The sequence below is a fragment of the Sphingomonas silueang genome (genome assembly GCF_040049155.1).
In the GTDB taxonomy this organism is placed as follows: Bacteria; Pseudomonadota; Alphaproteobacteria; order Sphingomonadales; family Sphingomonadaceae; genus Sphingomonas; species Sphingomonas silueang.
Genome location: NZ_JBDZDK010000015.1, coordinates 1 through 93,844 on the forward strand (window position 1 = coordinate 1; position 93,844 = coordinate 93,844).

General features: G+C 69.1%; 91 protein-coding genes. 52 read left to right on the forward strand and 39 right to left on the reverse strand.

Annotation, left to right across the window (positions count from 1 at the left end; all coding sequences use genetic code 11):
• Positions 1 to 363 precede the first annotated feature (363 nt).
• On the forward strand, positions 364 to 1,842 hold the full coding sequence (locus ABLE43_RS14150; RefSeq protein ID WP_348979083.1) for a lipopolysaccharide biosynthesis protein: 1,479 nt from the start codon (positions 364 to 366) through the stop codon (positions 1,840 to 1,842).
• Positions 1,843 to 1,848: 6 nt separating this feature from the next.
• Here the strand turns inward: ABLE43_RS14150 and ABLE43_RS14155 are convergent, their stop codons facing one another.
• Positions 1,849 to 2,766, reverse strand: a complete 918-nt coding sequence (locus tag ABLE43_RS14155; protein WP_348979084.1) for a hypothetical protein — start codon at positions 2,764 to 2,766, stop codon at positions 1,849 to 1,851.
• A 172-nt stretch (positions 2,767 to 2,938) separates the two neighbouring features.
• Between ABLE43_RS14155 and ABLE43_RS14160 the strand changes: the two genes are divergently transcribed.
• Positions 2,939 to 3,253 carry a hypothetical protein gene (locus tag ABLE43_RS14160; protein ID WP_348979085.1) on the forward strand — a complete coding sequence of 105 codons (315 nt, stop codon included), beginning with the start codon at positions 2,939 to 2,941 and terminating at the stop codon, positions 3,251 to 3,253.
• Positions 3,254 to 3,351: 98 nt separating this feature from the next.
• Here ABLE43_RS14160 and rpmG read toward each other — a convergent pair whose 3' ends face one another.
• Positions 3,352 to 3,519 (reverse strand): 50S ribosomal protein L33, encoded by a 168-nt coding sequence (rpmG, locus tag ABLE43_RS14165; protein WP_055761635.1) that lies wholly within the window; start codon positions 3,517 to 3,519, stop codon positions 3,352 to 3,354.
• A 183-nt stretch (positions 3,520 to 3,702) separates the two neighbouring features.
• On the opposite strand from rpmG, the gene ABLE43_RS14170 reads away from it, so the two are divergent.
• From ABLE43_RS14170 to ABLE43_RS14190, 5 genes are all read left to right on the forward strand, one after another.
• A complete protein-coding gene (locus ABLE43_RS14170; RefSeq protein ID WP_348979086.1) occupies positions 3,703 to 3,987 on the forward strand; it encodes a hypothetical protein in 285 nt (94 codons plus the stop codon).
• A gap of 5 nt (positions 3,988 to 3,992) precedes the next feature.
• Complete coding sequence (locus ABLE43_RS14175; RefSeq protein ID WP_348979087.1) at positions 3,993 to 4,556, forward strand: TMEM165/GDT1 family protein; 564 nt, start codon at positions 3,993 to 3,995, stop codon at positions 4,554 to 4,556.
• A 103-nt stretch (positions 4,557 to 4,659) separates the two neighbouring features.
• Positions 4,660 to 5,157 (forward strand): Dps family protein, encoded by a 498-nt coding sequence (locus ABLE43_RS14180; protein ID WP_348979088.1) that lies wholly within the window; start codon positions 4,660 to 4,662, stop codon positions 5,155 to 5,157.
• Positions 5,158 to 5,280: 123 nt separating this feature from the next.
• Entirely contained in the window at positions 5,281 to 5,466 is a 186-nt protein-coding gene (locus tag ABLE43_RS14185) for a DUF1328 family protein (protein ID WP_348979089.1), read from the forward strand.
• Between the two features lie 23 nt (positions 5,467 to 5,489).
• Complete coding sequence (locus tag ABLE43_RS14190; protein ID WP_348979090.1) at positions 5,490 to 7,100, forward strand: cisplatin damage response ATP-dependent DNA ligase; 1,611 nt, start codon at positions 5,490 to 5,492, stop codon at positions 7,098 to 7,100.
• Here ABLE43_RS14190 and ABLE43_RS14195 read toward each other — a convergent pair.
• Genes ABLE43_RS14195 through ABLE43_RS14210 form a run of 4 tightly spaced genes read right to left on the reverse strand, consistent with a single transcriptional unit; the run spans position 7,093 to position 10,174 of the window.
• Positions 7,093 to 7,905, reverse strand: a complete 813-nt coding sequence (locus tag ABLE43_RS14195; protein WP_348979091.1) for a glutaminyl-peptide cyclotransferase — start codon at positions 7,903 to 7,905, stop codon at positions 7,093 to 7,095. The two genes, ABLE43_RS14190 and ABLE43_RS14195, sit on opposite strands and share 8 nt — an antisense overlap.
• Before the next feature lie 40 nt (positions 7,906 to 7,945).
• The gene (locus ABLE43_RS14200; RefSeq protein ID WP_348979092.1) at positions 7,946 to 8,896 is read right to left on the reverse strand and encodes a glutathione S-transferase family protein; all 951 of its coding nucleotides are present in this window, start codon (positions 8,894 to 8,896) and stop codon (positions 7,946 to 7,948) included.
• Positions 8,897 to 8,906: 10 nt separating this feature from the next.
• Complete coding sequence (locus ABLE43_RS14205) at positions 8,907 to 9,227, reverse strand: hypothetical protein (RefSeq protein ID WP_348979093.1); 321 nt, start codon at positions 9,225 to 9,227, stop codon at positions 8,907 to 8,909.
• A 53-nt stretch (positions 9,228 to 9,280) separates the two neighbouring features.
• Positions 9,281 to 10,174, reverse strand: coding sequence for a bestrophin family protein (locus ABLE43_RS14210; RefSeq protein ID WP_348979167.1), 894 nt, complete (start codon positions 10,172 to 10,174; stop codon positions 9,281 to 9,283).
• A 90-nt stretch (positions 10,175 to 10,264) separates the two neighbouring features.
• On the opposite strand from ABLE43_RS14210, the gene ABLE43_RS14215 reads away from it, so the two are divergent.
• Positions 10,265 to 11,833 (forward strand): lysine--tRNA ligase, encoded by a 1,569-nt coding sequence (locus ABLE43_RS14215; RefSeq protein WP_348979094.1) that lies wholly within the window; start codon positions 10,265 to 10,267, stop codon positions 11,831 to 11,833.
• Between the two features lie 109 nt (positions 11,834 to 11,942).
• On the opposite strand, the gene ABLE43_RS14220 is transcribed toward ABLE43_RS14215, so the two are convergent.
• Positions 11,943 to 13,172 carry an N-acetylmuramoyl-L-alanine amidase gene (locus ABLE43_RS14220; protein WP_348979095.1) on the reverse strand — a complete coding sequence of 410 codons (1,230 nt, stop codon included), beginning with the start codon at positions 13,170 to 13,172 and terminating at the stop codon, positions 11,943 to 11,945.
• A 521-nt stretch (positions 13,173 to 13,693) separates the two neighbouring features.
• On the opposite strand from ABLE43_RS14220, the gene ABLE43_RS14225 reads away from it, so the two are divergent.
• Positions 13,694 to 16,435, forward strand: coding sequence for an Rne/Rng family ribonuclease (locus ABLE43_RS14225; RefSeq protein WP_348979096.1), 2,742 nt, complete (start codon positions 13,694 to 13,696; stop codon positions 16,433 to 16,435).
• Positions 16,436 to 16,552: 117 nt separating this feature from the next.
• Here ABLE43_RS14225 and ABLE43_RS14230 read toward each other — a convergent pair whose 3' ends face one another.
• A complete protein-coding gene (locus ABLE43_RS14230) occupies positions 16,553 to 17,938 on the reverse strand; it encodes a sensor histidine kinase (protein ID WP_348979097.1) in 1,386 nt (461 codons plus the stop codon).
• Between the two features lie 249 nt (positions 17,939 to 18,187).
• Between ABLE43_RS14230 and ABLE43_RS14235 the strand changes: the two genes are divergently transcribed.
• Positions 18,188 to 18,697 (forward strand): Ros/MucR family transcriptional regulator, encoded by a 510-nt coding sequence (locus ABLE43_RS14235; RefSeq protein ID WP_348979098.1) that lies wholly within the window; start codon positions 18,188 to 18,190, stop codon positions 18,695 to 18,697.
• 38 nt (positions 18,698 to 18,735) lie between these two features.
• Here ABLE43_RS14235 and ABLE43_RS14240 read toward each other — a convergent pair whose 3' ends face one another.
• The 3 genes from ABLE43_RS14240 to ABLE43_RS14250 all read right to left on the reverse strand — a co-directional run bounded on the left by ABLE43_RS14240 (position 18,736) and on the right by ABLE43_RS14250 (position 22,965).
• Positions 18,736 to 19,839, reverse strand: a complete 1,104-nt coding sequence (locus ABLE43_RS14240; protein WP_348979099.1) for an ATP phosphoribosyltransferase regulatory subunit — start codon at positions 19,837 to 19,839, stop codon at positions 18,736 to 18,738.
• A 291-nt stretch (positions 19,840 to 20,130) separates the two neighbouring features.
• The gene (gene serA, locus ABLE43_RS14245; protein ID WP_348979100.1) at positions 20,131 to 21,708 is read right to left on the reverse strand and encodes a phosphoglycerate dehydrogenase; all 1,578 of its coding nucleotides are present in this window, start codon (positions 21,706 to 21,708) and stop codon (positions 20,131 to 20,133) included.
• 126 nt (positions 21,709 to 21,834) lie between these two features.
• Positions 21,835 to 22,965 (reverse strand): phosphoserine transaminase, encoded by a 1,131-nt coding sequence (locus ABLE43_RS14250; RefSeq protein ID WP_348979101.1) that lies wholly within the window; start codon positions 22,963 to 22,965, stop codon positions 21,835 to 21,837.
• Positions 22,966 to 23,152: 187 nt separating this feature from the next.
• Between ABLE43_RS14250 and ABLE43_RS14255 the strand changes: the two genes are divergently transcribed.
• The 3 genes from ABLE43_RS14255 to ABLE43_RS14265 all read left to right on the forward strand — a co-directional run bounded on the left by ABLE43_RS14255 (position 23,153) and on the right by ABLE43_RS14265 (position 25,753).
• Positions 23,153 to 23,587, forward strand: a complete 435-nt coding sequence (locus ABLE43_RS14255; protein ID WP_348979102.1) for a response regulator — start codon at positions 23,153 to 23,155, stop codon at positions 23,585 to 23,587.
• Between the two features lie 70 nt (positions 23,588 to 23,657).
• Positions 23,658 to 25,019, forward strand: coding sequence for a M48 family metalloprotease (locus tag ABLE43_RS14260; RefSeq protein WP_348979103.1), 1,362 nt, complete (start codon positions 23,658 to 23,660; stop codon positions 25,017 to 25,019).
• A complete protein-coding gene (locus ABLE43_RS14265) occupies positions 25,019 to 25,753 on the forward strand; it encodes a DsbA family protein (RefSeq protein ID WP_348979104.1) in 735 nt (244 codons plus the stop codon). The genes ABLE43_RS14260 and ABLE43_RS14265 overlap by 1 nt, the downstream gene beginning before the upstream one ends.
• 10 nt (positions 25,754 to 25,763) lie before the next feature.
• On the opposite strand, the gene ABLE43_RS14270 is transcribed toward ABLE43_RS14265, so the two are convergent.
• Together ABLE43_RS14270 and katG are read right to left on the reverse strand one after the other, a co-directional pair.
• The gene (locus ABLE43_RS14270; RefSeq protein WP_348979105.1) at positions 25,764 to 26,258 is read right to left on the reverse strand and encodes a DUF427 domain-containing protein; all 495 of its coding nucleotides are present in this window, start codon (positions 26,256 to 26,258) and stop codon (positions 25,764 to 25,766) included.
• A 180-nt stretch (positions 26,259 to 26,438) separates the two neighbouring features.
• Entirely contained in the window at positions 26,439 to 28,700 is a 2,262-nt protein-coding gene (gene katG, locus ABLE43_RS14275) for a catalase/peroxidase HPI (protein ID WP_348979106.1), read from the reverse strand.
• 431 nt (positions 28,701 to 29,131) lie between these two features.
• Here katG and ABLE43_RS14280 point away from each other — a divergent pair, with 431 nt between their 5' ends.
• Positions 29,132 to 30,070, forward strand: coding sequence for an NAD(P)/FAD-dependent oxidoreductase (locus ABLE43_RS14280; protein WP_348979107.1), 939 nt, complete (start codon positions 29,132 to 29,134; stop codon positions 30,068 to 30,070).
• Here ABLE43_RS14280 and ABLE43_RS14285 read toward each other — a convergent pair.
• Positions 30,051 to 30,959: an endo alpha-1,4 polygalactosaminidase gene (locus tag ABLE43_RS14285; RefSeq protein ID WP_348979108.1), complete on the reverse strand. Its 909-nt coding sequence runs from the start codon at positions 30,957 to 30,959 to the stop codon at positions 30,051 to 30,053. The genes ABLE43_RS14280 and ABLE43_RS14285 overlap by 20 nt on opposite strands.
• A 109-nt stretch (positions 30,960 to 31,068) precedes the next feature.
• Between ABLE43_RS14285 and ABLE43_RS14290 the strand changes: the two genes are divergently transcribed.
• Entirely contained in the window at positions 31,069 to 31,245 is a 177-nt protein-coding gene (locus tag ABLE43_RS14290) for a DUF4169 family protein (protein ID WP_348979109.1), read from the forward strand.
• A gap of 9 nt (positions 31,246 to 31,254) precedes the next feature.
• Here the strand turns inward: ABLE43_RS14290 and feoB are convergent, their stop codons facing one another.
• From feoB to ABLE43_RS14310, 4 genes are read right to left on the reverse strand one after another with little or no spacing between them, the layout of a single operon-like run.
• Entirely contained in the window at positions 31,255 to 33,108 is a 1,854-nt protein-coding gene (feoB, locus tag ABLE43_RS14295) for a ferrous iron transporter B (protein WP_348979110.1), read from the reverse strand.
• A 13-nt stretch (positions 33,109 to 33,121) separates the two neighbouring features.
• Positions 33,122 to 33,379 carry a FeoA family protein gene (locus ABLE43_RS14300; protein WP_348979111.1) on the reverse strand — a complete coding sequence of 86 codons (258 nt, stop codon included), beginning with the start codon at positions 33,377 to 33,379 and terminating at the stop codon, positions 33,122 to 33,124.
• Positions 33,380 to 33,418: 39 nt separating this feature from the next.
• Complete coding sequence (locus tag ABLE43_RS14305; protein ID WP_348979112.1) at positions 33,419 to 33,937, reverse strand: YceD family protein; 519 nt, start codon at positions 33,935 to 33,937, stop codon at positions 33,419 to 33,421.
• Positions 33,934 to 34,446: a ubiquinol-cytochrome C chaperone family protein gene (locus ABLE43_RS14310; protein ID WP_348979113.1), complete on the reverse strand. Its 513-nt coding sequence runs from the start codon at positions 34,444 to 34,446 to the stop codon at positions 33,934 to 33,936. Before ABLE43_RS14310 ends, ABLE43_RS14305 begins: the two co-directional genes overlap by 4 nt.
• 129 nt (positions 34,447 to 34,575) lie before the next feature.
• Here ABLE43_RS14310 and ABLE43_RS14315 point away from each other — a divergent pair, with 129 nt between their 5' ends.
• The 6 genes from ABLE43_RS14315 (at position 34,576) to ABLE43_RS14340 (ending at position 40,342) form a co-directional block, all read left to right on the forward strand.
• Positions 34,576 to 35,052, forward strand: a complete 477-nt coding sequence (locus ABLE43_RS14315; RefSeq protein WP_425475276.1) for an outer membrane protein assembly factor BamE — start codon at positions 34,576 to 34,578, stop codon at positions 35,050 to 35,052.
• Positions 35,053 to 35,141: 89 nt separating this feature from the next.
• Positions 35,142 to 35,654 (forward strand): RcnB family protein, encoded by a 513-nt coding sequence (locus ABLE43_RS14320; protein ID WP_348979114.1) that lies wholly within the window; start codon positions 35,142 to 35,144, stop codon positions 35,652 to 35,654.
• A 386-nt stretch (positions 35,655 to 36,040) separates the two neighbouring features.
• Positions 36,041 to 37,420, forward strand: a complete 1,380-nt coding sequence (locus ABLE43_RS14325; RefSeq protein WP_348979115.1) for a glycosyl transferase family protein — start codon at positions 36,041 to 36,043, stop codon at positions 37,418 to 37,420.
• A 2-nt stretch (positions 37,421 to 37,422) separates the two neighbouring features.
• Complete coding sequence (locus ABLE43_RS14330) at positions 37,423 to 38,439, forward strand: hypothetical protein (protein WP_348979116.1); 1,017 nt, start codon at positions 37,423 to 37,425, stop codon at positions 38,437 to 38,439.
• Between the two features lie 224 nt (positions 38,440 to 38,663).
• Entirely contained in the window at positions 38,664 to 39,578 is a 915-nt protein-coding gene (locus ABLE43_RS14335) for a sulfite exporter TauE/SafE family protein (protein ID WP_348979169.1), read from the forward strand.
• Positions 39,539 to 40,342 (forward strand): TIGR02186 family protein, encoded by an 804-nt coding sequence (locus ABLE43_RS14340; protein WP_348979117.1) that lies wholly within the window; start codon positions 39,539 to 39,541, stop codon positions 40,340 to 40,342. Before ABLE43_RS14335 ends, ABLE43_RS14340 begins: the two co-directional genes overlap by 40 nt.
• 77 nt (positions 40,343 to 40,419) lie before the next feature.
• Here ABLE43_RS14340 and ABLE43_RS14345 read toward each other — a convergent pair whose 3' ends face one another.
• The 11 genes from ABLE43_RS14345 to ABLE43_RS14395 form a co-directional block, all read right to left on the reverse strand.
• Positions 40,420 to 40,920 carry an MmcB family DNA repair protein gene (locus ABLE43_RS14345; RefSeq protein ID WP_348979118.1) on the reverse strand — a complete coding sequence of 167 codons (501 nt, stop codon included), beginning with the start codon at positions 40,918 to 40,920 and terminating at the stop codon, positions 40,420 to 40,422.
• A 43-nt stretch (positions 40,921 to 40,963) separates the two neighbouring features.
• Complete coding sequence (locus tag ABLE43_RS14350; RefSeq protein ID WP_348979119.1) at positions 40,964 to 41,638, reverse strand: cell wall hydrolase; 675 nt, start codon at positions 41,636 to 41,638, stop codon at positions 40,964 to 40,966.
• 165 nt (positions 41,639 to 41,803) lie between these two features.
• Positions 41,804 to 42,139: a DUF1491 family protein gene (locus ABLE43_RS14355; protein ID WP_348979120.1), complete on the reverse strand. Its 336-nt coding sequence runs from the start codon at positions 42,137 to 42,139 to the stop codon at positions 41,804 to 41,806.
• Positions 42,136 to 42,600: a PaaI family thioesterase gene (locus ABLE43_RS14360; RefSeq protein WP_348979121.1), complete on the reverse strand. Its 465-nt coding sequence runs from the start codon at positions 42,598 to 42,600 to the stop codon at positions 42,136 to 42,138. The genes ABLE43_RS14355 and ABLE43_RS14360 overlap by 4 nt, the downstream gene beginning before the upstream one ends.
• Entirely contained in the window at positions 42,587 to 43,054 is a 468-nt protein-coding gene (locus ABLE43_RS14365) for a PTS sugar transporter subunit IIA (RefSeq protein ID WP_348979122.1), read from the reverse strand. The genes ABLE43_RS14360 and ABLE43_RS14365 overlap by 14 nt, the downstream gene beginning before the upstream one ends.
• Complete coding sequence (gene hpf, locus ABLE43_RS14370; RefSeq protein WP_348979123.1) at positions 43,054 to 43,662, reverse strand: ribosome hibernation-promoting factor, HPF/YfiA family; 609 nt, start codon at positions 43,660 to 43,662, stop codon at positions 43,054 to 43,056. The genes ABLE43_RS14365 and hpf overlap by 1 nt, the downstream gene beginning before the upstream one ends.
• Positions 43,663 to 43,719: 57 nt before the next feature.
• A complete protein-coding gene (gene dnaQ / locus ABLE43_RS14375) occupies positions 43,720 to 44,409 on the reverse strand; it encodes a DNA polymerase III subunit epsilon (protein ID WP_348979124.1) in 690 nt (229 codons plus the stop codon).
• 7 nt (positions 44,410 to 44,416) lie between these two features.
• Positions 44,417 to 45,028 carry a dephospho-CoA kinase gene (coaE, locus tag ABLE43_RS14380; RefSeq protein WP_348979125.1) on the reverse strand — a complete coding sequence of 204 codons (612 nt, stop codon included), beginning with the start codon at positions 45,026 to 45,028 and terminating at the stop codon, positions 44,417 to 44,419.
• A 76-nt stretch (positions 45,029 to 45,104) separates the two neighbouring features.
• Positions 45,105 to 45,914, reverse strand: coding sequence for a shikimate dehydrogenase family protein (locus tag ABLE43_RS14385; RefSeq protein WP_348979126.1), 810 nt, complete (start codon positions 45,912 to 45,914; stop codon positions 45,105 to 45,107).
• A complete protein-coding gene (locus ABLE43_RS14390) occupies positions 45,911 to 46,507 on the reverse strand; it encodes a Maf family protein (RefSeq protein ID WP_348979127.1) in 597 nt (198 codons plus the stop codon). The genes ABLE43_RS14385 and ABLE43_RS14390 overlap by 4 nt, the downstream gene beginning before the upstream one ends.
• The gene (locus ABLE43_RS14395) at positions 46,504 to 47,322 is read right to left on the reverse strand and encodes a pyruvate, water dikinase regulatory protein (RefSeq protein WP_348979128.1); all 819 of its coding nucleotides are present in this window, start codon (positions 47,320 to 47,322) and stop codon (positions 46,504 to 46,506) included. The genes ABLE43_RS14390 and ABLE43_RS14395 overlap by 4 nt, the downstream gene beginning before the upstream one ends.
• Before the next feature lie 294 nt (positions 47,323 to 47,616).
• Here ABLE43_RS14395 and hemE point away from each other — a divergent pair, with 294 nt between their 5' ends.
• The 11 genes from hemE (at position 47,617) to ABLE43_RS14450 (ending at position 58,382) form a co-directional block, all read left to right on the forward strand.
• Complete coding sequence (gene hemE / locus ABLE43_RS14400) at positions 47,617 to 48,660, forward strand: uroporphyrinogen decarboxylase (protein WP_348979129.1); 1,044 nt, start codon at positions 47,617 to 47,619, stop codon at positions 48,658 to 48,660.
• Positions 48,657 to 49,112 (forward strand): CopD family protein, encoded by a 456-nt coding sequence (locus tag ABLE43_RS14405; protein WP_348979130.1) that lies wholly within the window; start codon positions 48,657 to 48,659, stop codon positions 49,110 to 49,112. Before hemE ends, ABLE43_RS14405 begins: the two co-directional genes overlap by 4 nt.
• 10 nt (positions 49,113 to 49,122) lie before the next feature.
• Entirely contained in the window at positions 49,123 to 49,449 is a 327-nt protein-coding gene (locus ABLE43_RS14410; RefSeq protein ID WP_348979131.1) for a hypothetical protein, read from the forward strand.
• A gap of 141 nt (positions 49,450 to 49,590) precedes the next feature.
• On the forward strand, positions 49,591 to 50,847 hold the full coding sequence (rho, locus tag ABLE43_RS14415; protein WP_348979132.1) for a transcription termination factor Rho: 1,257 nt from the start codon (positions 49,591 to 49,593) through the stop codon (positions 50,845 to 50,847).
• Positions 50,848 to 51,044: 197 nt separating this feature from the next.
• On the forward strand, positions 51,045 to 51,275 hold the full coding sequence (locus ABLE43_RS14420) for a DUF6489 family protein (RefSeq protein ID WP_348979133.1): 231 nt from the start codon (positions 51,045 to 51,047) through the stop codon (positions 51,273 to 51,275).
• 4 nt (positions 51,276 to 51,279) lie between these two features.
• Positions 51,280 to 52,563, forward strand: a complete 1,284-nt coding sequence (gene mnmE / locus ABLE43_RS14425; protein WP_348979134.1) for a tRNA uridine-5-carboxymethylaminomethyl(34) synthesis GTPase MnmE — start codon at positions 51,280 to 51,282, stop codon at positions 52,561 to 52,563.
• A gap of 22 nt (positions 52,564 to 52,585) precedes the next feature.
• Positions 52,586 to 54,415, forward strand: coding sequence for a tRNA uridine-5-carboxymethylaminomethyl(34) synthesis enzyme MnmG (mnmG, locus tag ABLE43_RS14430; RefSeq protein ID WP_348979135.1), 1,830 nt, complete (start codon positions 52,586 to 52,588; stop codon positions 54,413 to 54,415).
• Positions 54,412 to 55,032 (forward strand): 16S rRNA (guanine(527)-N(7))-methyltransferase RsmG, encoded by a 621-nt coding sequence (gene rsmG / locus ABLE43_RS14435; protein ID WP_348979136.1) that lies wholly within the window; start codon positions 54,412 to 54,414, stop codon positions 55,030 to 55,032. The genes mnmG and rsmG overlap by 4 nt, the downstream gene beginning before the upstream one ends.
• Entirely contained in the window at positions 55,029 to 55,808 is a 780-nt protein-coding gene (locus tag ABLE43_RS14440; protein ID WP_348979137.1) for a ParA family protein, read from the forward strand. The genes rsmG and ABLE43_RS14440 overlap by 4 nt, the downstream gene beginning before the upstream one ends.
• Positions 55,805 to 56,731: a ParB/RepB/Spo0J family partition protein gene (locus ABLE43_RS14445; protein WP_348979138.1), complete on the forward strand. Its 927-nt coding sequence runs from the start codon at positions 55,805 to 55,807 to the stop codon at positions 56,729 to 56,731. The genes ABLE43_RS14440 and ABLE43_RS14445 overlap by 4 nt, the downstream gene beginning before the upstream one ends.
• A gap of 37 nt (positions 56,732 to 56,768) precedes the next feature.
• A complete protein-coding gene (locus ABLE43_RS14450) occupies positions 56,769 to 58,382 on the forward strand; it encodes an ATP-binding protein (RefSeq protein ID WP_348979139.1) in 1,614 nt (537 codons plus the stop codon).
• A 31-nt stretch (positions 58,383 to 58,413) separates the two neighbouring features.
• Here the strand turns inward: ABLE43_RS14450 and ABLE43_RS14455 are convergent, their stop codons facing one another.
• The gene (locus ABLE43_RS14455; RefSeq protein ID WP_348979140.1) at positions 58,414 to 59,889 is read right to left on the reverse strand and encodes a M23 family metallopeptidase; all 1,476 of its coding nucleotides are present in this window, start codon (positions 59,887 to 59,889) and stop codon (positions 58,414 to 58,416) included.
• Between the two features lie 162 nt (positions 59,890 to 60,051).
• On the opposite strand from ABLE43_RS14455, the gene ABLE43_RS14460 reads away from it, so the two are divergent.
• The 6 genes from ABLE43_RS14460 to ABLE43_RS14485 all read left to right on the forward strand — a co-directional run bounded on the left by ABLE43_RS14460 (position 60,052) and on the right by ABLE43_RS14485 (position 65,564).
• Positions 60,052 to 62,562, forward strand: coding sequence for a helicase-related protein (locus ABLE43_RS14460; protein ID WP_348979170.1), 2,511 nt, complete (start codon positions 60,052 to 60,054; stop codon positions 62,560 to 62,562).
• Positions 62,559 to 62,870 carry an RNA-binding S4 domain-containing protein gene (locus ABLE43_RS14465; RefSeq protein ID WP_348979141.1) on the forward strand — a complete coding sequence of 104 codons (312 nt, stop codon included), beginning with the start codon at positions 62,559 to 62,561 and terminating at the stop codon, positions 62,868 to 62,870. Before ABLE43_RS14460 ends, ABLE43_RS14465 begins: the two co-directional genes overlap by 4 nt.
• Positions 62,871 to 62,906: 36 nt before the next feature.
• A complete protein-coding gene (gene fdxA / locus ABLE43_RS14470; protein ID WP_348979142.1) occupies positions 62,907 to 63,248 on the forward strand; it encodes a ferredoxin FdxA in 342 nt (113 codons plus the stop codon).
• A gap of 242 nt (positions 63,249 to 63,490) precedes the next feature.
• Entirely contained in the window at positions 63,491 to 64,024 is a 534-nt protein-coding gene (locus ABLE43_RS14475) for a CarD family transcriptional regulator (RefSeq protein WP_348979143.1), read from the forward strand.
• Between the two features lie 102 nt (positions 64,025 to 64,126).
• Entirely contained in the window at positions 64,127 to 64,828 is a 702-nt protein-coding gene (locus ABLE43_RS14480; RefSeq protein WP_348979144.1) for a head GIN domain-containing protein, read from the forward strand.
• Between the two features lie 40 nt (positions 64,829 to 64,868).
• Positions 64,869 to 65,564 carry a head GIN domain-containing protein gene (locus ABLE43_RS14485; protein WP_348979145.1) on the forward strand — a complete coding sequence of 232 codons (696 nt, stop codon included), beginning with the start codon at positions 64,869 to 64,871 and terminating at the stop codon, positions 65,562 to 65,564.
• On the opposite strand, the gene ABLE43_RS14490 is transcribed toward ABLE43_RS14485, so the two are convergent.
• Positions 65,534 to 66,622 (reverse strand): alkene reductase, encoded by a 1,089-nt coding sequence (locus ABLE43_RS14490; RefSeq protein ID WP_348979146.1) that lies wholly within the window; start codon positions 66,620 to 66,622, stop codon positions 65,534 to 65,536. The genes ABLE43_RS14485 and ABLE43_RS14490 overlap by 31 nt on opposite strands.
• Before the next feature lie 64 nt (positions 66,623 to 66,686).
• Here ABLE43_RS14490 and ABLE43_RS14495 point away from each other — a divergent pair, with 64 nt between their 5' ends.
• Positions 66,687 to 67,589 carry a DMT family transporter gene (locus ABLE43_RS14495; protein WP_348979147.1) on the forward strand — a complete coding sequence of 301 codons (903 nt, stop codon included), beginning with the start codon at positions 66,687 to 66,689 and terminating at the stop codon, positions 67,587 to 67,589.
• A 3-nt stretch (positions 67,590 to 67,592) separates the two neighbouring features.
• On the opposite strand, the gene ABLE43_RS14500 is transcribed toward ABLE43_RS14495, so the two are convergent.
• Positions 67,593 to 68,783: an aromatic amino acid transaminase gene (locus ABLE43_RS14500; protein ID WP_348979148.1), complete on the reverse strand. Its 1,191-nt coding sequence runs from the start codon at positions 68,781 to 68,783 to the stop codon at positions 67,593 to 67,595.
• A 357-nt stretch (positions 68,784 to 69,140) separates the two neighbouring features.
• The gene (locus tag ABLE43_RS14505; RefSeq protein WP_348979149.1) at positions 69,141 to 69,392 is read right to left on the reverse strand and encodes a glutaredoxin domain-containing protein; all 252 of its coding nucleotides are present in this window, start codon (positions 69,390 to 69,392) and stop codon (positions 69,141 to 69,143) included.
• A 114-nt stretch (positions 69,393 to 69,506) separates the two neighbouring features.
• On the opposite strand from ABLE43_RS14505, the gene ABLE43_RS14510 reads away from it, so the two are divergent.
• The 4 genes from ABLE43_RS14510 to ABLE43_RS14525 are packed head-to-tail and all read left to right on the forward strand — an operon-like array spanning position 69,507 to position 72,697.
• The gene (locus ABLE43_RS14510) at positions 69,507 to 70,169 is read left to right on the forward strand and encodes a COQ9 family protein (protein ID WP_348979150.1); all 663 of its coding nucleotides are present in this window, start codon (positions 69,507 to 69,509) and stop codon (positions 70,167 to 70,169) included.
• Positions 70,170 to 70,205: 36 nt separating this feature from the next.
• A complete protein-coding gene (locus ABLE43_RS14515; RefSeq protein WP_348979151.1) occupies positions 70,206 to 71,141 on the forward strand; it encodes an ABC transporter ATP-binding protein in 936 nt (311 codons plus the stop codon).
• Positions 71,138 to 71,905 carry an ABC transporter permease gene (locus ABLE43_RS14520; protein WP_348979152.1) on the forward strand — a complete coding sequence of 256 codons (768 nt, stop codon included), beginning with the start codon at positions 71,138 to 71,140 and terminating at the stop codon, positions 71,903 to 71,905. Before ABLE43_RS14515 ends, ABLE43_RS14520 begins: the two co-directional genes overlap by 4 nt.
• 12 nt (positions 71,906 to 71,917) lie before the next feature.
• Positions 71,918 to 72,697, forward strand: coding sequence for an SDR family oxidoreductase (locus ABLE43_RS14525; RefSeq protein WP_348979153.1), 780 nt, complete (start codon positions 71,918 to 71,920; stop codon positions 72,695 to 72,697).
• Between the two features lie 313 nt (positions 72,698 to 73,010).
• On the opposite strand, the gene ABLE43_RS14530 is transcribed toward ABLE43_RS14525, so the two are convergent.
• Positions 73,011 to 75,131, reverse strand: a complete 2,121-nt coding sequence (locus ABLE43_RS14530) for an AsmA family protein (RefSeq protein WP_348979154.1) — start codon at positions 75,129 to 75,131, stop codon at positions 73,011 to 73,013.
• A gap of 157 nt (positions 75,132 to 75,288) precedes the next feature.
• On the opposite strand from ABLE43_RS14530, the gene rpmI reads away from it, so the two are divergent.
• The 7 genes from rpmI (at position 75,289) to ABLE43_RS14565 (ending at position 82,691) form a co-directional block, all read left to right on the forward strand.
• A complete protein-coding gene (rpmI, locus tag ABLE43_RS14535) occupies positions 75,289 to 75,492 on the forward strand; it encodes a 50S ribosomal protein L35 (RefSeq protein ID WP_055757212.1) in 204 nt (67 codons plus the stop codon).
• A 13-nt stretch (positions 75,493 to 75,505) separates the two neighbouring features.
• Positions 75,506 to 75,877, forward strand: coding sequence for a 50S ribosomal protein L20 (rplT, locus tag ABLE43_RS14540; RefSeq protein ID WP_055757215.1), 372 nt, complete (start codon positions 75,506 to 75,508; stop codon positions 75,875 to 75,877).
• Positions 75,878 to 76,063: 186 nt separating this feature from the next.
• Positions 76,064 to 76,378, forward strand: coding sequence for a GIY-YIG nuclease family protein (locus tag ABLE43_RS14545; RefSeq protein WP_348979155.1), 315 nt, complete (start codon positions 76,064 to 76,066; stop codon positions 76,376 to 76,378).
• A 36-nt stretch (positions 76,379 to 76,414) separates the two neighbouring features.
• Positions 76,415 to 77,584: a phenylalanine--tRNA ligase subunit alpha gene (gene pheS, locus ABLE43_RS14550; protein WP_348979156.1), complete on the forward strand. Its 1,170-nt coding sequence runs from the start codon at positions 76,415 to 76,417 to the stop codon at positions 77,582 to 77,584.
• Complete coding sequence (gene pheT / locus ABLE43_RS14555) at positions 77,581 to 79,944, forward strand: phenylalanine--tRNA ligase subunit beta (RefSeq protein ID WP_348979157.1); 2,364 nt, start codon at positions 77,581 to 77,583, stop codon at positions 79,942 to 79,944. The genes pheS and pheT overlap by 4 nt, the downstream gene beginning before the upstream one ends.
• Complete coding sequence (locus tag ABLE43_RS14560; protein ID WP_348979158.1) at positions 79,941 to 80,819, forward strand: aldose 1-epimerase family protein; 879 nt, start codon at positions 79,941 to 79,943, stop codon at positions 80,817 to 80,819. The genes pheT and ABLE43_RS14560 overlap by 4 nt, the downstream gene beginning before the upstream one ends.
• 285 nt (positions 80,820 to 81,104) lie before the next feature.
• Positions 81,105 to 82,691 carry a peptide chain release factor 3 gene (locus ABLE43_RS14565; RefSeq protein ID WP_348979159.1) on the forward strand — a complete coding sequence of 529 codons (1,587 nt, stop codon included), beginning with the start codon at positions 81,105 to 81,107 and terminating at the stop codon, positions 82,689 to 82,691.
• A 247-nt stretch (positions 82,692 to 82,938) separates the two neighbouring features.
• Here the strand turns inward: ABLE43_RS14565 and ABLE43_RS14570 are convergent, their stop codons facing one another.
• On the reverse strand, positions 82,939 to 84,165 hold the full coding sequence (locus ABLE43_RS14570; RefSeq protein WP_348979160.1) for a spinster family MFS transporter: 1,227 nt from the start codon (positions 84,163 to 84,165) through the stop codon (positions 82,939 to 82,941).
• 37 nt (positions 84,166 to 84,202) lie between these two features.
• Positions 84,203 to 86,434: a TonB-dependent receptor gene (locus ABLE43_RS14575; RefSeq protein WP_348979161.1), complete on the reverse strand. Its 2,232-nt coding sequence runs from the start codon at positions 86,432 to 86,434 to the stop codon at positions 84,203 to 84,205.
• 114 nt (positions 86,435 to 86,548) lie between these two features.
• Between ABLE43_RS14575 and ABLE43_RS14580 the strand changes: the two genes are divergently transcribed.
• On the forward strand, positions 86,549 to 87,154 hold the full coding sequence (locus tag ABLE43_RS14580) for a TetR/AcrR family transcriptional regulator (protein ID WP_348979162.1): 606 nt from the start codon (positions 86,549 to 86,551) through the stop codon (positions 87,152 to 87,154).
• Positions 87,155 to 87,275: 121 nt separating this feature from the next.
• Here the strand turns inward: ABLE43_RS14580 and ABLE43_RS14585 are convergent, their stop codons facing one another.
• From ABLE43_RS14585 to ABLE43_RS14595, 3 genes are all read right to left on the reverse strand, one after another.
• Entirely contained in the window at positions 87,276 to 88,403 is a 1,128-nt protein-coding gene (locus ABLE43_RS14585) for a pyridoxal phosphate-dependent aminotransferase (RefSeq protein WP_348979163.1), read from the reverse strand.
• Positions 88,404 to 89,011: 608 nt separating this feature from the next.
• Complete coding sequence (locus tag ABLE43_RS14590) at positions 89,012 to 92,263, reverse strand: TonB-dependent receptor domain-containing protein (RefSeq protein ID WP_348979164.1); 3,252 nt, start codon at positions 92,261 to 92,263, stop codon at positions 89,012 to 89,014.
• Positions 92,264 to 92,806: 543 nt separating this feature from the next.
• Positions 92,807 to 93,667, reverse strand: a complete 861-nt coding sequence (locus ABLE43_RS14595; RefSeq protein ID WP_348979165.1) for a nucleotidyl transferase AbiEii/AbiGii toxin family protein — start codon at positions 93,665 to 93,667, stop codon at positions 92,807 to 92,809.
• Here ABLE43_RS14595 and ABLE43_RS14600 point away from each other — a divergent pair.
• On the forward strand, positions 93,599 to 93,844 hold a 246-nt coding region (locus ABLE43_RS14600), incomplete at its 3' end, for a transposase (RefSeq protein ID WP_348979166.1). The two genes, ABLE43_RS14595 and ABLE43_RS14600, sit on opposite strands and share 69 nt — an antisense overlap.

Genomic DNA, 93,844 nt, shown 5'->3' on the forward strand with positions numbered 1-93,844 from the left:
TATGGTGGTTGTAACGAGACATATGAGCCAGCTTAAACTTTAAACGATCCAAAACCACCTTGAATGGCCCAGACCGCAAGCCGCCGCCCACATGTCCCTTCATCTAAACTACAATGTCAAAGAGCGAGACGAAAATACCGGCGTCGCATCCTGACCCCTTTTTGAGGAGGGGCGGTGCGTCGCCTGCTTTTCGCTGCTCCGGTGAAGCGTTCCTGGTGGCTCGCCCCGTCCGGTGAACAGCCCTCTACGGGCGGTGACGCAGACCGTCAACGACTTTTTGCATTTTTATGTCGGGAAGGTTTCAGATCGGCGGATTTCCGCCGGTTTACGCGGATGCAACGGCATCTGGTACAGGCGGTCCCGATGACTTCTTCCCCCGAATCAGCGGCGGTTGCGCCCGAATCACGCGAATCGCTGGGCCGGCAGGTCCGATCGGCGGTGCTATGGCGGTCGGGAAGCCAGATCGCGGGGCAGCTGATCGCGTGGGGATCGACCTTCCTCGTCATCCGCATGCTGACGCCGGCCGATTACGGACTCGTCGCGATGACGGGTGTGGTGTTGATGCTGCTCAACATGCTGAACGGGCACGGCCTCGCCAATGCGCTGATCCAGCACGGCGAGGTCAATCGGCGACAGCAGCGCCAGGTGCTTGGCATGCTCCTGCTGCTGAACGGGGCGCTGGCGCTGGTCCAGTTCCTCGTCGCGCCACTGGTAGCGCGCTTCTATGCCGCCCCGATGGTCGCCGAGCTGCTGCGGGTGCAGACGCTGCTCTATCTGACGACGCCGTTCCTCTCCTTCGCCTATGCGCTGCTGGCGCGCGAGATGGCGTTCCGCTGGCAGGCGCAGGTCAATCTGCTGTCGTCGGTCGCGGGGGCGCTGGCGTCCGTCGCCGGCGCCTATGGCGGGCTGGGCGTGTGGACGCTGGTGCTGGCGCCGATCGTGCTGTTCGCCACCCGCGCGGTCGGGTTGATGATCGCCGCCCGCGCATGGATGTGGCCGAGCTTCGATTTCCGCGGTGCGGGCCATCTCGCGCGCTATGGCGGGATCGTCGCGGGGGCGAGCCTGCTCGGCTTCGCGCAGAGCCAGGCCGACATCATCGTCGCCGGGCGATCGTTCGATTCGCACGCGGTCGGCATCTATACCACCGCGCTGTTCCTGACCCAGATCTTCACCAACAAGGTCGTGCCGCCGCTGAACGAGGTCGCCTTTTCCGCCTATGCCCGGATGCAGCATGACGCGGCGGCGGTGGCGGAAGGCTTCGCGCGGTCGGTCCGGCTCATCATGCTGGTGGCGATCCCCTTCTTCCTCGGGCTTGCGGTGACGGCGGAGCCGGTGGTCGCGCTGGCGCTGGGCGACCAGTGGCGGGAGGCGGCGCCGCTGGTGACGCTGCTCGGCATCGCCATGCCGTTCTGGACGCTGCAGGCGCTGTTCCCGTCTGCGGTGGACGCGATGGGGCGTCCGGGAACCACGGCGGGCACGACCGCGGTGGGGGCGATATTGCTCCCCCTCGCCTTTCTGGTCGGGGGACGGTTCGGCATCCACGGCATCGCCGCGGCATGGATCGTGGCGCATCCGATCCTGCTGGCGATCGTCGCGATGCGGGCGCTGCCGATCATCGGCCTGCCGCCGCGCCGGTTCGTTCGCGCGCTGCTGCCCGCCTTCGCTGCCGGGGTGGCGATGGTGGCGGCGGTTCTGGGCGTGCAGGCGCTGGCGATGCCGCAGACCCATGTCGCCCGGCTGGCGCTGGCGGTCGGGGTCGGCGGCGCGGCCTATGGGCTGTTCCTGCTGGCCTTCGCCCGGCAGGCGGTCGTGCAGGCGATCGCGCTCGTTCGCGGGCGTTAGCAGGCGTTAGCGCAGCCGCCGGATCGCGGCGCGGGTCGCGTTCAGATAGTTGCAGCCCCGGAAACGATGCGTCCCGATGAAATGGACGAACGCCGGATCGGGCGGCAGCGGCATGTTCCAATGGTTGAGATAGCGGTCGTAGGGCAGCAACAGCGGATCGTGCCCGTTGGCGATCATGAAATTCGACGTCACCTGCTCGCTGCCCCAGCGTGCCCAGCCCGCCGCGCCGATCGCATCGGCCATCGCCGCGGAGAAGCCGCAGGCCAGTTCGCGCCCCGGCCCGCCGGGCGCGAAACCGGCGAACCCCGAACAGCCGCGCACATAGCGCAGCCGCCCGCCGTCCCGCACCCGGCCCAGCGCCGCTTCCGCCGCATCCTGCACATGCAGCCCCGGCGCGCGCGGATCGATGCCGGCATGATCGGCCGCCACGGCATGGACATCGCGCAACACCGCGCTCGCCTCCCCGCGCAGGGTGAAGTCGCGGCCCGCATCGATCGCCGCGCGCACCTCGGGCATGTCGCCCAGCGACACCGTGTCCGAATCGACCTGGATGACATAGGCGTCGGCGCGCAGGTCGAGGATGGCGAGCAACCGCTCCCACGTGCCCCCGCGCGGACAGTCGCCGGTATCCACCGCCGCGATCGACAGGATGCGCGGATCGCCGAGCTGCGCCGCGAGCAGCGCATGATCGGCCGCGGTCAGCGTGCCGTCGTCGAGGATCACCACCCGCCCACGCCCGAGGTTGCGATGGAGCGACTTCACCGCGACCAGATAGGGCAGCAGCACCGCCCGCCCGATCATCGAGAACAGGATGACCCCGTCGTCGCGCGGCACCAACGGCACCGTAGCGAGGATGCCCTTCGCCAGCCGGCGGTGCCAGCGCCGCTTGAGGTGCCAGTTCAGGTGCGCGGCGAGGGAGGCCATCGCCGTCCACTATCGCCGGGCGGTTAAGCGCACGTCAATGCCGCGCATCGCTGCCGGACGTTGACCGGTGATCGCAGTCGATCCGGGCATTCCCTGCGCTTCCGCGCCGATCCGCCGCAGGCGGGTGCCCCGCGCCCTTGAGACTTTGCCGGTTCGCGCGCATGGATCGGCCATGGGACAGGATCTGGACGACCCGGCCTATGCCGCCTTCGCCTGGCGGCGCTTCCGCCGGATGCTGGCATGGATGGCGCTGGTATCGCTCGGTGCGGCGCTGGTGGCGCTGGCCGGGCTGTGGTGGTGGCTGGGGACGATGAACTGGGTGATCGCCGCCGCGACCATCGCCGGGGTCGGGCTGTCGGTATTGCTCGGCACCGCGTTGATGGGGCTGGTGTTCCTGAGCAACGGCTCGGGACATGACGCCGCGGTCGATGCCTTCAACGCATCGCGCGATCCGGGGCGCGATCCGGGGCGGGAGGGCGAGCGCTGACGCCCGGAACACGCCCATGCGAAAACCCGCCGGTCACGCATGGGCGACCGACGGGCGAAGCGTTTCGGCAGTCCCGGCCGATGCCGGGGTGCGCGGCCTTACTTGATCTTCGCTTCCTTGAAGTCGACATGCTTGCGCACGACCGGGTCATACTTGCGGAAGGTCAGCTTCTCGGTCTGGTTGCGCGGGTTCTTCTTGGTGACGTAGAAGAAGCCGGTGTCGGCCGAGCTGACGAGCTTGATCTTGACGGTGGTCGGCTTTGCCATGACCCAAAAACCCCTTGGGCCTGACGCCCGTGAAATGACAACGAAAAGCGGCCCGCCGATGCGCGGACCGCTGCATGACCGGTGCCCTTGGGCCAGCGTCGCGCGAAAGTCAAGGCGGCGTGCCTTCACGCCCTCGTAACGAACTGGAGATAGCTTCCAAAACAGCGTGTTGGAGGAGGATTTATGCGGATCGAGTCGGCCCATATCGATGCGGAACATGCCCTGCGGTGCCACCCGGCGAGCAGCCGTGCCGCCGAGATCGATGCGATTCGCGCGATCGCGACCGCGCAGGACAGCCTGCCCGCGCTGTCGGTGCTGGCGGCGGTCGATGCCGCCCTTGCGCGCGGCGAGCGGCGCTCGATCGCCGAACTGACCGCGCTCGCCCGCGAAGCCGTGCGCTGCGGCAGGCGCGACGCCGCGACCGCGCAGAGCTTCGCCGCCGCCTGCGCCGTGCGCCTCGCCGACTGACACGCTTGGACCCGCTCGTCCCTGCATTCGTCGCGGTGCTGCTGGCCGGATGTACCGACCGGCCCGCGCTGCTGGCGGCGGTGCTGGCCGACCGGCACGGCGCGCAGGCGGTGTGGCCGGGCGCGGTGCTGGCGCTGGCGGCGGGATTCGCGCTGTCGGCGGTCGGGGGCGTGGTGATCGCGCCGCACCTGACCCCGAACGCGCGCGGGCTGTTGCTGGCACTGGGGTTGCTGTCCGCCGGGGGCGCGGCATTGTGGCCCCCGCGCGGGTTCGACCGGCTGGAGGGGTGGCGGCTGCCCGGCGCGCTCAAGGCGCTGTTCGGTACGCTGATCCTGATGCTGGGCGACCGCAGCCAGTTCCTCGTCTTCGCACTGGTCGCCCGCAATCCCGAACCTTGGCTCGGCGCGATCGGTGGCACGCTGGCGGGCGCGGTGCCCGTCGTCGCGGCGACGCTGCTGGGCGAGCGCAGCTGGACCCGGCTGCCGCGCAGGGCGATCGGCATCGTTGCGGGCAGCCTGCTGCTGGTCGTGGGCGCGGTCACGGGATTGGGCGCGCTGCGGCTGCTGTGATCCAGCCGTTCGATCAGCCTCCACGGTTTTTCGCATTGGCCGCCATGGGAAAGATTCGCCACGGCGATCGTTGCCCCCGCGAACCGAATATGGAGCAACCGCCATGGCCCAGATCAATCCCGCGCTCGACACGCCGACCGACCTGCCCAACAACAAGACCGTGACCGTCGCCGACGGGCTGAACGCCGCGCTGGCGGACTGTTTCACGCTCTACCTCAAGACCAAGAACTTCCACTGGCACGTCTCCGGCCCGCATTTCCGCGACTATCACCTGATGCTCGACGATCAGGCGTCGCAGATTCTCGCCGTGACCGACGTGATCGCCGAGCGGGTGCGCAAGACCGGCAACACCACGCTGCGCTCGATCGGCGACGTCGCCCGGCGCACCGCGATCAAGGACAATGACAAGGATTTCGTGAAGCCCGACGACATGCTCGCCGAACTGCGCGACGACAATCTCAAGCTGGTCGAGCGGCTGCGCGAGGCGCGCGAGGCGGCGGAGGACGCGGGCGATACCGCGACCAGCAGCCTTGCCGACGACTGGATCGACCAGGCCGAGGAACGCGCCTGGTTCCTGTTCGAAGCCGCCCGCAAGGGGTGATGCCGATGCGTCCCCTGCCGATGCCGATCGCGTCGGCGGGGGGAACCATGCCGTCCGCCCTGCGCTGTGCCGATTGCAAGCTGTCCGTATGGATTGTGGACCGGATCGGTGAGGGAACAGACGATGTTGAAATGGGCGGTGGTATTTCTGGTGGCCGGGCTGGTGCTCGGCGCGCTCGGCTTCGGCGGGATCGGCGGGGCGTTCGTCGGGATCGCCAAGATCCTGTTCTTCGTCGCGATCGCGGTGTTCGTGGTGCTGCTGATCCTCGGCCTGCTGGCGGGCAAGGGCGTCAAGAAGGCGCTCGACTGACGACGGACGGGGGGCGCGGCTGAATGCGCGCCTTCGCCGATTTGCTCGACCGGCTGATCTATACCCGGTCGCGCAACGCCAAGCTGGCGCTGATCGGCGACTATCTGCGCGCCACCCCCGATCCCGATCGCGGCTGGGCGATCGCCGCGCTGACCGGCGACCTCGACCTGCCCGCGGTCAAGCCCGCCGTCATCCGCGCGCTGATCGCCGAACGGACCGATCCGGTGCTGTTCGCGCTCAGCCGCGATTTCGTGGGCGACACCGCCGAGACGGTGGCGCTGCTATGGCCCGATCCGCCGGGCGGCCCGGCCGATGCGCCGCCGCTGACGCTCGACCACGTCGTCACCACCCTCGCCACCCTGTCGCGCGCGCAGGCGCCGGCGGCGCTGGCGGCGATGCTCGACCGGCTCGAATCGGACGAACGCTATGCCCTGCTGAAGCTGGCGACCGGGGGCCTGCGCGTCGGTATCTCGGCGCGGCTGGCCAAGACCGCACTGGCGCAGGCGTTCGGCCTCGACGTCGATGCGGTGGAGGAGGTGTGGCACGGCCTCGCCCCGCCCTATGCCGCGCTGTTCGCCTGGGCCGACGGCCGCGGGGAACAGCCGCATGCCGCCGACCTGCCGGTGTTCCGCCCGTTCATGCTCGCGCATCCGCTCGACGATCTGGTCGTCGACCTGAACGACTATGCCGCCGAGTGGAAATGGGACGGCATCCGGGTGCAGCTGGTCCGCGCCGGGGGCCAGACCCGGCTCTACAGCCGCGGCGGCGACGACGTGACCGCCGCCTTTCCCGAAGTGGCCGCCGCCTTCGGGATCGACGGCGTGCTCGACGGCGAACTGCTGGTGCGCGGCGATGAACAGGGCGCGGCGCTGCATGCCGAGGATGCCGGAGCGGCCAGCTTCAACGCGCTGCAACAGCGGCTGGGGCGCAAGACGGTGTCGAAGGCGATGCTGGCCGACTATCCCGCCTTCGTCCGACTCTACGATATCCTGTTCGACGGCGCGCAGGATCTGCGCGACCTGCCGTGGACGGCGCGGCGGGCGCGGCTGGAGGCGTTCGTGCCCCGGCTCGATCCGGCGACGTTCGATCTGTCGCGCCTGATCGACGCCACCGATTTCGCCGCGCTCACCGCCTTGCGCGCGGGCGCACGCGATTCGGCGATCGAGGGCGTCATGCTGAAGCGCCGCACATCCCCCTATGTCGGCGGGCGGCGCGTCGGGCTGTGGTACAAGTGGAAGCGCGATCCGCTCGTCGCCGATTGCGTGCTGATGTACGCCCAGCGCGGCAGCGGCAAGCGGTCGTCCTTCTACAGCGACTATACCTTCGGCTGCTGGACCGCCGATCCGGCCGCGGGCGGCGAGCTGCTGCCGGTGGGCAAGGCCTATTCGGGGTTCACCGATGCCGAGCTGAAGGACCTCGACCGCTTCGTGCGCCAGCACACCACGGCGCGCTTCGGCCCGGTGCGCGAGGTCGAGAAGTCGCTGGTGTTCGAGGTCGCGTTCGATTCGATCCATGCGTCGAAACGGCACAAGTCGGGCGTCGCGATGCGCTTTCCCCGCATCAGCCGCATCCGCCGCGACAAGCCCGCCGTGGAGGCGGATCACATTGCGACGCTGCTGAAGCTGGTCAGTTGACCGGCGCGGCGGGTTCCAGCGCGATCTCGAACAGCGTCGGCCACCATTTGCCGGTCACGAACAGCCGCTTGCCCGCCGCGTCCCATGCGATGCCGTTCAGCACCGCTTCGGGATCGAGCGCCCCCAGTTCGGCCCGCAACGGCGACAGGTCGACCAGTGCGTCGACCGCGCCGGTCGCGGGATCGATCCGCACGATATAGTCGCGGTGCCAGATATTGCCCCACAGCTTGCCGTCGATCATCTCCAGCTCGTTGAGGTTGTGGACCGGGCGGCCGTTCGCCGTCACCGTCAAGCGGCGGCGCTCCCTGAACGTCTTCGGATCGACGAAGCGCAGCTCGGGCGTGCCGTCCGACAGGATCAGCGAGTTGCCGTCGCTGGCCAGCCCCCAGCCCTCGCCCGGATAGCGTGCCTGGCCGATGGATTTCAGCGTCGAACGGTCCCAGCGATGGGCGATCCCGTCGGTCCAGGTCAGGCTGACCAGCGCCTTGCCGTCCAGTGCCAGCCCCTCGCCGAACTGCCTGCCGGGCAGTTTCGTGCGGGCCAGCACCTTGCCGTCCGACAGGCGCACCCGGCGCACGTCGCTCACCCCCGGCTGGCCGGTGCTTTCGTAGAGGTCGCCGTCGGCCCACACCAGTCCCTGGGTAAAGGCGGTGCGGTCGTGCGGATAGCGCGCGACGATCCGCGCGGCGATCCCTTCGACCGGCACCGGCGCGGTTGCGGCCGCCGGGGCGGGCGGCGAGGTCTGCGCGCCGACGGCAGGCGCGAGTAGCAGCGCGGGCAGCATCCAGGCGAACTTGGTCATCATCGCGCTATCGTCCTTCCTCGCTTGCCGCCGGCTGAACCGGTCAGAACGGCACTGCCGGACCCGCCGGCACGATGCCGGTCGGATTGATCTGGCGATGGCTGCGATAATAATGCGCCTTGATCTGGTCGAGGTCGATGGTGTCGGCAACGCCGGGCAGCGCCGCGATCCGCTCGGCCAGACCGCGCAAGCGGGGATAGTCGAGCAACCGGCGGACGTTGCACTTGAAATGCCCGTGATAGACGGGATCGAACCGCACCAGCGTGGTGAACAGCCGGATGTCCGCCTCGGTCAGCCGTTCGCCGACCAGCCAGTCGCCGGTCAGTCGTTGCTCCAGCCAGTCGAGCGTGGCGAACAATTCGCCGACCGCTTCGTCATAGGCCGCCTGCGTCGTCGCGAAGCCTGCGCGGTACACCCCGTTGTTGACCGCGCCATAGACGCGATCGTTGACCGCATCGATCTCGCCGCGCAGCTCGGCGGGGTAGAAATCGCCCGGCTTCGCGCCCAGCGCGTCGAACGCAGTGTTCAGCATGCGGATGATCTCGGACGATTCGTTGTTGACGATCCGCCCCTCGCGCTTGTCCCACAGCACCGGTACCGTGACCTTGCCGGTCATGCCGGGCTTCGCCTTCGCATAGAGTTGATGGAGATGATCCGCGCCGTTCACCGGATCGCCGCTGCCGCCGAACGCCTGCGCGAAGCTCCAGCCCTGCTCGCCCATCAGCGGCCCGACGACCGTCACCGGCAACAGCGCCTCCAGTCCCTTGAGCGCGCGCACCACCAGCGTGCGATGCGCCCAGGGACAGGCGAGGCTGACATAGAGGTGATAGCGATCCGCTTCGGCGCGGTATCCCGCCTGCCCGTCCGGCCCCGCCGATCCGTCGGAGGTCAGCCAGTCGCGAAAGCCGCTGTCGGCCCGCTGGAAATTGCCCCTGGCGTCGGTCGGTGCGACCGGCGTGTCGCTGGTCCACGCCCCGTCCTGCAACATGCCCATAGGTGCCCTCTCAGTCCGCCAGCTTCGCGTGTTGCCGCTCGGCCCAGTCGCGGCCCTCGTCACCGCCCCATAGCAGCCATGCGATATAGCCCGCCGACGGATCGTCGTCGTTGCCCCATTCGTGCGCCTTGGTATCCTTGTCGACCTTGTGCCGCGCGAAATAGCTGTGCATCGACTTCACATCGGCATCGGACAGCGGCTTGCCGTCGGCCAGTTGCTTCGCCCGCTTCACGCCGACCTCGGTGCCGCCGCGGTCGAACCGCTCGCGCAGCTTCAGTCCCTTTTCGGCGTTCGCCGCCATCTTCTTCGTCGGCTTATGCTCGTCGGCCATCGTCGCTCTCCTGATCGCTTGGGCCCAAGCGATCGGCGCGCGCCAGCGTTCCGTTACCAGAGCACGCCCTTCTCCGGCTGCAACGGCTTGGGCGCCGGATCGCCGATCGCCTGCAGCAGGTCGATCTCGATCGTGCGGCACATGGCGTTGAGCGGCAGGTCATGCACGGTATTGGCGAAGGGATCGACCAGATCCTCGCCGATCTGGAGCGTCGCGAGGAACATCAGCCCCGCGATACCCGACCCGAGCGGCGTGGCGATGCCCAGCGTCTCGACCAGCCCGATCGGCAGCAGCACGCAGAACAGCCGGGTGAACAGCGACGGGAAGAAGCGGTACTGGTTGGGCAGCGGGGTGTTCTTGATCCGCTCCATCCCCCCTTGCGCATTGGCGATATCGATCAGCACGCTTTCGAGGCTGGTCTGCTGGATGCTGTCGATCCAGCCGCGCCGCCGGCTTTCGGCGATGCGCGCGCCGGTACCGTCGAGCAGGCCGTTGGCCGGATTGGTCCGGCCCAGCGGATCGCCCGCCTCGTCGCGCGACAGGAAGCGGTGGACCTCGTCCTTCGGATCCTGCCGCCGCAGCTGGCAGCGCAGCGCATGGACATAGGCGATGTGGCGCAGCACGATCGACCGCTTCAGGTCGCGCTTCTCGCCGCTGTCCTCCGGCCCGATGAACGAGATGGCGCCACGCGCGAGATTGCGCGAGGCATTGATCATCAGTCCCCACAGCCCGCGCGCTTCCCACCAGCGGGCATAGGCCGAATTCACCCGGAAGCCGAGGAACAGCGCCAGCGCCGAACCGAACAGCGTCAGCGGCAGGCTGGGCGCGCGGAACGGCAGTACGAAATAGATGATCGTGACGATCACGTCCCACACGAACAGCGCGAGCGCCGGTTTCCAGACCTCGGCGACGATGCGGGTATAGCGGGGGGTAGCGGTGACGATCATGCCCCCGGTTACGCGCAACCCCATCCATGGTTGCGTTGCAAAATATTGCGAAATGTAGAAATCGCGCGCGCAAACGCCTATCACGCGGCGATGACGAACGACCTGATCCGCAATGCAGCATTGGTTTCAAAGGCTTGGCCCTATGAAGAGGCGCGCAAGCTGCTGAAGCGCTATCCGGACGGAAAGCCGGGCGGCGCGGCGATCCTGTTCGAGACGGGCTATGGCCCCTCGGGCCTGCCGCACATCGGGACGTTCAACGAAGTGCTGCGCACGACGATGGTGCGGCGCGCGTTCATGGAGCTGTCGGACCAGCCGACCCGGTTGATCGCCTTTTCCGACGATATGGACGGCTTGCGCAAGGTGCCGGACAATGTGCCGAACGGCGACATGCTGCGCGCGCATCTGGGCAAGCCGCTGAGCGAAATTCCCGATCCGTTCGGTACGCATGCCAGCTTCGCGGCGCACAACAACGCGCGGCTGCGCAGCTTCCTCGACCAGTACGGATTCGACTACGAGTTCGCCTCCTCGACCGACTATTATCGCGGCGGCAAGTTCGACGACGCGCTGAAGGGCGTGCTGCGCCACATCCAGGCGATCCTCGACATCATGCTGCCGACGCTTGGGGCGGAGCGCCGCGCGACCTATTCGCCGGTGCTGCCGATCAGTCCGAAGTCGGGCGTGGTGCTGCAGGTGCCGGTCGAGGTGCTCGATGCCGACACCGGCATGGTCGCGTTCGTCGACGAGGGCGAGCGGATCGAACAGTCGATCCTGTCGGGCGGCGCCAAGCTGCAATGGAAGGTCGACTGGGCGATGCGCTGGGTGGCGCTGGGCGTCGATTACGAGATGGCGGGCAAGGACCTGATCGATTCGGTCACGCAATCCTCGAAGATCGCGCGGGTGCTGGGCGCGCGCCCGCCCGAGGGCTTCAACTACGAGATGTTCCTCGACGAGCACGGCCAGAAGATCAGCAAGTCCAAGGGCAACGGCCTCAGCCTCGAACAATGGCTGACCTATGGCCCGCCCGAGAGCGTCGCCTTCTACGCCTATCGCGAGCCGAAGAAGGCCAAGCAGCTGCACCTCGGCGTCATTCCGCGTGCGATCGACGAATATTGGCAGTTCCGCGCCAATTACGCCGCGCAGCCGGTCGAACAGCGGCTCGGCAATCCGGTGCATCACATCCATGGCGGCGAACCGCCCGCCGATACGCTGCCGGTGACGTTCGGGCTGCTGCTGAACCTCGTCGGCGTGATGGGTGACGCGACCAAGCCGCAGGTGTGGGGCTATCTCGCCAACTATGTCGAGGATGCCTCGCCCGAACGCTACCCCGCGCTCGACGCGCTGATCGACCATGCGCTCGCCTATGTTCGCGACGTGGCCGAGCCGCCGGTGCGCCGCGCACCTACCGGGGTGGAGCGCGCCGCGCTCGAACGGCTCGATGCCGAATTGGCGGCGATGCCCGCCGATGCGAGCGCGGAGGATATCCAGAACGTCGTGTACGAAATCGGCAAGACCGCCGGGTTCGACAGCTTACGCGACTGGTTCAAGGCCTGTTACGAAACGCTGCTCGGCACGCCGCAGGGGCCGCGCATGGGCAGCTTCATCGCGCTGTACGGCATCGACAATTCGCGCCGCCTGATCGCGGAGGCGCTGGCGCGGTAGCCATCGAACCGTTCGTGTCGAGCGAAGTCGAGACACCGCGCGGGGCATTCGTGCCCCGTCCCTCGACGATGCTCGGGACGAACGGTGTTCCGGCGGGGCCGACGTGGCCCTATCGCGCCGCCATCCGCCGGGCGAAATACACCTCCACCGCGCGGCGGACGCTCTGGGCGATGGCGCGGCGGCCCTCAACCGAATCGAGCCGCTCGGCATCCGCCTCGTTCGAGATATAGCCCGTCTCGAACAGGATCGAGGGCAGGTCGGGGGCCTTGAGCACCATCAGCGACGCCATGCGGTGGTAATTGGGCTTGAGCGGCACCTTGCCGCTCGCCTCGCGCCCCAGCAGCCGGGCGAAACCGGCGGAGGCATTCATCGTCTCGCGCTGGGTCAGGTCGATCAGGATCGAGGAGATGTCGGCGCTCTGCTTGCCGAGATCGATCCCGGCGAGGATATCCGCCTTGTTCTCCCGCGCGGCGAGGCGTGCCGCCTCGCGGTCCGACGCCACTTCGGACAGGGTATAGATGCTCGCCCCGGTCGCATTGGGATTGTCGGCACTGTCGCAGTGGACCGAGATGAACAGGCTGGCCCCCAGCCGCCGCGCGATGGCATAGCGTTCCTGGAGGACGAGGAACTCGTCGCGATCGCGGGTCAGCGCCACCCGCACCCGCCCGCCGTCGAGCAGTGCGTCGCGGATCGCCCGCGCCGCCTTCAGCGTCAAATCCTTTTCGCGCAAGCCGCTGTGCGGCGAGATCGCGCCGGGATCATGCCCGCCGTGCCCGGCATCGATCACCACCAGCGGCCGATCGCTGTCGCCCTGCACCCGGGGCAGCGCCAGCGTGCGGCGCCCCGGCGGCACGCGGACCGATGCCGCCGCGCGACGATCGACCACCACCGCCGCTGCCGACGACACCGGTACGCTCGCCGCCGCGACCAGCCCAGTCGAGAATTGCATCCGCGCATCGCGGGTGGCGCGCACGAAGCGCTCGCTGCCGACCCGTCGCATCGTAAGGGTGAGCTTGCGCCCCGAATCGGAGAAGCGCCCGGCGGTGACCAGCGCCGGTTCGGCCAGGTCGAACACGATCCGCGTCCCCTCGCTCCCGCGCGCGCCCAGCCGGACGTTGGCGACCGGGCCGCCCGCCTGCCGCCGCCCGCCGGGCACCGCGCCGTCGACGTCGAGCGCGATCCGGTCCGGCCCGGTCAGCGCGAAGCTCGCCGCCGCCGCGACGCTCTCGTCGAAGCGCACGACGATGCGGTCGTCGGACACCCGCACCTCCTCGACCGCGCGCGCCGCCGCGGGCGCGCCGCCGAACCAGATCGAAAGCATGGCGAGCATCCATCCCATGCCCTCCCCATGCCGTGGGTTCACGAACCCGGTCCAGTTCAAAACCATCGCGTCGGCACCTGTCCCACCTGTTGGTGATGCCGTGATGCGCCCATGGCCATCAACCCCGCGTGAACCAGCACGCTGAATCGCGCATTAACCTTTTGTTCGCATTTGCTACGCTAGCGCAACGATCCCCCCGGTCGCTGTTGCCGCTGTTGCCGTGTCGCGGGGGCGGTGCTACGCACTGATCCATGTCGGTCCGGCGCACAGCCGCTCGGGACCCGGCACATCCCCCCGCAGCGACCCCGCAGCGGGGCTAGTTCAGGTTGACGCTCGCATGTGGCAAGTTCCGTCCCGCCCCGCCCGCGCCGCTTTCGCGGCCGGCGTTCGGGCGACGGCTGTCCACCCGGAGGTTTCCGGGCTTGCCGCTCGAGCAGACGCATATCCCAGCAATCGCGCGCAGGCACGGGGCATGATCCCCGCCGCGCGCCATGGCGCGCCGACGCTCCGTTCGATCGTGCGCGCCCGGAGAGACTATCATGACCACGCGGATGCTGATCGACGCACGCCACCGGGAGGAGACCCGGGTCGCCGTCGTCAAGGGTAACCGGATCGAGGAATTCGATTTCGAATCGGCCGAGCGCAAGCAGCTCAAGGGCAATATCTATCTCGCCAAGGTGACGCGGGTCGAACCGTCGTTGCAGGCGGCGTTCGTCGATTACGGCGGCAATCGCCACGGCTTCCTCGCCTTCAGCGAAATCCATCCCGACTATTACCAGATCCCGAAGGAAGACCGCGACGCGCTGCTGGCCGAAGAGGCCGCACATGCCGCCGAGGAAGCCGCGCTGCGGGCGGGCGACCATGACGACGACATGGATTACGACGATCACGACCATGACGACGACCATGAAGGCGGCGTCGAGGTCGTCGAACGCGACGAGGACGAGGACGATCACGAAGCCGACGAGGAAGGCGAAACCCCCGCGCCGCGCGCCCGCAAGAACGGCGGCGACGATGCCGCGGTCGAGGCGCTGCGCCAGCGCCGCCTGAACCTGCGCCGTCGCTACAAGATCCAGGACGTGATCCGCCGGCGGCAGGTGCTGCTGGTGCAGGTCGTCAAGGAAGAGCGCGGCAACAAGGGCGCGGCGCTCACCACCTATCTGAGCCTTGCCGGTCGCTATTGCGTGCTGATGCCCAACACCGCGCACGGCGGCGGCATCTCGCGCAAGATCAGCTCGGCCGCCGACCGCAAGCGGTTGAAGTCGATCATGGCCGAACTGACGCTCCCGGCGTCGATGGGCTGCATCGTGCGCACCGCCGGGCTCCAGCGCAGCCGCCAGGAGATCAAGCGCGACTTCGACTATCTCGCCCGCCTGTGGGACGGCATCCGCGAACAGACGCTGACCTCGTCGGCACCCGCGCTGGTCTATGGCGACAGCGACCTCATCAAGCGCGCGATCCGCGACATCTACAACAAGGACATCGACGAGGTGATCGTCGAGGGCCCGGACGGCTTCCGCCATGCCAAGGATTACATGCGGCTGCTGATGCCCGCGCATGCCCGCCGGGTGAAGCAGTACGCCGACGCCGTGCCGCTGTTCCAGCGCGCACATGTCGAGGATCAGCTGGCCGCGATGTACAATCCGGTCGTGCAGCTCAAGTCGGGCGGCTATCTGGTCATCAACCCGACCGAGGCATTGGTGTCGATCGACATCAACTCGGGGAGGTCGACCCGCGAGCATAATATCGAGCAGACCGCCACCGCGACCAACCTCGAAGCGGCGCAGGAAATCGCGCGCCAGCTGCGGCTGCGCGACATGGCGGGCCTCGTCGTGATCGACTTCATCGACATGGATCACGGGTCCAACGTCCGCAAGGTCGAGAAGGCGATGAAGGAGGCGCTGAAGAACGATCGCGCCCGCATCCAGGTCGGCCGCATCTCCGCCTTCGGGCTGATGGAGATGAGCCGCCAGCGGCTGCGCACCGGCGTGCTCGAGGCATCGACCCGCCAGTGCCCGCATTGCGAGGGCACGGGTCTCGTCCGCACCGCCTCGTCGGCGGGCCTGTCCGCCCTCCGGCTGATCGAGGACGAGGCGGCGCGCGGACGCGGTTCGCTGATCGTGCTGCGCGCGAGCCAGGAAGCGGCGTTCTACGTCCTGAACAAGAAGCGCGCCGACATCGCCGAGGTCGAGGACCGCTATGGCGTGACCGTCGAGATCGTGCCCGACGCCGAGATCGAGGGCGCGCGCATGGCCGTCGAGGCGTCGGGCCCGCCGCCCGCGCATCCGCCGAAGATCGAGCCGCTGGTCGTCGTCGAGGACGAGGACGACGCCTATGACGAGATCGAGGAAGAGGATGACGTCGAGGTCGAGGAATCGGCCGTCGAGGAAGCGCCGCGCGCCCGCCAGGACGATGAGGGCGAGGGCCGCGGCAAGCGTCGCCGCCGCCGCCGCGGTCGTCGCGGTCGCAACCGCGAGGAAGGCGATACCGAGGAAAGCGCCGACGAGGGCGAAGGCGATGCCGACGCTGCCGAGGAAGAGGACGCCGAGGACGACGCCGCCGACGAGACGGTCGACGGCGAAGCGCCGGTTGCCGCCGAGGCGCACGACGACGGTGCCCGGCGCGACGGGCGCAAGCGCCGCCGCCGGGGCCGTCGCGGCGGTCGTCGCGGCGACGCTGCGTTCGATGCCGCCGATGGTGCGGTCGCGATCGGCGATCTTCCGGTCGAGGACGTCGAGCCGGTCGCCGAAGCCGTCGAGCCGGTCGCCGGGGAAGCCCCCGTCGCCGCGCCCGAGCCCGAGGTCGCGCCCGAACCGGCCCCCAAGCGCACCCGCCGCCGCCCGAGCGCGCGCGCCAAGGTCGCGCCCGCCGGTGACGCCGAAGCTGCCGCACCGGTCGAGCCGGTGACGATCGAGGCGGGGGATGCCGCGCCGGTCGTGACCCCGTCCGAACCGCCGGTCGCCGCCGCGCCGGTCGCCGAGGCAGCGCCCAAGCCCAAGCGCACCCGCCGCAAGAAGGCGGAACCCGCCGCCGAAGCGACCCCGGCACCGGTCGAGCCGGAGCCGGAGGCCGAAGCGGCCCCCGCACCCAAGCCCAAGCGTACCCGCCGCAAGAAGGTGGAAGCCGAAGCCGATCCCGCCCCGGTCGAAACCCCGGTCGCGGAAGCGGCACCCGCCGAACCGGTCGCTGCCGACCCGGTGGAAGCGGAGCCCGAAACCGAAACCGCCGGCGAGGACTCCCCGACCCCGCGTCGCGGCTGGTGGCAGCGCACCTTCGGCTGATCCCGCCGAAGCGGAGAGAACGAAAGGGCGGCACTTGCGGGTGCCGCCCTTTTTTGATCGGCGGATCAGATCGACGAACGTATCGACGCCATCACGACCGGCAGGCCACGAAGCGCGCTACCGCCGGACCAGCGCGTCTGCCCCGATGGTGATCCGCACCGCCAGCCCCTCCGGCTGCCAGTCGCGGACGATCGTGCCGCCCAGCTGCTGCTCGATGCTGAGCGCGGCCAGCTTGGTGCCGAAGCCGCTCGTATCGGGCGCCCCGTCGACCACCGGGCCGCCGCGTTCGCACCAGTCGAGGATCAGCAGGTCGCCCCGCCGGGTGCTGCCGAGCGTCACATGCCCCTGCGGACATGACAGCGCGCCGTATTTGGCAGCGTTGGTCGCCAGTTCGTGGAACACCAGCGCGATCGGCGTCGCGCCGCGATCGTCGATCGGCACGTCGTCGCCGGTGATGCTCCATTGGCTTGCGTCATAGGGTTGGAGCAGTTCGGCGAGGATATGGTGCAGCGTCGCGGCATCGCCGACCGTCGGGCGCGAACGCTCGCTGTGCGGCCGGGCAAGGTCGTGCGCCGCGCCCAGCGCCGCGATCCGTCCGGCCAGCCGGTCGGCAAAGGGCCGCGCCGCCGGGTCCTGCCGCGCGGACATGCGCAGCAGGCCGGTGATGACCGCGAAGATGTTCTTGATGCGATGGCTCAGCTCGCGGCTGAGGATCTCGTTCTGCTCGGCGGCGCGCTTGGCCGAATCGATGTCGGTGCAGGTCCCGATCCAGCGCACGATCGCATCGTCGGCCCCGCGCACCGGCAGCGCCCGCCCCAATACCCAGCGATAGACGCCGCTGTGATGGCGCAGGCGATATTCGATCTCGTAATCCTCGCCCGTGGTCAGGCTGTGCCGCCAGCGCGTCCACGCCCGATCCTGATCGTCGGGATGGAACATGCCGTTCCACCCCTCGCCGTCGGTCGAACCGTCGGGCATGCCGGTGAAGCGGTACCATTGCGCGTTGTAATAATCGTGATGGCCGTCGGGCCGCGTCGCCCACACCATCTGCGGCATGGCGTTGGTCAGCGTGTCGAGTTCGGCGCGGGTCGCCGCCCGGTCGCTCTCGGCGCGCAGTTCGGCCTCGTCGTCGGCGATGACCCCGACCCACCGGGTCGCGGTGCCCGAGGCGGACAGGATCGGACGCAGCGTCACCGTCCTGCGGTGCGGCCCGCGCGGCGTCGCGAAGGATACCGGCGCGGCGAATGCCTGTCCCTCGACGGCGCACGCCTGCCATGCCGCGCGAACCGCATCGATTTCGTCCGGCTGAAGCAGGTCGGTCCAGTAATCGGCAACCGTCCCGGCAGCGATCTCGTCGCGCCAGCGCCGGTTGCCCCACAGCATCCGCCCGTTCCCGTCGCCGATCCATGCCGCGACCGGCAACTGTTCCACGATATCGTGCCAGATCGGCGCTCCCGGTTCGATCGACGTCACTGGCGGCGCGGCCTGTGATCGTTCGGTCACCGCCGCCTCGGCCAGTATCGGTCGAAACCCTGCCGCGTTCGGGACCGGTCGGTTATCATGGGATAATCGCATCCCGAAATACTCGCATGACCGTTAACCTTGTCAACGTCGGCGAATATTCTATCGTCCGAAGGGACCAGCGACGAACTAATGGCTCGATCGGCGACGCTATTGTCGAACCATCCGGAATGGACCCATTGACGGGAACCATTATGCGTCGCATGCGCATCGTCATCGAAGGAGAATATCATGGCAGACGACGGTTCCGAACTGAATGCGATCGAGCTTGCGGCCGAACTGACGATTGCGTGGCTGAACAACGGCAATAATCGCGTCGCGGCGGAGGATGTTCCGGCGTTCCTTCAGACGATGCACGCGACGGTGCTCGGCCTCGCGTCCGGCGCTCCGGAGCAGGAAGAGGCCCAGCCGCAGCAGGACCATGTGCCCGCCGTATCGGTGCGCAAGTCGCTGGCGTCGAAGGACCACATCCTGTCGATGATCGACGGCAAGCCGTACAAGACGCTGCGCCGCCACCTCGCGGGTCATGGCCTGACCCCCGAAACCTATCGCGAGCGCTACGGCCTGCGTCCCGACTATCCGATGGTCGCCGAAACCTATTCGCAGAGCCGCCGCGACATGGCGAAGCGGATCGGCCTCGGCCGCAAGGCACGCACCACCGACGATGCCGCGCCCGCGGACGCCGAGACGGGCGAAGCGCCGCGCCGTCGCGGTCGCAAGCCCAAGGCCGCTGCCGAGTAAATGGTCCGGGGGGCGGCGCGCCCGCTCCCCCAACCCGATCAGCCAAGCGACCGGACCATGTCGCCCTGCCAGACATGGGTGCACAACTGCGCCTCGGGCGTGTCGGCGGGGTTGAGCGCGGCCACCGTCACCCAGCCCTGCCCGCGCAGCCGCGCCGCGACCGCCGGATCGGTGCCATGGGGCACGAACAGCCGCCGCCGCTCCTGCCGCCCGAGCCCCGCATCGAGCAGCGCATCGGCATAGAGCGAGAAGCCGACCGCCGATTCCTCGACGCCGTCGGCATGGCACACCGCATAGCTGCCGCCGCGCCCGACCTCGCCCAGCACCCCGCGCGCGAACAGCGAGAAGCCGAGCCATGTCTGATACTCGAACCCGTGCCGCTCGGTCGGGTCGAGCGTGACCGCGATATCGTCGCCCAGCGTCGCGACGATCGCCTCGATCGCATCGAGCCGGTCGGCGAAGCGCGCCGCACCGTCGGCGGTGCGCAGCCGGGCGAGGGCAGGCGCGAACGGCCCCGCCGCCTCGACCAGCGGCAGATAGGCGGGATCGATCGCCGCGACCCGCCCGGCGTCCTTGGCATCCAGCGCGGCGATCAACGCGGCGCGGTGGACCGGGGAGAGATCGCCCGCCAGCGTCGCGACCAGATCGGGCAGGGTGAAGTCGATCGACAGGCCGGTGACGCCCGCCGCGCGCAGCGCCTCGACCGCGACGGTGACGATCTCGATCGCGGCGCCCACGCTGTCCAGCCCGATCAGCTCCGCGCCGATCTGCCGCAGCGCGCGCCTGGGGCTGAGTTCGCTCGCGCGCAGCTTCAGCACCGGCCCGGCGTAGGACAGCCGCACCGGGCGCGGGTGGTGCCCCATGCGGGTGGCGGCGATGCGCGCGACCTGCGCGGTCAGGTCGGGCCGGATGGCGAGCGTGCGCTGGCTGACCGGATCGACGAAGCGCACCGCATCGGTGACGCGCGTGCCCTTCAGCCGCCCGGCCAGCCCCGCCTCGAACTCGGCGAGCGGCGGATCGACCTGCTCATAGCCATAGCCGTGCGCCACGCCGAGCACCGCATGCTCGAACCGGCGCAGGGCGTCGGCGGCGGGGGGCAGGCGATCGTGAAACCCTTCGGGCAGGAGGCCGGTATCGTGCATGGCACTTCCCCTAGCGGCTGCGGATGCAGCGGGAAAGCAGGCGTTGCGCGCGCGATCGGAAGGCAGGCTATCGCATCGATGGTGCGCGACTGGCCCGGTATCGAAACCTCTCCGTGCCTCCACGCCTCCGCGTGAATCAAATTCGGGTTCACGCGGAGGCGCGAAGACGCGGAGGTTCGCTCCCGGTCGGCGTCGCGACGATGTCGACCGTCATACGGCGCGCAGGTCTCCCGAACGAAAACGGGCTGCCGGGTCGCCCCGACAGCCCGCCCCTCGCCGATCGGACAGCGATCAGAAGGTCAGCGGCATCACCGTCTTGACGCCCGGCAGCGCGCGCACCTTGGCCACCAGCTCGGGGCTGACCGCTTCGTCGACCGACAGCAGCACGATCGCCTCGCCGCCCGCCTCGCGACGGCCGAGGTGGAAGGTGCCGATGTTGACGCCTGCCTCGCCCAGCGCGGTGCCGATGCGGCCGATGAAGCCCGGTGCGTCCTCGTTGACGACATAGAGCATGTGCCCCGCCAGATCGGCCTCGACCTTGATGCCGAACAGCTCGACGAGGCGCGGCTGGGCGTTGCCGAACAACGTGCCCGCAACCGAGCGCTCGCCCGCCTCGGTCTTGAGGCTGACGCGCACCAGCGTGTGGTAATCGCCCTCGCGGTCGTTGCGCACCTCGCGCACCTCGATGCCGCGTTCCTTGGCGAGGAAGGGCGCGTTGACCATGTTCACCGTGTCCGACTGCACCCGCAGGAAGCCCGCGAGCACCGCGCCGACGACCGGCTTCTGGTTCAGCTCGGCCGCCGCACCCTCGCTGTGGACCGAGACGCGCGCGATCACGCCGGTGGTCAGCTGCCCGACGAGGCTGCCGAGCTTCTCCGCCAGCGCCATGTACGGCTTGAGCCGCGGCGCTTCCTCCGCCGACAGCGAGGGCATGTTGAGCGCGTTGGTGACGCCGCCCGACACCAGATAGTCGGCCATCTGCTCGGCGACCTGGATCGCGACATTGACCTGCGCCTCGCTGGTCGATGCGCCCAGATGCGGGGTCGAGATGAAGTTGGGCGTGCCGAACAGCGGCGAATCCTTGGCCGGTTCGGTCTGGAACACGTCGAGCGCCGCGCCGCCGACCTGACCCGAATCGAGCGCCGCCTTCAGCGCCGCCTCGTCGATCAGCCCGCCGCGCGCGCAGTTGATGATGCGCACGCCCTTCTTGGTCCTGGCGATATTCTCCGCCGACAGGATGTTGCGCGTCTGGTCGGTCAGCGGCGTGTGCAGCGTGATGAAGTCGGCACGCGCCAGCAGCTGGTCCAGCTCGACCTTCTCGACGCCGATCTCCAGCGCGCGTTCCGGCGACAGGAACGGATCGAAGGCGATAACCTTCATCTTCAGCCCCTGCGCGCGGTCGGCGACGATCGAACCGATATTGCCCGCGCCGATCAGCCCCAGCGTCTTGGCGGTCAGCTCGACCCCCATGAAGCGGTTCTTCTCCCACTTGCCCGCCTGGGTCGAGGCATCGGCCTCGGGCAGCTGGCGGGCGAGCGCGAACATCAGCGCGATGGCGTGTTCGGCGGTGGTGATCGAATTGCCGAACGGGGTGTTCATCACCACCACGCCCGCCGCCGACGCCGCCGGGATATCGACGTTGTCGACGCCGATCCCGGCGCGGCCGACGACCTTCAGGTTGGTCGCGGCGGACAGGATGTCCTTGGTGACCCTGGTCGAGCTGCGGATGGCGAGGCCGTCATATTCGCCGATGATCGCCTTGAGCTCCTCGGGCGTCTTGCCGGTGATCTCGTCCACCTCGACCCCGCGTTCGCGGAAGATCTGGGCGGCTTTCGGGTCCATCTTGTCGGAAATCAGTACCTTGGGCATGTCAAATTCCTTCTCCCTCTCCCCTTCGGGGGAGAGGGCCGGGGAGAGGGGGAATCGGGGAGCGGGTGGAGGGGGCGTCTGCATGCCCCTCTCCCAACCCTCTCCCCTGAAGGAGAGGGCTATTCGTCAGCCGGCCTTCGCCGTCGCATAGGCCCAGTCGAGCCATGGCCCGAGCGCCTCGATATCGGCGGTGTCGACCGTCGCGCCGCACCAGATGCGCAGACCCGCCGGAGCGTCGCGATAGCCCGCCACGTCGTACGCGGCACCTTCGGCCTCGAGCAGCGCCGCCATCTTCTTGATGAGCGCCTCGTCCGCGCCCGCGACGGTCAGGCAGACGCTGGTCTTCGAGCGCGTTGCCGGATCGGCGGCGAGATGGCCGAGCCAGTCGCGCTCGGCCACGATCCTGTCGAGCGCCGCGGCGTTGGCGTCGCTGCGCGCGATGAGGCCGTCGGCCCCGAGCGACCTGGCCCATTCGAGGCTGAGGATCGCATCCTCGACCGCCAGCATCGACGGCGTGTTGATCGTCTCGCCCTTGAAGATGCCCTCGGTCAGCTTGCCCTTGGAGACGAGGCGGAAGACCTTGGGCAGCGGCCATGCCGGGGTGTAGCTCTCCAGCCGCTCGACCGCGCGGGGGCCGAGGATCAGCACCCCGTGCGCGCCCTCGCCGCCCAGCACCTTCTGCCACGAGAAGGTCGCGACGTCGATCTTGGTCCAGTCGATGTCATAGGCGAACACGCCCGAAGTGGCGTCGGCGAACGACAGCCCTTCGCGGTCCGCCGGGATGAAATCGGCATCGGGCACGCGCACGCCGCTGGTCGTGCCGTTCCAGGTGAAGAGCACGTCGTTGGTCCAGTCGATCGCCGACAGGTCGGGCAGCTGGCCATAGTCGGCGCGCATCACCGTCGGATCGATCTTCAGCTGCTTGACCGCATCGGTCACCCAGCCCTCGCCGAAGCTCTCCCACGCCAGCGCGGTGACGGGCCGTGCGCCGAGCATCGTCCACATCGCCATTTCATACGCGCCGGTGTCGGAGCCGGGGACGATGCCGATGCGGTGGGTGTCGGGGAGCTTGAGCAGCTCGCGCATCAGGTCGATGCAATATTGCAGCCGCTGCTTGCCGATCTTCGAGCGGTGCGACCGCCCGAGGCTCACCGGGTTCAGCCTGTCGGCGGACCAGACCGGCGGCTTGGCGCACGGACCGGACGAGAAATAGGGGCGAGCGGGAGTCGTGGCCGGTTTCGGCGGAAGCTCAGTCATGTCAGTCTCTCCTCACAGAGAGCACGCGCTGCGTTGGGACAGCGTGGCCCGCCGCGGCCCCTAGCGATGTCGCATCCGGGGCACAAGCAGCGATTTTCAGGCACGTTCGCGCAAGATCATTACTTCCGTAACGGAACATGGCCTGCGGAACGGCGTTGCGGATATACTGGATCAACAGGAAATCCGCATGTCGATGCCTACCGTTCTGATCGTCGAAGACGAAATGCTGGTCGCGACCGATCTGGAAGCGTCGCTGGAGGAACTGGGCTATCGTCCGGTCGGCATCGCCGCCGACATGGTCAAGGCGATGCAGCTGGCCGAGAAGCGTCCGGACGTGGCGCTGGTCGACTGCAACCTGCGCGACGGGCTTACCGGGCCGCAGATCGGGCGCGCGCTCGGCTGCATGTACGGCACGACCGTCGTGTTCCTGACCGCCAATCCCAATCTGCTCGAGCAGGGCGTCGAGGGGACGCTCGGAGTCGTGTCCAAGCCGTGCGGCTATGATTCGGTCGGCAGCATCGTCGATTTCGCAGTGCGCGCGCGCAGCGGCGATCGCACTGCGCCGCCGATGGGCATGAAACTGTTCGACGGGATGGACGGGGCGCGCCCGATCCACGCCTGACGCTCGGTTCGGCGCGGATGGTCCAAGCCGCGCGTTGACCGGCCCCCGCGCCCTGGCCGATAAGGACGGTATGAAGCGCCTGCTCGGCGGCGGCATCGCCGCCCTCCTCCTGTTCGCCCAGCCCGCCGTCGCGCAATCGATGCTGCGCGATGCCGAGACGGAAGCGCTGCTGAACGACATGGCACGCCCGATCGCGGTGTCGGCGGGGCTCGACCCGCGCAACTTCAGCGTCGTGCTGTTGCAGGACAAGTCGATCAACGCCTTCGTCGCGGGCGGGCAGACGGTCTATATCCATTCGGGCCTGATCGACGCCGCCGACGACGCGAACGAGGTGCAGGGCGTCATCGCGCACGAGATCGGCCATATCGTCGGCGGGCATGTGCCGCTGGCCGGGCGCGGCATGGCCCCGGCGACCGGCATCACCGTGCTCAGCCTGCTGCTCGGCGTCGCGGCGATGGCGGCGGGCGCGGGCGAGGCGGGAGCGGGCATCCTGGCGGCCGGGCAGCAGGCGGCGATGGGCAGCTATCTGTCGTTCAGCCGGACGCAGGAAACCTCCGCCGACGCGGCGGGCGCGCGCTTCCTGCGCGGGGCGGATGTGTCGGGACAGGGGATGCTGGACTTCTTCAAGAAGCTCCAGAACCTCGAATATCGCCTCGCCATCCCGCAGGACAACAGCTACCAGCGCACCCACCCCTTGAGCGGCGAGCGCATCGCCAACCTGACCGCCGACGTACAGGCGAGCCCGGCGTTCAAACGCGCCACCGACCCCGCGCTCGAACTGCGCTTCAAGCGGGTGCAGGCCAAGCTGCGCGGCTATGTCAGCGATCCCCGGGACACGCTGCGCCGCTATCCCGACAGCGACCAGAGCGTGATGGCGCATTACGCCCGCGCCTATGCCTATCACAAGTCGGGCTATCCCGAGCAGGCGGCGGCGGAGACGCTGGCGCTGGTCAAGGCGGCACCCGACGATCCCTATTTCCTCGAGCTGGAGGGGCAGATCCTGCTCGAATCGGGCAAGCCGAAGGAGGCGCTGGCCGCGCTGCGCGAGGCGACCGAGCGGACGCGATCGTCGCCGCTGATCGCCGCCACCTTCGGCCATGCCCTCATCGCCGCCGAGGATCCGGCGCTGCTGCCCGAGGCGGAGCGGGTGCTCAAACAGGCGATCGCGCGCGACGGGCAGAACCCGTTCGCCTGGTACCAGCTGTCGATCCTGTACGAACGGCGCGGCGATCCGGCGCGGGTCGCGCTGGCGATGGCGGAATATGCGTCGCTGTCGGGCGACACCGGCATGGCGCTGGCCAGTGCGCGGCGGGCGATGGCGCTGCTGCCGCAAGGGTCGAGCGACTGGATCAGGGCACAGGACATACAGATGACGTCGCAGACCGCCGCCGAGGAAGAACGCCGCAACCGTCGCCGTCAGGTGGCGAACTGATGCGCGGCCTGATCGGACAGGGGCTGACGATCCTCGTGGCGGCGCTGGCCGGGGCGGGCGGCGGCGCACTGGCGGCGCGGCACGCAGGGAGCGGGGACGGGACGGCAGCGACCGAACTGGTCGTGCGCGACTATATCCTCGCCAATCCCGAGATATTGCCCGAAGCGATGCAGCGGTTGCAGGCGAAACAGGCGGGCAAGGCCGTCGCCGCCAATCGCGCGGCGATCGTCGAGCCCTTTCCCGGTGCCGTCGCGGGCAATCCCGACGGCGATGTCAGCGTCGTCGCCTATCTCGACTATGCCTGCGGCTTCTGCCGTGCCAGCCTGCCCGCGATTTCGGGGCTGATCGCCAGCGATCCGGGGGTGCGCATCGTCTATCGCGAGCTGCCGATCCTGTCGCCCGACAGCCGCAGCGCGGCGCAGATGGCGCTGGCGGCGGCGTTGCAGGGCAAGTTCAAGCCGTTCCACGACGCGCTCTATGCCGCAGGCCGGGTCGACGCCGCAGCGATCGCGCGCGCCGCGCAGGCCGCAGGACTGAGCGCGGAGGCGACGCGCGTCGCACAGGGGCCGCGGGTCGCCGCCGAGATCGAGCGCAATCTCCGGACCGCATCGGCGCTGGGCTTTACCGGCACGCCGTCATGGGTGGTCGGCGACCAGGTGCTGGGCGGCGCGCAGACGCTTGCGGGCTTGCAGGCGGCGGTGGCGGCAGCGCGCAAGGCGAAACCCGCCGCCTGAGGCGCGCCTGCTACCAGCCCATCGTGCCCGGCCCGCCCTTATACGGTCCGGCAAGGTCGGGGGTGATCCAGCCGCCGTAGAAGCCGCCCGGTTGCGGCACCACGGCCACGCCGTCGACCGTGCAACGATCGAACGGCGCGGCATAGAAGGCGACATGATCGCGCAGCAATGCGAAAGCGGGCGCGGGATCGGCATAGCTCCACCCCACCGCCGCCAGCCGCACGTCGCCCACCACCACATCCCAGTAGCGCGCCTGCCCCTTCCATTCGCACAGCGAACGCCCGGCGGCGGGGCGCAGCAGGTCCGTCGCGATATCCGCCGGGGGAATGTAATAGCTCGGCGGATGGCTGGTTTCGAGCGTGCGGACGGCGCGGCGGGTGTCGGCGATCACCCGGCCCGCATGGACGATGCGGATATGGCGCGCGGTCGGCTCGGCGATCGCCGGGCGCGGATAGTCCCACACGCTTTCCTGCCCCGGACCGGGCGGATCGCGCCGCGGCCTCATCGCAGCCACCGCAGGCCACGCAGGAAGCGCCGACAGGAGGCCTCCGGCCCGCTCACGGGTGCGTCAGTCGATAGAACAGCGCCAGTGCCAGCAGCGCCAGCAACAGCGCGATGCCGAGATAGGTCAACAGCATCCTGGCGGGACGGGGGATCGACATCCGATTACACTCCTGCGGCCGGATCAGAACAGGTCCGCGGTCATCAGCTTGTTCCACGCCGCGATGAAATCCCCGACGAAGCGCTGCTGCCCGTCGGCGGCGGCATAGACCTCCGCCACCGCGCGCAGCTGGTTGTTCGCGCCGAAGATCAGGTCGTTGCGGGTGGCGGTATGGCGCTGCTCGCCGGTCACGCGGTCGTTCAGCGTGAAGCGCCGGCCCGCCGCGTCCGCCTTTTGCCAGACATGGTCCATGCTGGTGACGGTGACGAAGAAGTCGTTGGTCAGCACGCCCACCCGGTCGGTGAACACGCCGTCCGCGCTCCCGTCCCAATTGGCGCCGAGCACGCGCAGCCCGCCGGTCAGCACCGCCCATTCGGGTGCGCTGAGGCGCAGCAGCGCCGCCTTGTCGAGGAACAGCTGCTCGGGGGCGATCCGGCCCCCGGTGATCTCGGCGAAGCGATCGTCGACATAGTTGCGGAAGCCGTCGACCACCGGCTTCAACCACTCGAAGCTGTCGGCATCGGTCAGCGCATCGGTGGTGTCGCGCCGCCCGGCGACGAACGGCACCGGTTGGGCATGGCCCGCCGCCGCCGCCGCATCCTCGACCGCGACGCAGCCGCCCAGCACGATCAGGTCGGCGAGCGAGACGCGCTTGCCCGCCCCGGCCTGCGCATCGAAGCGCTCCTTGATGTCCTTGAGCGCCGCGACGACCGGCACGGTGCGGCGGTTGACCGCCCAGTCCTTTTGCGGGGCCAGCGCGAGGCGCGCGCCATTGGCCCCGCCGCGCTTGTCGCTGTCGCGATAGGGGATCGCCGCCGACAGCGCGGTGAAGGCGAGGTCGGACACCGACAGTCCTGCCGCCCGGATCATGTCCTTGAGCGCGGCGATATCATTGTCGTCGATCAGGTCGTGATCGCGCGCCGGGATCGGATCCTGCCACAGCAGGTCGGGGGCGATCGTCACCTCCGGCCCGACATAGCGCTCGCGCGGGCCCATGTCGCGGTGGGTCAGCTTGTACCACGCCTTCGAGAACTGTTCGGTGAAATAATCGAAGTCGTTCAGGAAGCGCTGGCAGATCGCGCGGTACACCGGATCGACCTTCAGCGCGATGTCGGTGGTCATCATCATCAGCGGATGATCGCGGCCCGGCACATGCGCGTCGGGCGTGCGCGGCGCGTCCCTGTCCACCGGGGTCCATTGCAGCGATCCCGCCGGGCTGCGCGTCTGTTCCCATTCATGGGCGAAGAGATTGTGCAGATAGTCGTTGTCCCAACGGGTCGGGTGCTGGGTCCAGCTGCCCTCGATCCCGTTGGTCATGGTGAATTCGGCATTGCCGCTGCCTTCCGGATTGTGCCAGCCGAGGCCCATCGCCTCGATCGGGGCCATTTCGGGCGGGGCGCCGATGCGGTTGGGCTGCACCATGCCGTGGCTCTTGCCGAAGGCGTGACCACCGGCGATCAGCGCCACCGTCTCCTCGTCGTTCATCGCCATGCGGGTGAAGGTGGTGCGGATGTCGCGCGCCGACGCTTCCGGGTCGCCGTTGCCATACGGCCCCTCCGGATTGACGTAGATCAGCGCCTGGTTCGATGCCGCCAGCGGCTGTTCGAGATCATAGTCGGCATCGCCGTTCTGCCCGCGCCAGCGCTTGTCGCGCATCGTCATCGAATCGAACGATTCGATATGGTCGGGATTCCATAGCTCCGGGCCCCAATAGGTCGCGTCGTCGGCGATCCACGCATCCTCGCGCCCGCCGCCATAGCCGTGCGTCGGCAGCCCCATGATCTCCAGTGCGCAATTGCCGGTCAGCACGATCAGATCGGCCCATGACAGCGACGCGCCATATTTCTGCTTGATCGGCCACAACAGGCGGCGCGACTTGTCGATATTGCCGTTGTCCCACCAGCTTTCGATCGGGGCGAAGCGCTGCATCGCCTCCCCCGCACCGCCGCGCCCGTCGGCGATGCGATAGCTGCCCGCCGAGTGCCACGCCATGCGGATCATCTGCGGCCCGTAATTGCCGTAATCCGACGGCCACCACGCGACCGAGGTGGTCAGGAACGCCTTGATCTCCGCCTTCAGCGCGGCAAGGTCGATCCGGGCGAAGGCGGCGCGATAGTCGAAATCGTCGCCCAGCGGATTGGCGGTGGCGGCGTTGCGCGCCAGCAGTTCGACGCGCAGCCGGTCGGGATACCAGTCGGCCAGCACCGGGGGCGTACCCGCCGTGCCGCCGATCCGGTCCCCGCCGAACGGACATTTGCCTGCGAGTGCCGTCTTGTAATCCTGCATGGTCCGAGCCTCATGTCCTGAACGGGGTTGGAAAGGGACGACCGGCTCCGGACGTGCCGAAGGGCGGGCCTGTATCGATGGGGAACGGTGGTCGGGATCGGCGATATTCCAATGAACGCGGCCACCGGGCGGAAGCATGACAATACTCCACCGGGACGGTGGAATAGTTCGCGGCAGACAACGCGGTTCGTCGCCCCTCGATCCTCCATATTCGGGATGTTTCCGCGGGAAGACGGCGGCCGTGGCCGGACAATGCTTGCCCGACAGGGACCGGTATCGCCCGGATCGGCCGATGGGATCGGCTCAACTATCTGGTATTACTGGAAACATCTAAAACCACGTCGCAAGGTCGATCCGATCTTCGGTACATCGGGTACGAAACGGTGTCTGCTGCGTTGCACCGGTGACACGAACGATCAGGACGGAAACGGTTGACCGACAGCATCGCCATCATCGGAGCGGGCATGGCCGGACTCGCCTGCGCCACCGCGCTCGTCGCCGGGGGGCGGCGGGTCACACTGTTCGACAAGGGCCGCCGCCCGAGCGGAAGGATGGCGGCGCGCACCGTCGATGCGGACGGCACCGCCTTCGCGTTCGATTACGGCGCGCAGTACATGACCGCGCGCGACCCGGCGTTCGTCGCCATGCTGGAGGCATGGGCCGCGGCGGGGCTGGCCGCGCGCTGGCCTGCGGCGGGCGCCGACGCCTGGGTCGGCACGCCGCAGATGGATGCGCCGCTGGCGGCGATGGCGGCCTCGCTCGACGTGCGCTGGTCGACCCATGTCACCGCGATCGCACGGCAGGCGGACGGTTGGACGCTGACTCACGGCGACGCCGCGACCGGGCCTTTCGCCACGCTGGTGGTGGCGATCCCCGCCGAACAGGTCGCGCCGCTGCTGGACGGAGTCGATCCGGCGCTGGCGGCGCTCGCCCGTGCGACGCCCTCCGCGCCCTGCTGGTCGGTGATGCTGGGGTTCGACCGCGCCCTGCCCGCACCGGACCGGCTGACGGGCGACGCGATCCTCGACAGCGGCTTCCGCAATTCGGCCAAGCCCGGCCGCACCGGCGGGGAGAGCTGGACGTTGCATGCCGCCGCCGACTGGTCGGCCTCGCATATCGAGGCGGCGCGCGACACGGTGATCGCCGCGCTGCGCGACGCACTCGCCGCACGGGTGGGCGAGCTGCCCGATCCGGTCCATGCCGCCGCGCACCGCTGGCGCTATGCCCGTTCGGGTGCGGCGGGGGTCGGCTGCTATCGCAACCATGCTGCCGCCCTGCTGGCATGCGGCGACTGGCTGCTCGCCCCCCGGGTCGAGAGCGCATGGGTTTCCGGCCGCGCGGCGGCGCGCGCTATTCTGGATCGCAGCTGAACCGTACGCTGTTGTCGAGCGCCTCGGCCAGCACCAGCGTGTGCAGCCCGGCGGCGCGCGACGCGGCGCACAGCCTGTCGCGCGCGCCGCCCGCGTTGGTGCGATAGGCCGCCTTGTATTCGGCGACGAACACCGGCTTGCCTGCCGCGACGAACGGCGCGAGCAGGCCGCATTCATCATATTCGTGGCACTGTTCGTTGACCGCGAAGTCGAACGCGCCGACCAGCGCCGCGACCTGATCGAGATCGTTCTTCAACCCGACGCCCAGCCCGCGCGCATGCGCGGCGTCGGCGAGGAAGCGGTTATAGTCGAGCTGCTGCTGCGCGGTGATCCCCAGCCCGTTCCTGTTGGCATAGCCATCGACATTGTCCGGCTCCACCGCATCGCACCCCTTAGTCCGCGCCAGATCGAGCCGCAGCCCCATCACCCGCCGGACATTGGCGGACGCGACCGAAAGCCAGCGCTCGCCGGGCCAGCCGTCGAGCGTCGCGCCGCGATCGGCGGCCACGAACTCCTTGTCGTCGGGGCGCCAGTCCTCCGACGATCCGGCGGAGAAGTAGCAGATCACCCGGCGTCCGGCGGCATGCAGCGCGGCGATGGTGGCGACCGGCGTGTCGAACAGGTCGATGTCATAGGCGTTGACGGCATAGCGGGTGTCGACCGTCCCGCTCAGCTGCCATTGCCACGTCGTGGCGGCAGGCGCCCGCCACCAGCCGCCGCCGCTCGGGAGCGGGGTGGTCGTCGCGCTCGGGCCGGGGGTCGGTGTCGGGGTGGCCGTAGCGGCGGGCGTCGGCGTGATGCCGACCGTCCCGCCCGCATCGTCGCTTCCGCCGCCGCCGCATGCCGCCAGCAACAGCGCGATGCCTGACAGCCCTCTTCCGTATCGCATGTCCGCTCCCCTCGTCGCCGCGCGCTACTGCCGGGGCGGGCGGGCGGCAATCGGTCCGTTCGGATGGAGGTGCTGGCCTTTCGTCCCGTTCCGGCGCAGGATCGCGGCCATGGGTGACGTCATCAACCTCAACCGCGCCCGCAAGGCCCGCGCCCGGACGCAGGCAGGCGCGCAGGCCGACGCCAATCGCGCGAAGTTCGGTCGGACGAAAACGGAGAAGCACGCCGAAGCACAGGCCAAGGCCCGCGCCGCCGCGCTGCTCGACGGGGCGAAGCGCGAGGAATAGGCGTCCGGCCTATCCCAGCCCGAACGCCACCGCCGTCCAGTAGGTCGCGCCTGCCGCCAGATAGGCGAGGGCAAAGAGGTAGACGATCATCACGACCGGCCATTTCCAGCCGTTGGTCTCCCGCCGCGCCACCGCGATGGTCGACAGGCATTGCGGCGCGAACACGAACCACGCGAGAAAGGCGAGCGCGGTGGCGAGGCTCCAGCGTCCGGCCAGCCGCCCGCCCAGTTCCTGCGCGCCTTGTTCCTCGTCCGCCGCGTCGATGGCATAGACGGTCTGGAGCGCCGACACCGCCACCTCGCGCGCGGCCATCGCCGGGATCACCGCCAGCGACATCTCGTGGTTGAAGCCGATCGGCTTCAGCACGACTTCCAGCCCGGAGGCGATGCGCCCGGCGATCGAATATTCCGACTGCTTCACCCCGGCAGGTGCCACCGGATAGGAGGTGAGCAGCCACAGCGCGACCGTCACCTGCAGGATGATCGTGCCCGCCCGGCGCAGGAACACATAGGCGCGCTGCCACAGCCCGATCGCGACGTCGCGGATCGAGGGCAGCTGATAGCGCGGCATCTCCATCAGGAAGCCGCCCCCTGCCCCCCTGGTCGCGGTGCGCCGCAGGACGAAGGCGGCGACGACCGCGCCGAGGATGCCGGTCAGGTACAGCACCAGCAGCACCAGCCCCTGCAACCCGACGCCGGGCAGCACCTGCCGCGCGGGGATGAACGCGCCGATGATGACGGCATAGACCGGCAGCCGCGCCGAACAGGTCATCAGCGGTGCGATCAGGATGGTGGTCAGCCGCTCCTTGGGATCGTCGATCGAGCGGGTCGCCATGATGCCGGGGATCGCACAGGCGAAGGACGACAGCAGCGGGATGAACGCGCGGCCCGACAGCCCGACGCCGCTCATCAGCCGGTCCATCAGGAATGCGGCGCGCACCATGTACCCCGATGCCTCGAGCAGCAGGATGAACAGGAACAGGATCAGGATCTGCGGCAGGAACACCACCACCGATCCGACGCCGTTGATGACCCCCTGCACCAGCAGGTCGCGCAGGAACCCGGCCGGTAGCGCGGCGGTGGCGCTGTCGGCCAGCCAGCCCTGCGCCCCCTCGATCCAGCCGATCGGTGCCTCGGACCAGCTGAACACCGCCTGGAACATCACGAACAGGATGGCGAGCAGCAGCAGCGGTCCTGCGACCGGGTGCAGCGCCACGCGGTCGACGCCATGGGTGAAGGCGCGCATCCGCGGCTGTTCGACCACCGCCGCCCGCGCGATCCGCCGCGCCTCGCGCTGGAAATGGCGGATGTCGGCCTCGACCCGCTCGATCGGTGCCTTGGGCGCGGTGGTGCCCAGCACGTCGCCCAGCGCCGCGCGCAGGTCATCGAGGCCGCGCTTGCGCACCGCGACGGTGGCCACCACCGGCACGCCCAGTTCGGCGGACAGCTTGGGCAAGTCGATCGTCAGCCCGTCGCGCGTCGCCATGTCGATCATGTTGAGCGCCAGCACCATCGGCCGCCCGAGCGACTTCAACTGGAGGACGAAGCGCAGGTGATTGTCGAGGTTGGTCGCGTCCGCCACCACGATCATCGCGTCGGGCACCCGCTCGCCGCTCTGGCGGCCCAGCACCACGTCGCGCGTCACCGCCTCGTCGGGGCTGCTGGGGTCGAGGCTGTAGGTACCGGGCAGGTCGACCAGCTCGACCGGGCGACCGTCGTTCAGCGCAAGCCGACCCGAATGGCGCTCCACGGTCACGCCGGGATAGTTGCCGACCTTCTGCCGCGCGCCGGTCAGCGCGTTGAACAGCGCGGTTTTGCCGGCATTGGGATTGCCGACGAGCGCGACCAGAGGTGCGGCGTTCACGTGGGCGGTGCCGTCAACCGCCCGGCGGGGCCACGCGGATCGCCCCGGCGACATGCGCGCGCAGCGCCACCGTCATCCGTCCGATCCGGCAGGCGAGCGGCCCGCCGCGCAGCATCGCGCGGTGGAGCAGTTCGACATCGACGCCCTCGTCCAGCCCGAATTCGCGCAGGCGGCGCGCCTCGCCGGGCGACAGCCGGTCCCAATCGACCGAGGCGACCGTCGCCTGTGCGGCGCGGGGCAGTTGGGCGAGGCAGATACCGGGGGAAAGCATTGCGACTGATTATCAATAAGCGAGCCGCAAGGGAAGCGCTTATTTCCCGAGCAGGTCCTTCAGCCCGCCGAGTGCGGTGGCGGGGGTGACATCCTCTTCCCGCACCACCCCGGCGGCACGCAGCGCTTCCTCGGCGGCGGGGCTGCGGGGATAGGGGTCGAGCGCCAGTGCCAGCGTCTCCGCCGCCGCCTCGCCAAGGTCGATCGCGCTCCCGGCGTAGAACATCGTATCCATCGCCGAGTCGTCGAGGTCCTCGACATCGCTCTCGATGCTGCCTTCGGGCAGGAAGCGCAGGGTGAAGGATTCGTCGACCGATTCGGGCACCGGCTCGCCGCTGGCGACGCACGCCTGCGCGACCTCGGCAGTCAGCCGACCCGTCGCGACGATCCCGGCGGCATCGCGGTGCAGCACATAGTCGGCGGCGAGCGAGTCGAGCGCCAGCAGCCCGAACCGGCCCATCAACCGGCGACGCTCGTCGGGTTCGGCCTCGATATGGCGGGTGATGTTGCCCTCCCCGATCTGGTCGATGCGCAGCGGGCGATGGAATTCGGGGGTCATTGCGGCAGGTCTCCGGCAAGCAGGCGGTCGAGCGGCACGGGGGCGAGCGCGGCGTGGAACGCGCGCAGGCGTGTCGCGACATGGGCGAGCGGCGCCGCGCCGGGATCGGTCCCGCGATACAGGTTGCGCACCAGCGCCGCCTCCAGCCCGCCCTCGGCAAGGCCGTCGCGATACGCCCCGATCCGTCCGCCGAGCATCGCCATCATCCGCCCGATATGCTTGCCGACCACCATGTCGCCGAAACCGATCTGGCGCAGCTGCCCGTCCATGTCGTCGACGAAACATTCCGCGAGGCTGGCGGCGGAGACCGCTGCCGCCGGTTCCGATTCGAGGCGGAGCATCACCATCGACAGGACCGCGGCGATCATGTCGAACCGCCCGTCGATGGTGTCGGGGACCGCCCCCTCCACATACCAGTGCGGCGCGCGGCCCCGCGCCACGACCGCGGCATAGAGCGCTGCCGCCTCGCGCGGGGGCGGTTCGCGGCGGAACAGGCGGTCGAGGATCATGGCACTCCGGCGGTGAGGGTAAGCGAAGGGCGCGCTTGTCGTGCGCGCGGGACCGGCATATTGAACGCACGGCGGCGCGATGCAACAATTCGGCGCGGCCCGGTTGCGCGTTCGCTGGACGGAGAAGTTATGGTTCGGTTCCCCACCCGTGGCGCAGCGGCGCTGATGATCGCCTGCGTCGCGGTGGCGCTGCCCGGTTGCACGCGCCTGCGCAGCCATCAGGGCTATGTCATCGATCCCGATCTGGTGAACGCGGTGCAGCCCGGCGTCGATACCCGCCAGTCGGTGCTCCAGACGCTGGGCACGCCGACCTTCACCGGCCAGTTCGGCGACCGCGAATGGTTCTACCTGTCGCGCGACAGCCGCAACCTGGCGTTCAACCGCCCGCGCGCGGTGGACCAGACGACGCTGAAGATCAGCTTCGACCAGCGCGGCAACGTCACCGCGATCGACCGTACCGGCGTGGATCAGGTCGTCGGCATCAGCCCGTCGGACAAGAAGACGCCGACGCTGGGCCGCGAATCGAACTTCTTCAGCGACCTGTTCGGCAACATCGGCACGGTCGGCGCGCCGGGTACCGGCGGCCCCGGCCCCAACCAGCGGTAAAGCTGTCGCTTTCCTGACCGGCGCATTCGCGGATCGTTCAGGGCGAATCGGGCATTTCGGTCGGCATCATGCACGACAGGAGTGTTCCCATGCGCAAGATCATCCTCGCCGCCCTCGCCGCGACGGTAGCGATCCCGAGCGTCACCGCCGCCCCGGCGATGGCGCAGTCCCGCCACGAACTGCGCCGCGACCGGCAGGACGTTCGGGAAGAACGCCGCGAATATCGCCAGGCGCTCCGCCATGGCAGTCCCCGCCAGATCCGCGAGGAGCGCCGCGAACTGGACCGCGCGCGCCGCGAATATCGCGACACCCGGCGCGACCGGGCGTGGGGCCGGGGCGACTGGCGCGGCTATCGCAACAGCCACCGCGCCCTTTATGCCCGCGGCAACTGGAACGCGCCGTTCCGCTACCAGAGCTTCCGTCCGGGCGTGGCGATCGGTCGCCCCTATTACGCGCAGCGCTACTGGATCGCCGATCCGGGCCGCTATCGCCTGCCCCCGGTGCGCGGCTACCAGCGCTGGGTGCGCCACTATAACGACGTGGTGCTGGTCGATTATCGCCGCGGGCGGGTGATCGACGTGATCCGCGGCTTTTACTGGTAGGAGTCTGTCCGGAAACGCGCGAAGGCGCGCGTTTCCAAGCAGCACCAGCCCACTCCCCCGCCCGGCCACCCACGCCAGTATCCTGATGGGTGGCCGGGCGGGGGAGTGGGCCGGTGCCGCAAAACGTGCCGTCGGCACGTTTCCGAACACGGCCCAAGACGGTTCGGCCGCGCCGCCGATACGCGCGGCGCGGCCGGTGCGTCATCCGCACCAGTCCCGAAAGGGGATTGAGGACCGTTTCGGCTAACGCCGACTGCGCGCTGCGGTTCAACGGCGGCGCGATATAATTTTCGCAAGCGTCCGATGCGTGCCGTCGCGCACCTGCTTGCCCCCTGCCCGACCGGCGGATTACATCCGTTCCGGGGCGATATGGGGGCAAGGCGGCGATGGCATGGATCGATGCGATCCTGCGCGAGACGATGCTGTTCGCCGCGATCGGTTTCCTGATCGGCGGGCTGGACGACCTCGCGGTCGATTTCACCTATCTTCTGCGCAGCCTGCGCCGTCGGTGGCGCGGGGCGCGGTCGCCGCTGCTCGACGCCTTCCCGGTCGCGGGCTGTACCGGGCGCATCGCCGTGCTGGTGCCCGCATGGGACGAATCGGCGGTGATCGGCGCGATGCTGCGCGCCACGCTCGCCCGGTTCGACCATCCCGACTGGCGGCTGTACGTCGGCGTCTATCCCAACGATCGCGCGACGATCGACGCGGTCGCCGCCGCGGCGACCGGCGAGCCGCGCCTGCGCATCGTCGTCAACCCGCGTGCCGGACCCACCACCAAGGCCGATTGCCTCAACGCGCTGTGGCAGGCGGTCGCAGCCGATGGCCGGCGGGAAGGTCGCGCCTTTACCGCCGTGGTGCTGCATGACGCGGAGGACGTGGTGCATCCGGGCGAGCTGCGGGTGTACGACCATCTGCTGCGCGATGCCGATACGGTGCAGCTGCCGGTGCTGCCGCTCGTCGATCCGGGATCGCGCTGGGTGTCGGGCCATTATCTCGACGAGTTCGCCGAGGCGCATGGTCGCCAGCTGCCGGTGCGCGGCGCGCTGGGGGCCGGACTGCCGCTGGCCGGAGTCGGCTGCGCGATCACGAGCGCGATGCTCGCCCGGATCGCGGCGGCGCGCGGCGGATTGCCGTTCGACGAGGCGAGCCTGACCGAGGATTACGAACTGGGGCTGACCGTGCGCGCGCTCGGCGGTCGCGGCGTGTTCGCCCGCGTGCTGGAACATCCCGGCGGGCCGCCGGTAGCGGTGCGCGCCTATTTCCCCGCGACCCTCGCCACCGCCGTGCGGCAGAAGGCGCGCTGGATGACCGGTATCGCACTGGCCGGATGGGATCGCACCGGCTGGCAGCGCGGCGGGAACCTGCGCGAACACTGGATGCGGATGCGCGACCGGCGCGCGATCCTGGCGATCCCCGTGCTGGCGGTCGCCTATCTGGCGTTGCTCGCATGGGGGCTGGCGCTGGTCGGACACGCCGTCACCGGGAGCGAACCGCCGCTGCCGCACGCGGCGATGCAGGCGCTGCTCGGCGTCAACCTGCTGCTGCTCGGCTGGCGGATCGTCGTCCGCTTCGCGATGGTCCGGCGCAGCTATGGCCGCGGCGAGGCATGGCGGTCGATCCCGCGGCTGTTCGTCGCCAATCTCGTTGCGCTGCTCGCCGCGCGGCGGGCGATCGGTCGCTATGTCGCATCGCTGCGGCACGGGCGGCTGGCGTGGGACAAGACCGCGCATCACTTTCCCGACATGGCGGAACTCCCCCAGGCGTGAGCGTGCACGGCCCAACTGGACGCGGGCGGCCGCTGCGCTTTCTGGGGCTGGTCGCCGGGGGCTGGATCACGCTGCGGATCGTGCTGCTGTGGCCGGAGGGGGCGACCCTGCCGCAGGCGATCCGCGCTGCGGTGCCCGTCGCGGGGGCGATGCGGCACCCGATCGCCGCGCTGCCGCCGCGGATCGAACGGCGCTCGCCGATCCCGCTCGCCGCAGCGAGGCGACCGGCCCCACACGGCATGGTCGTGCCGTTCGGCTATCCCGAGCTGCCCGGACTCGCCCGCCCCGAACGGAGCGAGGCGCGCATCGAGCTGGCGCTGCTCGCGCTGGCGACGTTCGGGGCGACGACGGTGATCGAGCCCGCGTCCCCCCCGGTTGGCGTACTGCTGCCGCCCGACCGGCCGCATCCGACCTTCAGCCTGTGGGCGATGGCACGCGGCGGCGACGCGACCGGCGGGCCGGTGCAGCTGGGCGGCGGGCAGGCGGGGGTGCGGATGCGGATGCCGGTCGTGCCCGACGGCCGCTTCGCGCTGGCCGGACGGCTGGCGACGCCCCTCGCCGGGCCGGGACACGAGGCGGCGCTGGGCGTCGAGTGGCGCCCCGCCGCGCCGGTCGCGCTGGTCGTCGAACGGCGCGTCGCGCTCGATCGCAGCGCCAGCGGCGTCGGGCTGGGTGCGATCGCGGGCATCGACCGGCCGGACCTGCCCGGCGGGTTCGCTCTCGAAGCCTATGGACAGGCGGGTGCGGTCGCGCGGACGGGCATCGAACCCTATGCCGACGGCGCGGTGCGCGCGCTGCACCCCGTCGCACAGGTCGGGCGGGCCGAACTGCGCCTCGGCATCGGCGGCTGGGGCGCAGCGCAGCGTGAGGGGCAGCGGATCGACATCGGCCCGTCGGCGGTACTGGCGCTACCGGTCGGGCGGGTGCCGGTCCGCCTCTCGCTCGACTGGCGACAGCGTATCGGCGGCAATGCCGCGCCCGGCTCCGGCCCGGCGCTGACGCTGGGCAGCGACTTTTAGGGTCCGATCCAGCAAAGGCGGATCAGCGCGGTACCGGCCCGCTCCCCCACGGGTTCCAGCAAAACAGTACTTTGCTGGGCTACCCGCACCCGGCCACCCATCAGGATACTGGCGTGGGTGGCCGGGTGGGGAGCGGGCCGGTACCGCTTCGACGTACGTGGAGCAGACTTTAACGCCCGCGCCCGCTGGCCGCGCGGCGGGGAAGCGGCTAACCCATGTTCGCCATGGATCTCTACCTCCCCATCGCCAATCTGTCGGTCAATGCGCTGGTGATCGTGCTGCTGGGCGGCGGCGTCGGGTTCCTGTCGGGCATGTTCGGGGTGGGCGGCGGGTTCCTGACCACGCCGCTGCTGATCTTCTACGGCATCCCGCCGACCGTCGCCGCCGCCTCCGCCGCCAGCCAGGTGACGGGGGCCAGCGTGTCGGGGGTGTTCGCGCATCTGCGACGTGGCGGGGTCGACTTCCGCATGGGCGGGGTACTGGTGGCGGGCGGCGTGCTGGGATCGGTCGCGGGCGCGTTCGTCTTTCGCCTGCTGCAATCGAGCGGGCAGATCGATACCGTCATCGCCATCCTCTATGTCGTGATGCTGGGGTCGATCGGCGGGCTGATGCTGAAGGAAGCAATCGGCGCGGTGCGGGTGCTGCGCGGCGCGATCCCGCCCCGGCCTGCGCGGCGGCGGCATCATCCGCTGGTCGCGGCGCTCCCCTTGCGCTGGCGCTTCTATGCCTCGGGGCTGTATATCTCGCCGCTCGCGCCGCTGCTGCTGGGGTTCGCGACGGGCATGCTGACGGTGCTGCTGGGGGTGGGCGGCGGATTCATCCTCGTGCCCGCGATGCTCTATCTGCTCGGCATGGGAACGCGGGTGGTGGTCGGCACCTCGCTGTTCCAGATCCTGTTCGTGACCGCCGCCGCCACGATGGTCCATGCGCTGACGACCAAGGCGGTCGATATCGTGCTGGCGGTGCTGCTGCTCGTCGGATCGGTGACGGGCGCGCAGATCGGTGCGCGGTTCGCGCAAAAGGCCAAGCCGGAGTATCTCCGCCTCGCGCTCGCGATCATCGTGCTGGCGGTGGCGTTCCGCATGGCGCTGGGGCTCGGATGGCGGCCCGACGACATCTATACGGTGCAGCCCGCGTGAGGCGGCGCATCGCCGCCCTGGCGCTCGCATCGCCGCTGTTGCTGGGGGCGACGGGCGCGCCGGTGCTGGTGCCCGACGTGTCGAGCCGCGACGTGCGCATCGCGTATAGTTTCACGGGCGCCGACCTGCTGCTGTTCGGCGCGATCCTCTATCCCGGCGGGCGGGTGCCGCAGGGGGACCGTCCCGCCGAGATCGTGGTGGTGGTGAAGGGCCCGCCCGAATCGATCGTGGTGCGCGAGAAGGAGAAGGTGGCGGGCATCTGGGTCAATGCCGACCGGATCAGCTACCGCTCGGCCCCGTCCTTCTATGCCATCGCCTCCTCGCGCCCGATCGGGCGGATCGTCGATGAACGCACCCGCGCGATCTACGAACTGGGGCTGGACAGCCTGCAACTCTCGCCCACTGCGGGCACGTCGGCGGCAGACCAGGCGCGCTTCGCCGCCGGGTTCGTCGACCTGCGCCGCCGTGCCGGGCTGTACCGCGAACTGCCGAACGCGGTCGAGATCACCGACGACGTGCTGTACCGCGCGGCGATCGCAATCCCGGCGCGGGTGCCGGTCGGCACCTTCACCGCCGAGACCTTCCTGATCCGTGACGGTCGCGTGCTGGCGGCGGCGGTGCGCGAGATCGACATCCGCAAATCGGGGTTCGAGCGCTTCGTCGCCACCGCCGCCGAGCGGGCATCGGTGCTCTACGGGCTGGTCGCGGTGCTGCTGTCGGTCGGCTTCGGCTGGGCGGCGGGGACGCTGTGGCGGCGGTTCTGAGGCGGATCCGGGGCAGGAACGCGACGGCCGTGGCACGTCCCTCGACGTCGCTCGGGACGAACGGATAGGTCGCTTCGTTACCAGCCCTGGATCGCGTCCGGGTCGATCGTGCCGATCAGCCGCCGCGCCGCGCGTCTGGCGAAGGCAAGGGTACAACGCTTGCGGACGTGCGCGGGCAGGGGGGTCGTCGCCGCCTCGCGCAGGATCGTCGCGTCGTAGCGGTCGGCGACGATGATCCCGGTCCGCTCGGGCAGGAACGCCTCGCCGTTCAAGGGGCCGGCATCGAACCCGGCAGGCACCGCCCAGAAATAGCGGTCGCAGTGGCCGAGATAGTCGGTCCACTTGCCGTCGCCGAGCAGGTCGGCGCGCGACACCTTGATCTCGACGATCACGATCTGCCCCCGCGCATCGATCGCCATCAGATCGGCGCGCCGCCCGCCGTCGAGCGGCACCTCGGCCATCGCGGTCAGGTCATGCGCGAGCAGCATCCGCGTGACGCCGCGCGCGACTTCGGCGGCGATCAGCGGATGGGTATCGGGCGCGGGGACGAAATCGCGAGGGGCGGCAAGACTCACCATCGCCGCATCATAGGAACATCATGCGAACATGGGAAGGGCCGGTTCAGCGATAGAAGACGTGATTCCCGACCGAGGCGACCCGTGCCTTGCCCCAGTTCGGGCTGAGGTGCCGGGCGTGGAAATAGAGCGCGTCCTTGGCCGGGCTCTCCCACAGATCCTTGGTGGCGACGCGGGCGACGGCGACGGCGGTCTTCCATGCGCGGCGGCTGGTGTCGATCTCGGGCAGCTTGCCGCCCTTCACGAACGAGAACTGCCCCGGCTGCTTGACGACCGAGCAGACCGACTTGGGGAAACGGCCCGAGGTGGTGCGGTTGAGGATGACGTCGGCGACGGCGAGCTGACCCGAGAGCGGTTCGCCCTTCGATTCGTAATAGACGCTGACGGCGAGGCAGTTGAGCTCTTCGTCGTCGATCGCGGCGCTCTGTGCGGCAACCGCGGCATCGAGCGAGGAGAAATCGGTGTCCGTGTCGGCGACGCTCGCATCCGCGGTGGCGTCGTCGGTGGCGACGGCCGGCTTTGCGGAGAGGTCCTGCACGACTTCGGCAGGGGGGGCGAACTGCACCGGGGCGTTCGCGGGAACCGTCGGGGTGGTCCGAAGGTTGGTAACCCTGGTCGGCGATGCGGTTTCTTCCGCGATCACCGGCGAGGCGAGGCCGGCAGCGAGTCCGGCAAGAAAGGTCACGGCGGCGATCGTCGCCGTGGGGAAGCGCAGCTTCATCTGTCGTCAATATTATGCGGTTGGTGCGCGACCGACGTGCCCTTCGCGAACGAAGGCCCGGCGACCGGACTTGCCCCCCGACTGCGTAACCGATCGGTATCGCACCCCGACCGGCACAACGCGTGTGCCTGATGCACGCCGCTTAGGTTTCGTTACGGTCCTGTGTCAATCAGCCCACAGGGTTTCAGCGGCCAACCGTTCGCCGCCTGCGACGATCGCCTCGACCACCCACAGGTCCGGGTCGTTGCGGCGTCGTTCCTGCCAGTAGCGGGTAAGCTCGCCTTCGCTCGCCAGATCGGGTTTGCGCCGGACGATCCTGGCCCGCCCGTCGAGATCGCGTTCGCGCTCGAACAGGGCGGCTGCGCCCGTGCGATCGATCGTCAGCAGCAGGACGATTCCGGACTCGGCGTCGCCGCGCGCCAGCACCATCGCCTGCCCGCCCGCCGCCTCCACCGCGCGCACGAAACCCCCGACCAGTAGTGCCGTGGGCAGGCCGCTCACGGGGTACGATAGCCCGGCAGGGTGGCGAGCGGGATGCGGCTTTTCATGAAGGTGCCGGTACCGCGCGCCGCCTCCTCGCCCTCGGCATCGATCAGGTGCGCGTCGGCGATGAACACCCGCCGCCGCCCGCTGACCCAGCGCCCCTCCGCCACCACCGGCCCCGGCCCGAGCGGGCGGGTGAGCAGCAGGTTGAACGCGGTGGTCAGCAGGAAGCGATCGGTGACGAGCGTGTTGGCGGCATAGAAGGCGGCATCGTCGAGCATCTTGAAATAGGCGGTGCCGTGCGCCGCGCCCGCCGCATGGAAGTGGCGCGGATCGATCGTGAAATGGATGCGCGCATGGCCCGCCCCCACGATCTCCAGCCGCGAATCGAACAGCCGGTTGACCGGGGCCGCGGCGTAGAGCGCCTCCAGTGCCCGGAAATGCGCCGCCTCGCCCGCGGGCGGCTCAGGCGGCGTCACGTGCCTCTACGCCTGACAGCAGCGCGTAGAGCGCGTCGGCGGACCCCGCCCCGCGCAGCTTCGCGCGGAACGCTGCATCGCGCAGGGCCCGCGACACCCGCGCCAGCGCCTTCAGATGATCGCTGCCCGCATTGGGCGGCGAGAACAGCGCGAACACCAGATCGACCGGCAGATCGTCGACCGCCGCGAAATCGAGCGGGCGGGCGAGGCGCAGGAACACCCCGCCGACCTGCCCCAGCGATGCGATCCGCGCATGGGGAATGGCGATGCCGCCGCCGAACGCGGTCGATCCCAGCCGTTCGCGTTCCGCGAGCAACTCGGCCACCGCGCGCGGATCCGTGTCGAACACCGCCCCCGCCACGGTGCCGAGCTGCGCGAACAATGCCTTGCGGGTGCCGACGGACACGTCCGCCAGCACCGACTTCGGCGATACCAGGTCGTGGAAATCGTACACTATGACGCTTGTGCCGCACGGTTGGGTTCGACCCAGCCGATCGTGCCGTCGTGGCGGCGATAGACCATGTTGAACGCGCCGGTGCCGCTGTTCAGGAACAGCAGCGCGTTGGTGTTGCGCAGGTCGAGCATCATCACCGCGTCGGACACGCTGGCATCGGGCACGTCGACCCGCGTCTCGGCGATGATGAGCGGGGCGTCGGCCACCTCCTCGTCATGATCGTCGTTGCCGCCGAACACGGTATAGCCCGCATTGTCGAAGCCGTTGTCGTATCCGCCCGCCTCGGTCATCGCCACGACCTGTGCCGCGTTGCGGTCCTTCAGGCGGCGGGTGTAGCGGCGCAGCTGCTTCTCGATCTTGTCCGCCGCACCGACGAACGCGCCCTGCGCATCCTGGCCGGTGTTATGCCCCTTGAGGACGAGGCCCTGGGTCACATGGCACACGATGTCGCAGACGAAGCCGTTGTCGTGCGGCCCCTTGCCGAACGTCGCGGTCGCAGAGATCGCGCGCTGGAAATATTTGTCGGCGATGCCCTGGAGCCGGTCCTGGACCATCACCTTCAGCGCGTCGCCAGTGTCGACCTGGTGCCCCGAAACCCGGATGTCCATGTAATCCTCCGTCATTGTGGTACTCGAAAACCGCTGAAAGCGGGGGGCGTCAACGCCTCAGGGCGCCGACTGTGCCCATAACGGTTCCTTCAGCGTGGCGATGAAGGCGGCATGCGCGGCCAGTTCGGCCTCGCTGGCATGGAAGGTGCGCGGCGGGCGGGGCTGCGGGGCGGCGACCGTCTCCACCCGTTCGACGACGACGGGGGCAGGCGCGGCGTCCAGCCCGAAGCCGATCTGCCGCCCGCCCATCAGCTCGACATAGACCTGCGACAGCAGCTGCGCGTCGAGCAGCGCGCCGTGCAGCACGCGGCGGCTGCGGTCGATCCCGAAGCGGCTGCACAGCGCGTCGAGCGTGTGCTTGGCGCCGGGATGGCGGCTGCGCGCGATCGCCAGCGTATCGACCATCCGCGACATCGCGATCGGCGCATATCCCGCCTGTTGCAGCTCGCCGTTGAGGAAGCCGAAATCGAAATTCGCATTGTGCGCGACGAGCGGCGCATCGCCGAGGAACGCCAGCAGCTCGTCGATCGCGGTCGGGAAGGCGGGCTTGTCGGCGAGGAAGGCGTCGGACAGGCCGTGCACCGCCTGCGCCTCCGCCGGCATCGAGCGGCCGGGGTTGAAATAGCGGTGGAAGGTCGCGCCCGTCTCCACCCGGTTGACCAGCTCGACGCAGCCGATCTCGACCAGCCGGTCGCCTTCGGAGAATTTGAACCCGGTGGTCTCGGTGTCGAACACGATCTCGCGCATCGCTACCTTATCCGCCTTCCCCCGCGCCCATGCAAGCGACCAGCGCCGCGACCCGTGCCCGCGTCGCGGCGGGCGTCGTGCCGGTATCGATCACATGGGTGGCGCGGGCACGCTTCTCGACATCGGGCAGCTGGCTGGCGAGGATGGCGGCGAAGGCGGTTTCGGTCATGCCGGGGCGGGCGAGGACGCGGACGCGCTGGACCGCTGCCGGGGCGGAGACGACCGCCACGGCATCGCAGTAGCGCTCGCCGCCGGTTTCGTAGAGCAAGGGCACGTCGAGCACGACCAGCGGTGCGGCGGCATGGAGCCGAAGGAAGCGTTCCCGTTCGGCGGCGACCGCGGGATGGACGATCGCTTCGAGTCGGCGGCGCGCGGCGGCATCGCCGAAGATCGCGGCGCGCAGGGCGGGGCGATCGACTCCGGCAGCGGAGGTCGTGCCGGGAAACGCCGCCTCGATCGCGGGCAGCAACGCGCCGCCCGGCCCCTGCAGCGCGTGGACCGCGGCATCGGCGTCGAACACCGGCACGCCGAGGTCACGGAACATCGCGGCGACGGTCGACTTGCCCATGCCGATCGATCCGGTGAGGCCGAGGACGAACGGGCGCGCCGCCTGCGTCACCGGGCGCGGGTCCGGCGGTCAAAATGTACAAACTTTACACTCGTGCCACGGGTTTCGGCAGGGCGGGACGGGCGCATCACCCCAGCAGCAACGCGCGCAGTTCGTCGTCGCGGTCGCGCGGCGGGGCGACGCCGAAGAAGAGCTCGAACGCCAGCGCCGCCTGTCCGACCAGCATCTCCAGCCCGTCGACCGTATCGAGGGCGCGGCCATGCGCCTGGGCCAGCAGGCCGGTCTCGATCGGGGCGTACACCGCATCGTACACCACCGCATCATCGGGCAGCGGCGAGAGGTCGACGGTCAGCGGCGGCTGACCGGTCATGCCCAGCGTGCTGGCGTTGACCAGCAGCTTTACCGGCGGCAGCGGCGCGGTGAGCGGCAGCGCGTCGCCCTTCAGGCCGAACTGCGCGAGCAGCCCCGCCGCCTTCAGCACGTTGCGGTTGAGCACCGTGACCCGCCCGACCCCCAGCCGCGACAGCGCGAACAGGATCGCGCGCGCCGCCCCCCCGGCACCGATGACCGCCACCGGCTTGCCCGTCAGGTCGAGTCCCGCGATCGGGGCATGGAAGCCCGCCGCGTCGGTGTTGGTCCCGATCCAGTCGCCGTCCTCGCCCCGGAACACCGTATTGATCGCGCCGATCGAGCCGCGCACGTCGCCCGGATCGGCGACATGGTCGAGCACGGCCAGCTTGTGCGGCGCGGTGACGTTGCATCCGCGCCAGGCCGGATCGACGCGCCGCGCCGCGAAATAATCGGCAAGCCCCTCCGGCGTGACGTGCGCCCTGCGATACTCGGCATCGATCCCGAGCTGGCGGAGCCAGAAGCCGTGGATCAGCGGCGACTTGGACTGGGCGATCGGATCGCCGATCACCTCGGCATAGGGCGTCATTGCGGCAATAGTCCCCGGTGGCGCAGATAGCGTTGCAGTTCGAGCAGCGGCAGGCCGAGGATCGTCCAGGGATCGCCGTCGATCCGGTCGAACAGCTGCACCCCCGGCCCCTCGATGCGGAAGCAGCCGACACAGCCCGCGACGGCGGGCCATTCGGCGTCGAGATAGGATTCGATGAAGCCGTCGGACATCGGCCGGACGGTCAGCTTCGCATGGCCGACGTGCCGCCAGACCGGACGCCCGCCCTCGACGATCACCGCCGCGCTGAACAGGTCGTGCCGCCCCCCGGCCAGGCTACGCAGGTGGCGCGCGGCGTCGGCACGGTCGACCGGCTTGTCGAGCACCGTCCCGTCGGTCAGCGCCACCACCGAATCCGCGCCCAGCACCAGGGTGCCCGGCACCCGCGTCGCGGCGCGCATCGCCTTCATTTCGGCAAGGGCGTCCGCCAGGTCGCGGGGCTTGAGCGCCTCGGCCGCCAGCGCCGCCTTGGCCGCATCCTCGTCCAGCCCGCTCGGGATCGCGTCGTGCGCGATGCCCGCCGCATCCAGCATCGCCCGCCGGGCGGCGCTCATCGAGGCGAGGACGAAACTCATGCGCGCGGCTCCAGTCGGCGTTCGTTGCACAAGGTGATGATCGCCGCCGCCGTCTCCTCGATCGAGCGGCGGGTCACGTCGATCACCGGCCAGCCGTTATCCGCGAACATCCGCCGCGCATAGGACAGTTCGCGCACCACCGCATCCTGTTCGACATAATCGGTGTCGGGCATCTGGTTGAGCGACAGCAGCCGGTTGCGCCGGATCGCGATCAGCCGGTCGGCGCTGGTCGTCAGCCCCACGACCAGCGGGTTCTTCAGCGTGAAGAGGATCGGCGGCGGCGGGCTTTCGACCACGATCGGGATGTTCGCGGCCTTGTAGCCGCGATTGGCGAGATAGATCGACGTCGGCGTCTTGGACGAGCGCGACACGCCCGCCAGCACGATATCGGCCTCCTCCCAATCCTCCGAGGCGATGCCGTCGTCATGGGCGATGGTCCACTGGATCGCCTCCACCCGCGCGAAATAGGCGGCGTCGAGGCTGTGCTGCCGCCCCGGCCGGGCCTTGGCCTCCTGTCCCAGCAGGTTGGAGAGCGCGTTGCTGACCGCGTCCATCGGCGCGACCGCGGGCAGGCCCAATGCCGCGCAGCGCGCCTCCAGCATCCGCCGGATCGCCGGATTGACCAGCGTATAGAGCACGAGGCCGGGATTGACCGCGATCTCCGACAGGATCCGCTCGAGATGCGTCTCGGAGCGGACCATCGGCCAGAAATGGCGCATGGTATCCACATCGTCGAACTGCGCCAGCGCCGCCTTGGCGATGTTCTCCAGCGTCTCGCCGGTGGAATCGGACAGGAGATGGAGGTGAAGGCGCATCGCCGATTCCCGCTGTGGACAAGCCTGTGGATAACTCGCGGAGAACCGCTAGCGTAAGCCGGACCCCCTGCAAAGCTGTGGATAAGTCGGAAGTTATCCACAGGGGATTCACACGCCCCGCACAGGGGCCGATTTTATCCACAGGCTGTGGATAACGTGGATAAGCCTGCGGGAATCGCGGGACTCCCGCGGAGTCCGGATGAGTCAATCTGTTGGCAATCCGGGCAATCCCCCATAAGCCCCGTTGTCCACCGCCCAACCACTTCCCCAACCTTTCTTGAATCCTCTTATGGTGTGGAGGCTCGCCTGACCGTTCCGACCGAACCGAAACCGCTGCTCGCGACGCTGCGTGGACATCGCCAGCCGCGCCCGCCGCTCTGGCTGATGCGTCAGGCCGGGCGGTACCTGCCCGAATATCGCGCGCTCCGGGCGGAGAAGGGCGGATTCCTCGCGCTGGTGCATGACAGTGCCGCCGCCGCCGAAGTGACTGTGCAGCCGCTGCGCCGCTTCGGGTTCGACGGGGCGATCCTGTTCAGCGACATCCTCGTCATCCCGCACGCACTCGGGCAGGACCTGTGGTTCGAGGCGGGGGAGGGGCCGCGCCTCGCCCCGCCGCTGGTCGACGGGGCATGGGCGGCGCTGACCGCCGCGCCCGAACGGCTCGACCCGGTGTACGAGACGGTGCGGCAGGTGGCGGCGATGCTGCCCCCGGGTGTGACCTTCCTCGGCTTCGCCGGATCGCCGTGGACCGTCGCCACCTATATGGTCGCGGGGCAGGGATCGAAGGAGCAGGCGGCGGCACGGCGGCTGGCGCATGCCGATCCGGCGGCGTTCGGATCGCTGATCGAGGCGATCGAGGAGGCGACCTTCACCTATCTGCTCGGCCAGATCGATGCCGGGGTCGAGGCGGTGCAGCTGTTCGACAGCTGGGCAGGGAGCCTGTCGCCGCAGCAGTTCGAGGCATGGGTGATCGCGCCGACCGCGCGGCTGGTCGCGCGGTTGCACGAGGCGCGGCCGGGCGTACCGGTGATCGGCTTCCCCAAGGGCGCGGGCGGCAAGCTCGCGGCCTATGCGCGCGAGACGGGCGCGGATGCGATCGGGCTGGACGAGACGGTCGATCCGGCGTGGGCGAACGCAGTGCTTCCGCAAGGGCTTCCGGTGCAGGGCAATCTCGATCCGCTGCTGCTGATCGCGGGCGGTGCGGCGCTCGATGCGGGGGTCGACCGGGTGCTGGCGGCCTTTCCGACAAGGCCGCATGTCTTCAACCTCGGCCATGGTATCCAGCAGGACACGCCGATCGCGCATGTCGAGCGGCTGGTGGCGAGGGTGCGCGGATGAGCGGGTTTCTGGGCGGCGCGTATCTCTGGGTGAAGGCGGCGCATATCGTCTTCGTCATCTTCTGGATGGCGGGGCTGTTCATGTTGCCGCGCTATCTGGTGCATCATCAGGAGGGTCTGGACGATCCGGCCGAACCGGCGCGCTGGGTGCGGCGCGAGGCGCTGCTCAGGCGGATGATCCTGACCCCGGCGATGATCGCGGTGTGGGTGCTGGGGCTGACGCTGGCGGCCAATGTCGGGCTGTTCGAGGGCGGCGCGGGGCTGGGGTGGCTGCACGCCAAGCTGTTGGTGGTGGTGGTGCTGACCGGCTATCACGGCTGGGCGGTCGGCTATGCAAGGAAGCTGGCGGCGGGGCGGCCGACGCTGACCCCGAAGCAGTTGCGGCTGGCGAACGAGCTGCCCGCGCTGGCGGCGATCGCGGCGGTGGTGCTGGCGGTGGTCAAGCCGTTCTGAGGGGGATGCGATGCTGGCATGGTTGATCGCGATGCAGGGGGTACCCGCAACCGATGTCGCCGACGACATACGCTGTGCGGCGGTGGTCGCCACGCGGCTGGAGCAGGTGCGCCCGGCCGAACGGCAGCCGCTGCTGGTCGCCCTGGCGTATTTCATCGGACGGATCGGCGTGGCTGCACCTGCGATCGATATCCCGATCGAGGTCGAGCGGGTGCGGCGCCTGCCCGATACGGTGACCGCCGCGACCAGCGCGCAATATGCCGCACGGATGCGCACCGTCGCCGAGACGTTCGTCATGTTCGACCGTGCCGCCAGGGGTGCTGCCTCGTCCAACTAGCACCGGCGTGTCGGCTTGACTTGATCGGGGACAGGACCTAGGTCCGGCGGCAGTGGTGCCCGGTCCTCGGTGCGCCCGTCCCAGCCGCTTGCGTCCGCCTGAGTGCCGACCCTGCCTCCCCATCGCTGTCCCGGACCCCCCATGCACCTCAAAGACCTAAAGAAGCACGCTCCCGCCGAACTCGTCTCCATGGCCGAGGAACTGGGGGTCGAAGGCGCGTCGACCATGCGCAAGCAGGACCTGATGTTCGCCATCCTCAAGGCGCGCGCCGAGAACGGCGAGCAGATCATGGGGGTCGGCACGATCGAGGTGCTGCAGGACGGCTTCGGCTTCCTGCGCAGCCCGGAAGCGAACTATCTCGCGGGGCCGGACGACATCTATGTCTCGCCCAACCAGGTGCGCAAGCATGGGCTTCGCACCGGCGACACCGTCGAGGGCGAGGTGCGCGCGCCCAAGGACGGCGAGCGCTATTTCGCGCTGACCCGGCTCGTCTCGGTCAATTTCGACGATCCCGATGCGGTGCGCCACCGGGTCAATTTCGACAACCTCACCCCGCTCTATCCCGAGCAGAAGCTGACGCTCGACCAGCTCGACCCGACGATCAAGGACAAGTCGGCGCGGGTGATCGACATTGTCAGCCCCCAGGGCAAGGGCCAGCGGTCGCTGATCGTCGCCCCGCCGCGCGTCGGCAAGACGGTGCTGCTCCAGAATATCGCCAAGGCGATCACCGACAACCATCCCGAAGTGTTCCTGATCGTCCTGCTGATCGACGAGCGCCCGGAGGAAGTCACCGACATGCAGCGCAGCGTGAAGGGCGAGGTGATCTCCTCGACCTTCGACGAACCGGCGCAGCGCCATGTGCAGGTCGCCGAAATGGTGATCGAAAAGGCCAAGCGCCTCGTCGAGCACAAGAAGGACGTGGTGATCCTGCTCGATTCGATCACGCGGCTGGGCCGGGCGTACAACACGGTCGTGCCGTCGTCGGGCAAGGTGCTGACCGGCGGTGTCGATGCGAACGCATTGCAGCGGCCCAAGCGCTTCTTCGGCGCGGCGCGCAACATCGAGGAGGGCGGGTCGCTGTCGATCATCGCCACCGCGCTGATCGATACCGGCAGCCGCATGGACGAGGTGATCTTCGAGGAGTTCAAGGGCACCGGCAACTCGGAAATCGTGCTCGACCGCAAGGTGGCGGACAAGCGCATCTTCCCGGCGCTGGACGTCGGCAAGTCGGGTACGCGCAAGGAAGAGCTGCTGGTCGACAAGACCAAGCTGTCCAAGATGTGGGTGCTGCGCCGCATCCTGATGCAGATGGGCACCGTCGACGCGATGGAGTTCCTGCTCGACAAGATGAAGAATTCCAAGACCAACGAGGACTTCTTCGACAGCATGAATCAGTGATCGAATGCGGCAGGCGGCGTGCCGCCGCCTGACTCGCATCGATCCGGCCGGCGGGCTGGAACGCCCGACCGACGACATGGGCTTCGCCCATGTCCGCCCGGAGCGCCCGCGCTTCCTTTGCCGGAAGCGCGGGCGTTCTCGCATTCCGAACCATTCGACCCTATGCATGGGGCATAACACCGAACCCGGGGGAGCCCATGAAGATCAACGTCACCGTCGACTGCACCCCCGAAGAGGCGCGCCGCGCGATGGGCCTGCCCGATTTCACCCCGGTGCACGACCGCTATGTCCAGATGCTGACCGACACGATGGAGAAGGGGGCCAGCCCCGAGCTGCTCGACCAGATGATGAAGAGCTGGGCGCCGATGGGCGAGGCGGGCATGACCTTCTGGCGCAAGATGTTCGAGAGTGCCACGCGCGGCGGCTGAGCCGATGGCGAGCACGATCTTTGCCGTGTCGAGCGGTCGCCCGCCCGCCGCCATCGCGGTGGTGCGGGTGTCGGGCGCGGGCGCGCGCGCGGCGGTGACCGCGCTGGCGGGCACCTTGCCGCCGCCGCGCGCGGCAAGGTTGCGAAGGTTGCGCAGAACGGGCGACGGCGCGCTGCTCGACCGGGCGGTGGTGCTGGTGTTCGACGCCCCGAACACCGCGACCGGCGAGGATCTGGTCGAACTGCACCTGCACGGCGGGCGGGCGGTGGTCGCGGCGGTCGAGGCCGAGCTGGCGGCCATCCCCGGCCTGCGCCCCGCCGAGCCGGGCGAGTTCACCCGGCGGGCACTGGCGCATGGCCGGATCGACTTGACCGAGGCGGAAGGGCTGGCCGACCTGTTGTCGGCGGAGACGGAAGCGCAGCGACGCCTCGCGATCGATACCAGCGGCGGACGATTGCGGCGACAGGTCGCACGCTGGTCCGCCGATGCGACGATGCTGGCGGCGCAGGTCGAGGCGATCCTCGACCATGGCGACGAGGACGACGTCGATGCGGGCGATGCGGTGCTCGACGGCATTCGGGTACAGGCGGTGGCGCTGGCGGGCGCCATCGATGCCGTACTCGCCGCGCCGCCGGTCGAGCGGTTGCGCGACGGCATCCGCGTGGTGCTGGCCGGGCCGCCCAATGCGGGCAAGTCGACGCTGCTCAACGCGCTGGTCGGGCGCGATGCGGCGATCGTATCGCCGGTGGCGGGGACGACCCGCGACGTGATCGAGACGCCGGTGGTGCGCGAAGGGGTCGCGTGGCTGTTCCTCGATACCGCGGGGCTACGCGATGCGACCGACGATGCGATCGAGGCGATCGGCATCGATCGGGCAGGGGCGGCGATGGCGGGGGCGGACATCGTGCTGTGGCTGGGCGACGATGCGCCGCCGCCGGGCGCGCTGGCGCTGTGGCCGCGCGCCGACCTGCCCGGTCGCGTCGCACCGCCGGAGCGGATCGGCGTGTCGGCGGAGACGGGCGCGGGGATGGAGGCGCTGTGGCAGGCGCTGGCCGATCGGGCGAAGGCGTTGTTGCCCAGGGTCGACGAACTGGCGCTCAACCGTCGTCAGGCCGACCATGCCCGGACTGCCGCCGCCGCATTGCACCGCGCGGCGGCGCAGCATGATCCGCTGTTGCTCGCCGAAGAATTGCGATATGTTCTTAACGGCTTTGCGGCATTGACCGGGCAGCACGCCACCGAAGCGATGCTCGACGGGCTGTTCGGGCACTTCTGTATCGGGAAATGATGTTCCACGTGGAACGATGGAAATGATGACGTTCGATGTAGTGATCGTCGGTGGCGGCCATGCCGGTACCGAAGCCGCCCATGCGGCGGCGCGGCGTGGGGCGCGGACTGCGCTGATCGACTTCGATCCGGCGCGGATCGGAGCGATGTCGTGCAACCCGGCGATCGGGGGGCTCGGCAAGGGCCATATCGTCCGCGAGATCGACGCGCTGGGCGGGGTGATGGCGCGTGCGGCGGATGGCGCGGCGATCCATCACCGCATGCTGAACCGCAGCAAGGGATCGGCGGTGCAGGGGCCGCGGGTGCAGGCCGACCGGGTGCGCTATGCCGCGGCGGTCAAGGCGCTGCTGGCGCATCCGAACCTGACCGTCATCGGCTGCGACAGCGTGGCGCTGACCGTGGCAGGCGATCGGGTGACGGGCGTCGAACTGGCCGATGGTATGCTGATCGGCGCCGGCGCGGTGGTGCTGGCGACCGGCACGTTCCTCGGCGGCACGATGTTCAGGGGGGACGAGCGGTCGGTCGGCGGGCGGATCGGGGAGCGGGCGGCGACGCGATTGGGACAGCAGTTGCGCGACTTGTCGCTGCCGATCGCGCGGCTCAAGACCGGCACGCCGCCGCGGCTCGACGGGCGGACGATCGACTGGGCGGCGCTGCCCGAGCAGCCGTCGGACCGCGAGGTGTGGACCATGTCGCCGCTGAGCGATCCGGCGCAGCGACTGCCGCAACTCGCCTGCGCCATCGCCCGGACCACGGCGGCGACGCACGATATCATCCGCGCCGGGCTGGACCGGTCGCCATTGTTCTCGGGATCGATCGCGGGGCGGGGGCCGCGCTATTGCCCGTCGATCGAGGACAAGGTGCATCGCTTCGGCGACCGCGACGGGCATCAGATCTTCCTCGAACCCGAGGGACTCGACACGCATCTGGTCTATCCCAACGGCGTCTCGACCTCGCTGCCGACCGATGTGCAGCTGGCGATGCTGCGCAGCGTCGCCGGGCTGGAACGGGTGGTGATCGAGACGCCGGGCTATGCGGTCGAATATGACTATATCGATCCGCGCGCGCTGGATGCGACGCTGGGGTTGCGCGCGCTGACCGGGCTGTATTTCGCCGGGCAGATCAACGGCACGACCGGCTATGAGGAAGCGGGCGGGCAGGGGCTGGTGGCGGGTGCCAATGCCACCGCCCATGCGCTGGGGCTCGCGCCGCTGATCCTCGATCGCGCGTCGAGCTATATCGGGGTGATGATCGACGATCTGGTGTTGCAGGGCGTGTCCGAGCCCTACCGGATGATGACCGCGCGCGCGGAATATCGGCTGCGGCTGCGCTCCGACAACGCGACTACGCGGCTGGGCGGCATTGCGGAAGACGCGGGGCTGTTGTCGCCCGAACGGATGGCGTTCAACCGGGCGCGGGCCGGGCGGCGCGATGCGCTGGCGGCGGAACTGGCGGTGCGGCATCCGGCAGGCGCGTTGCAGTCGCGCGGCGCCCCGGTCGGCGGGACCGATACCCGCAGCGGCATGGAATGGCTGCTGGTGCACGGCGTCACCCCGGCGCATCTGGGCGTGAGCGCGGACGACGATATCCTGACCGAGCTGGTCGAGGATGCGCGCTATGCCCCCTATCTCGAACGGCAGGCGGCGGAACTGGCGGCGGCGCGCGACGATCATGTCGTGCTGCCCACCGACTTCCCGTTCGCACGGGTGCCGGGGCTCTCGAACGAGATGATCGAGCGCCTCACCGCCGCCCAGCCCGAGACGCTGGCGGCGGCAGGCCGGGTGCAGGGGGTGACGCCCGCCGCGCTGGTCACGATCCTGCTGCATCATCGCGGCGGGCGGCTGGCGGCATGAGCGAGGCGGACGCGCAGGGCTGGATCGCGCAGCGGTTCGATGCGGCGAAGGTCGATCGGCTGGCGGCCTTTGCCGACCGGATCGTGGCGGAGACGGCGCACCAGAATCTGATCGCGGCATCGACGGTGCCGCATATCTGGGAGCGCCACATCCTCGATTCGGCGCAACTGGTGCCGCTGGCCGATGCGGCGGGGCCCGGCGACTGGATCGATATCGGATCGGGCGCGGGCTTTCCGGGCATCGTCGCCGCGATCCTGACCGGGCGGCGCACGGTGCTGGTCGAACCGCGGGCACGGCGGGCGCAGTTGCTGGAGGCGATCGCCGCCGATCTCGGCCTCGGCAACGTCGTGGTGCATCAGGCGAAGATCGAGCGCCTCCCCGCTGACCACCCGGCGGCGATCATCAGCGCGCGGGCGGTGGCGAGGCTCGACGCATTATTCGCAATCGGCCTTGGGCATGCGAACCGCGATACGCTATGGCTGTTGCCCAAGGGGCGCAGCGCGGCCGACGAACTGGCCGAAGCGCGCCGTGTCTGGCGCGGAACGTTTCACGTGGAACACAGCATCACCGATCCGGCATCGGCCATCGTGATCGCTACGGGAGTGCACAAGCCATGATCTGTATCGCGATCGCGAACCAGAAGGGGGGCGTCGGCAAGACGACGACCGCGATCAATGTCGGCACCGCACTGGCGGCGACTGGCCTCGAAGTGCTGATCCTCGACCTCGATCCGCAGGGCAATGCCTCGACCGGGCTGGGGATCGGGCGGAACGACCGGCAGTTCTCGACCTACGACCTGCTGGTCGGCGACATGATGCTGACCGAGGCGGTGATCCCGACCAAGGTGCCGCGGCTGTCGATCGTGCCCGCCACGGTCGACCTGTCGGGCGCGGAGATCGAGCTGATCGAGTTCGAGGCGCGCACCCATCGCCTCGACCGGGTGGTCGAGGCCAGCGGCGGCAAATGGGACGTGATCCTCGTCGATTGTCCGCCGTCGCTGGGGCTGCTGACGGTCAATGCGATGGTGGCGAGCCATGCGCTGCTGGTGCCGCTGCAATGCGAGTTCTTCGCGCTGGAGGGGCTGAGCCAGCTGCTCAGCACCGTCGAGCGGATTCGCGGGCGGTTCAATCCGGGGCTGTCGATCCTCGGCGTGGTGCTGACGATGTACGACCGGCGCAACCGGCTGACCGATCAGGTGAGCGACGATGTGCGCGCGGTGCTGGGCAAGGTGGTGTTCGACACGGTGATCCCGCGCAACGTGCGCCTGTCCGAAGCGCCGAGCCACGGCATGCCCGCGCTGATCTACGATTATCGCTGCGCCGGGTCGGAGGCCTATATCGCGCTGGCCCGCGAGGTCATCGCGCGGCTGCCCAAGCTGGCGGAAGCGGCATGAGCGAGGCGCAGACGCCGCGTCGCGCACCGCGTGCCGGATTGGGCCGGGGGCTGAGCGCGCTGTTCGGCGATGTCGAGGGCGAGGGGCAGCCCGCGCGCGGTTCCACCACGCCGTCGGTCGGCGTGCGGCAGTTGCCGATCACCGCGCTGACGCCGATGGCGGGGCAGCCGCGCCGCTTCTTCGACGATGCGGCGCTGGACGAGCTGGCGGAATCGATCGCCGCGCGCGGGATCATCCAGCCGATCGTGGTGCGCCCGCACGGCAAGGGCTATGAGATCGTCGCGGGCGAGCGGCGCTGGCGCGCGGCGCAGCGGGCACGGCTGCACGAGGTGCCGGTCGTCGTGCGCGACCTGACCGATGCCGAGACGATGGAAATCGCGCTGGTCGAGAATATCCAGCGCCGCGACCTGACCGCGATCGAGGAGGCGGAGGGCTATCGCCGCCTGATCGACGAGTTCGGCCATACCCAGGAAGCACTGGCGCACCTGGTGGCCAAGTCGCGCAGCCATGTCGCGAACCTGCTGCGGCTGCTCGACCTGCCGCGCGCCATCCAGGAGATGGTCGGCGACCAGCGCATCTCGATGGGCCATGCCCGCGCGCTCATCAATGTGCCGGAGGCGGAGGCGATCGCCCAGCGGATCGTCGCCAAGGGGCTGTCGGTGCGCGAGGTCGAGAAGCTGGCGCGCGGCGCGAAGGGCGAGGCGAAGCCGCGCGAGCGTGCCGTGGGGCAGCGCGATCCGCTGGCGGGCGACGACGGCACCAGCGATGCCGACCTGCGCGCGCTGGAGCGGCAGCTGGGCGACGTGCTGGGGCTGAAGGTCAGCATCGTGCATGGCGAACAGGGCGGGGCGATCACCATCGGCTATTCGACGCTCGGCCAGCTCGATCTGGTGTGCCAGCGGTTGAGCGGCGACATGATCTGATACCCGGCCTTAACCCTGTCGTGCGCAGGGTATGGCCATGGTTTCGCTTGCTCCTGCCGTCCCGCCGCCGGTGATCGGGACGGTCCTTGCCATATCCGGCCCTGCCAGCCGGTTGCTGCTCGACCTCGGGCAGATTCATGCGCTGGCCGATCTGCCCGATGCCGTCACCGCCGCCGGGGGACAGATCGGATCGCAGGTGCGGATGCGCGTCGGCAGCCGCTGGGTCGTCGCCAGCATCCGCGCGATGCGGCTGGCCGATACGGGCGAGCAGGTGATCGCCGAGGTCGATTTCCTGGGGGAGGGCGAGGCGATCGGCGACAGCATCGATCGCTTCCGGCGCGGCGTGACGCGCTATCCGCTGCCGGGTACCGCGGTGCAGGCGGTGACGACCGACGATCTGCGGCGGGTCTATGCCGCCGACGATCGCGCGCGGATCGAGATCGGCCATGTCCATCCGACCCGCGACGTGCGCGCCGCGTTGCAGGTCGATGCGCTGCTCGGCAAGCATTTCGCGCTGCTGGGATCGACCGGGACCGGCAAGTCGACCTCGGCGGCGCTGATCCTGCATCGCATCTGCGAACAGCATCCGCAGGCGCATATCGTGATGGTCGATCCGCACGGCGAATATGCCGCCGCGTTCGGCGACACGGCAATGCGGTTCGACGCGGGCAACCTGCAACTGCCATACTGGCTGCTCGACCTGCGCGAGCATTGCGAACTGCTGCTGACCAGCAGCGGGGCGGAGCGGCAGGTGGATGCCGACATCCTCGGCCGCTGCCTGCTGGCGGCACGCGCGAAGCACCGGCTGGCGCAGGAGGTCGGGCGGCTGACGGTGGATTCGCCGATCCCCTATCTGCTGACCGACCTGCTCCAGATCCTGCAACAGGACATGGGGCGGATGAACCGGGCGGGCGACACCGCGCCCTATCTGCGCATCCGCGGGCGGATCGACGAGGTGCGTGCCGATCCGCGCTATGGCTTCATGTTCTCCGGGCTGCTGGTCGCCGATACGATGGCGGCGCTATTGAAGCGGGTGTTCCGCCTGCCCGCCGAGGGGCGGCCGGTGTCGATCGTCGATGTGTCGGGCATGCCGTCCGAAGTGACCGGGGTGGTCGTGTCGGTGCTGGCGCGGCTGGTGTTCGACTATGCGCTGTGGTCGCGCGACGAACCGCGCCGCCCGATCCTGCTGGTATGCGAGGAGGCGCATCGCTACGTCCCCAACGAACGGCATGCCGATGGATCGCCGGTCGCGCAGATCCTGAGCCGCATCGCCAAGGAAGGGCGCAAGTACGGCGTCGCGCTGGGTCTCATCACCCAGCGACCTTCCGACCTTGCGGAAGGGGTGTTGTCGCAGTGCGGCACGATCCTGACGATGCGGCTCAACAACGAACGCGACCAGGCGTTCGTGCGGGCGGCGATGCCGGAAGGCGCGCGCGGCTTCCTCGATGCGATCCCGGCGCTGCGCAACCGCGAATGCATCGTGGTGGGGGAGGGGGTGGCGACGCCGATCCGGGTGTTGTTCGACGACCTCGAACCGGAGCGTTGCCCGGCGTCGACCGATCCGTCCTTCTCGACGCTGTGGCGCCAGACGGGGGAGGAGGATGCGATCGTCGCGCGGACCATCCGGCGGTGGCGGGCGCAGGGGCGGTAGGGCGCTGGCCACGTTCCACGTGGAACAGCGCTCAGCGCGTGCCGACCGCCATTAGTCCGGCGAGCGTCCGCCGGAAGCGCGCCAGTTCCTCGCCCTGCAACCGCTCGACAGTAGCGAACGACACGCGGCGCGGATCGATCGGCTGGCCGTGCTGCCACAGTTCGTAATGCAGGTGCGGCCCGGTCGACAGCCCGGTCGAACCGACATAGCCGATCACCTGCCCCTGCGCGACGCGCATGCCGGGGCGCACGACGATGCGGCTCATATGGCCATAGCCGGTGGCGAGCCCGCCGCCGTGGAGCAGCTTGACGAAATTGCCATAGCCGCCGTGGCGCCCGGCGATCGCTACCGTGCCGTCGGTCGTCGCGCGGATCGGCGAACCATAGGCGGCGGCGAAGTCCATGCCCTTGTGCAGTCGCCGGAAGCCCAGCACCGGATGCATTCGCCAGCCGAAGTTGGACGAGATGCGCGCCGCGACCGGCCATGTCATCCGCCCCTTGCGCTCGCCCACCCCGGCGGGGTCGAGCCATTCGGTGCGCGCGCCGTCCTGCCAGCGGACCAGCCGCACCGCGCGCCGCCCCTCCAGCCCGGCGTAGAGCAGCTGCCCGAGCTGGACTTCGCCCGTCGCGGCGCGGGCCTGCTCGACGATCAGGTCGAAGCGGTCGTCCTGCCCCAGCTGGCCCATCGGCACGAGGCCGGACACCGCCTTGATATAGCTCTCCACCGCCCTGGCGGGCGCACCGGCGGCGCGGGCGGCGCGATACAGGCTGGTGCCGACGCGACCGCGCAGCCGCAACGGGGTGTGGTCGATCGCGATCGGGCGGGCATCGAGCCGCAATTCGCCGCCTTCGCGCACCACGTCGAGCGCGAGGTCGAAGCGCGCGCGAAAGGCAAGGCGTTCGAGCGGGCGCGGCTGCTGCAGGCTGTCGCGCCGCCCCAGCGTAATGTCGAGCCGGGTGCCGGGCGACAGTTCGGCGGGATCGATGCGTCCGGCGACGAGGGATGCGACCCGTTGCGCCTCGCCCCGGCCTACGCCCGAGCGTTCGAGCGTGGCGGCAAGCCCGGTGCCGAGCGTCGCGGTCGCCTCGAGGATCGGGCGTTCGGGGGTGTCGGCGAGTTGGACGACGCGCTTCGTCGGCGCGACGCGACTGCCGCTTACGGCACCCAGCGCACTTGCACCGAAGGCGAGGCTGCGGGTGTCGGCCTGTGCCGCATCGTCGAAGGCGGCGGGAACGGCAGCGAGGATCGGACGGCCGATCGACGGGGCGAGCAGCCACGCCGCGCCGCACAGCGCGGTGCAGGTGGCGAGGCCACGCCACCAGTCGCGCGATCCGATGTCGGCGCCGAGGTCCACCGTCCAGTCGCGTTCGGCGATGGCGGCGATGCGCGGCGCGGCGGCGGCGATCGGCGCGCGCCCGAAGCGCAGCGCGCTGGTGCCCCCGGCCCATTCCAGTCCTTCGTCGGTGCGCAGGAACACGCTGGCTTCGATCCCCGTCAGCGGCCGCATCCCCCGGCCCGGTCGTTTCCCTGTGCACCCAAGGATTTAAAGTCAAATGAACCGGGGGCGCGGGGCGGTTGCGCCGCGACCGGGCGTGGCGGGGGAACGCCGGGACGATCGCGCGCACGAAAGCCGTTGCGCATGGGGCCGACAGACCCGATGTTGAGCGCGATGAGCCAGTTCGCGCGTAGCCCGGTCACGGCAGTGCTGGGACCGACCAATACCGGCAAGACGTACCTCGCGATCGAGCGGATGTGCGGTCATGCATCGGGAATGATCGGCTTTCCGCTGCGCCTGCTGGCGCGCGAGAATTACGACCGGGTGGTCGCGATGAAGGGCGTCGAGAATGTCGCGCTCGTCACCGGCGAGGAGCGGATCGTGCCGCCCAGGGCGCGCTGGTTCCTGTGCACCGCCGAATCGATGCCGCTGGAGCGCGAGACGGCGTTCGTCGCGCTGGATGAGGCGCAGCTGGGCGCGGACCCGGAACGCGGCCATGTGTTCACCGACCGGCTGCTGCGCGCGCGGGGGCGCGAGGAGACGATGATCCTCGGCTCCGATGCGCTGAAGCCGATGGTCCGCGCACTGGTGAAGGATGCGGAGATCATCACCCGCCCGCGCTTCTCGACGTTGAGCTATGCGGGCGCGCGCAAGCTGTCGCGGCTGCCCCGGCGTTCGGCGATCGTCGCCTTTTCGGCGGAGGAGGTCTATGCCGTCGCCGAGGCGATCCGGCGGATGCGCGGCGGGGCGGCGGTGGTGATGGGGGCGCTCAGCCCGCGCACCCGCAATGCGCAGGTGCAGATGTTCCAGTCGGGCGAGGTCGATTATCTGATCGCGACCGATGCGATCGGCATGGGGCTGAACCTCGACGTCGCGCATGTCGCCTTCGCTTCGCTGCGCAAGTTCGACGGGCGGCGGCAGCGGCGCCTCACCGTCGCCGAGATGGCGCAGATCGCCGGGCGCGCCGGGCGGCATCACAAGGACGGGACGTTCGGCGCGCTGGTCGAGGAGGGGCCGAACGCCTTCACCCCCGAGGAGGTGCTGGCGATCGAGGGGCATCATGTCCCGCCGCTCGAACGGCTGTACTGGCGGCGGGGCGAGCCGGACTTCGCCAGCATCGATGCGCTGATCGCCTCGCTGGAGGAACGCCCGGAGCATCCGGTGCTGACCGCCGCGCCGGAGGCGATCGACCTGATCGTGCTGAAACGGCTGGCCGAAGAGGATTGGGTGCGGGCGCGGACGCGGTCGCCGATGATGGTGCGGCGGCTGTGGTCGGCGTGCGGGCTGCCCGATTTCCGCAAGCTGGGGCCGGACCCGCACAGCCGCTTCGTCGGACGCATCTTCGGGCATCTGAGCGAGGGGGCGGGGCATATCCCGCACCAGTGGTTCGCCGACGAGCTGCAACGGCTTGACCAGATGACCGGCGATGTCGAGACGATCGCGGGCCGGATCGCGGCGGCCCGGAGCTGGGCCTATATCGCGCACCGCGCCGACTGGCTGCTCGATCCCGAACATTGGGCGGCGCGTACCCGTGCGATCGAGGAGAAGCTGTCCGATGCGCTGCACGATCGGTTGCGCCAGCGCTTCGTCGATCAACGGACCACCGTGCTGCTCCGGCGGATCGGGGCGGGGGCGGCGGACCTGCCGGTCGATGTCGCCGGGGACGGCGCGGTCAGCGTGGACGGCCATGCGATCGGGCAGCTGACCGGATTCCGCTTCGAGGTGTCGCCCGAGACCAGGGTGGCCGACAAAAGGCTGTTGATCGCCGCTGCCGAAAAGGGGCTGGCGAAGGAACTCGCCAGGCGCGGGGCCGAACTGGTCGTCGCCGCCGATGGCGAACTGGCATTGGCGGCGGAGCCCGGCGGGGTGCCGGTCGTCACGTGGAACGGACTGGCCGTCGCGACGCTGGCGGCGGGAACGACGCTCGATCGTCCGGCGGTGACGCTCGATCGCGCGCTGAACGTGCTCGACCGCGCGGTGCAGGGGCAGGTGCGCGAACGGATCGCCGCATGGGTGCAGGCCGGGATCGCGCGGCAGGTGCCGACGCTGGCCGCGCTCGCCGCCCTGTCGCGCGATCCGGCGGCGAGCGGTGCGCTCAGGGCCGCCGCCGCCGCACTGGCCGAGGTCGGGGGGATCGCGCCGCGCGACGGGTTCGACGCGATGCTCCATCCGCTGGAGCAGGATGACCGGCGGCGGTTGCGCAAGGCGGGGATCACGCTCGGCACGCTCGACCTGTTCGACGCGCGGCTGTTCCGGCCGCAGGCGGCACGGTGGCGCGCGGCGCTGTTGGCGGCGCGCGACGGGCAGCCGGTCGAACCGCTCGCGCCGGTCGGGGCGACGGTGCTGGCGGGGGGACAGGGGGCGTGGGGCTATCGCCGCTTCGGGGCGCAGGCGGTGCGGGTGGACCTGATCGAACGCATCGCGCGACAGGTGCATGACGCGCGCCGGGGGTTCGCGCCGTTCGCGCCCAATCTGGCGCTGGCCACCTCGATCGGATTGAAGCCGGAGACGATCGCGCGGCTGATGGCGGCATTGGGCTTCCGCCCCGCCGCGCCGGTCGATGCGGTGCCGCAGTGGCGCTGGCGGGGTACGCGGCGGCCGACCCCGGCGACGCCGCAGCCGCAGCGGGTGGCGCGTCCGGGCAATGCGTTCGGTGCGCTCGCCGATCTGGCGTTCGATCGATGAGGGCGGCGGGCGACACGCTGCGGATCGACCTGTTCCTGTGGTATGCCCGCTTCGCCAAATCGCGCAGTACGGCGCAGGCGATCGCCGCCACCGGCATGCTGCGGATCGATGGCCGCCGGATCGAGCGCGCGCATTGCCCGGTGCGCGTCGGCAACATCGTCGCCTTTCCGCTGCACGGGCAGGTGCGCATCCTGCGGGTCGAGGCGTTGCCGGTGCGGCGTGGCCCGCCCGCCGAAGCGCAGGCGCTGTACACGCTGCTGGAACCGGGGCGGTCCAGCCCCGTTGACGAGTCGGATTCAGCGGCATAACGCGGGTCCAGGATTTTCCCGGAGCCTGTTCGACCCATGACCTATGTCGTCACCGACGCCTGCATCCGCTGCAAATACATGGACTGCGTGGAAGTGTGTCCGGTCGACTGCTTCTATGAGGGCGAGAACATGCTCGTCATCAACCCCAGCGAGTGCATCGACTGCGGCGTGTGCGAGCCGGAATGCCCCGCCGAGGCGATCCTGCCCGATACCGAATCCGGGCTGGAGCAATGGCTGGAGCTGAACGCGACCTTCTCCGCGCAATGGCCCAACGTCACGCGCAACGCGAACCAGACGCCGCCCGACGCCGATCAGTGGAAGGGCGTCGAGAACAAGTATGAGGAACATTTCTCGGCAGAGCCCGGCGCGGGCGACTGACCCGGCTGCCATGCCGCTGTTCCACGTGGAACAGCGGTGCCGACCGGTTCGGCTTTGCCACTGGTAATTTTCTTGCGGTAATGCTATAGGCATGACCGACGGCGGCGACATGTCCCTGCGCCCCGCCCGGAGAGCCACCTCTAGCAACGTCCCGTCGTCTGCCCTTTGCCTGTCCGCCCGATCGCAGTTCGGGCCGGTCCGAGGCGATGGCGGCGCTGGCGACGACCACGGAAAGGTTACCAATGGCTGCCAAGGCATTGTCCTTCGATGTCGGCGATTATGTCGTGTACCCCAAGCACGGTGTCGGCCGTGTGATCGAACTCCAGCGTAGCGAAATCGCTGGCATGCAACTCGAACTCTATGTCCTGCGCTTCGAGAAGGAGCGGATGACGCTCCGCGTGCCGACCAACAAGGCCGAGAGCGTCGGCATGCGCAAGCTGTCGTCGGACAAGACGATGCGCGAGGCGATGGAGACGCTGAAGGGCAAGCCCAAGGTCAAGCGCACCATGTGGTCGCGCCGCGCGCAGGAATATGAGGCGAAGATCAATTCGGGCGACCTGGTGTCGATCGCCGAAGTGGTCCGCGACCTGTTCCGTGCCGACGACCAGCCCGAGCAGAGCTATTCCGAGCGCCAGATCTTCGAGGCGGCGGCCAGCCGCCTCGCGCGCGAACTGGCGGCGATGGAGCAGGTGGACGAGCCGAAGGCGCTCGACCGGATCATCGAGATCCTGCGGGAAGCCGCCGCCATCTACAACAAGGAAAAGACCGCCGCCTGAGCCGCACCACGGCACGGACGACGGACGGGGGCGATCGGCAACGGTCGCCCCTTTTCTTGGGCGTTGCCGTGGTGTATTGTATCACCAACACAGGAGGATGCGATGCGGATCATGGGTGTGGCGGCGCTGCTGATGCTGGCGGGGTGCAACGGCGGGGCGGGGGCGGCGCCCGCGCCGGTCGAGCGCAACCTTGCGCTCGGCGATTTCACCGCGGTCGAACTGACCGGGCCGGACCGGGTCGACGTCCGCCGCGGGACCGAGTTCGCGGTGCGGATGAGCGGCGACCCCAAGGCGCTCGAGAAGCTGGAGATCCGGCGCGACGGCGATACGCTGCGCATCGGGCGCAAGCCCAACGCCGGCGGCTGGCAGTGGCATAAGGACGGCGGCGTGACCGTGTTCGTGACCATGCCCGATATCCGCCGGGCGACGCTGAAGGGATCGGGGGACCTCGCCATCGATCTGGCCGACGATCTGGCGGCCACGCTGGCGGGATCGGGCGACCTGACGGTCGGCCGGTTGCGCGGGCGCAGCGCCAGCCTGTCGCTCAGCGGATCGGGCACGATCGCGGCGGCGGGGAAGGTCGACCGGCTGGCGCTGTCGGTCAGCGGATCGGGCGATATCGATGCGGCCCAGGTGAAGGCCGCCGAGGCGCAGGTCGGCATCACCGGATCGGGCGACGTCACCGCCGACGTGACCGGGCCGGCGAGCGTCGCGCTGGGCGGATCGGGATCGGTGACGCTGGGCAAGGGCGCGCGCTGCGCGGTCAGCAGGACCGGATCGGGCGAGGCACGCTGCGGCGGCTGACGCGCTTGCGTGGGGGCGGTGGATCGGCGACCCTGGCGGGATGATCGCGCTTGCCCTCGCCCTGCTGGTCCAGCCCGTTGCCGAACGTCAACTGATGCTGACCGGGTTCGATCGGGTGCGGGTGGACGGGCCGTTCACGGTGACGATCGCCACCGGCGGCAGCGCAGGCGCGCGGGTCACGGGCGCCCCGGCGGCGCTGGAGATGGTGACGCTGCGGGTGGAAGGCGGGGTGCTGGTCATCGCCCCGGCGCGCGACGATCGCGGGCGTCCAAGGGGCGGGCCTGCGCCGGTCGTTACGGTCCACGCCGGGCGCGTCGCGGGTCTCGCGATCCGGGGCGGTGGCACGGTGCGGATCGACCGGATGGTCGCGCCGCGGGTCGACCTGTCGCTGACCGGCGACGGGGCGGTGGAGGTGGGCGCGATCGATGCCGGGCAACTCGACCTGCGGCTGATCGGCGCGGGCAGCGCGACGCTGGCCGGGCGGGCGGGACAGGCACGGGTGCTGGTCAACGGCGCGGCCGGCGTGGCGGCGGACGGATTGCGGCTGGACGAACTGGTCGCGCAGAGCAGCGGTACGGGTCAGGCGCGCTACCGGGTGCGCTATGCTGCCGATATCAGCGCGTCGGGATCGGGCAGCGTGACGGTGGCGGGCGGCGCGCGCTGTCGCACGCGCGGCACCGCCACCATCCGCTGCGCGAGCGAGCCTCAGGCCGGTTCGCGCGCCATTACCGGATAGTCGGTATAGCCCTCGGCCCCGCGGGAATACCACGTCGCCATATCGTCGCGGTTGAGCTCGGCCCCGGCCTTCAGCCGCGCGGGCAGGTCCGGATTGGCGAGGAACGGGCGACCGAAGGCGATGGCATCGGCGACGCCCGAATCGAGTTCGGCCTGCGCGCTGTCGCCGCGATAGTCCTGGTTGAGCACGAGCGGCCCCGTGAACACCTTGCGGATCGCGGGCGAGACGCGCGGCTGGGTGGTGCTGCCGAAGGTGCCGTCCGGCCCCACCTCGCGCAGTTCGAGGAAGGCGATGCCCTTGTCGGCCATGAGCTGCGCGGCGGGCACGAAGACGCCGGCCGGATCGCTGTCGATCACGCCCTGCGTCTCGCCATTGGGGGAGAAGCGCACCGCCGTGCGGCCCGCGCCGACCTCGGCGATCAGCCGGTCGACCACTTCGCCGAGCAGGCGGATGCGGTTCTCCGGGCTGCCGCCATAGTCGTCGTCGCGGTGGTTCGCGCCGTCGCGCAGGAATTGATCGATCAGATAGCCGTTGGCAGCGTGGAGCTGCACCCCGTCGAACCCGGCGGCCTGCGCATTGCGCGCGGCGCGGCTGTAGTCGTCGAGCACGCGGGCGATATCGTCCTTCGTCGCAGCGCGTGCCGCGCCATAGGGTTGCTTGCCGTCATAGGTATGCGCCTGTCCCGGTGCGGTCGTGGCCGACGCCGACAGCGGCGCGGCGCCGCCGAGGAAATCGGGATGGACGACGCGGCCCATGTGCCACAGCTGGGTCACGATCCGCCCGCCCGCGGCATGGACCGCATCGGTAATCGGCTTCCACGCTTCCACCTGTTCGTCGTTCCAGATGCCCGGCGCATAGGGCCAGCCGAGCCCCTCGCGGCTGATGCCGGTGCCCTCCGAGATCAGCAGCCCGGCGGACGCGCGCTGCGCATAATATTCGGCCATGATCGGCTGCGGCACATGCGCCCGGCTGGAGCGGCCACGGGTGAGCGGGGCCATCAGGATGCGGTTGGGGGCTTGGATATCGCCAAGGGCGATGGGGTCGAACAGGCTCGGCATGAAAACTCCGTGAAAGCCGGAAGATGGGGGCAGACGGCACAGAGATAGGGGGGTAGGGGGCGCCATGCAGCCGGTAACACCTGAAACAAAAGCTACGCTCCCGCAAAGCACGCCCACGCGCGCGGTCGCGGCGCTGATCGTCGCCAATGTCGCGCTGGCGTTCGGGCCGTGGTTCGTGCGGCTGGCCGATACCGGGCCGGTCGCCGCCGCCTTCTGGCGGGTGGCGCTGGCGCTGCCGCTGCTGCTGGGGGTGGTCGCATGGCGCGACGGCCGGGCGATCCCGCGCGCCGTACGGCTGTGGCCGTGGCTGCTGGCCGCCGGGCTGGCGTTCGCCGTCGATCTGGGGAGCTGGCATATCGGCATCCACCGCACCACGCTCGCCAATGCCACGCTGTTCGGCAATTGCGCGGTGCTGATCTTCCCCGTCTATGGCTTCGTCGCGATGCGCCGCTGGCCGACGGGGATGCAGGCGCTGGGGCTGGCGCTGGCGGCGGTCGGCGGGGTGCTGCTGATCGGGCGATCGGCGGAACTGTCGGCCCGGCATCTGGCGGGCGACCTGTTCTGCCTGCTCGCGGGCGTGCTCTATGCGGTCTATTTCATCCTGATGACGCGGGTGCGGCGTGAGGTCGCGCCGTTGCCGGCGCTGGCGCTGTCCAGCGTCGCCGGGGTGCTGCCGCTGCTGGGCATCGCGCTGGCACTGGGCGAGCGGGTGTGGCCGGGCAGCTGGACGCCGCTGATCGCGCTCGCGCTGGTCAGCCAGATCGCGGGGCAGGGGCTGATGATCTATGCGCTCGGCCATCTGACCCCGCTGGTCGTCGGCCTCGCGCTGTTGCTGCAACCGATGGTGGCGGCGACGATCGGCTGGCTGGCCTATGGCGAGCGGCTGACCTTCACCGATGCGGTCGGCGCGGTGCTGGTCGCCGCCGCGCTGGCGATCGTGGGGATGCAGCGCGGCGGGAAGGGATAGCGATCAGTTCACCCCGGCGCGGCCCAGGTCGACCAGCGCCGCGCCGAAGCGGGCGATGTCGCCGGGTGCGAAGCCCGCGATGTTGATCCGGCCCGATCCGGCCATGTAGATGGCATGGGTCGCGCGCAGCCATTCGATCTGGGTCGGGTTGAGCGGCAGCGTGGCGAACATGCCCTTGCCGCCCGCCAGCGTGGCGAGATCGACCGGACCCGCGACGCCGATCGCCGCCAGTTCGCTGCGCAGCCGTTGCAGCCGCGCGCGCAACCCGTCGAGTTCGGCGCGCCAGTCGGCGGCAAGGGCGTTGTCCTCCAGCACGATCCGCACCGCCGCCGCGCCGTGATCGGGCGGCATCGACCAGTTGGCGCGGGCGAGCGCCAGCAGGTTCGATCGGACGACCTCGACCGACTCCGCATCGGGCGCGGTGGCCCACAGCGCGCCGGTGCGTTCGCGGTACAGCCCGAAATTCTTGTCGCACGAATAGGCGACGATCCCGAACGGCACCGCCGACAGCACCGCGCGGGTGCCCATGGCGTCGGCCTCCATGCCGTCGCCCAGCCCCTGATAGGCGAGGTCGACGAACGGCACGAGGCGGCTGTCGGCGACGGCGGCGGCGATCGCCTGCCATTCGGCCGCATCGGGATCGATGCCGGTGGGGTTGTGGCAGCAGCCGTGGAGCAGGATCGCGTCGCCTGCCTCCGCCTGACCGATCGCCGCGCGGATCGCGCCGAGGTCGAGCCGCTGGCCGATCATGTCGAACGCGGCATGGGGCACGACGGTCAGGCCCGCCGCGGCGAACACCGGGGCGTGGTTGGCCCAGCTCGGCTGGCCGACGAGGATGCGGCGCACCCCCGCCTTCGCCAGCAGCTCCGCGCCGAGACGCAGCGCGCCGGTGCCGCCCGGCGTCTGGAGCCCGCAGCGGCGGTCGGCGGCCACGCTGTCGCCGAACACCAGCGGTTCGAGCAGCGCGGTGAAGCCCTTGTCGCCCTCCGGCCCCAGATAGGCCTTGCTGTCCTGCGTCGCGATCAGCCGCATCTCGGCCTGTTTCACCGCGTTCATCACCGGCGTGTGCCCGGCATCGTCGCGGAACACGCCGACGCCAAGGTCGATCCTGTGCGCGCGCGGGTCGGCGCGGAACGCCCCGATCAGGCGGAGCAACGAGTCGGCAGGCTGCGCGACGAGCGAACGGAACGGCATGGAAACCCTCAAGTCAGCGATGAAACGCGGCCGCTATAGCGCGGGGAATGCGGCAGGGGTTCGGCAAAATGCCGCGGGTCGATCGATGGGACGATAGTGGGCCAAGGATTCGGTTTCACGCGAAGGCGCGGAGGCACGAAGAAGTAGGAAGAAGGGGTTCGCGCAGAGGCGCGGAGGCGCAGAGAGGGTGTGTGCGCGGCCCCCTCAGCCTGTCCGGCGCAGCCTTGCTTCATTTTGATGCCGCAACAGGAAAGGCTGCTGGGGCGGCGGGGGATTGCCGCAAGCGCATCTTCTCCGCGCCCCTGCGTCTCTGCGCGAGAATCTGCCTTCTCTTCGCGCCTTCGCGTGAAACCAATTCTACCCTTCCGCCCCCACCAGCCGCGCCACCGCGTCGCTGCCGCCGATACGCTCGCCGTCGATGAATACCTGCGGCGTGGTGTCGACGCCGTGTTCGGCCTTGAACGCATCCACTTCCTCGCGCGAGCGCAGGATGCGGTCGTCCACCACGTAACCGGCATGTTGCAGCAACTGCTTGGCGCGCACCCCGAACGGGCAGGTGTGATCGGGCAGGACCATGCGGTACAGGATCGCTTCGGGCTGGTCGGACATCATGCTACTCCTCTGGCACAGGCAGCGCATCGGCGCGGCGATCGTTCCACCGCGGGGCTGGCAAGCGGCGGTGCGAAGCCCTAGCTAGGGGCGCAACCGAGGATGGAGAATGCGATGGCTCCGGCCGATCTGACGCTCGACGAACTGCGCGCGGCGCTCGCCCCGCTGGTCGCGGCCAATGCCGCGTTCGACGGCTGGTCGGACAGGGCGGTGATCGCCGCCGCCGAACAGTTCGGGGCCGACCCCGATGTGGCGCGGCTCGCGTTCAAGGGCGGGGCGGTCGAGATGATCGACGCCTGGTTCGCCGAGGTCGATACGCGGATGATCGCCGCCGTCCCCGCCGACCGACTGGCCGCGATGAAGATCCGCCAGCGCATCACCGCGCTGGTCGAGGCACGGCTCGACGCCGTGTCGGGCGACCGCGAGGCGCTGCGCCGGGCGCTGACCATCCTCGCCATGCCGCAGAACGTCGCGCGTGCCGCCAAGCTCGCGTGGCGGACGGTCGACCTGATCTGGCGGCTCGCGGGCGATACCGCGACCGACTACAATCATTATACCAAGCGGGCGATGCTGGTCGCGGTCTATGGCACGACCGTCACCGTGTTCCTCGACGACGAGAGCGGCGGCCATGTCGACACCCGCGCCTTCCTAGCGCGCAGGATCGACGGGATCATGGCGTTCGAGCGGCTGAAGCACCAGTTCCTGTCGTCGCGCGATCCCGAACGGCGGCTCAGCCTGTCGCGCTTCGTCGGACGGCTGCGCTACCCGGCGGTCTGAAACCCCAACCCTCTCAGTACAGGACCGGCGTGGCCCATGGACACGATCCTTTCGATCCGCGGGGTCGCCAAGACCTACAAGTCGGGCACCGTCGCGCTCTCGCCGACCGACCTCGACATCGCCAGGGGCGAGATCTTCGCGCTGCTGGGGCCGAATGGTGCTGGCAAGACGACGCTCATCAGCATCATCTGCGGCATCGTGACCGCGAGCGCGGGGACGATCACCGCCGCCGGATATGACACGGTGCGCGATTATCGCGAGACGCGCACCCGCATCGGCCTGGTGCCGCAGGAACTGCTGACCGATGCGTTCGAGACGGTGATGGCCACCGTCACCTTCTCGCGCAGGCTGTTCGGGCGGCACGGCGATCCGGCCTTCATCGAGAAGCTGCTGCGCGACCTGTCGCTGTGGGACAAGCGCGATGCGAAGATGACCGAATTGTCGGGCGGCATGAAGCGGCGGGTGATGATCGCCAAGGCGCTCTCCCACGAACCCGACATCCTGTTCCTCGACGAACCGACCGCGGGCGTCGACGTCGAACTGCGCCGCGACATGTGGCGGCTGGTCCACGAACTGCGGACGAAGGGCGTCACCATCATCCTGACCACCCATTATATCGAGGAGGCCGAGGAGATGGCCGACCGGGTCGGGGTGATCGCCAGGGGCAGGCTGATCCTGGTCGAGGAGAAGCAGGCGCTGATGCGCAAGCTCGGCAAGAAGACGCTGACCCTGACCCTGACCGATCCGATCGACCGGGTGCCGGACGCGCTGGCGCACTGGCCGCTGACGCTGGCCGACGACGGGCATGCGCTGACCTTCGCCTTCGATGCCAATGCCGAGGACAATGGCGTGCGCGCGCTGCTGCGCGAGGCGGACGCGGCGGGGCTGGCGTGGAAGGACATCGCGACGAAACAGTCGAGCCTCGAGGACATCTTCGTCGGGCTGGTGCACGAGCAGGAGGGGCGGGCATGACGTTCAACTGGCACGGCGTGCTCGCCATCTATCGCTTCGAGCTCGCGCGGTTCGGGCGGACGCTGTGGACCTCGCTCGCGACGCCGGTCATCACCACCTCGCTCTATTTCATCGTGTTCGGCACCGCGATCGGCAGCCGGATGAACGAGGTGTCGGGCGTGCCCTATGGCGCGTTCATCGTGCCGGGGCTGATGATGCTGACGATGCTGACCGAGAGCATCTTCAACGCCAGTTTCGGCATCTTCATGCCCAAATGGTCGGGGACGATCTACGAACTGCTCTCCGCCCCCGTCTCCACGGTCGAGACACTGGTCGGCTATGTCGGCGCAGCGGCGACCAAGTCGGTGACGGTGGCGCTGGTGATCTTCGCCACCGCGCATCTGTTCGTCGACGTGCAGGTGGCGCATCCGCTGTGGGCGCTGGGCTATCTGCTGCTGGTGGCGATCACCTTCTGCCTGTTCGGCTTCATCCTCGGGCTGTGGGCCAGGGGGTTCGAGCAGTTGCAGGTCATCCCGCTGCTGGTCGTGACGCCGCTGACCTTCCTCGGCGGGGCATTCTATTCGATCGACATGCTGCCGGGCATCTGGCGCACGCTCAGCCTGTTCAACCCGATCGTCTATCTCATCAGCGGGTTCCGCTGGACGTTCTTCGGGGTGGGCGACGTGTCCGTAGCGGCGAGCCTGGGCGCGACCTTCGGCTTCCTGCTGCTCTGCGTGAGCGTGATCGCGGTCATCTTCCGCACCGGCTGGCGGCTGAAGAAATAACGGAGGACGACGATGGACCTGGGCATTGCCGGACGGCGCGCGATCGTGTGCGCATCGAGCGCGGGGCTGGGCCGGGCGTGCGCGCTCGAACTGGCGCGGGCGGGGGTCGCGGTCACGATCAACGGGCGCGATGCGGACAAGCTGGCGGCGACGGCAGCGGCGATCCGTGCGGAAACCGGGGTCGAGGTGATCGAGGTCGTCGCCGATCTTTCGACCGAGGCGGGGCGCGCCGCGCTGCTGGCAGCGTGTCCCGAGCCGGACATCCTCGTCAACAACAACGGCGGGCCGCCGGTCAAACCCTATACCGAGCTGGAGGCCGAGGGCATCCGCGCGGGTCTTGAGGCGAATTTCGTGACGCCCGCGCTGCTGTTGCAGGCGGTGCTGCCGGGGATGGTCGAACGCGGCTTCGGGCGGGTGGTCAACATCACCTCCGGCTCGGTCAAGATGCCGCTGTCGGGGCTGGACCTGTCGAGCGGGGCGCGGGCCGGGCTGACCGGGTTCGTCGCGGGGATCGCGCGTCAGGTCGCGGGGGCGAACGTCACGATCAACGGGCTGCTGCCCGGATCGTTCGACACCGCGCGCATCGCGTCGATGAGCGAGGCCGCGGCGGCGAAGAACGGCACGACCCCCGCCGAGGAAAAGGCGAAGCGGGCGGAATCGATCCCGGCGAAGCGGATCGGCGATCCGGCGGAGTTCGGCGCGGCGTGCGCATTCCTGTGCTCGGACCGGGCAGGGTTCATTACCGGCCAGAGCTTGCTCATCGATGGCGGGGCGTTTCCGGGGATCCTGTGAGGACGCCCCTGCCGGAAGAAGGAAGGTCGGGTTCACGCGAAGGCGCGGAGAAGCAGTAGAAGAGAGTTTTCGCGCAGAGGCGCGGAGGCGCAGAGAGGTTGCGTGCGAGACGGCGGTTGCCGATGCGGCGAAGCCTTTCGCGTGCAGTGGCCGGGGAGGGAGAGCCGCTGTCGCGGCAGGCGCATCCTCTCCGCGCCTCTGCGCCTCTGCGCGAAAATCTTCCTTTCTGATCGCGTCAGGCTGAAGGGCGTGCTGGCAGTCACCGCGAGCCCTTCGTGTCTCCGCGCCTTCGCGTGAATCCGATCTCCCTCGATCAGAAGATGCCGAGGAATTTCTTGCGCTGTTCCTTGCGCTCGCCCCGGTTGGAGCGGCCGTTTTCCGCCTTGGCGGTGGTGCCCCGGCCCACATCGTCGCGCGCCTCGCCGTCCTTGGTCCGCTGCGCCCGCGCGGTGGCGCCCGCCAGCACGGGTCCGCAGGCCGCGCCCTTGGCATCGCCCGGATCGACGAACGCCAGCACGCCCGCCAGCGGCGAGGCGACCACCGCCAGCCCCAGCCCCGCCCCGGCGCGCCCCAACAGTTCGGGGCTGACGACCGAATAGCGGGGCGCCGCGAAATAGCCGCCGATCCCCACCGGCGACTGGCCGGAGAACAGCGAGAAGCGCTTGGAATCGGCGCGGAAGGCCAGATCGATCGTCTCGTTGCGGAAGCTGAAGCCGCCGCGCCCGATCATCACGTTCTTCTGCGTATCGATCAGGATCGGGTCCGCCGCCGCCACCCCGCCGCGCACGGTGAAGCCGATCAGCCCGCAGTTGATCCGCACCGGCTCCTTCAGCCGCCCCTCGAACATCTTCTGGGCAAAGGTGCCGAGGTCGAGTTCGGACAGCTGCACGTTGCGGGTCCAGAAACTGCCCGCGGGCAGGATCACCGCGATCCGCCCATCGGATGCCGCCAGCGAATCATGCACCGTATCGCCGGTGCCGGTCAGCTTCACCCGCGCCTTGACCGTGCCGGTGGTGCCCGCTTCCTCGACGCCCCAGCCCGCGAGCAGCCGTCCCATCGGCGTCGGCGACAGGCGGATGTCGTAATCGGTGACGGCGGGGCGGCGGCGCGCGTCGATCACGATGTCGGAGGCGACATTGCCTCGCGCCATCGCGAAGGTCAGTGGCGACAGTTTCAGCAGCCGGTCGTCGAGGTCGAGCGTCAGGTCGGCGTCGGAGATCGGCAGGCTGCGGGCGCGCAATGTGCCTACCTTGTAGCGCACCTTCGCATCGAAGTTCCTGAGCGCCTCCACGTTCAGCCGCGCGTCGGGGAGCAGGCGCGGCGCGCCGCCTTCGCGGGTGATGACGCCCGCCGCGCCCTGCGCCTCGACCCGTTCGAGGTCATAGCCGACGAAGGCCGAGACATCGACGATGTCGAGCGTCTTCGTGGTCAGATCGGCGGTCAGCAGGATGCGCGGTTCGCGCTGGGTGACGGTGAGACTCCCCGCCAGATCGCTGCCGCCGAACATGCCGCGAAGCCGGGTGAATTTCCAGTCCGGCCCGTCCTTGGTCATCCGCCCGGTCAGGCGATAGGTGCGGGTGTCGGGCGTGACGATGCCGAGCACCGCGAACACGTCCGCCAGATTGCGCCCGCGCAGGCGCACCGCAAGGTCCGATCCGTCGAGCTGGGTCGGTCCCGGCAGCGTGCCCGCGAGGATCGCGACCGAGCGGGCGACCTCGATCCGCGCGATCAGCCGGTTCTGGTCGCCCTTGATCGTGGCGTTGGGCGACTGCAACTGCCCGGTCAGGCGGAACGGGCGTCCGCGCACCGTGCCGCGTCCGGTCGCGCGGATCGCCCGATCGAATCGGGTATCGCTGGTCGTGACGGTATCGAGGTCGAACGTCCCGTCGAGCAGGAACTGCGGGTCGCGGTAGCGGATGCGGGTGTCGCGGAACGTGCCCGCGCGCACGACCGGCAGCTCCAGCTTCTCGCCCCTCGCGTCCGGATCGCCGAAGGTCCAGGTGTTGCGCCGTCGTGCCGCATCCCAGTGGAGGTCGGCCCGCGCACCGTCGAGTTCCAGCCAGTTCACCCGCCGCCGCCCGAACAGGAAGGTCAGCGTCGCGGTCGAGCTGTCGAGCCGTTTCGCCTCGAACGTGTTGCCGCCGCCCGCCCATGCCGGGTTGGCGACGCTCAGCCCTTCGGCAAGGAATTTCAGGTCGATGGGGTTGAAGTAGAACTGGAAATCGCCCGCCACGCGCACCGTCCGCCCGCTCTGCGCCGTGGCGATGCGCTCGAAACTGCTCTTGAGAAACCGGCCCTTGGTGATGAACAGTACCAGCCAGCACAGGAACAGCGCCGCGAGGATGCCGAGCACCACGCGCAGCGCGATCCGGCGCCAGTCGCGGCGCGGGCGGGGCGTGTCGGCAGCGCCGATCGATTCGGGAACCTCGGCCATCGCGCCTCAACCGTTCGGCTGCGTAACGAGTTCCGCCGGTTGCGTTTTGCCGGAAACGCGGTTAGGAGCGCGCTCTTTCCACGACCCCGAAGGGATTCGCCCGGCCATCTGGGGCTGCCGCGGCAATCCGCACGTCGTGTCATCTGAGGAGACCAAAATGCCCAAGCTCAAGACCAAGAGCGGCGTGAAGAAGCGCTTCAAGCTCACTGCCACCGGCAAGATCAAGCACGGTGTCGCCGGCAAGCGCCACCGCCTGATCTCGCACAACGCGAAGTACATCCGCCAGAACCGCGGGACTTCGGTCCTGGCCGACGCCGACACCGCGCGTGTCAAGGCGTGGGCGCCCTACGGCCTTCGTTAAGGAGTACTGAGCAATGGCACGCATCAAGCGCGGCACGACCACCAAGGCGAAGCACAAGCGCATTCTGGATCAGGCGAAGGGCTATTACGGCCGTCGCAAGAACACGATCCGCATCGCCCGCCAGGCCGTCGAAAAGGCCGGCCAGTACGCCTATCGCGACCGCAAGGTGAAGAAGCGCACCTTCCGCGGCCTGTGGATCCAGCGCATCAACGCCGGTGTCCGGGCGGAAGGCATCACCTATTCGCAGTTCATGCACGGCTGCAAGCTGGCCGGGATCGAACTCGACCGGAAGGTGCTGGCCGACATCGCGATGCACGAGGAAGCCGCCTTCAAGGCGATCGTCGCGCAGGCGAAGGCCGCCCTGCCGGAACAGGCCGCGGCGTAACGCGCCAGCGGTTCCGGTTCGGGACACGAGGAACGCCGGTGGGGGAACCCGCCGGCGTTTTTTGTTGTCCGTAAGAATCGTCATTCCGGCGAAGGCGGGAATCCATAGACGCTACCGTCGCGGCACTACTATCAACGTCAGCGTGTATGGGTTCCCGCCTTCGCGGGAACGACGGGGGGGGCTGGCGTGCCGCGCATCATCGAACCTTGCGTCTATATCATGGCGAGTGGTCGTAACGGGACGATCTACACCGGCGTCACCAGCAACCTTATGCAGCGCATCCACCAGCACCGGACGTGCACCTTCAAAGGCTTTTCCGCCGAACACCGTTGCACCCGTCTCGTCTGGTTCGAGCGCCACGACACGATGGAAACTGCGATCCAGCAGGAGAAGCGGATCAAGAAGTGGAACCGCGACTGGAAGCAGAATCTGGTGGAGCACGCCAACCCCCACTGGTCCGACCTCGCCACGGGGCTAGGCTTCCCCGAAATCCCGCAATAAAGCGGACCGGATATCTGCGTTACCACCGGAGCGACCGTGACCCCCGATCTCGACCAACTGCGCGCCGACCTGCTCGCCGCGATCGATGCCTCGTCGGGGCTGGATGCGCTCGATGCGGTGCGCGTCCATGCGCTGGGCAAGCAGGGGGCGGTGACCGGGCTGCTCAAGACGCTGGGCGGCCTGTCGCCCGACGAGCGGCAGACGGTGGCGCCACGCATCCATGCCCTGCGCGAGGCGGTGAGCGACGCGATCGCCGCGCGCAAGGCCGATCTGGAGGCGCGGGCGCTGGCCGCGAAGCTGGCGTCGGAGCGGGTCGACCTGACGCTGCCGGTCGATGCGCCCGCGCCCGGCGCGGTGCATCCCGTGTCACAGGTGATGGACGAGCTGGCGGAAATCTTCGCCGACCTGGGCTTCGCGGTGGCGACGGGCCCGGAGATCGAGGACGACTGGCATAATTTCACCGCGCTCAACATTCCGGAGACGCATCCCGCACGGGCGATGCACGATACGTTCTACGCGCAGCGCCGAAGCCCGCAGGGCGAGCCCGGCGCAAGCGCGGCCGGCGGCGCGCAGGCGCCGTCCGACGACGGTGGCTCCGCCACCGGCGCGCCCGAACGCTACGTCCTGCGCACCCATACGTCGCCGGTGCAGATCCGCACGATGATGACCCAATCCCCCCCGATCCGCATCATCGCGCCGGGCCGGGTCTATCGCAGCGACTCCGATGCGACCCACACCCCGATGTTCCACCAGATCGAGGGGCTGGTGATCGATCGCGGCATCCATATGGGGCATCTCAAATGGACGCTGGAGACGTTCCTCAAGGCCTATTTCGAGCGCGACGACATCGTGCTGCGGTTGCGGCCCAGCTATTTCCCGTTCACCGAACCGTCGGCGGAGGTCGATGTCGGCTACCGCCTAGAGAAGGGCCGCCGCGTCGTCGGTGGCGATCCGGCGAAGGGCAACGGCGGCTGGATGGAGGTGCTGGGCAGCGGCATGGTCCACCCGAAGGTGATCGCCGCGTGCGGGCTGGACCCGGACGAGTGGCAGGGCTTCGCCTTCGGCACCGGCGTCGACCGGCTCGCCATGCTGAAATACGGCATGGACGATCTCCGCCCGTTCTTCGACGGCGATCTGCGCTGGCTGAAGCATTATGGATTCAACAGCCTCGACGTGCCCACGCTGTCGGGGGGAGTAGGCGCATGAAGTTCACCCTTTCGTGGCTGTACGAGCATCTCGACACCGATGCCGGGGTCGAGCGAATCGTCGACGGCCTCACCCGCATCGGCCTCGAGGTCGAGGGCGTCGAGAATCCGGCGGCGAAGCTGGACGGGTTCCGCATCGCCCGCGTGCTGACCGCCGAGCGCCATCCGCAGGCGGACAAGTTGCAGGTGCTGTCGGTCGATGCGGGCGACGGGCCGCTCCAGGTGGTGTGCGGCGCACCCAATGCGCGCGCGGGGCTGGTCGGGGTGTTCGGCATGCCCGGCGCGGCGGTGCCCGCCAACGGCATGGTGCTGAAGGTCGCCGCCATCCGCGGGGTCGAATCGAACGGCATGATGTGCTCGACCCGCGAGCTGGAACTGGGCGAGGATCACGACGGCATCATCGAACTGGCCGAGGACGCGCCGGTGGGGCAGGCGTTCGCGCCCTATGCCGGGCTCGACGATCCGGTCATCGACGTCAGCATCACGCCGAACCGGCAGGACTGCATGGGCGTGCGCGGCATCGCGCGCGATCTGGCGGCGGCGGGCTATGGCAGCCTGAAGCCGTTGATCGTGCCACAGGTGGCGGGCGAGGGGGCCGGTCCCGACGTGTCGATCGCGGACCCGGACGGCTGCCCGGCCTTCTACGCGCAGGCGGTGCGCGGCCTCACCAACGGCGAGTCGCCCGAGTGGATGCGCCGCCGCCTGACCGCGATCGGGCAGAAGCCGATCTCGACGCTGGTCGACATCACCAATTACGTGATGTTCGATCTCGGGCGGCCGCTGCACGTCTATGACATGGCCAAGCTCGACGGCGGGCTGGTCGCACGGCGGGCCGCTGCGGGCGAGAGCGTGGTGGCGCTCAACGGGCGCAGCTACACCATGGCCGGGACCGAGACGGTCATCGCCGATGCCAGCGCGGTGCACGACATCGGCGGGATCATGGGCGGCGAGCATTCGGGCGTGTCGGATGCGACCACCGACGTGCTGATCGAATGCGCGTACTTCACCCCCGAGGCGATCGCCCGCACCGGGCAGCGGCTGGCGCTGACCAGCGATGCGCGCACCCGGTTCGAGCGCGGGGTCGATCCGGCGTTTCTGGACGAGGGGCTGGCGATCGCCGCCGCCTATGTCCTCGAGCTGTGCGGCGGGCAGGCCAGCGGCGTGACGCGCGCGGGCGAGCCGCCGCTGGCCGGGCGGACCATCACCCATGATCCGGCGCGGGTGGCGGCGCTGGGCGGGCTGGACGTGGCCCCGGGGCGGCAGCGCGAAATCCTCGAACGGCTGGGCTTCACTGTCGGCGACGACTGGCGCGTGACCGTGCCGTCGTGGCGGCGCGACGTCGACGGCGTGGCCGATCTGGTCGAGGAAGTGATCCGGATCGAGGGGCTGGACAAGGTACCCTCGACCCCGCTGGCGCGCCCGGCGGGTGTCGCTACGCCGACCGCTACCCCCGAGCAGAAGCTGGAGCGGCGGATGCGTCGCGCCGCCGCCGCGCGTGGCCTTGCCGAGGCGATCACGTGGAGCTTCATCGCCGACGACGAAGCCGCCCCGTTCGGCGGCGGCGCGTGGGAGGTGATGAACCCGATCGCCAGCGACATGCGCGTGATGCGCCCGTCGCTGCTGCCCGGCCTGCTCAGCGCGGCCGCGCGCAACCTGAAGCGGGGCAGCGCCAGCGTGCGCCTGTTCGAGATCGGGCGGCGCTATCTGGCGGACGGCGAGCGCGCGACGCTGGGCATCGTGCTGGCGGGGGATCGCGCCCCACGCGGCTGGCGCGGCGGCAAGGCGCAGGGGTTCGATGCGTTCGACGCCAAGGGCGAGCTGCTCGCGCTGCTGGAGACGGCAGGTGCGCCGGTCGGCAATCTCCAGGTGATGGGCGATGCGGGCGACGTGTTCCATCCGGGGCAGTCGGCGACGCTGCGGCTGGGGCCGAAGACGGTGCTGGCGAGCTTCGGCGTGCTGCATCCGCTGACCGCCAGGGCGTTCGACCTGCCGCAGGGCACGGTCGCGGGCGAACTGTATCTCGATGCGCTGCCGGCGAAGCGGGGCAGCGGGTTCATGCGGCCCGCCTATGCGCCGCCCGCGTTGCAGGCGGTGACGCGCGACTTCGCGTTCCTCGTCGCGGACGGCGTGACCGGCGACCAGCTGGTGCGCGCGGTGCGGGGCGCGGACAAGGCGGCGATCGTCGATGCGCGGCTGTTCGACGTGTTCGCAGGGGCAGGCGTCGAGCCCGGCCACAGGAGCCTTGCGATCGAGGTGACGTTGCAGCCGGGGGCTAAGAGCTTCACCGATGCCGAGCTGAAGGCGGTGTCCGACAAGGTCGTCGCGGCGGCGGGCAAGATCGGCGCGAGTCTGCGCGCATGAGCGTCACCCTGACCAACGGCGTGCTGACCGCCACCATCGCCGAGCTGGGCGCGGAGCTGCTGTCGCTGAAGGATGCGAACGGGCGCGAGCTGATGACCGATGCCGATCCGGCGTACTGGACCGGCCATGCGCCGATCCTGTTCCCGATCGTCGGGCGGTTGCACGACGACCGGTATCGGGTGGATGGGCAGACGTACCAGCTGCCGCAGCATGGTTTTGCCCGGCGGCGGAAGTTTGCGATCGTGGCGCAGGATGCGGTGTCGGTGCGGTTTGAACTTACCGCCGATGCCGAGACGCAGGCGGCCTATCCGTTCGACTTCGTGCTTCACGTGGAACATCGGCTGGACGGCGCGACGCTGGAAATCGCGGTGTCGGTGACGAATCCGGGCGATCGCGACCTGCCCGCCAGCATCGGTTTCCACCCGGCATTCGCATGGCCGCTGCCCTATGGCGGGGCGAAGACGGACCACAGGATGCTGTTTTCCGACGCCGAAGTCGGCACCATCGCGGCGATCGCGGCCAACGGCACCATCGCGGCGGCACGGGTGCCCGATCCGATCGAGGACAAGGTGCTGCACCTGCGCGACGATCTGTTCGCGAAGGATGCGCTGGTGTTCGATCCGGTGCGGAGCCATTCGGTGCGCTATGGCGTGGAGGGGTTGCCGGGCCTGCGGGTCGATTTTCCGGGGATGCCGAAGCTCGGCATCTGGACCAAGCCGGGGGCGCATTTCGTGTGCATCGAACCGTGGGACGGGATCGCCGATCCGGAAGGGTTCGACGGCGACATCTTCGACAAGCCGGGCATCCGGCGGGTGGCGCCGGGCGCAACGCACCGGGTGGCGATGGCGGTGACGCTGGAGGGTTTGGAACGGTAGATTGGTTCACGCGGAGGCGCGTAGGAAATAGAAGAAGGTAGATTTTCGCACAGAGGCGCAGAGAGCGCGGAGAGTTGGTGTTCGAGGCAGCGGCCGCGTATCCGGCGAAGCCTCTGTTCCCGTGGCGGGGATGATCGAGAGCCGCTGTTGCGGCGAATCCTGCCTCTCTGCGCCTCTGCGTCTCTGCGCGAAAATCTACCTTCTTCTTGGCGTCTCCGCGCCTTCGCGTGAAACCGAATCGTCCCACCCGTTGCGGTCCACCGGCCGGAGCCCTAGAGCGCGGCCATGACTCATTTTGCCGATCGCCGCACCTTCGCGATCATTTCCCATCCCGACGCGGGCAAGACCACCCTGACCGAAAAGCTGCTGCTGTTCGGCGGCGCGATCCATCTGGCGGGCGAGGTGAAGGCGCGCGGCGCCGCCCGGCGCGCCCGGTCGGACTGGATGAAGATCGAGCAGCAGCGCGGCATCTCGGTCACGTCGTCGGTCATGACGTTCGAGCGCGCCTTTGAAGGATTGGGGAGCCTCACCTTCAACCTGCTCGACACGCCGGGGCACGAGGATTTCAGCGAGGACACGTATCGCACGCTGACCGCCGTCGATTCGGCGGTGATGGTGATCGACGCCGCCAAGGGCATCGAGCCGCAGACGCGCAAGCTGTTCGAGGTGTGCCGGTTGCGCAACGTGCCGATCATCACCTTCGTCAACAAGGTCGACCGCGAGGGCCGCGACCCCTTCGCGCTGCTCGACGAGGTGGCGGAGATGCTGCAACTCGACGTATGCCCGATGACATGGCCCGCGGGCATGGGCGGGCAGTTCGAGGGAATCTACGACCTCGTCGACAACCGGCTGTTGCAGCCCGAGGCGGGAACCAAGGACTTTCAGGGCAGGGTGGAGCAGTTCACCGGCCTCGACGATCCGCGGATCGACAGCGTGCTGTCGGGCGAGGGCGCGGAGCGGCTGCGCGAGGAGGCCGAGCTGGCGATGGGCGGCTATGCCGCGTTCGACGGCGAGGCGTATCGCGCGGGCGACCTGACCCCGGTGTATTTCGGGTCGGCGCTGAAGGAGTTCGGCGTCGATTCGCTGATCGACGCGATCGCGCGCCACGCACCCCCGCCGCGCCCGCAGCCCGCCGAGCCCGCACCGGTGCCGCCGGGCGACAGCCAGGTCACGGGATTCGTGTTCAAGGTGCAGGCGAACATGGACCCCAACCACCGCGACCGCATCGCCTTCATGCGGCTGTGTTCGGGGACGTTCCGGCGCGGCATGAAGCTGACCCCGACCGGCCATGGCAAGCCGATCGCGATCCATTCGCCGATCCTGTTCTTCGCGCGCGAACGCGAACTGGCCGATGAGGCGTTTCCGGGCGACATCATCGGCATCCCCAACCACGGCACGCTCAGGGTGGGCGATACGCTGTCGGAGCGGGCGGACGTGCGCTTCACCGGGTTGCCCAATTTCGCGCCCGAAATCCTCCGGCGCGTGGCGCTGAAGGACCCCACCAAGACCAAGCAGTTGCGCAAGGCGCTGGACGATATGGCCGAGGAGGGGGTGACACAGGTCTTCTATCCCGACATCGGGTCGAACTGGATCATCGGCGTGGTCGGGCAGTTGCAGCTAGAGGTGCTGCTCTCGCGGCTGGACGCGGAATACAAGGTCGCGGCGGGGCTGGAGATGGCCCCGTTCGAGACCGCGCGCTGGGTGTCGGCAAGCGATCCGGCGGATTTGAAGGCGTTCATGGACCTGCACCGATCGGCGATGGCGAAGGACCGCGACGGGAACCCGGTGTTCCTGGCGAAGAGTGCTTGGGAGGTCGGCTATATCGCGGATCGGTATAGCAAGGTGAAGTTCGCGGCGACGCGGGAGCGATAGAAGGGGTTTTCACGCGAAGGCGCGACGACGCGAAGGAAGTTTTAAAGAAGGTATTTTCGCGCAGAGGCGCAGAGGCGCGGAGAGGGTGTGGTTGCCGCGACAGCGGCTCTCCATCGCAGGCAGCAGCGGGGGAGGGGCTCCGCCGGATCGGCAACAGCCGTCCCATTCGCAATCTCTCTGCGCCCTCTGCGCCTCTGCGCGAAAACACCTTCTTCTTCGCGGCACCGCGCCTTCGCGTGAACCCATATCAAGCCACCCAGTCGCGCCCCAGCCGCCGGCTGGCCAGCGCCATCAGCGCGCCCGCGACCAGATACAGGCACAGCGCCGCCGCGATCGCATAGCGCAGCGATTCGCTGCCGTACGTCGGGGCAAGGCCCTTCGACAGTTCGCCGACGACCCAGCTGCCGAGGCCGAGGCCGATCAGATTGTTGATGAGCAGGAAGCACGCCGATGCGGTCGCGCGCATGTGCGCGGGGACGAGGTGCTGCACCGCGGTCAGCACCGGCCCCAGCCAGACATAGACCAGCGCCTGGGGAATGAGGAACAGCGCGAACGCCGCCGCCCAGCCGCCCGACAGCACGCCCGCGATGAACAGCGGCGTGCCGAGCACATAGCACAGCGACGGCAGCAGCGCGTACCAGCGCTTGTCCGCCGCCCCCAGCCGGTCGCCGAGCGATCCGCCGAGCAATATGCCCGCCACCCCGCCGGTCAGCAGCAGCGCGCCGAAGAACTGCCCCGTCTGGATCAGGTTCAGCCCGAAGCTGCGCATCATCAGGCTCGGCAGCCAGAACGCCACGCCATAGCCGCACATCGATCCCGCCGCCGCGCCGAACGCCAGCAGCCAGAAGCTGGGCTTGGCGGCGAGGATGCCGAACACGCGGCCCACCGGCATGCGATCGGCAGCGGCGGCGGGGCGGGGCGGGTCCTTCACCAGCAGCCGGAAGAAGGGCGCGATCACCAGCCCGGCGAGGCCGACCGTGTAGAAGGCGGTGCGCCACTCCACCGCCTGCGCGATGTAGCCGCCCAGCAGCACGCCGCCCGCAGCACCCAGCGGAATGCCGAGCGAATAGATGCTGAGCGCGCGTGCGCGGCGTTCGGGCGGGAAGGTGTCGGCGATCAGGGCGTAGGAGGGGGCGACGCCGCCTGCCTCGCCCACGCCGACGCCCAGGCGATACAGGAACATATGGGTGAAGTTCTGCGCGGTGCCGCACAATGCGGTGAACGCGCTCCAGACGCCCAGGCTGATGGTGATGACCCAGCTGCGGCTGGTGCGATCGGCGACGAGGGCGAGGGGGATCGCCAGCGTCGAATAGAGCGCGGCGAAGGCGAGGCCGCCGAGCATCCCCATCTGCGGATCGTCCAGCCCCAGGTCGCGCTGCACCGGCTGGGCGAGGATCGACAATATCTGCCTGTCGAGGAAGTTGAAGCTGTAGACCAGCAGCAGCATGGCGAGGGTGAGACGGGGGTTTTTCATGTTTGCCCTTCAGTTCCTCCCCGTGCCGGGGAGGATTTTAGAACCGCACCTCGAACGTCGCGGTGGCGGTGCGCGGCGGGCCGTAATAGCCGATGATCGAATTGCCGAAGAGCGCGCCGGGGAAGTTGTAGCCGCCGACCCGATAGCGCTGGTCGGTCAGGTTGCGCAGCGCCATGCCGAGCCGATAGCGCCCATCGCCCGAAATCCAGTTGGCCGAGGCGTTGACCAGCGCATAGCCGTCCTGATCGAGCGCGGGGGTCGGGATCTCGAACAGCGTATAGTCGCTGCGCAGCGTCACTTCCGGCGTCACCGACAGCGTGCCGCCCGCGAAATCGGTCGAGGCGGTGACGGAGGCGGCGGCGGTGAATTCGGGCGTGTTCTGGAACACGCGCTGGTTCGCCACGTCGACGGGCGTGGTGCCGCCATTGATGAAGGTCAGGAACTCCTTGTAGTCGGCATTGGTATAGCCGAACGACACCTGCCCCGAGAAATTGCGCGACGGCACGAACCGCCCCTCGATCTCCAGCCCGTAGATGTCGGCCTTGCCCGCATTGTCGACGAAGCTGGCGATGCCGCCCGCGACATTGGGTACCTGGATCGTCACCTGCTGGTCGGTGTAGCGCGAATAATAGCCCGCGAGGTTCAGGAACAGCGTGCGGTTCAGGAACGCGCCCTTCATGCCGACTTCATAGCTGCTGATCTTTTCGGGATCATAGCCGTTGACGGTCGTCGGCGTGAAGATCGCGTCGCCGCGCATGTCGAACCCGCCCGACTTGAACCCCTTGCCCCATGACGCATAGAGGTTGAGATCGGTGCGCGGCTCGTAGCTGATCGAGACGCGCGGCGTGACCTGATCGAAGCTGCGGTCGTTGGTATAGTCGGTCCGGATGAGCCCCGGCACCGCGGCGGCATTGCCGAAGCGGGGCGAGCGGATGCCGGTATAGTTGCGGCGGAACACCGTGCCGGTCTTGTCGTCCCTGGTATAGCGCAGGCCCGCCGACACCTTGAACCGATCGGTCAGGCTGTAGCTGAGATCGCCGAATGCGGCATAGCTCTTCGTCTTGACCTCGCCCGCGGTCAGCGTGGTGGTGTTGAGGCCGCCCAGCACCGTGTCGAACGCGCCCGATGCTTCGGCGTTCAGGTAGAACAGCCCGAACACGCCCTGCACCCGTTCGCCCTGCAGCAGCAGTTGCAGCTCCTGCGTGAACTGCCAGTCGTCATATTCGGCGGGCACGTCGAGCGTGGGCAGCGCGGTGTTGTCGAAATCGATGACGGTGTTGGTCGCGCCTTCGCGGTACGCGCTGATCGACTTGAAGGTCAGCAGGTTCGACAGCTCGAACTCGCCGGTCAGCGACAGCCCCTGCGCCACCACCCGGTTGCGGTCGCCGATCCCGGCGCGGGTGTCATAGACGCTGGGGGTGGGGAAATAGCGCGGGTCGTTGCCGTTGGGCAGCAGGCGGGTGCCATGGCGCGGGTTCGACTTGTCGAGCGTGCGGTCGCCTGCGAGGCGCACGAAGATGCCGTCGGTCGGCGTCCATTCCGCCGAGACGCGCGCGGCGAGCACGTCCTTGTCATACTGGTCGGCCCCGGTCGTCAGGTTGGTGCCGTAGCCGTCGCGCTTGTAGCGGGCGATCGCGCCGCCGATGGCAAGGCTGTCGCCCAGCGGCACGGTGACCTGCCCCACCAGATCGAACTGGTTGTACGAGCCGTAGGACACGCGGCCCTGGCCCGCGAAGTCGTCGCCCAGCCGCTTGGTGACATACTTGATCGCGCCGCCGATGGTGTTGCGGCCATAGAGCGTGCCCTGCGGCCCGCGCAGCACCTCCACCCGCTCCACGTCGAAGATGTCGAGCACCGCGCCCTGCGGACGGGCGACGTACACATCGTCGAGATACAGGCCGACGCCCGGCTCGAACCCCCACAGCGGGTCCTGCTGGCCGACGCCGCGGCTGAAGGCGATCAGCGTCGAGTTCGATCCGCGCGCGATCTGGAGCGTCAGGTTCGGCGTCTTGTCCTGCAATGCGGTGATGTCGACCGCGCCGGTGCGGGTCAGCTGGTCCCCGGTGACGACCGACATGGCGATCGGCACGTCGATCACGCTTTCGGCGCGCCGCCGGGCCGTCACGACGATATCGCCGTCGCCCTGATCCTCGGTGATCGATTGCGCCTCCGCCGGGGTGGCGGGCGGGGTTTCCTGCGCCACGGCAGGCATGGCCATCAACGCGCTGCCGACCAGCAACGACATACGGATTTCGAGCAAGCGCCGCATCACATCCTCTCCCTGTTCCCATGCCACCCGTTGTGCCGGGTTGTGCGTCCTTGCGAATCGCTATACTGAAAGCTGAACCGGGTTTCAACTTTATCCGGAGGGGAGAGGCCGAAAATGGCGAGCGTGGGCGAGACGCCCGACAAGACCCCGCGGACCGAGCGCGGGCGGCGCACCCAGCGCGCGATCCTCGACGCGGCGGCGGCCGAGTTTGGCGAAAAGGGATTTCACGAAGGATCGGTGAGCGCGATCACAAGGCGCGCAGGCGTGGCGCTGGGCAGCTTCTACACCTATTTCGATTCCAAGGATGCGGTGTTCCGCGCGCTGGTGGCCGACATGTCGGAACAGGTGCGCGACCATGTCGCCCCGGCGCTGCGCGATGCGAACGGCCAGATCGATGCCGAACGTGCGGGGTTGCTGGCGTTCCTCCGCTTCGTGCGCGAACACAAGGAACTGTACCGCATCATCGACGAGGCCGAGTTCGTCGATCCCGCCAGCTTCCGCCGCCATTACGCCACCACGGCGGACCGCATCCTGCGCCGCCTGACCGCCGCCGCCGCGCGCGGCGAGGTGCAGGGCGACGTGTCGGAGGTCCATGCCTGGGCGATCATGGGGATGAACGTGTTCCTGGGGCTGCGCTACGGCGTGTGGGAGGCGGACCATGATCCGCAGGTGATCGCCGATACGGTCGCCGCGCTGCTGGCACGGGGGATCGGACGGTAGCGGCGGTGCCGCGCGGCCCCTTCGCATGGGTTGGACAGGGCAGCGATCAGGCGCATCGGTCCGTCCTGCGCAGCCGCCGGGCTTGTCGATCCGGCGGCGATCTACCGGCGGATCGCGATCGTCACGCGCGGACCAGCTCCGGCAGCGCCGCGGCATAGCGGGCGACGTCCTCGATCCTGCCCGTGCTGACCCGCGACCAGGTCTTCCACGGGCCATAGCTGCCGCGGATCATCACGTTGCGCGCGGCCATGGCGGCGCGCAGCCGGTCGGCGTCGGGCACCTCCACGAACACGAAGTTGGTCTGCGACGGCAGCACGCGCAGCCCGGCGCGCTTTGCGGCGGCGAGGATCATCCGGCGCGCCTCGACCACCTTGCCCTTGGAATAGCGCAGGAACGGTTCGTCGTCATAGCTGGCGATCGCCGCCGCCAGCCCGGCGGTATTGGGCGACGACATGATGTGGCTGCGGATCAGCGCGGCATGCTCGGGCGCGCTGATGGTATAGCCGATGCGCAGCCCGGCCATGCCGTAGATCTTGGAGAAGGTGCGCGCGACGATCAGGTTCGCGCCCGCCTTGACGAGCGGCACGACGCTCGACGCGGCGGGATCGTCGGTCAGCTCGTTATACGCCTCGTCGACCAGCACGGTGGCGCGCGCCCCGACCTTCTGCACGAACGCCGCCATCGTCGCGCCGGGGATCAGGCGCCCGGTCGGGTTGTTGGGGTTGCAGATATGGACCAGCGAGGTGCCGGGCACCACCGCCGCATCCATCGCCGCCAGATCGATGTCGAGATCGGGGGTCATCGCCACCCGCTTCAGCACCGCCCCCTGCCGCGTGGCATAGAGGGCGCAGGTGTCCCAGAACAGCTGCGGCCCGACCATCGGCCCGCGCCCCTTCCACGCGAGGCCGATGGCGTTGAGCACCTCGCTCGATCCGTTGCCGATGACGATATGGTCGGGGGTGACGCCGTGCCGCTCGGCGATCATCGCCGCCAGCCGCTGGACGCCGCCCTCGGCATAATAGGCGCCCTTGGTCGACTGGTCGGCGATCGCGCGCAAGGCACCGGGGCTGGGGCCATAGGGGTTTTCGTTGCGCGAGAGCAGCGCGACCCCCGCCGCCGGGCCGAAGACGGCGGCGTCGCCCGGCGTGGCGCGCGCCAGCGCGGGCATCGCACCGATCGCGCCGGCGGCAAGGGTCGATGCGCCCAGCATCCGGCGGCGGGACAGCGGCACTACGGCGGCGGCGGACATGGCGATCTCCTCCAATCAGGTCAGGACGAAGGTGCGGCGGATCGCAGCGACAGGACGGCGCGCAAGACTATCCGGCGCTGCGACAGCATCGCATCGGCGATATCGGTATTTCACGGCCGGTACCGCGCCGAAGCGCAGGGTTCATCCAGCGAACGGAAGCTGTCAGTGCAACAATGATCTCGACATTGGTAGGTACATCTCCCTGAAATTCCCGAACGCTCCCCGGTCGATTGCGCATCCATCCGGCGAACGCGCGTAGATGCTGGCCGATATTATGATCGATGCGATCGTTCGTTCGGGAATATGGTCTGGTTTCGGGGAAAGAGTAGCATGCCGATTCCGTGGAGCAAGCGCGAAGGATGCGTCGGTTGCATTTGCGATCATCCATATAAAACAGACACATAGTTCTTATTTTTTGCAGGCCGACAGGATCGGATGCGGGTTGGAGGCACCCGATGTGCAACATCCTGCACATCGCGGACGATGCGACCCCCGTGGCGCGAATCCCGGTGCGGCGACGATCGTGCCCGGACGCAGAACGGCCCGGATGCCCCGTCGGACATCCGGGCCGCTGCCCCGTCATGCCGCCGCGCCGGACGGGCGGGCGCCTACCAGCCGGGCATGCGCACCCGCACGCCGAGGAAGTAGAACCGGCCATAGGGGCTGACCGGATAGGCCGACAGGTTGCGATAGGGATCGACGTCGGTCAGGTTGTTGACCCCGCCGTACAGGGTGAAGCGATCGGTCGCCTCGAGATTGAAGGCGATGTCGTGCACGAACAGCTCCTTCGCGAGGCCGCGTGGCCCCGCGATGGTCATCGGGTCCACGCCGTCGCGGATCTCGACCCCGGCGATATACTGCGCGTCGATATACTGGAGCCGGTAGCTGAGCGACACCGGCCCGCGGGTGACGGCGGCCGATCCCGATGCGGCGAATTCAGGCCGACCCTGCTCGCGCAGTTCGGGGTCGAGCGCCGAGGGATCGCCCGGATCGAAGAACCGGTCGACCTTCTGCGTCCAGTTGCCTTGGGCACGCAGGTCGACGCGCGTCTTGCCGAGGTTGAAGCGATAGGCGATGCTGCCGTCGATCCCCGCCGTCTCGAACCGGCCATAGTTCAGCTGGGTCTGGCGCAGGAAGTTCAGACCGAGGAACGTCGGCGACGCGGGGTTGCGGTTGCGGGTGAACAGCGCGCAATACTGGTTGTCGAGCGTCGCGCTGTCATAGCAGCTGTCGACGATGTCCTGCGCGCTGACCGCCGCGATCGCGTTCTTGATCGTGATGTTGTAGTAATCGGCGCTGATCGTCAGGCCGGGGACGAAGCGCGGTTCGAGCACGACGCCGGCGGTATAGGTATCGGCGGTTTCCTCGCTGAGGCCGGGATTGCCGCCGGTCGTCCCGGAGAAGCGCGCGGTCAGCGGATCCTCGAAGGTGGCGGGCAGCCCGTCGGCGAGGCAGTTCGCCCGCCGCCGCGCCGGATCGGCGGCGCTGGGGATGTTGGCGATGTCGCACGGGTCGGCGGGCCGGAACACCGTGCCCTGTTGCGGGCTGAACAGTTCGGTGATGTTCGGCGCGCGCACCGCCCGCGCATAGGTGCCGCGCAGCCGCAGGTCGCGCACCGGGGCGTAGACGCCGTTCACGTTCCACGTGAAGGTGCCCCCGACCGTCGAATAGTGCGAATAGCGCGCCGCCCCGCTGAGTTCGAGCGTGTGGAAGAACGGCCGGTCGTTCAGGATCGGCACGCGCACTTCGCCGAACGCCTCGGTCACGTCGAAGCTGCCACCCGCGTTGAATACCCGTGTCTGCGCGTCGAAGGTAAGCGACTGGTTAGGCGATACGTCGCCGATGAACTGGCCTGCCTGGCCCAGGCTGGTCCCGGCGGGCAGGATGCCGCGCACCAGCGGGTCGAGCAGCGTGCGGCTGGTTTCCTTGCGATATTCGGCACCGACCGCGAACTGCACCGCGCCGCCCGGCAGGGTGAGGAAGCTGCCGGTGTCGCCGGTGACAGTGGCGTTGGCGACATATTGTTCGAGGCGCGAGCGGGTGGTCGTCGGCACGGTGATGAAATCGACCGCCGCCTGGTTGATGCTGCCCGCGCCGCTGAACAGGTTGAACGGGCGGCACGTGCCGTCGCCCGGGCGGAAGGTGAAGAAGCCGCCCTCGATATAGGGAAACGCCTCGCTGCCGACATAGGGCGTGCGGCTGACGTCGGAGCGGCAGATCGGCCCGTTCGGCCCCTGCACCACGTCGATCGCCGCGAAGAAGCGGTCGTAGAGCACGGTGTTCCGGTTGGTCGTGCGATTGTCGCTGCGCCCGTAGTTGGACGATATCTCGTAGTGCAGCCCGCCGGCGATCTGCCCGCGCAGCCCCGCGACCGCGCGATAGGTATCGCGGTCGGCGAACGAGAAGCCCTCTCCCAGATTGTCGAAGTCGCGCGACACGCGCAGGCCGCCCGCCTCCAGTGCGTCGGCGCGCAAGGCGGCTGGCAGATACGGGTTGTCGGTCGCGACGAACAGCGTGTCGTAGAAGGTGTTGTACGGGTTCTGCGAGCGGGTCTCGCTGCGGACGTACTTCGCCTCGACGAACACTTCGGCGGCGGGGGAGAATTCGTATTTCGCCAGCAGGTTGACGTTGTAGCGGGTGTTGCCCGGGATCAGCGACTGCGCGCTGTAGCTTTCGGGCGATCCGTCGCCGCCGAACTGGTTCGCGCCGCTGGCGACGATGCCGTCGCGGAACGGGCGGACGGTGCCGTCGCCGTTCGAGACATAGCAGCCGCCGTACAGCGTGCCGATGTAGGATTCGCTGCAATCGGGCACCCCGTTGCCGTTCACGTCGGCACGGAAGGTGTCGAAATCGTTGCGGAAGATCAGCCCCGAGTTGGACGAGATCGCAAAGGCGGGAAAGCTCTCGAACGCGAGCGAGGGCGCGCCTGCGGCACGGTCGATCAGCGCCTGTTCGGCGGCGGTCGGCGTGCGGCCGGGAAACAGGCTGGCGAACTGCGCGGCGGTGGGGATGGCATAGCCGATCGGGAACCGACCGGCGGCGGGATTGAAGCGCGTGAAGAAGTTGGGCGTCGCGGCGGCGCTGATGTCGCCGCGCTGGAACCGGCGCAGCGGGCTGGGATAGGTGGTGCCGGTGTTCGCCTGCGCATTGTTCGCGGTATAGGGCCGGTCGCCCTGCTGGATCTCGTCCATCGTGCTGTACGATCCGGCGAGGGTCACGTTGCCGCGCCCGTCGTCGAAATTGCGCCCCGCCACCACGTCGAGCGAGAAGGTGCGCCCGTCGCCGTAGCGCGAGATGCCCTGCTGCGCGTTCACGTCCAGCCCGTCGAAATCGTCGCGCAGCACGAAGTTGACGACGCCGGTGACGGCATCGGCGCCATAGACCGCCGATGCGCCGCCGGTCAGCACCTCGACCTGTTCGATCAGCGCGCCGGGAATGGTCGAGACGTCGACGATCTGCGACCCTGCCACGCCCGAGACATGGCGGCGGCCGTTGACCACCACCAGCGTGCGGTTGGCCCCCAGCCCGCGCAGGTCGAGCGTCGCCTGCCCGACCCCGCCCTCGCCGCGCTCGAGCGAATCGGCGATGGTCCCCGAATTGGCGAGCGCGGGCAGCTCGCGCAGCGCCTCGACCGGGTCGATCTGCCCCTGCAGCCGGATGTCGGCGGCGGTCAGCGTGTTGATCGGCGAGGGCGCGGTGGCATTGGCGTCGCGCGCGATGCGCGATCCGGTCACGACGATCTCGGACGATTCCGGTTCGGGCTCGGCGACCGGAGCGGTTTGTGCATGGGCGACGGCAGCACTCAGCGACGTCAGCGCCGCACCGGCGAGCATCCACGATCGAACGGCATGTAACGGCATGAAACGGCCCCCCGTAACTGTCGGGCGACGCAGGACCGTGCGGGTAAAGGCTGCGATCTTCGTCGCCCCTCCCAATATGCAGCGGACTAGCGGTCTCGGGCGCTACTTCCTGATGCACACGCGCCATTTGTGACGCAACCAGAACAGCCGTGCAACCGCTGCCGCATGCCAGCAACATTCGGTTACGCAGGCCGAGCGGTCATGGGTGGCGGCGGTACTGCCGAAAGGTTCGCCCCAAGGAATCCAGAGGTGGGCCGACCGCCGGTGACAGGGCGGCAGCGGGGCGCAACGCTTTGAGAAGAAATGGTGCCCAGAAGAGCTTTCTGCGGGGCAGCCTAAGCGATTGATTTCTCATTCAAATCATAGACTTAAGAAGTCGCCAAAGACACCATTAGCACGATCTGAATTCGTGGAAAAGGCTGGACGTTATTGGACGCGATGGTTCGAGTCCCGATTGTTCCTGCGGCAGCCACAGGAATGCGAGATCAGGCCTGCGGACTGGTCCTTCGGTGTGCAAACAGAGCCAGTGCATTGCACCGATCCTCAGCCCGGCTTGATGGCCTTCACGCGTCGCTCGAGATCCGCGATGCTTTTCGTCACGGCTTCAAAGCTGGGCGCTTGTCCGAAGATCATGCCTGACATCGCCGTATAGTCCTGCTTCAGGGCGTCATACATGTCGCCTTCGGGCATGAGTGCAAAAGTTGTCGGTGCCGCGCTCGCCAGGTCGAATGCTGGCCGGTTGAAGAACATGCGCGCATGCGCGACGCAGTCAGCGCCCAGCGCGGGGTCGGCGATAGCAGCTTGTCCGACCGGCGCCTGCATCAACTCGTGGAGATCGTAATAGTGGCGCGAGATACGGTTGCCGCCGCCCTTCAGCACCCCTTTCAGGTCATACCAGCGCCGCAGTCCGTGCAGGATGACGACCTTGTCCCAGAACGTCCGTTCGGCATCTACGATCGTGACGTGCTCGACTTCCAGGTCGAGGCCCGGCGCATCCTGTTCCAAATAGGGGCGGATTGAGCGGAGCGGGTTGGGGTCGAGCGCTGACTTGGCACCGGATTCGATCTTCACGACCTTGGGGATATAGGCGTCGGCTTCAGTCGCGGTAGGATATCGAACCAGCAGGGTCTGTTTGTCCTTATCGTCCTGAACGATCTTGAGCTGGCCTGCGGGAATGCCGTTGCGCTCCGAGGCTTCGGCCGCGATTTTTGTGAGATTGGTAAGCATGGGGCCGTTGATGAAGGCCTCGCACGCCTCGCGAATGGCATCGAGAGCCGCTTCCTGAACCGCGCCGGGTTTGTCGGAGGCTCCAACTCCTGAGAAGGTGGAGCCCGTATGAGCAAGACGACGAACAAGTTTGCGGCCGAGGTCCGCGAGCGAGCGGTACGGATGGTGCTGGATCACGAGCGCGATCCCCCATCGCGATGGGCGGCGGTGGTTTCCATTGCCGAGAAGATTGGCTGCGTTCCGCAGACGCTGCATGAATGGGTAAAGAAGGCCGAGGTGAACAGCGGCAAGCGCGCTGGCGTGCCGGCCGAGGTCGCTGACAAGATGAAGGCGCTGGAACGCGAAGTCCGCGCG

What these genes read in the sequence shown, in the direction of transcription:
- fdxA (WP_348979142.1), top strand. Translation starts at nt 62,907, where the DNA reads ATGACCTATGTCGTCACCGACGCCTGCATCCGCTGCAAATACATGGAC.
- dnaQ (WP_348979124.1), bottom strand. Translation starts at nt 44,409, where the DNA reads ATGCGCGAGATCGTGTTCGACACCGAGACCACCGGGTTCAAATTCTCC.
- ABLE43_RS14395 (WP_348979128.1), bottom strand. Translation starts at nt 47,322, where the DNA reads ATGCGCCTTCACCTCCATCTCCTGTCCGATTCCACCGGCGAGACGCTG.
- ABLE43_RS14385 (WP_348979126.1), bottom strand. Translation starts at nt 45,914, where the DNA reads ATGACGCCCTATGCCGAGGTGATCGGCGATCCGATCGCCCAGTCCAAG.
- ABLE43_RS14335 (WP_348979169.1), top strand. Translation starts at nt 38,664, where the DNA reads ATGGATCTCTACCTCCCCATCGCCAATCTGTCGGTCAATGCGCTGGTG.
- ABLE43_RS14300 (WP_348979111.1), bottom strand. Translation starts at nt 33,379, where the DNA reads ATGCTTTCCCCCGGTATCTGCCTCGCCCAACTGCCCCGCGCCGCACAG.
- ABLE43_RS14240 (WP_348979099.1), bottom strand. Translation starts at nt 19,839, where the DNA reads ATGCACGATACCGGCCTCCTGCCCGAAGGGTTTCACGATCGCCTGCCC.
- ABLE43_RS14285 (WP_348979108.1), bottom strand. Translation starts at nt 30,959, where the DNA reads ATGCGATACGGAAGAGGGCTGTCAGGCATCGCGCTGTTGCTGGCGGCA.
- ABLE43_RS14255 (WP_348979102.1), top strand. Translation starts at nt 23,153, where the DNA reads ATGTCGATGCCTACCGTTCTGATCGTCGAAGACGAAATGCTGGTCGCG.
- ABLE43_RS14530 (WP_348979154.1), bottom strand. Translation starts at nt 75,131, where the DNA reads ATGGCCGAGGTTCCCGAATCGATCGGCGCTGCCGACACGCCCCGCCCG.
- serA (WP_348979100.1), bottom strand. Translation starts at nt 21,708, where the DNA reads ATGCCCAAGGTACTGATTTCCGACAAGATGGACCCGAAAGCCGCCCAG.
- ABLE43_RS14220 (WP_348979095.1), bottom strand. Translation starts at nt 13,172, where the DNA reads ATGGGATGGATGCTCGCCATGCTTTCGATCTGGTTCGGCGGCGCGCCC.
- ABLE43_RS14480 (WP_348979144.1), top strand. Translation starts at nt 64,127, where the DNA reads ATGCGGATCATGGGTGTGGCGGCGCTGCTGATGCTGGCGGGGTGCAAC.
- rpmG (WP_055761635.1), bottom strand. Translation starts at nt 3,519, where the DNA reads ATGGCAAAGCCGACCACCGTCAAGATCAAGCTCGTCAGCTCGGCCGAC.
- ABLE43_RS14185 (WP_348979089.1), top strand. Translation starts at nt 5,281, where the DNA reads ATGTTGAAATGGGCGGTGGTATTTCTGGTGGCCGGGCTGGTGCTCGGC.
- ABLE43_RS14510 (WP_348979150.1), top strand. Translation starts at nt 69,507, where the DNA reads ATGGCTCCGGCCGATCTGACGCTCGACGAACTGCGCGCGGCGCTCGCC.
- ABLE43_RS14260 (WP_348979103.1), top strand. Translation starts at nt 23,658, where the DNA reads ATGAAGCGCCTGCTCGGCGGCGGCATCGCCGCCCTCCTCCTGTTCGCC.
- ABLE43_RS14455 (WP_348979140.1), bottom strand. Translation starts at nt 59,889, where the DNA reads ATGCGGCCGCTGACGGGGATCGAAGCCAGCGTGTTCCTGCGCACCGAC.
- ABLE43_RS14205 (WP_348979093.1), bottom strand. Translation starts at nt 9,227, where the DNA reads ATGGCCGACGAGCATAAGCCGACGAAGAAGATGGCGGCGAACGCCGAA.
- ABLE43_RS14270 (WP_348979105.1), bottom strand. Translation starts at nt 26,258, where the DNA reads ATGAGGCCGCGGCGCGATCCGCCCGGTCCGGGGCAGGAAAGCGTGTGG.
- ABLE43_RS14420 (WP_348979133.1), top strand. Translation starts at nt 51,045, where the DNA reads ATGAAGATCAACGTCACCGTCGACTGCACCCCCGAAGAGGCGCGCCGC.
- ABLE43_RS14320 (WP_348979114.1), top strand. Translation starts at nt 35,142, where the DNA reads ATGCGCAAGATCATCCTCGCCGCCCTCGCCGCGACGGTAGCGATCCCG.
- ABLE43_RS14565 (WP_348979159.1), top strand. Translation starts at nt 81,105, where the DNA reads ATGACTCATTTTGCCGATCGCCGCACCTTCGCGATCATTTCCCATCCC.
- ABLE43_RS14265 (WP_348979104.1), top strand. Translation starts at nt 25,019, where the DNA reads ATGCGCGGCCTGATCGGACAGGGGCTGACGATCCTCGTGGCGGCGCTG.
- ABLE43_RS14410 (WP_348979131.1), top strand. Translation starts at nt 49,123, where the DNA reads ATGCTGGCATGGTTGATCGCGATGCAGGGGGTACCCGCAACCGATGTC.
- ABLE43_RS14525 (WP_348979153.1), top strand. Translation starts at nt 71,918, where the DNA reads ATGGACCTGGGCATTGCCGGACGGCGCGCGATCGTGTGCGCATCGAGC.
- ABLE43_RS14505 (WP_348979149.1), bottom strand. Translation starts at nt 69,392, where the DNA reads ATGTCCGACCAGCCCGAAGCGATCCTGTACCGCATGGTCCTGCCCGAT.
- ABLE43_RS14575 (WP_348979161.1), bottom strand. Translation starts at nt 86,434, where the DNA reads ATGCGGCGCTTGCTCGAAATCCGTATGTCGTTGCTGGTCGGCAGCGCG.
- rpmI (WP_055757212.1), top strand. Translation starts at nt 75,289, where the DNA reads ATGCCCAAGCTCAAGACCAAGAGCGGCGTGAAGAAGCGCTTCAAGCTC.
- ABLE43_RS14465 (WP_348979141.1), top strand. Translation starts at nt 62,559, where the DNA reads ATGAGGGCGGCGGGCGACACGCTGCGGATCGACCTGTTCCTGTGGTAT.
- ABLE43_RS14200 (WP_348979092.1), bottom strand. Translation starts at nt 8,896, where the DNA reads ATGGGCATGTTGCAGGACGGGGCGTGGACCAGCGACACGCCGGTCGCA.
- ABLE43_RS14485 (WP_348979145.1), top strand. Translation starts at nt 64,869, where the DNA reads ATGATCGCGCTTGCCCTCGCCCTGCTGGTCCAGCCCGTTGCCGAACGT.
- ABLE43_RS14460 (WP_348979170.1), top strand. Translation starts at nt 60,052, where the DNA reads ATGAGCCAGTTCGCGCGTAGCCCGGTCACGGCAGTGCTGGGACCGACC.
- ABLE43_RS14515 (WP_348979151.1), top strand. Translation starts at nt 70,206, where the DNA reads ATGGACACGATCCTTTCGATCCGCGGGGTCGCCAAGACCTACAAGTCG.
- ABLE43_RS14160 (WP_348979085.1), top strand. Translation starts at nt 2,939, where the DNA reads ATGGGACAGGATCTGGACGACCCGGCCTATGCCGCCTTCGCCTGGCGG.
- ABLE43_RS14150 (WP_348979083.1), top strand. Translation starts at nt 364, where the DNA reads ATGACTTCTTCCCCCGAATCAGCGGCGGTTGCGCCCGAATCACGCGAA.
- mnmE (WP_348979134.1), top strand. Translation starts at nt 51,280, where the DNA reads ATGGCGAGCACGATCTTTGCCGTGTCGAGCGGTCGCCCGCCCGCCGCC.
- ABLE43_RS14235 (WP_348979098.1), top strand. Translation starts at nt 18,188, where the DNA reads ATGGCAGACGACGGTTCCGAACTGAATGCGATCGAGCTTGCGGCCGAA.
- ABLE43_RS14350 (WP_348979119.1), bottom strand. Translation starts at nt 41,638, where the DNA reads ATGAAGCTGCGCTTCCCCACGGCGACGATCGCCGCCGTGACCTTTCTT.
- ABLE43_RS14325 (WP_348979115.1), top strand. Translation starts at nt 36,041, where the DNA reads ATGGCATGGATCGATGCGATCCTGCGCGAGACGATGCTGTTCGCCGCG.
- ABLE43_RS14225 (WP_348979096.1), top strand. Translation starts at nt 13,694, where the DNA reads ATGACCACGCGGATGCTGATCGACGCACGCCACCGGGAGGAGACCCGG.
- ABLE43_RS14195 (WP_348979091.1), bottom strand. Translation starts at nt 7,905, where the DNA reads ATGATGACCAAGTTCGCCTGGATGCTGCCCGCGCTGCTACTCGCGCCT.
- ABLE43_RS14190 (WP_348979090.1), top strand. Translation starts at nt 5,490, where the DNA reads ATGCGCGCCTTCGCCGATTTGCTCGACCGGCTGATCTATACCCGGTCG.
- rho (WP_348979132.1), top strand. Translation starts at nt 49,591, where the DNA reads ATGCACCTCAAAGACCTAAAGAAGCACGCTCCCGCCGAACTCGTCTCC.
- mnmG (WP_348979135.1), top strand. Translation starts at nt 52,586, where the DNA reads ATGATGACGTTCGATGTAGTGATCGTCGGTGGCGGCCATGCCGGTACC.
- ABLE43_RS14315 (WP_425475276.1), top strand. Translation starts at nt 34,576, where the DNA reads ATGGTTCGGTTCCCCACCCGTGGCGCAGCGGCGCTGATGATCGCCTGC.
- katG (WP_348979106.1), bottom strand. Translation starts at nt 28,700, where the DNA reads ATGCAGGATTACAAGACGGCACTCGCAGGCAAATGTCCGTTCGGCGGG.
- ABLE43_RS14210 (WP_348979167.1), bottom strand. Translation starts at nt 10,174, where the DNA reads ATGATCGTCACCGCTACCCCCCGCTATACCCGCATCGTCGCCGAGGTC.
- ABLE43_RS14405 (WP_348979130.1), top strand. Translation starts at nt 48,657, where the DNA reads ATGAGCGGGTTTCTGGGCGGCGCGTATCTCTGGGTGAAGGCGGCGCAT.
- ABLE43_RS14500 (WP_348979148.1), bottom strand. Translation starts at nt 68,783, where the DNA reads ATGCCGTTCCGTTCGCTCGTCGCGCAGCCTGCCGACTCGTTGCTCCGC.
- ABLE43_RS14450 (WP_348979139.1), top strand. Translation starts at nt 56,769, where the DNA reads ATGGTTTCGCTTGCTCCTGCCGTCCCGCCGCCGGTGATCGGGACGGTC.
- ABLE43_RS14580 (WP_348979162.1), top strand. Translation starts at nt 86,549, where the DNA reads ATGGCGAGCGTGGGCGAGACGCCCGACAAGACCCCGCGGACCGAGCGC.
- ABLE43_RS14215 (WP_348979094.1), top strand. Translation starts at nt 10,265, where the DNA reads ATGACGAACGACCTGATCCGCAATGCAGCATTGGTTTCAAAGGCTTGG.
- ABLE43_RS14390 (WP_348979127.1), bottom strand. Translation starts at nt 46,507, where the DNA reads ATGAGTTTCGTCCTCGCCTCGATGAGCGCCGCCCGGCGGGCGATGCTG.
- ABLE43_RS14345 (WP_348979118.1), bottom strand. Translation starts at nt 40,920, where the DNA reads ATGGTGAGTCTTGCCGCCCCTCGCGATTTCGTCCCCGCGCCCGATACC.
- rplT (WP_055757215.1), top strand. Translation starts at nt 75,506, where the DNA reads ATGGCACGCATCAAGCGCGGCACGACCACCAAGGCGAAGCACAAGCGC.
- ABLE43_RS14445 (WP_348979138.1), top strand. Translation starts at nt 55,805, where the DNA reads ATGAGCGAGGCGCAGACGCCGCGTCGCGCACCGCGTGCCGGATTGGGC.
- ABLE43_RS14585 (WP_348979163.1), bottom strand. Translation starts at nt 88,403, where the DNA reads ATGTCCGCCGCCGCCGTAGTGCCGCTGTCCCGCCGCCGGATGCTGGGC.
- hpf (WP_348979123.1), bottom strand. Translation starts at nt 43,662, where the DNA reads ATGGACATCCGGGTTTCGGGGCACCAGGTCGACACTGGCGACGCGCTG.
- ABLE43_RS14340 (WP_348979117.1), top strand. Translation starts at nt 39,539, where the DNA reads ATGGCGGCCCGACGACATCTATACGGTGCAGCCCGCGTGAGGCGGCGC.
- ABLE43_RS14440 (WP_348979137.1), top strand. Translation starts at nt 55,029, where the DNA reads ATGATCTGTATCGCGATCGCGAACCAGAAGGGGGGCGTCGGCAAGACG.
- ABLE43_RS14170 (WP_348979086.1), top strand. Translation starts at nt 3,703, where the DNA reads ATGCGGATCGAGTCGGCCCATATCGATGCGGAACATGCCCTGCGGTGC.
- ABLE43_RS14305 (WP_348979112.1), bottom strand. Translation starts at nt 33,937, where the DNA reads ATGACCCCCGAATTCCATCGCCCGCTGCGCATCGACCAGATCGGGGAG.
- ABLE43_RS14495 (WP_348979147.1), top strand. Translation starts at nt 66,687, where the DNA reads ATGCAGCCGGTAACACCTGAAACAAAAGCTACGCTCCCGCAAAGCACG.
- ABLE43_RS14520 (WP_348979152.1), top strand. Translation starts at nt 71,138, where the DNA reads ATGACGTTCAACTGGCACGGCGTGCTCGCCATCTATCGCTTCGAGCTC.
- ABLE43_RS14250 (WP_348979101.1), bottom strand. Translation starts at nt 22,965, where the DNA reads ATGACTGAGCTTCCGCCGAAACCGGCCACGACTCCCGCTCGCCCCTAT.
- ABLE43_RS14490 (WP_348979146.1), bottom strand. Translation starts at nt 66,622, where the DNA reads ATGCCGAGCCTGTTCGACCCCATCGCCCTTGGCGATATCCAAGCCCCC.
- ABLE43_RS14570 (WP_348979160.1), bottom strand. Translation starts at nt 84,165, where the DNA reads ATGAAAAACCCCCGTCTCACCCTCGCCATGCTGCTGCTGGTCTACAGC.
- ABLE43_RS14560 (WP_348979158.1), top strand. Translation starts at nt 79,941, where the DNA reads ATGAGCGTCACCCTGACCAACGGCGTGCTGACCGCCACCATCGCCGAG.
- pheT (WP_348979157.1), top strand. Translation starts at nt 77,581, where the DNA reads ATGAAGTTCACCCTTTCGTGGCTGTACGAGCATCTCGACACCGATGCC.
- ABLE43_RS14310 (WP_348979113.1), bottom strand. Translation starts at nt 34,446, where the DNA reads ATGATCCTCGACCGCCTGTTCCGCCGCGAACCGCCCCCGCGCGAGGCG.
- rsmG (WP_348979136.1), top strand. Translation starts at nt 54,412, where the DNA reads ATGAGCGAGGCGGACGCGCAGGGCTGGATCGCGCAGCGGTTCGATGCG.
- ABLE43_RS14290 (WP_348979109.1), top strand. Translation starts at nt 31,069, where the DNA reads ATGGGTGACGTCATCAACCTCAACCGCGCCCGCAAGGCCCGCGCCCGG.
- ABLE43_RS14180 (WP_348979088.1), top strand. Translation starts at nt 4,660, where the DNA reads ATGGCCCAGATCAATCCCGCGCTCGACACGCCGACCGACCTGCCCAAC.
- ABLE43_RS14475 (WP_348979143.1), top strand. Translation starts at nt 63,491, where the DNA reads ATGGCTGCCAAGGCATTGTCCTTCGATGTCGGCGATTATGTCGTGTAC.
- ABLE43_RS14590 (WP_348979164.1), bottom strand. Translation starts at nt 92,263, where the DNA reads ATGCCGTTACATGCCGTTCGATCGTGGATGCTCGCCGGTGCGGCGCTG.
- ABLE43_RS14155 (WP_348979084.1), bottom strand. Translation starts at nt 2,766, where the DNA reads ATGGCCTCCCTCGCCGCGCACCTGAACTGGCACCTCAAGCGGCGCTGG.